Below are 114,289 nucleotides of genomic sequence, written 5' to 3'. Positions count from 1 at the left end.
ATGCTCCTCCACCCACGCGAGCACCTGCTGATCCCGTCGCCCGAGCTGATCCGCCAGTTCCTGCTCCTCGCGCCGCATATTTTCGAGCGCCTTGTCCAGCACATCGGCCTTCTTCCCGAGCGTCTCGGCCATCGCGGCGCTGTCGAACGTGACGCCGTCGACGGTCACCACGAACGGCTTTTGCGCCATCAGGCCCGCCACGCTCCGCGCGTGGCTCACGAGATCCCGAGGAACACGCGGCGTCTCGCCTTCCAGCCCGTACGCGCGGAGCGCGTTCGCGCCGAGCGCGTCCACGACCATCGATCGGACCCGAACAGCGATCCGGACGAGGTCCTCGGTGGCCGTATCGCGCTCCTCGCGCAGGCCCACGTCGTCGGCGCGCTCCGCGACGACGCGCAGCTCGGCCGCGTCGAGCGATTGGGCCGAGGCGCCCAGGGTATCCGAGAGAAACCGGAGCAGGACCAGGAAAACGTCCTTCGTCGCTTTCGTATCCGCTCCTTGCACGAAGACCGCGCGCGCGGCGAGCTTCGCGGCCACCTGCTCCGCGTGCGCCTTCGCCGCGCTGACGACGTGCCCGCTCGATTGCATGCGATTGTCGATCTGCCTGGACTTCTTCGCCACAAACACCTCCCTCATGACAACCGGGCAATCTCGGCCCGGCGCAAAAGCGAGAGACGAGCGCGGAGGCGTGGCGTTGGAGAATCGGCACGATCCCGACGGTCGCGAATGCATTCCGTAAGTTACGCCGAGCCTTCGCGGCGGTCGCTCCGGGGTTCCGTCGACCCAAGGACGCCTTCGCGGCGCTCGCTTCGGGGTTCCGTCGACCCAAGGACGCCTTCGCGGCGCTCGCTTCGGGGTTCCGTCGACCCAAGGACGCCTTCGCGGCGCTCGCTTCGGGGATCCGGGAACGACGGGGCGGAGGCGCGGCGGTCGGGAAGGCGAGATTTGGGGACCCCTCGTGGCCTTCCGCCGCGGATCCTACACGGCCCGGGCGCCGCCCCGAAACACCCGCGCATGCGCCTGCGCGAACGCCTCGAACGAGCGCGGCGCGCGCCCCGTGACGCGGAGGACCGTCTCCGTCACGCGCTCCTCCGCGCCTGCCCGGATCGCAGCGTCGAGCCCGACGAGCAGCGCGGCATACGGCTCCGGGATGCCCGCGGCCATGAGCCGGCGCCGGGCCTCGTCGTCATCCACGTGCACGTGCTGCATCGGCCTGCCGGACACGCGCCCGAGGATCGCCGCCACCGCCGCATAATCGAGCGCCTCGGGCCCCGTGATCACGTGGGCCGTATTGTGCGGCGTCTCGTCCACGAGCGCGCGCACCGCGACCTCCGCGATATCGTCCGCGTCCACGAACCCCACGCGCCCCGCGCCCGTCGAGGTCACCACCTTTCCCTCGCCGATCAGGCTCGCCGCGTGCGGGTGTTTTGGATCCACGAAGTTCTGCATGAACCACGAGGGCTTCAAGATCGCAAAGCCCGGCGCCCGCTCCCGCAGAAATCGATCCACCGTGCCGAGCCCCGGGGCGCCCTCGGGAATCGCCGACGAGCTCAGGAGCACGAACCGCCTAACGCCGCTCACGAGCGCGCGTTCGAGAAAGGGCACCATGAGCGGCGACGGGTCCTCGACGTTCCCCGGCGCGACCAGATACACGCGATCCACGCCCGAGAGCGCGGGCCCGTGCGTCGCGGGGTCGGCCCAGTCGAACCCCACGTGATCGCCGCCGGCCCCAGGCGCCCCGCGGCTCGCCACGCGCGCGGAAACACCAAGCTCGCCGAGGCGCGTGGCAATCCGACGACCGGTGTTGCCGGTCCCGCCCGTGATCAAGATACGGCCGCTCATGACGCCCCCACGGCATTGCGCACGGCGTCCGTATCGCCAAACGCTTCGAGCGCGCGCCCGACGTTCCAGTATTCACGGTAATGGACGATCTTCCCCGCCCTCGTCCGCAGCACCATGATGTAGTCCTGCTCGTACCGCTTGCCGGTGGCCGGGATCTGCGCCGTACCGTGCACCTCGGCCAGCGCGACGTCGGGATCCGTCGTGACATACCGGCGCACGTCGCTGAACGTGAGGCCGGCGAAGGTCTGCGGCGTGGGGCGGAAATAAGCGTCGATCGCCGCCTTGCCTTCGAGCCGCGCCGGGAGCCCCGGCGGGGCATAGGGGAACTCGACCACGGCGTCGTCCGCGAAGAGCTCGATCCAGCGCTGGATGTCCTTGGAGATGAGCGCGAGGTGCTCGTCGAGGGCCTGCGCGGCGTTGCGATGTCCGGTGCTCGTCATGGGAGTCCTCCTTCGTTCGAGGGATGCCCGGAAGGTAAGGGCGAGGGGCTTTGCCGCGCGTCCGGATCACACGCCCGCGCGTCCACGCGTGACGTCTCCGGCCCTCCACGCTAGACTCGCGGCATGCCCCCGGCATTCGACGAGCTGGCACGCACGCTCCGCCTGCAAGGCACCGAGGTGCAGCAGGCCGATCTCGGCGCGCGATGGGGAAAACAGCTCCCCTCGCAAGGCAAGGCGCGCGTCTACGCGGCCCTGCGCGGGGGCGGCTGGGTCGGGCAAAAGGACCAGCGGATCGCGCTCCAGCAAGGCGAGATCGTCTTCTTGCCCCGCGGCGACGCGCATTCGGTCCGCGACAAGCCCACGACCCCGCTCCTCGGCTTTGCCGACGCTTATTGCAAGGCCCTCCGGCCCTCGGGACCGAATACGATACGCACCGAGGCGCCCCCCGAGACCCGCCTCGTCATCGTCGATTTGCGCTTCGACGCCGCGGGCGCGCCGTGGCTCTCGCTCCTGCCCTCGCTCGTGCACCTGCAAGGCTCGCATCCGGGGCTCTCCCGGTGGCTCGGCGAGACTTTGCATCTGCTCGCCGAGGCGCCCGATCTCTCGCCTTCCTTGCGGGATGGAATCGTGGAGGCGTTTGGGCACACGCTGTTTGCTTGTGCGCTCCGCACGCTGGCCTCGCCGCTGCCGGGCCGCGAGGCGCTGCAGGACGAGCCCATCGCGGCCGCGCTCGCCGAGGTGCGGGCCGCGCCTGAGCAAAGCTGGGAGCTCGGGGAGCTCGCGCGGCGGGTCGGGCTCTCGCGTTCGGCGTTCGCGGCGCGCGCCACGGCCCTGCTCGGCGAGCCGCTCGGCAGCTACGTGCGCCGCCTGCGCCTCGACCGCGCGGCCGCGCTGCTCTCCGGGACGGCGCTGCCCATCAAGGTGATCGCGGCGCGCGTCGGTTACGACAGCGAGGCGGCCTTCACGCGGGCATTTACGCGCGCCCACGGCAAAGGGCCGCGGGATCATCGGCGCGCGCACGCGTCACCGCGCGCAGGGGCGGATTCGTTCGGCCCGGGGCAGAGCGCCGCGCCTTCGTTCGCCGAGCCGTAGGGCCCTTCCGCGGCTTTACGTCGCCCCTCGGGGGCACGAGACCTGGGGCATGCACGCGCCCTTGTACCGGCTCCGTCGGAATGTCCCCGTCATCGCCGCGCTGAGCCTCCCGCTCCCGGCGTGCACGTCCCAGGCGCCGCCAAGCGAATCCGCCGCGTCTCCGCTGCGCACGCAGATCGACGAGGTCTTCCTCTTCGCCGGAGCCCGGACGCGCACCACGATCGACGAGCTCATGGCCGCAGATCCCGACCATTTCGCCTCCCGTTTCCCGGTCGTGACGAAACCTGCGCCGCCCGACCTCGGGCGCTGGGAGCAAAAGCCAGTCGAGGACTGGCGCAGCGGCTTTTTCCCGGGCGTGGTGTGGGAGCTTTATCGTCACGGGCGTGCCCCGCAGATGCGAAAAGCCGCGCTCGCATGGACGTCGACCCTGGCGACGCTCGAAAATACCCCGATCGACCATGATCTCGGGTTTCGTTTCCTCCCGACGTTCGGCGAGGCGCTCTCCGTGCTGGGCGAGAGCGACGATCCAGGCGGCATCTGGCGGAGCCGCGCGCGGGCCGCGATCCAGCGGAGCGCGTTCGCGCTGGATCAGCTCTTTGATGCGGGCGCGGCGCCGGTCGGCGCCTACCGCGCATTTCCGCTCTCGAACGATTACGTCGCGCCTTATCCCGTGTACATCGACAGCATGATGAACGTCGCGTTGCCCTTGCTCGCCTGGGACCTCGCAGGGCGCCCCGCGTCCGGGCCGGTGCGCGATCTCTACGAGCACGCCGTGACCCACGCAAAGACGGTGATGGCGGAGAACGTGCGCCCCAACGGCAGCACCTACCACATCGTCCAGCACGAAGACGGCCCGGGGCCCGGGGCGGGCCGGATCTACAAGAAGATCAGCGATCAAGGGTTCGCCGCGGAATCCACGTGGTCACGCGGGCAGGCGTGGGCCATTCATGGATTCACCACGGCCTATCGCGCCACCAAGGACGATCCCGCCGTCGACCCAGGCCGGTTCCTCGAAACGGCGAAACGCGCCGCCGATTATTTCATCGCGCATCTGCCGAACGACACGCTGGACCCCTACAATCACGTCCCCGGCGACTTCGTGCCGCCCAGCGATTTCGACGCGGCCCTCGGCGAGCCCGTGGGCCCCTGGAACGACGCGAACGGCGACGGCGTCCTCGGCGACAGGCGGCCGGGCACGCACACGTTCACGGCGCGGGACTCGTCCGCCGCCGCGGTCGCAGCCGCGGGCCTGCTCGAGCTCGGCGCGCTCGTCGACGAGCCCGCGCTGCGGGCACGGTATCTCGGCGCCGCCGAGGACATCCTGTTTTCCCTGCTCACCTTCCGCGATCCCGACGGGAAGCTCGCGTATCTGGCGGTGGAGTCTCCGCACCGAGGCATTCTGGCGCGTGGATCCACGTCCTACGGATTGCCCCAGCAATCGCTCTCCTTTGGGGATCTCTACTTCCTCCAGGCGCTGCGCCGCTGCCTTGCGCTGGAGACACGGGCGGGCGAGGCGCGTCGATGCGGCAAGACCGGCGATCCTGGCCCGTGAGCGCGCGCCATTCGGCGAACGACAGGACCCGATCGTTCTCCATGTCGTCGCTCGCGCCGATCGCGAAGCGGCCGCTCACCAGGTTGAAGTCGCTCCGGAAGCCCGCGCTCGTGTCGAGGCTCCGTGGATCGATGCGGAGGCTGCCTTTTTCGGGGTTCGGATGGAGCAGCGTGTTGTGCAGGATCACGTTGCCCGTGCTGCCGGTCGCGCGGCTCGGCGGCCGAGACCATTCCGCGAGCGCGGGACGGTTCGCGCTGGGGCAGGTCGAGGAGCCGGGCACAGCGCAGCTCGTGATCTGGAGGGCGTACCGCGCGTCGTGCGCCATGAGAATGAGATTGTCGAGGACACGGTTGCGGCGTGAGCCCTCCGCCCCGTCGACCTGGAAGAGCGCCACGCCCGCGCCATGGTTGCCGAGGAGGACGTTGCGCTGGATCCGCGCGTCCTGCACCCCGTCCAGGTTGATCGCGGCGGCCCCGCCCGCGCCATTGTCGACGATCAGGTTGTCTTCGAGGACGGCCCCCGAGATGATCCCGTCGACCACGCCGGCGCGCGCGCGGTAGTCCGCGCTGTCGAAGTTGTTGTCGCCGTTGAGCTGGATGCCGGCGCGCCGGTTGCCCCAGACCAGGTTGCGCCGCACGATCGGCCGATCGGCGCTGTTCGACGCATAGATGCCGTGCTCGGCGCGGGAGCGGGAGCACTCGTTGTCCTCGACGACGAGGTCGTCGGTGAACGACGCGAAAATGCCCCAGCGGCCATTGTCGTCGGCGCGGTTCTGCCGGAGCGTGATGTGATCCGAGACCTGCACATGGATGCCGGCGCCGCCGCGGTGGAGGAGGGCGCCCTCCGTGTCGTGCTCGGCGGCGGGCATTCCGACGATCTCGAATCCCTCGATGACCACGTGGGACGAGCCCCCGACATAGATTCCGTGCGGCCATTTCGGCCAGGCAAAACGCCCGAGGGCGGTGTTGAGCGGGGCGCGCGCGGGCCGCGGGCCGGGCCGGACCACGCGCGCCCCGGGAGCGGCGTGGAAAACGAGGGGACGTTCGGGCGTCCCGGCCTTGTTTTCCAGATCGAACCCGTCGTACTCCCCCGGACCGACGAGCACCGTGTCACCCGGCTGCGCCATGTCGGCGGCGTGCTGGAGCGTGCGCCATGGCCGCATTTCCGACCCAGGAGCCGCATCATCCCCCTCGGGCGCGACGTGGTAGGTGGCGGCCCTCGGCGCGCTCGACGCGAGGGAGGTGACGAGAGCCGCCGCCATCGCGATCGTCGCACGTTCTCTCATGATGAGGAGCGTATAAAGCCCGCTCCCGGGCGCCGCGAGGGGGGATCGCTCCGCGGGCGAGGGCTCCCGCTCAGGGAGTTCCGGTATAGAGATAGGTCCAGACGGGCAGGAACACGTAGCCCCCGTTCGCGTCCTTCGGCGACGGGCCCCCGGCCTGCGTGGAGACGTGGCCGTCGCTCGTGTCCGCGGACGAGAGGAGGCGATGGCTGTCTCCATAAGGCGGCATGGCGCCGTCGACGGACGTCGGCATGCCGGGCAGGCCGAGATCCTCGAACGATTTCAGGTGCCCCGCGTGCTGCGAATCGGCCGTGTGGGTGAGGGCGTAGAACCGATCGAGGGGCGTGAGCGAAGGCGCCTTCAGCCAGGCCTGATTGCTGTCGAGGGGCCCGGAGAGGCTGACCACGCGGCGGACGAGCCGGTGTTTTCCGATGACCGCCGACGTGCTCGCGCCGTGCGAGATGCCCGAGATGACGATCTTGTCCCAGCGGGGCTTGTCGCCGTCGACGAAGTAGGTCCAGTCGCCCGCCGGGTTTTGCGCGGCGAGATGGGCGAGCCCCTTGACGATGCGCGTCTCCAGGCTGTTCGGCGGGGGGATGTCGACGAACGCGTGGTGATCGGTGCCGTCGAAGGCTTCGAGGCGGCATCCCTCGATGTCGTCGCCGCAGTTGCCCACGCCGTAATCGCTGAGGTAGCAGGGGCCGAGCACGTGGAAGCCGAGGCCGGCGAGCACCTCGCCATGGGCATTCGATCCACACGTGGAAGGCGCGCCCGCGCCGTGCAGATACACGACGAGCTCTCCGCGCGGCGCGACCCGCGTGTCGAGGAACGCGACCTGCGTGCCGAGGGCCTGCGTCGCCGCCGGATCCGCCTGGTCGGCCTTGAAGGAGACCTGGTAGAGCTGCGGGTCCGTCGTATCGACGTCAGGCCCGGGATCCCCGCCGCCCGCGCCGCCCATTCCACCGGCGCCGCCCATTCCACCGGCGCCGCCCATTCCACCGGCGCCGCCCATTCCACCGGCGCCGCCCGCTCCCGCTCCGCCGCCGCCGCCGCCGGAGCACCCGGCGACGGCGACCGCGGCGACGAGCAACCACGTGCTCGTGAACACACGCGCTTCGATTCGCATGGTTCGATCCTCTCAACGACCCCGGCGGCGGCGGGCAAAGAGAAGCGCGGCGAGGCCCAGGCCCACGGCCCCGAGGCCCGGCCGATCGGCGCCGGACACGCTGCAACCGGTCTCGAGCACGCGGCGCTCGACGGTGTAATCGAGCATGAGCTTGAAGAGCTGCCCTTGGCCCTGGAGGTTGAGCTCCTCGTGGTGGACGCCGGGCTCCTTGCCCTCGACGTCGAGGAAACCCGTCTCGCCGGGGAGGAGCAGGGCATCGTCGCTGCCGAACGCAAAATCCGTGGTCACGATGTCGTAGGTGCAATCGTTCACGACGGTGACCGTGCCGTGACAAACGCAGCCGTTCTCGGGCTCGACCCGGTCGACACGCGCGCAGGCGGGCGCGCCCTCGAGGACGGCCTCGATCTTGATGACGGCGTTGCACCCGTCTTCTGCCGCCTGCGGGCATCCGGCATGCGCGGCGCGCGGGGCGAGGGCGAGGGCAACGGCGAAGGGAATGGCAAAAGCAAGCAATTTCATGGAAGACCTCCGTGCGGGCGACCGTAGCACGGAACACCCGCGCCGCGCCTCACCCTCGTGATCCGCATCGCAGGAGGCCGGTCATCGCGGGCCGGGGCGCCCTGGCCCCAGATGACACGGATCTGGCACGAGCGAACCTGCCGAGGCTTGGCGCGTCGTGTCACGATCCGCATGTCCCCGCACGAGGTGAGCGATGTCCGTTTCCCCGACGATCGAGGTTCGAAACCTCCGGTTCGAGACCGACGAGCGGATCCCGCGTTATTGGCACGGAGGGCGGCGGGCCGTCACCCTCTTCTTCGACAACCTCTCCATCTTCTTCCCGGCGGGCGAGCGATTCTTCATCGCGGCCGTGAAGGCCCATCGGGACAGGGTGCAAGACCCGAAGCTGCTCGCGGAGGTGAGAGCCTTCGTCACGCAGGAGGGCATTCACGGCCGCGAGCACGACCGGTACAACGAGATGCTGCGCAAGGAGGGGTATCCGATCGACGCGATGGAGAAGCGGGTCGAGCGTATCCTCCGCCGCGCGACGAAGTTTTTGCCCCCGCGCTGGCGCCTCGCCGTGACGTGCAACCTGGAGCATTTCACCGCGCTGATGGGGCATTTCATCCTGGGGGATCCGCGGCTGCTCGAAGGAGCGCACCCGGAGATGGCCGCGCTCTGGCGCTGGCACGCCGCCGAGGAGAACGAGCACAAGGCCGTCGCGTTCGACGTCTACCTCGCGTCAGGCGGTCATGCCTTCGAGCGATGCGCGCTGATGCTCCCGACGACCCTGATCTTCTGGGGGAAGGTGCTCGAGCACCAGGCGCGGCTCATGCACGAAAACGGGATTCTCTTCTCGGCGCGGGAATGGATCTCGCTCGTCGACTTCCTCTTCTTCCGCCCGGGTGGCATGTTCAAGCTCTTCCTGCACTACCTCGATTATTACCGGCCCGGCTTCCATCCCTGGGACATGGACAACAGGGACGAGCTCGAACAGTGGAAGGCCTCGTATCGAGCCGCGGCGTCGCCGTAAAAGGTCAGGGTTTGCGGAGCATGCCGGGGGTTCGGCCGGTCCAGCGCCGAAAGGCGCGCGCGAAGTTCGCGGCGTCGGAGTAGCCGAGCCGCTCGGCGATTTGCTCGCGCGAGAGGCTCTCGTCCCGGAGGAGGAGCATGGCGCGCTCCTGCCGGAGCTCGTCGAGGATGTCGGAATAGGAGGTGTCCGCATCCGCGAGGCGCCGCTTCAGCGTGCGCGGCGAGACGCCGAGGTGCTGCGCGATCTCTTCGAGCGAGCGATAACCTTCCGGCAGCGGCAAGAGCTCGCGGACCTTGGCCGCCGTCCGATCGTCCTGGCCGAGGGCCTGCATTTCCCGCTCGCATTGCTCGCGCGCGAGCTGCATCGCCACGGGATCGGCCATGTCGAGGGGCAAATCGAGGACCGAGGAGGCGAAGATGATGCGGTTCGAGGGCTGCCCAAAACGAACCTTGCCCGGCGCGAGGTGCGCGAACCGCTCGAAATGGGGCGGCGCCTCGAACGCGAGATCCGCGTCCCCCACGAGCTCCTTTTTCGTGATGTCCCGGGCGATCCGGGCAATGCCCATCATGAGCGCGCCGAGGATGAACTCCCGCGCCTCGCCGAGGGGGGCGCGCTCCTCGAAGACGAGGGACGCCGTCTCCCCCTCGACGTGCAGGTGAAACGCGAGCGCCGTCGTCCGCGTCGGCACGAAACGAATGGCAAGCTCGATCGCCTGGCGGATCGTCCCGGCCGTCATGGCGGCGAAGCCGAGATACCCGTGTGACGAGAGGCGCATCTGGAGGCCCATGAAAAACGCGAGCCCCGGCTCCCCGGTGAGCTTCATCGCCCGCTTGACGAGCGTGCCCGTGGTCTCCAGGGAAATCCGAGCCGCCGGGTTCGTCAGGGATTCACGCGTGAGCCCGAGCCCGGAGAGCAGCGCGTCGGGCGCGACGCCCCACCGCGCCGCGAGATCGACCAGGTGCAGCGCATAAGCCGCCGGTAGATCTCCCGTTGCGTGTCCCGCGCCCATGAACCCAAGAGAATCGAATACGGCGGCGCTGTCAAGAGGCGCGCGGGTTCACCGGTCCTGAAACCCATTTCTGCGGTACGTGAGGACCAACGTATCACGATGTCCGTACGGCAGCGCCCCCGATTCTCCGCCGAGGAGCGGCTGGATCGGCGTGGACTCGTGGATCACGCGTTCGTCGTCGAGCAAGAGGAACGACCAGGGCTCGGTGAGCGTGAAGCGGATCCCCTGCGGGCCACGCGCGTCGAAGACGCGGGTCTCGCCGCCGCGAATCCCCTGGCGCGCGATCAGGAACAACACGACGAAGTCGACGCCGTCGCGATGCGCCCCCTCCGGCGTGGGCCGCCCGATTCCCTCGCTCGTGTCGATGCGAAACTGGTGTGCCTCGACGTACCAGGGCGCCGGGCGAGCGATGTCGGAGCAGACCCGCCCGAGCCCCGTGAGCAAGGTCGACCAGAACGGCTGCTCGATCAAGGGTCGCCGCATCGGCTCGAACCAGCGCTCCATGCCGCCGTGGAGCGCATTGTATTGCAGGGGCTGAAAGTGCGCGCGGTGCGGGACGATCTGGCAGGAGGTTTCGTCGACGAGAAACGAGGCATGCCGGCGCCGCCGGTAGCGCCCGCCGTCCTTGAGGTACGGGTCGAGCGGCATGTCGTCCCATTCCGCGGCGAGCGCGGGGAAGTCAACGCGCGACGCGCCGGCGAGGCCGTGAAGAAAGGACGAGCTCGCGACGGCGAACCCCTGCCGGCGCACCACTTCCACGATGTCGGAAGGCGCGGTGATCGGCGGTTCGAACTCGGCAGGCGGCATGGGCGCAACCCTAGCACGGCCCGGGTGACGCGCTCCCCTCCCGCGCAGCGCGCGTCACGGCAGGCCAGCGATGCCGCCACGGGGCGGCCTCTTCGAGCTGATAGGCGAGGCCGAGCAGGGTCGCCTCCTGGCCGAGCTTCGCTGCGAAATGGCTGCCGAGCGGCAAACCCGATTCCGAGGAGCCGAGCGGCACGGACATGGCCGGCACACCCGCGATGCTGTAGATGGGCGTGTACCCCGCGAGCACCTCCGTGCGGCGCAGGAGGAGCTCGCGATCGAGCCCCGGCGCGAGCGTGCCGAGGTCGTACGGCGCCACGGGGAGGGTCGGGCACAAGAGGACGTCGTAGCTCGCCATGTAGGCGAGCATTCGCGCGGACGCGTGGGCAAACGCGGCCTCCGCGCGCGCCCGGGCGCCCTCGGGCAAACTACGAACATGGTGGATCAGCGCGAGGGTGAAGGGCTCGAGATCGTCCTCGCCGAGGGGTCGACCGAGCATGCCCTCCATGGTGCGGGCGAGGTCGTGGATTCCGCTGCCGGCCAGCGTGAAAAACGCGTCGGAGAGCGGCGCGCCCTCGACGGGCGGCGGCGGCGCTTCCACCACCTCGTGCCCGAGGTCGGCGCAGAGCCGCATCGTCTGCGAAAGCGAACGCATCACGTCGGGATCGGGCGCCCGGCCGAGGAGCGTCGTCGTGTACACGCCGATACGCAAGCTTCGATCGAGCGGGCGATCCACGTATCCAACCGCGGGTTTTGCGCTCGAATCCTCCGTCAGCGACAACAAGAGCGCGCTGTCGCGCACGCTCCGGCTCACGCAATGCTCGATGAGGAGCTCGAAGGCATCGACGTATCCCGTCGACACACACCGCCGGCGCCCCGGCTTGAAGCCGAAGAGGCCACACGCGGACGCGGGGATGCGGATCGATCCTCCGCCGTCGCTCGCGTGCGCCATCGGAACCATCCCGCTCGCGACTGCGGCCGCGGCGCCGCCGGACGAGCCCGTCGCCGATTTCGCGAGATCCCACGGATTGCGGGTGATCCCGGCGAGAAGCGTCTCTGTGCTGCCGAGAAGACCAAACTCGCTCGTCGTGGTTTTTCCGAGCGTGACGAGCCCCGCGGCGTCGAACCGCTCGGTATAAGGTGATCCGGCCGGCGCGACGTGCTCGCGGAAGAGCCGCGAGCCCATCGTGAGCTTGTGCCCGGGATACGCGAGCAGGTCCTTGACGAGGAACGGCACGCCGCCGAGCGGCCCGGTCGGCCGCGATCGGGCCTTCTGCCGGGCCGCGTCGAAGTCCACGCTCGCAATCGCATGGACCACGGGTTCGAGCTTTTCGATACGCGCGATGGCCGCGTCCACGAGATCGAGCGCGCTCACCTCGCCGGATTGCACGAGGGCCGCCTGCCCGACCGCGTCGAGCTCCCATAGATCTTGGCTCATGATTGCACCCATTTGGCAAAGCCGGACAGGCCGGCAAGCTGATAACTCCAGAACCCTTGAAAGGCCCTGCGGATCTGCGCCTCGTCGTCGTGGGATTCGAGGATCGACACGATCGTGCGGACCGTGTTGCGGAAGATGCTCTGGAGCACGAAACGCGCGATGGGGCTCACGCGCCTCTGCGGCGCGTCTTTGCGGAGCTTGGCGAGCGAGGGGCGCATGAGCTCCCGCACGAACGCCTCGGCGAACCCCTCGTGCCGTGATCCCTGGGCCCGATCGAGGAGCGTGATGACCTTGAAGCGATGCTCGATCCAGAAACGGAGCAGCTCCTCGCCGCGCTCCTCCGCGCCCGCGTCGAGCTCCGTGGGCGCGGGCGCGCGCACGAGCGCTTGCACGCGCCTGCGCGTGAGCCGGAGGAATTGCGCCACGAATTCGTCCGGGAGCACCGCGTAGAACAGCGCGTCCTTGTGCTCGAAATACCGATAGATGTTGCCCGTCGAGACCCCGGCGCGTGTGGCGATGGCCGCCATCGTCGCGCCCTGGTACCCGGCCTGAGCAAACACCTCCTCGGCCGCGCGAAACACCCGCTCGCGCACCTGTTCGTTGAGCTGTCTTGCCACGTCGTCTCTCTAAAGTGAACCGTACGTTCACTTTAGAGAGACGTCAAGGATGGGCAGGCGAAAAGTGAACGAGGCGTTCACTTTTGCGGAGCACGGTTCGGAAGTGACTACTCGTCTTCCTCTTCCTCTTCGTCGTCTTCCTCTTCCTCTTCGTCGTCTTCCTCTTCTTCGTCCTCGTCGCCCTCGTCCTCTTCTTCCTCTTCGTCCTCGTCGCCTTCCTCGTCCTCGTCCTCGTCCTCTTCTTCCTCTTCTTCGTCCTCGTCGCCCTCGTCCTCCGCGGGCTCGATCTGCCAGTGCTCGACGACGGAATCGACGAAGGCCTGCTCCTCCTCGGAGACGTCGTCGTCCGAGCCGACGATTTCCTGGAGCTCGGACGCAATCGAGGCGAGCACTTCCTGCGAGAACACCTCGCCGAGGATCTCGACGGTCTCCTCGACGAGCCGCTCGTCGTCGAGGCGGCGCAGCGCATTGCGGAGCACTTTCTCCGCGCTTTGCCGCGAGCCGAGCTGCTCCAGCACGGGCAGGATGTGCTCGGCCGTGGCCTCGATCTCGCTATCCGCGAGGTCCCCGTCCGCGCCCGCCGCGCGCAAGAACAGGAGCGAGAGCCGCACGTCGAGCGGGACGTCGCCCATTCGATCGAGGAGGCTCGTGTATTCTTCCTCGTCGAGCTGGGCAAGGACGCCGGCCACGTCCTCCAGCACGGACTCGTCATCGTCGGACCAGGTCTCCTCGTCGGGCGGGAGCACGTCGATGCGCTTGATGATCCACGAATCGCCGAAGTTGTAGTCCTCGTTCATGAGGTACCGATAAGGGATGTAACAATACCCCTTGTCGCCCCACTCCGGCCCCCAGGAGTTGCGGACGATGAAGACCTGGTCCGGATCCGAGTAACCGACGCAAAGCATCGCGTGGCCGCCATGGCTCTCGCGCCCGGTCTCGCGCGGGGTCGGGACCGGCACGAGGCCCGCCTTCTTGTGCTTGTCGAACGAGGAGAAGAGCTTGACCCCGAAGATGATCGGGTGGCCCTCCGCGAGCGCCGTTTTCCAGGCCTCGAGGTCCGTCGGGACGAGCTCGGTGTCCTCGATGAGGAACTGCTTGGCCTCCTCGTACGCTTCCTCCGAGGGCTCATCGTTCACGACCTCGGGGTCGAAGGCCCAGGTCTCCTCCGAGCACGCGCCGTACTCCTTGAGGCCCGCGATGACGGATTGCAGGTAGCTGCCCTCGTCCTCGATGTTCTCCGGCTCGTCGACGTAACGGCCATTGTAATAGATGAAGAGGCGGCTGACGTCGTAGGCGTCTTCGCCGAGGTGGCGCTTGACGAGGTACTCGTAGGCGCCCGCCGTCGCGTTGGCGGCGCAGCTATTCGTGTCACTCTGGTCCTCGATCGGTGACATGAAAGGCCGCAGGTCGACCTTGGGGGGGAGCCGCGAGACATTGCCACGGCCGGCGACGTAACGCTTCGCAGCGGCCTTGGGCGGCGCATACCGATATCCGACGACGGCCCGTGACGAGCCGTCGGCTTGCGTGAAATTGAACGAATTCATGGCGGCTGTCCCTCGAAGGCGCGGCAGGGAGCACCACGCCCATTGGGACTCATACAACGACCGCCGAGGAGGGGGATACGAAAAAATGCTCTCGGGCCGGGAGCAAGCTCAGAGGTCGACCCCACAATCGAAGCGCTGGAGGTGGATGCGCGAGGTCGGCTCCACCTCCGAGACGACCGAATACGCGATGAGCACGGCGTCCGCCGTGGGGGAGCCGAGGACGGCGATCGGCTGGGACACGCTCTGCTTTTCTTCGATCGTCGCCTTGGGGTTGCCCGTGCTCCACGTGGAGAGGCGCCGCACCTCGATACGCGTGAAGGTCTGCGCGCCGGTCGACCACGCGACGACGAGATCGTTGTTCAGGCGGCCGACGCCGAGCGTCGCCGGATTGAGATCACTCGACCCCGCCAAGAAGAACGGCTCTCCCACGAAGGTCCCTGCCGCGTCGAGCCGCTGCGCCTGAAGCGTGGCCGTCGTTTCGATCCATCCCGCGCGCCCCCAGGCCACCCACGCGCCGTCGCTGCGGCCTGCCATGCCGAGCCCCTGGATCTCCGACGGACCGTCGGGGGTCGACGCGGCGAGCTCGGTGACGACCGCGCTGCCATCGGTGACGCGGGCGATAACGACTTGCTTTGCGTTCGACTGCGAGCCCGTGCAACCGGAAGCGCTCGCCGGATCGTCATTGCTCGCGAAGCCGACGAGCGTCCCTTTCTCCGTGGGGACGGCGTCCATCAGCACCTCGTCTTTCGTGCAACCGACGGGCGTGAATCCATCCACGCTGGGTAGCTTGCCACTGTAGCGACCGAATCCGACGAGGAGCTCGATCGTGTTCCCGGCGTGAGGGCGCCCGTATCCGAGGACGTGCCCCCCGGGGTGCATTCGCAGGAGCGCCGCGTGGATCGCATCCGGCGGAAGGTTTGCGGATTTGGGAATCATGCCCAGGGTGGGCAGGACCGTATACGGCATCGGACCGGCGCTCGTGCCGCGGAGCACCGCGACCTCCATGGCCACGCCCTCCGATACCACGAAGGGCCCTTGCACGTCGGCCAGCACGTGATTCGACCCCTCGACCGGCGGCCACGTGCTCCACGGGTCCAGAAGAAAACGGAGGTGAATGTCGTTCAAAGCGCCCGCAGGTCCGTTCACCGGCGCGCCCCTGAAGGCGAGCACCGCGGTCTTCGGGTCGAGGCCCGATCGCACGAACTTCGGGGAAAGCGCAGACACGTCCGGCGGCGTCTCGAGGACCACCGGCTCTCCCACGGGGATGAAGAAATCACATACCGGTCCGTCCCCTCCCCCGCTCCCCCCTGCCCCGCCTCCGCCACTCCCGCCTCCGCCGGCCCCGCCGGCCCCGGCATCCACATCCTTGACCGTCCCGCCGCAGCCCATCGCTGCGGCAAGCGTGACGCCCCCCATCCACGAAACAACACAAGTTCGCATACGCATGTCGCCGACATTATCACGATCGCCCCGTCCTCCTGTCGAGGTCCCGTGTCCAATCCACGCGGCTTGCGGCGTAAGGGGTCGTGTTCTCGATTTCGAGGTCCTCGCCCCTGTGCACGAGTCCCCCGCGTCCTCCCTTCGATCCCGGCTTTTGCGCACGGTCACGCTCGCGTGGCGCGCGAGCCCCTTCGCCCTCGTGGCCATGGTGCTCGCCGCCCTCCTCGCCGGCGCCGCGCCAACCGGCATGGCCTGGTACGCCCGGCGTGTCCTCGACGGCGTCGCCCGCGGCGAAAGGCAGGTCGTGCTCGTCGGTATCGTCGCGGAGGCCGTGCTCCTCTTCCTCACGTACGTCGCCGGGGGCCTGAACCAGTTCGCGACCGCGCGCCTGCGCCTCACGCTCGGCTTCCTTCTTCAGCGGGCGATCCTCGAAAAGGCGATCGCCGTTCCTTATGCCTGCTTCGAGGACGCCGGCTTTTACGACGCGCTCACGCGGGCGCGGCGCGAGGCCGTCGGTCGTCCGGTGGCGCTGCTCGCCGGTTTTTTCGCGATGGTCCAAGCCTTCGCGGTCCTCGCTGGCTCCGCGGCGCTCCTCTTTCGATTCTCGCCGCTCTGCACGCTCGCGATCCTCCTCGCCGCGCTGCCGAGCTTTTTCACGGAGACCCGCTTCGCGACCGCGATCTTCCGCCTCCAGAATCGACGGGCCACCGAGGCGCGGGAGCAAGCCTATCTGGAGCAGGTCCTCACCCGCGACGATCATGCAAAGGAGGTGCGCCTCTTCGGCACGGGACCGACGTTCCTCGAACGCGCGCGGCGGGTCTTTTCGCTCGTATTCGAGGAGGACCAGGCGCTCGCGCGAAGGCGGCTCCTCGTGGGTCTCGGCGCGGACCTTGTCGCGCTGGCTCTCTTTTATGCGGTCTACGTCTCCGTGGCGTTTCGAGCCCTCGCGGGCGCGCTCACCGTCGGGGATCTCGGCCTCGCGCTCGTCACGTTCAAGCAGGGGGACGGCGCGCTGAAGCAGGCGCTCGGGGGCTTGCGAGGGCTCTACATGGACCAGCAGTACCTCGGAAACCTGTATGGGTTTCTCGATCGGCCGGTCCCCGCGAAGAGGCCGCTCCTTCCCGCTTCCCGCGTGCGGGAAGAAAAAGAACAAGGGCTCCGCTTCGAGAACGTCGGCTTCACGTACCCGGGCGCGAAGCGCCCTGCGCTCCTCGGCGTCGACTTTTTCCTCGCCCCGGGAAAAAAGCTCGCGCTCGTCGGCGAGAATGGCTCCGGCAAGTCGACGATCTTGAAGCTCGTCGCCGGCCTTTACGAGCCCACCGAGGGGCGTATTTTCCTCGATGGGCGGGATCTCTCCGCCTGGGATCCCGAGGCCCTCCGCGCGCGGCTCGCCGTGGTGTTCCAGGACTTCGTCCGGTACCAGCTCCCGGTCCGAGACAACGTGGCCCCGCGCGCCGCCGAGGATGCGGTGCCGGACGAGCTGATCACGCGCGCGCTCGCGCGCAGCGAGGCAGGCCCGATCGTCCGAAAGCTCGCGCAGGGCCTCGATCAGCGGCTCGGCAAATGGTTCCCCGGCGGCGTCGAGCTCTCCGGCGGCGAATGGCAAAAGCTCGCCCTCGCGCGGGCCTTCCTCCGCGAACAAGCCGACCTGCTCCTCTTCGACGAGCCGACCGCGGCCATCGATCCCGCGGCGGAGGCGGCGCTCTTCGCGCGGGTCCGGTCCGAGACGGAGGGGCGTATGGCGATCCTCGTGTCCCATCGATTCTCCACGGTGCGGCTCGCCGACGAGATCCTCGTGATGGAGGGCGGGCGCGTCGCCGAGCGTGGCGACCACGACGCGCTCCTCGGCGCGGAGGGGCGTTATGCGGCCCTCTTCCGTCTCCAGGCGGCTGGTTATCGTTGACGAAAAAAGAAACGTAGACCTGTCCAATCCGAACAGGCAGGCGCGTAAGGCTCAGTGTCGAGAGATTCGACGGTAACCGGAACCAAGGAGAACCCCCATGTCCCTGCCGAACGACGAAGAAAACATGACCCCGCTCTTTGCCTACCTGCTCGTCGACGACGAGCAGACGCAGTCGACCGAGATGAACACGAGCGGCGGGACCAATCCTGCCCCGACGTACCATTGCCTCGACAGCGAGTGCACCAAGAAGTACCCGTCCGACGCGGACGATTGCTACACGTACAAGCCGTACTGCGATTACATCTGACCGCCGGTCGATCCCGAGGAACCATGAACCGTCACGAGCATCGCAGCGCGACGACCTCGCGCGTACGGATCGGGTGACCCGCATGGCCTCGCGGATCGTCCTCCTGCTCTCCCACGCGAGAGAGCCCTTCGTCACCGAGCGCGTCGCGGAGGAACTCCGCCTCCGCGGCGCGCGCCCCTATCGCCTCGATACCGATCGCCTCTTCGAGGACGATACGTTCGGCGCCTCGCTCGCCGCGGAGGACCCCGGCACGGTATGGGTCCGGGGCGAGCGCGTGCGGCCGGAGGCCATCTGGCTCTGGCGCGCGTGGCCGCGCATCGAGGCGAAAGGAATGGCGGCGGCGGAGAAGGAAACCGTGAACCGGGAGGCGCACGCCCTCTTTTTCGGGGCGCTCGCGCTCCTCGAAGGCCTTTGGGTCGACGGGCCCGAGCGCGTCCACGCCGCGGAGAACAAGCTGCTCCAGCTCCGGCTCGCGCGGGAATGCGGGCTCCGCATCCCCGACACGCGGTTCACCTCGGATCCGGACGCGGTGCGCGCGCTCTTCGAGGCGCACGAGGGGCGTGTCGTGTGCAAATTGCACGCGCCGCTCGACTACGGAATGCAAGGGGGACGCGCGTTCCCGACCCGTCGTTTGCGCACCAAGGACCTCGCGCAGCTCGACTCCGTACGACGCGGGCCGATGATCTTCCAGGAGGAGATCCCGAAGGCCCTGGAGCTGCGCGTCGCCTGGGCGGGCGGCGCGGCCTGGACCGGCGCCCTCGACGGAAAAGACGCCGGCGCTGATTGGCGCTTTTCCCAGGCAGGATCCTGGAAGCCGCACGTGCTCGACGCAGCGACGAAAGCAAACCTGAAAAACCTCATGAGGCGCCTCGGGCTCCGGCAGGGCTGCCTCGATTTGATCGTGACGCCGGGCGGCGAGACGGTGTTCCTCGAAGTGAACCCCACCGGCGAGTGGGGAATGCTCGAAGCCGAGCTTGGGCTCCCGATCGCCGCGTCGATCGCAGAAACCCTCCTCCGGGAAGGCGACGAACCATGAACGTCCTCATTCTCACGCACCAGAACGACGCCCCTCCCTTCATCGAGCGCGTGGCCGAAGAAATTCGCGGCCGCGGCGCCGAGCCCGTCGTCTTCCACATGAACGATTTCCCGGTGAGGGCGACGATCACGTTCCGCCAGGAGCCGGACGGCGAGTCGTTCCTGTTTAACGGTCACGCGATCGGCGAAGGCGACGCGATCTGGGGGCGCCGTTATCACAAGGCCGTCGGTTTTCCGGAGAAGATGCACCCGGGCCACCAGCGGATGGCGCTCGCGGAGTCGGAGCGGTTCCTCCAGGGCGTGCTCGCCGCCTGCCCCGCATTCAAGATGGACGTCTACGCGCGGGTCCGGGGGAGCGACCACAAGCCGCTGCACCAGCGTATCTTTCGGGAGGCCGGCATTCGAACGCCCCGCACGCTCGGCACGAACGATCCGGCCAAGGCGCGCGCGTTCCTTTCGAGTTGCCCGAAGGGCGCCATCGTGAAGATGCTGAGCGCGGAGCCATTCGTGAAGGACGACGGCAAGCTCCAGGTGGTGATGACGAGCGAGGTGCGCCCCGAGACGACCGACCGCCTCGAACAGCTCCGCCTTTGCCCGATGTATTTTCAGGAGCGCGTCGAGAAAGCATACGAGGTGCGCGCGACCGTGTTCGGCACGAAGGTCTTCGCCGCGCGCATCGACTCGCAGCGATTCGAGGGGGCCGACGTGGACTGGCGAAACAAGGGGCTCGCGATGATCGATCAGTGGCGCCACCACGACCTGCCGAAGCACGTCGAGGACGCGCTCGGCCGGTACCAGGAGGCCGTGGGAATGCAATACGGCGCGGCCGATTTCATCGTGACGCCGGAGGGCGAGCACGTGCTCCTCGAAGTGAACCCCGCCGGCGAGTTCTTCTGGCTCGAAGCGAACGCGCCGCATCACCCGATGGTCGCGGCCCTCGTCGACGTGCTCGTGGGCGTGCCGGGGGCGCGCCGCGAGGTTCGTTGAGGATCAGGGCCAGAGCTCGAGCGTCACGGATTCGTGGGAAAACCCCACGACCTCGACGCCGAGGCTCTCGAGCTGGAGGAGCAAGCCGAACGGCGATTCGAGATCGGCAAATGCACGGCCGACCGCGGCCGGATCCAGGTAGAAACGCGCGCCCACGGACCTCGGCTGCGGCTCCACGCGACTCCCTTGCGCGACGAGCTTGCGCCACGCGAGCTCGCCGACGGCCGCGACGCATGCGCGGGTCCACGCTCCCCACCAGGTTCGTGGAATCGGGACGTCTGCGAGCCCGCCGGGGGCCTGCCGCATCAGCTCGACCGCGAGGAGGAGGGCCGCTCGCTCCGGCGGCCGCTCCCGATGGATCCCGGTCCTCCAGACGGGGCGGCGGATCGATTCGCGGCGATCGCAGGAGAGGGCCCTCGTGCTTCGACCGAGCGCGTCCAGGGCGCGCGTGGCCGCGAGCGCGAGGCGTTCGGCTTGCGCGACGAGCGGGGCGAACCGCGAGAACGCGACGGCGTCCTGCGTCGTGATCGGGTGGTGCACGGCGCGCGCGGGCGGAACGCCGGGGCTGCGGCAAAGCGCGATGGTGACGGCACAAGCGCGCATGCGTCGCCGGATCGAGCCGGGCGCGCCGCCGTGGCCCACGCCGCGCAAATGAAAGAGCCGCAGCGGGTCGTCCTCGTATCCCTCGCGGGCGCGATGCATTCGGAGCCGATCCCAGGCCTCGAACGGATCCCGCGTCGACGAGGCGATGCGGTCCGCGAGGTCCCGTCGCTCGGGCGTGTCGAGCTCGAGGCGCGCCACGGCGCGAGGCCATACGCCGGTTCGAACGGCTTCCGCGAGCGCCTCCACGTTCATTCGAATCCGTAACGTACCATGCGCCCGGCCTTCTTGAGCGCCGGAATCGCCATGAAGACCCGGTAGCTGAGGCGCGCCACCCTCGACATCCTGGCGAGCTGCGCCGGATCGTGGCTCGACATCTCCGTCAGGAACACGAGCTTCGGGACCTGAACTTCGAGCTCGTGGGGATCGTCGAGGCCCCAGTGCACGGACGCGCCGGTCGCCTTGATCGAATGGTGGCGCCGGAGGAGCCGCACGCCGAGGCGGCTGTAACAGTCGAACGCACATTCGCCCGCCGGGAAATGCGCCGTGAGGCGACCAAAGAGGCGGGGCACCTCGTCCTCGCGAAGATACGGGAGGACCCCCTCGGCGACGATCATCGCCGGGCGATCCGCCGGCACTTCGTCGAGCCATTGCGGGGCCGTGAGCGACGAGCCGAGGAGGGTATACCCCGCGCGCTCCGGATAGAGGCGACGGCGCAGCGCGATGACCTCCGGATAGTCGACGTCGAACCAGCGGACGCTCGCGGGCGGATCGACCCGGAACACGCGGCTGTCGAGCCCGCAGCCGAGATGCAGCACGGTGGCGTCGGGGTGGCGTGCGAGGAAGTCGCGCGTCCAGCCATCCAGAAGGTGCGCGCGTATCGCCAGGGAGATCATGTCGTCCCGGCGGACCTTCAGCTTCGAGAAATCGTAGTCGACCCGCCGGATCGCGTCGGCGGCAAAGCGATCACGCAAGAGGGAGTCGGGCAGGCGGCTCTCCTCCGCTTTGCCGTACACCGTGATGAGGAGGGTCTCTTTCTCCTCGCTCAAGGTCACCTTTTCGTCGATCGTCATGATCGTCCCCTATCACGGCGGGTCCGGTGTTCGATAGGTTCATGTGCTCGGGAGCACGGGACCGTCGTTCCGCTTGGGCGCGTCGGGCGACGAGGCCCATTTCAGCAATGCATCCAGCGCAGGGCATAACGCCTTGCCCCATACGGTGAGGCTGTATTCGACCTTGGGCGGCACCTCGGGGTAAACGGTGCGCGCGACGACGCCGTCCGCCTCGAGGTCGCGGAGCTGCTGGATGAGCATCTTCTGCGAGACCTCCGGAATCGCTCGCTCGAGCTCGGAGAAGCGCATCACGGGCTGCACGAAGAGATGGAAGATGATGACCATTTTCCAGCGGCCTTCGAGGATCTTCAGCGCCTCGGTCGTGTCGTGCGCGGCCTGATGTGCGGGGGACTTACTTTCGGGTGAGTACCTTACTTTTTTGTCCGTTCTTGTCACGCGGACAGCTTAGCCCAATCTTGCGCCCATCGCGACGCGGACGGGACGCCGTCGCGCCCACGCGCTCCAGAAAGGAAGCTCCATGCCTGCAGAAATCGCCGATCTTTCGGAAAAACGCGCCCTGGTGACCGGAGGAACGAAGGGAATCGGCCGCGCGACGGTCGAGCGGCTCGTGCGCGGTGGCGCGAGGGTCGTCACGACGGCGCGGTCGGACGCCGACGGGCTGCCCGACGGCGTGACGCTCGTCCAGGCCGACGTCGGCACGGCCCGAGGCGCCGCCGCCGTGGCCGCGGCGACCCTCGAACAGCTCGGCGGCATCGATATCGTGGTGCACAACGTCGGCGGATCGACGTCCCAGGGCGGAGGTGTGCTCGCGCTCGACGACGACGAGTGGCAACACACGCTCGACGTGGACTTGCTCTCGGCCGTTCGCCTCGACCGCGCCTTGCTCCCCGCCATGCTCGCGCAAGGCTCGGGCGCGATCGTGCACGTCACGTCGATCCAGCGGCGCATGCCGCTCCACGACGCGACGCTCGCGTATGCCGCGGCCAAGGCCGCGCTCGCGACGTACAGCAAAGGCGTGTCGAACGAAGTCGGGCCACGCGGGATCCGCGTGAACACGGTCGCGCCGGGGTTCACGGAGACGACGGCGGCGACGGCGTTGATCGCGCGTCTGGCCGAGCACGCCGGCATCGGGATGGATGCCGCGCGGCAAAAGCTGATGGATTCGCTCGGCGGGATCCCCCTCGGTCGGCCCGCCCGGCCCGAGGAGGTCGCCGAGCTCATCGCGTTCCTCGTCTCCGATCGCGCCTCCGCGATCACCGGGAGCGAGTACGTGATCGACGGCGGGACGATTCCCACCGTGTAACGACGCGAGCTGGCGTGTGGCCCGGACCGACCGTTCGATCGACGGGACCCATTGACGTGACGGCCGGCCCGTGAGACCAGAGGGGCGCCGGCGCTCGGGGTCGGCGGAGGTCCGGGGTGAGACAACAACATTACCGTTTTGCGCATCAGGTCTTGATGAGCGCCGTGCTGCGTGACCCGTCCGCGTGGTGGGCGGCCGCGGCGACCCAGGGACACGCAATGCTGCAGCAGGCGTGGGCCGCCGCGGGCGAGGGCCTCGGGCCCGAGAATCACGCGGACGGCTCGGCGCTCACGCTCGCGCCGGTGTACCCCGCGCCCGGCGTCGAGGCGCTCCTCATCACCCTGCCGCCTCCGCAGGCGCCCACGGAGTGCCATTACATCGCCCTCGTGCGCGTGGCCGGCCAGCCGCCCCGTTATTTCGTGGCGGAGCGGGGCATCGAGGGCGAGGGCGGCGCGCAGCGGGCGTACTGGGCCGAGTGGGGGCACGCGCCGGGCGGAGGGATCATGCGCATTCGTGGCGCCGATCTCCCCGCGATCAGCCCCGAGGCGTTCGTCGCCGCGGCCGCCGCGGCGTGCAGCGCGGCGCCCCCCGGTCCCCAAGCCCCCCCGTGGCAAGGCGTCCGGCCGAACACGCCCGCGAAGGTCAACCGGGTCGGGCTTTTCCTCGGCGCCGGCTGTTTTTCCCTGGTCCTCTTCGGGCTCGGCGTCGGCGGGTGTCTGCTGTACCAGGAAGAGGGTCGCGGGCTGCACGTCCCCGATACCGAGGTCGCGAGCGTCGCCGTGGAGCCGGACAAGCCCTTCAAGATCCAGTTTGTATGGGACGGCACGGGGTACGCGTTCAACAACGTCTGGCTCGTGGTCGACGAGGGGACCACGAGCGGCGCGAGCTTCAAGGTCAAAGGCAACGTCTCCTGCTCCCGCGGGAGCCGGGCGGAGTCGATTGACGTCAGCCTGACGGGCTACGGAGCGCACGACGTCGAGAGGAAGGGCGGCAATGGGTTTTCCGGTTGGTTCTACCTGATGGACGAATACGAGCGTTCGTCGGGCCGGCCCATCGAATGCTCGGGCGTGATCGCGCCCTCCGCGGGCGCGTGGACGAAAGCACGCATCGTCGTCACCCAACGGCAGCGGCCCAGCGATTGGTTTGCCCAGTAGGCTGCTGCCCGGCACCTTGCGCCCCTCCCCGGCCCGCCGCAGGTACATCTGCGAAAAACCGGAACACGAAAGGAGGGCGTCATGGCCGAGAGCATGATCAGCATCCTCGATGGGTCGACGTTCGTCACGTCCCATCGAACGGGGGACATCAACGCGGGGCCGGATCAGCCGCACGGGCTCTTCTACAAGGACACGCGTCACCTCTCGCGCTGGACCCTCCGCGTCAATGGCGAGTGCCCCGGCTTGCTCACCGCGGACAACGTGGAGTACCACTTCGCTCAGTTTTTCCTGTTCCCTCGCACCGGGAGCATCTATGAGAATCCCTATCTCTCGATCCTCCGGCGCCGGTATGCCGGGGAAGGCTTCCGCGAGGAGATCGAGGTCATCAACCATTCCCTGAAGCCGATCACGCTCGAGCTTCGCATCGAGGCCGCCGCCGATTTCGCCGACCTGTTCGAGGTCAAGGACGCGCTCGCCAAGAAGGGGGAGCTCTCCCGCGAGGTCCGGGGACACGAGCTCCTGCTCGGGTACCGGCGGGAGAGCTTCGTGCGGCAAACCCTCATCGGCTCCAGCCAACCCGCCGACGTGAGCGAGGAAGGCTTCGTGTTCAACCTCGAAATCCAGCCGAAATCCACGTGGGCGACGACCTTCTCCGTGCGCCCGCTCGTCGGCAACGTCACGGCGGCCGAAGCGACGAAGGCGCTGCCCCTGCTCAAGCAGGACCTGCGCGAAGACTTCACGCGATGGATAGAACACGCGCCGCTCGTGAGCAGCGATCCGCCCATCGTCCAGGAAGTCTACCTGAGGAGCATCGTCGACCTCGCCGCGCTTCGTTTCTACCCCTACCCCGACATCTTCCCGCAATTCGCGCTCCCGGCCGCGGGGCTGCCCTGGTTCATGGCGCTCTTCGGCCGCGACAGCTTGATCACAAGTTATCAAGCGCTGCCCTTCATCCCCGCGCTCGCCGCGACCTCGCTCGTCGTGCTCGGCGGGCGGCAGGGCCGCGAATGCGACGATTTCCGCGACGAGGAGCCAGGGAAGATCCTGCACGAACTGCGCTTCGGCGAGCTGACCGCCTTCGGCGAGCGGCCGCAGTCGCCTTATTATGGCACCGCCGACGCGACCCCGCTCTTTTTGATCCTGCTCGACGAATACGAGCGATGGACCGGCGACGCGGCGCTCGTGCGCCGGCTGGAGAAGGCCGCGCGCGCCGCGCTCCAGTGGATCGACCAGTACGGCGACCGCGACGGCGACGGGTACATCGAATACGAACGGAGGGCCGAGACGGGCCTCGAGAACCAATGCTGGAAGGATTCCTGGAACTCGATCCTGTTCGCGGACGGAACGCTCGCGGAGGCGCCGCGCGCGACCTGTGAGCTGCAGGGCTATGCATACGATGCGAAGGTCCGGTGTGCGAGGCTCGCACGGTCGATCTTCCGCGATACAGCCCTCGCCGAGCGATTGGAGCGCGAGGCGGCCGACCTCAAGGCGCGGTTCAATCGAGATTTCTGGATTCCGGAGCGAGGCTTCTTCGCCCTCGCGCTCGATGGTCGAAAGCGCAAGGTCGACAGCCTCACGTCGAACATCGGGCATCTCCTGTGGAGCGGGATCGTCGAGGACGACAAGGTGGAGTCGATCGTCCGCCACCTCATGGGCCCGGCGCTCTTCTCCGGCTGGGGCGTCCGGACCATGGCCGACGGTGAAGCAGGGTTCAATCCGATCGAGTACCACAACGGTACGGTCTGGCCCCACGACAACGCCCTCATCGCCGCGGGCCTGGCACGGTATGGATATCGCGAGGAGGCGAGCCGCATCTGCGCGGCTCTTTTCGACGCCGCGAGGTTCTTCCGCTTTCGCCTGCCGGAGGTCTTCGCCGGGTACGAGCGCAAGACGACCGGCTTCCCCGTCGAATACCCCACGGCATCGAGCCCTCAGGCCTGGGCGTCCGGAGCGCCCCTGCTCGCCATCCGTACCCTCATGGGCCTCGAACCGAAGGGCGAAGAGCTGACCTCGGCGCCTGTGCTCCCGGACAGCATTGCGTCGCTCTCGCTTCGTCGTGTGCCGGGACGATGGGAGCCCGCCGATGTGAGCGCGGAGCGCCCGGACGCGCGGTCGCGGATCGACGTGATTCGGGATTGGCTCGCCGAGAGGGAGGGGTTCCGGAAGGCTGCGTGAGCCGGTTTCTCAGGCGCCGGGGCGGCGCACGTTCACGCGGCCTTCTGGCCCTGGAGCGCCGCCTCGAGCTTCTGCTCTGCGTCCTTGGCCAGCGAGGTCCGCAGCACGGTCCCGCCGTACTTGGCAAGCTCCGGGACGACCTTGTCGGCCGTGACCTTGCGTGTGAGCGTGAAGATCGCCGAGCTTCCTGGTTTCATCTGCTCCGCGAGCCGCTTGATGAACGCATCGTCGATCCCATAGTCCGCTGCCTTGCCGGTGATCGCGCCGCTCAAGGCGCCGATCGCCGCGCCAAACACGGGCGCGAGGAAGATGAGGCCGATCAACATGCCCCACAATCCACCCGACAGCGCGCCGGCGGCCGTGAGGTCCCTGCTCTGGTGGAGCCGTATCTTTCCTTCCGGGCTCTTGGTCACGTAGCAGGCGTCCTCGAGATCGACGAGGTTCTCGCTGCTCAGCCGTTGGATGGTCGACATGACCTCCGCCGCTCGGTTCTCCTCGGGATAGGCAATGACGACGAGATCGCTCATGGATGTGCTCCTTTCGGTCCCCGTGAAAGGCAACGGCCATGCCGAAGCGGGCTTCACGTCGAGGCAGGCTCGGGCCGAGGACACCCGGCGTTTTTCGGGAGGAACATCGCCGCGACGAGGCCGAACAGGCCGAACAGAAAGACCGCTCCCAGGGCCAGGCCTATCGCTCGGTCCCGCGCCTCGGCATTGATTCTCGTCACTTCGTCCACGAGGGCCTGAGGTTTGCCCTGCAAGGCCTCGCGGACCTCCGCGTCGCTCACGGTGCTGACGCTGCGTTCGAGCGCCGCCGTGAGTTCTTGCTTCTCGTCCGGCGATAGCACCACGCTCTCCGCCGCGCGGGCGCCGATGCCTGTCTGGAGGGCCGAGATCAAGACGGCGCCTGCGATCGCCGTGCCGAGCGACGAACCCAGGTTCGACACGCTGCGCGATACGCCGGAAATCTCGCCCTGCTCCTCGTCCGGCACGCTCGACTGCACGGTATTCACGGAGGCCGTGAGCATGATGCCCGCGCCGAAGCCCAGCAAAAAGAGCCCGGGCGCGAAGAGGGCGACGCTGGCCGTCGTGCGCACGAGCAAGATCAGGAGGGCGATGCCCGAAAGGGCCGTCGCGAATCCAGCGCGGATGATCACGCGCTGGGTGTACCTCCGTGTCATCCTGTCGATTCGCCCCGAAGCGAACAGGATCCCGAGCGTCGCGGGCGTCACGATGATGCCGGTTCGAATGGCGTCGTACCCCCGGCTGACCTGCAAGAAGACGGCGATGACGAAGGACGTGCCGAGCAACATGAACCACTGGACGTTTTGTGTCACGAGCCCGAGATTCAACGTCCGGCTGGCGAAGAGCCGGGTCGACAAGAGCGGCGTTTTTCCCGACCGTTCCCGGCGTCGTACGTGGACGAAGAAGAGCGCGAGCAGGCCGACGCCGATGGCCGTGAAGACGACGACCGGCGAGAGGTCACCTCGCGCGAGGATCACGGAATCGCCGAGCGCGAAATCCTTGCGAGCGTGCAGCCAACCGTACGTCCCGGCCTGGAGGATGCCAATGACGATGGAGGCGAGGCCGGCCGCGGACAGCATCGCGCCCACGAGGTCGAATGCGGGCCTCGGACCGGTGGGGCCTTTGTCGAGGATTCGACGGCTCGAATAGAGAATCCCGAGGGTGATGAGGGCCTCGGTGAGAAACGAGGCGCGCCAGGAGATCGTCGACGTGATGAGCCCGCCGATGAGCGGGCCGCTGGCCGAGCCGAGGCCTGCCGCGGCGCTGACCAGCGCGAATGCCTTCGCGCGCGAGACCGCATCGGCGAACGAGACCGTCGTCAAGATGTAGATCGGAGGGATCATCAGCGCCGAGCCGATGCCTTCGAGCAACGACCAACCGATCACCATGACGGCCAGGGCGGGTGCGAGGGCCGTGACGAATGCCCCGAGCCCGTAAATGGCGATCCCGAGCATGAAGCAGCGCTTGCGTCCCCAGATGTCGCTGAGCTTGCTGCCCGGGATCATCAGCGCCGCCATGGTCAACGTGAAGACGGTGATGGCCGTCTGAACGCCGGTGACCGTCGTCCCGAGGTCCGCCGTGATCCGGCTGATGGCGACGTTCATGCTCGAAGAGTCGTAACTCGCGAGGAACTGCGCCAGCACGAGCGGCACGAGCATCGACCGAGAGGAGCGAGCCTCGAGCTTGCTCCCCCGCTTCGATGCGCCCCCTCGCCGATGGTCGAGCGTCCTCGCTGCGCGCGTCATGCCCGTTCCCTCCCCCGACGTGCGGAGCCGGAGCGCCGCATGCGGCTCGTAAAGCCGACCGGCGTCCATCGCAAGACGGTTTTTTTCCGCGCCCGCGCAAGACGGGCTCGCACGCACGCGGGATGCGCAGCGAGCCCGCCGCGCCTTCCTTCGCGCTCGTTTCTCCAAGGCACGACGTCGTGTCTCCGGAGGCTCGGTCGCACTCTCCCAAGACACGTCGTCGTCCCTCCAAGGCATGACCTCGTGTCTCCGAGACACGACGTCGTCCCTCCAAGGCATGACCTCGTGTCTCCGGAGGCTCGGTCGCACGCTCCCAAGACACGTCGTCGTCCCTCCAAGGCATGACCCCGTGTCTCCGAGACTCGACGTCGTCCCTCCAAGGCACGCCCTCGTGTCTCCGGAGGCTCGGTCGCACGCTCCCAAGACACGTCGTCGTCCCTCCAAAGCATGGCCTCGTGTCTCCGGAGGCTCGGTCGCACGCTCCCAAGACACGTCGTCGTCCCTCCAAGGCACGACCTCGTGTCTCCGAGACGCGACGTCGTCCCTCCAAGGCATGACCTCGTGTCTCCGGAGGCTCGACGTCGCCTCTTCCGACCGGGCCTCGCGTCAGGGGAAGCGGCGATACACGACGTCGCAGGTCCCCAGTGGCGTCTGCCACTGATTGCCTCCATCGATCCACGCGTAACCCATGGGCACGGCGTTCAGGTTGACCTGGGTGCGCCCGATCGGTTGCTGGAACGTGCCGGCGTTGTTCGCGCCAAACCAGAGGTTCTGCGCCTCCACGATGACCGTGTGCTGGAGCAGCAGCGTATTGGGATCGTAGAATCCGACGAGATCCCCGGCCTGGACCTGGAGGACGCCGCCGGCCCTGGCGGCCGCGTACGTATTGACGCCGTTCGGAAAGAGGACGGGGGCCATGACCACCCCGTTCCAGCCCGCGCCCTGGGCCGGGCGCGTCTCCGGGAGCTTGCCCCGCGCGACGAGCCAGCGATAGGTGAAGCCGTGGCAGATCTCCCCGACGCCCTCGGGTGCGGGAGGTACGTAGGTGCCGAGGAGCGTCGTCCCCGGGCAGCCGCCGGGGAGGAGCGGGTCGTTGGGATAAGGCAGGTACCCGGTGGCGTTGCGGAGCCGCTGCTTGGTCTCCATCCAGAGGCGATAGGCGACGCCGTTCGTCCCGCCACGGTTCGCCCATTCGTTCGGATCCTGCGTGCGCCAGGTGTGGAGCGCATGCATCAGGTTGGCCATGTTGAGCTGAATCGGGCTCGCCTGGACCCTCTGGAGGGCCGTGACGACGGCGCTCAGCCGGCTGCTCCGGAATCGCGGAAAGGAGCGATTGATCGCGGTCTCGAACCCGTTGTTCCCAGCGCTGAGCAAATCGAGATACATGGTGGCTCCGCGGTCGAGGTTACCACGCGGTGCCCTCGGCGATCATCACCTTTGGCTCTGGTACAGGAGCCGCAACTGACCCACCTCGGCGGCATTCTTCATGAGCTCGATGTTGGCCCAGGCAATCACGTGGCCCAGGGGCTTGTCGAACCATGCGATGTGCTGGTCGAGATCGGCCTCCGTGAGACCGTCGAGCGCCTGCACCCATTGATCTCGCAGGCGGGTCAGCCATGCGGCGGCGGCGGCGGCGCTGCCGGGCCAGTCCACGGTCTTTGCGTGCTCGATCATGTCGAGGGGCTCGCCGCGCTTTGCGCCGAAGGTATGGGCGTGCGCGCCTGTCCACCACCAGCCGATGTGCCAGGTCACCCAGCCGATCGTGGTCGTGGGCGGCGGGTTCGGCTCGGGCAGGATGAGATCGGCGACCCAGCGACCGTTCGCGGGCCGCACCGTCCATGCGCCGGGCGCGGGCTCCCACAGGCACATTTCATCGCGGAGGCCGTCCAGATGCAGGGACAGGAGAGCCCAGGACACGTCGAGTTGGTAGCGCAGCGTCGGGAGCAGCATGGGGGCATCGTACTCCATGCCGCTTGCCGGGTCACACCTCGGGAAAAATAGATCCTCGGCGCGACTCGCCCGTACAGTAGGGCCTTGCCATGACGCCGCCCCTCCCTTCGAAGTGGATCGCCCTCACCCTCTTGGTTTCCGCAGCTCTCGGGTGCACGAGCACGCCTCCGGCCGTGACGCCGCGCGCGGAGAGTCCGACGCCGAGCACGCCGCCTGTGTTTGCCCTCGCCGCGAGTGTCGCTGATACGGCCGAGGACCCCGCCGATCGAGGCGTGGCGTCGCGGATCACCAAGGTCACGGTGTACTCCGATCGGGCCCTCGTGAGCCGCGAGGCGGCGGTGGCTCTGACGCCCGAGCCCACGGTCTTCCGCTTCAAGAAGCTGCCCGGCTGGGTCGACGAGGGCTCCGTGCGCGCCGCCACGAGCGCCGGCAAGATCGTGGACGTGATCGTCGAGCGGCGCTTCCTCGCGCGATCCACGGACGAAGGGTTCCGCAAGGTCGAGGAAAAACACAAGGCGCTGCTCCGGAAGCTGCAAGCGCTCGACGACGAGCTCGCGATCCTGAACGCGCAGCAACAACACGTCGAATCGATCAAGGTGTTTTCCGTGGAGAAGCTCGAAGGAGACGCCGTCACGAAAGAGATCAAGGTCGACACGTATGGCCAGGTGATCGATTTCGTCTCCGGGGCGCTGCGCAAGACGAGCGCGTCGCGGCGTGAGGTGCAGGCTGCGCGCGAGCAGCTCGCCCCCGACGTGGAGGCGAGCGCCCGCAATCTGGAGGAGCTGCGCCGCCTGACCAAGCTGGAAGAGACGACGGTGCTCGTGACCGTGCAAGGCACCGCCGCCGCGAATGCGACCCTGACGCTCACGTACGCCACGCCCGGCGCCACGTGGGAGCCCATGCACGAGGTGCGCGCCAGCGCGGCCGATCCCGACTGGGTGGAGCTCACGTCGTTCGCCGTGGTCACGCAGACGACGGGCGAAGATTGGAGCCACGCGGAGCTCTCGTTCTCGACGCAGTCCTCGTCGGACAGCGAGCGTATCCCCGAGCTTGAAATGCTGGCGCTCGGCAAGACGCAGGAGGTGACGAGGAGCATCACGCGGCAGGTGACCTCGTTCAGCTCCGCGCAGAAGAAATTCGAGGAGCAGAACCGCCACTGGAACCGGATGAACCAGGCGTCGTCGCAGCGCGTCTCCGAGGTGGAGCAGTTCGATCAATCCTATTCGTCGAACCTGGCGCTGCTCGAGCGCGTGCAGAGCAAGACCGTGCAGATCTTCCAGGGCCTGCAGACGCGCGGCACGACGGCGCATTTCGTCGCGAAGGATCCGGCGATCGTGCGCTCGGACGGCCGCTCGATCCGGCTCCGCACGGGGTCCACCCGCATCAAGGCGCAACGCCGCATCATCGCCGCCCCGGAAGAGTCGCTCAATGCCGCCGTCACCCTGGAGATGGCCAACAAGACGAGCCAGCCGCTCCTGCCCGGCAGCGTCGCGCGGTATCAGGACGGCGCGTTCCTCGGCATGACCGATATCGATTTCGTCACCAAGGACGAGGACTTTTCGGTCTTTTTTAGTGTGGCCGACCAGGTCAAGCTCACGCGGGAGCTCGACAAACACCAGAGCTCGCTCCAGCGCAACGCGCGAAACCGCATGCAGCTCTCGTTCGTGAGCAAAGCGAAGAACCTGTCGGATCGCCCCGTCACCGTGGTCCTCGCCGAGCGCATCCCCGTCTCGGAGAACACCGAGATCCGCGTGAGCAACGTCAAGATCACGCCGAACGAGAAGCCCGACGCGAAGGGGATCGTGCGTTTCACGGTGACGCTCGCGCCGCGCGAGGAGCGCGAGTTCCGCGTGTCGTACCAGGTCGAATATCCGCCGTCGCTCGTGTTCGACGTGCGGCGCAAGCAGATGCAAGAGATGCACATGCCGAGCCCGGCCGCCGCCCCGAAGCGGAAGATCGATTTCGAGGAGCGGCTGATCGAGATCGAGCAGCAGTTCTGAGCCGACGAGCGTCGTCGGCCGATCCGATCGGCCGACGCCAGCGGTGCCGGGGGTGGCGATGAGCGTCCACGGCATTATGGTTCCAGCGCGGCCAAGGGAGTCATTTCCTATGGATTCCAGCGCATCTGGACGACAAGGGGGCCCGGAACGCTCGCGGCCAAGTCCACGCGAGAGGCCGGTCGCGACGAGGGGAGCCATGAACCCGAGTGCACGAGCGGAGCTCGAAAGCAGGGGGACCACGCACACAGCGACGGCGCCGGCGAACAACCTCGATCAGGTGCGTGAGATCCTCTTCGGGGCCATTGTTCGCGATTTCGAGCGAAAGCTCGCGCGCATCGAGGGTCTGGTCGCGTCGCAAGGCGACGAGCTGCGCGCCGATACGAGGCGCATGATCGACGTGCTCGAAGCCCACGTGAAGCGAGAGACGGACGCGCAGGGCACGCAGCGGGAGTCCGACCGCGCCGCGCAGGTGGCCGCGCTGAACAACGTGGCGCGCGAGGCGCGGGACGCCGTCGCCGAGCTCGACCAGCGCATCAAGAAGCTCGAGGACGGGCTCGTCCGGGCGCAGCGTGATTTCCGCCAGCAGATCCTCGATGAGGCCAAGGGCTTCGTCGAGCAATCACGCTCCCTGCGGGACGAGCTCATGTCCACGCTCCAGCGTGAGCTCGCCGTGTACACCGGCGAGCCGTCCGAGGCCGCCGGCCCCGCGAGCGGAGTCGTCGAGGCCGCACGCACGTCGGAGCCTCGCGCCGAGCAGTCATGAGCGCCCGCCTGCGCGCGCGGGCGCGGCGGCGAGAGCACGACTACACCCTCGACGACCTCCGCCCGCTGCTCGTGAAGCCCGAACAGGAGCGGCTGAAGTCCCTCGAACACAAGCTCGAGACGCCCGAAGCCCTCGCCGAGGCCATCGGCGAGGTGCTGGCCCGCGCGGCCGTCGTGAGCCAGAAGCGCGGCGAGGAGCTCGCGTCCGCGATGCAGCCGCTCCTCTTGTCGAGCATCCACGAGACCGTCCGCAAGAACCCGGAGCTCTTCGCGGAGGCCATCTTCCCCTCGATCGGCCCCGCCATCCGGAAGGCCGCCCGCGCCGCGCTCGAAGCGCTCCTCCTGCGGGTCGACGACATGGTCCAGCGGACGATGACGCTGACGAGCCTGCGCTGGCGCATCGAGGCGGCCCGCACCGGCCGGCCCTTCGTCGAGATCGTGATGCTCCACAACCTCGCCTACCGGGTGGAGCACGTGTTCCTGGTGCACCGCGAGAGCGGGATCGTCTTGCAGCACGTGGCCGCGGAGAACGTGACGTCGGAGGATCCCGATCAGGTGTCGGCGATGCTCGCGGCCATCGACGATTTCGCCCGCGACGCCTTTCGTGAAGAAAAAGAAGGCGGGTTGTCGCGCTTCTGCGTCGGTGGGCTCACCGGCATCGTCGAGCACGGCCCGCGCGCCATGCTGGTCGCCATCGTCCGCGGCGTCGCGTCGAAGGACGTGGAGGCGTCGCTCGCCGAGACGCTGGAGGAGATCCACCGGAAATACGCGGACGCCCTGGTGCACTTCCAGGGCGAGGTGGCCGTGTTCGAGCCGACGCGCGACGCGCTCGTCGGGTGCATGCGAGAGGAGCGGATCCAGAAGCCGACGAGCGGCCGCCGCGGTCTGCTCGTGCTCGCAGCGATCGCGGCGCTCGCCCTCGTCGGCGGCGGGATCGCGTGGAAGCGCGTGCACGACCAGAATCGACGCTTCGACACGTACGTGGAGGCGCTGCGCGGGGAGCCCGGCCTTTTGGTGACGAGGACGGGGCGCGACGAAGGACGCCGCTTCGTCGAGGGGCTCGGGGATCCCCTCGCGGAGGACCCCGCCGCGCTGCGCGCGCGCCATGGGCTCGACGCCGCGGACATCGAGCTGCGGTTCAAGCCGATCTACTCGCTGGATCCTCCGCTCGCGGAGCGACGCGCCTCCCAGGTGCTCCGGCCGCCGCCCGGGGTCTCGCTGGGCCTCGTGGACGGGACCCTTCGTGTCGCGGGGGTCGCCGAGCGCGCGTGGATCGAGCGGGCGCGGCTCCTCGCCACGAGCCTGCCAGGCGTCACGGCGCTCGACGACGAGCACCTGTTCGAGGCCGAGGCCATCACGTCCGCAAAGGCGGCGGCGGCCGCGCTGGAGGGCATCCAGATCGTGTTCCCGCTCGGCTCGGCCCGCCCGTCTTCCGCCGAGCGCGCCCGCCTCGACGCCGCGGCGCGCGCCGTGCAAGCGCTCCTCGACACCGCCCCGCGGGGCGGCCTTTCCGCGCGGATCGAGATCGTGGGGCACGCCGACGCCACGGGCACACCCGAGAAAAACCAGCGCCTCAGCGAGGAACGCGCCTCGCGGGTGTCGACCGAGCTCGGCGCGCGTGGCGTCCCGACCGTGTCGCTTGCCACGCGGGGCGTCGGTCAAGCGGATCTGGCCGCGCCCAAGGTCACCTTCGCCGTGCGCCTCTCGCCTGCGCGCGAGGGCTCATGAGCACGCTCGCGAAGCGCAAGGTGTGCCTGCTCGGCGCCACGGGCGTCGGCAAGACGAGCCTCGTCATGCGCTTCGTCCGCAGCATCTTTTCCGAGCAGTACCAGACCACGATCGGGACGCGGATCGAGACGAAGCACATCCCCTACGGCGATCACGAGATCGTCCTGGTCCTGTGGGATCTGAGCGGCGAGGACGAGTTCCAGCGCGTCCGTCTCTCGTACCTGCGCGGCGCCGCCGGCTACCTCCTCGTCGCCGACGGGACCCGCCGCGCCACGGTGGAGACCGCGATGGCCCTCCACCACGCCGCCGCGGAGATGCTCGGCGACGTCCCGCGTGTCCTCGTGCTGAACAAGGCCGATCTGCGCGCCTTTTGGGAGCTCGACGACGCCTCCGAGCGGGAGCTCGCCGCGCGCTGGCCCGTCTTCGAGACCAGCGCCAAGACCGGCGCGGGCGTCGAAGAGGCCTTCCGCGCGCTCGGCCGCGCGCTCCTCCAGCGCTGAAGGGCTCGCTCGCCATGGAGACCTCGATCGCAAGCTCGATCCTCGCGTCCCTCGGGAAGGTCGTCCTCGAACGCCAGCCGGACGGGACGTTCTTGCAACGCGGCGACGCGCCCGCCTGGTTCGCGCGCCGGAGGCCGGGCGTCCTCCGCGGGGACACGCCCATCCGCGTGGAGAGCCTGTTTCCATTCCTCGAGGTCTTCCTGCCCGAGGCGGAGTCCGTCTGGCAGGGCGGAGGCCCGACGCGGCTCGACTCCGACGTCTGGTGCGAGACGGCCGAAGGCGGCGAGGAGCTGCCCCTCGAAGCGACCGCGCTCCTCGTGGGCCCCTCGCGCCTGCTCGTGATCACCCGCTGCGACGAGCTCTTCCACGAGCGACGCCTGGTCCTGCAGCGCGCCCGCGAGCTGCGCATCACCTACGACGCGCTCGCCCGCGAGATCGAGCAGAAGGACATCCTCATGCATTGCATCGTCCACGACCTCGCGAGCCCGCTCCAGACGATCCTCGGCGTGCTCTCGTCCCTCGACGAGCGTGATCCGCCCGGCGAGGACGGCGTCCTGCTCGACGCCGCGCTCGACGCCGCGCTCCGGCAGCGCGCGATGATCCGCGAGATCCTGACCGTGTTCGCCTCGGAGCACGGCGGCCTCGACGCCACGCACGAGGAGGCCGTGGTGTGTGATCTGCGCGCCGTGATCCGCCGTGTCGTGGCCGAGCACGAGCGGAGAGCGCGCGGCCGGAACGTGCGGATCGAGCGGGACGAGCCGCCGCCGGGCAGCCTCGTCGTCGCGGACGAACCCCGGCTCGTGCGGGTCCTCGTGAACCTGCTCGACAACGCCGTCCGCCACAGCCCGGTCGGGGGCCACGTGCGCGTGCGCGTGCGCGAGGACGACACGAGCCTCGAGGTGAGCGTCGAGGACGAGGGGCCGGGCGTTCTGCCCTCGCACGCGGCGCGGCTGTTCGAGCGGTTTGGCCGGGGGATCGGGCCCGAGGCGGGCACGGGGCTCGGGCTTTACTTCTGCCGCATCACCGTCGAGCGCTGGGGCGGCTCGATCGGGTACGCCACGTCTCCCGAGGGAGGCGCCCGGTTCTGGTTCCGCCTCCACAAGGCCGCCACCTCGACAGGGGCCAGGGCGGCGTGAATGAAGGAAAGCGGAGCGAGGGAAGGACGGGCCATGGCGAAGCTCCTGATCGTGGACGACGACGACGAAACCAGGCTCTGGATGGCCTCCGCGCTCGCCGACGTCGGGCACGAGGTACGCACGAGCCCGGGCAGTCGCGACGCGCTCCGGATGCTCTCGACGTGGAAGCCGGACCTCGCCCTCCTCGACGTCCTCATGCCCGAGATGGATGGGTTTGCCTTGAACCGCATGCTGCGGGGCCACGGCATTCCCACGGTCTTCGTCACCGTGGTCAAGCGCGAGGCCGAGGCCATCCTGCACGGCGTCTCGGGGTACGTGGAAAAACCGGTCACGGCCGGGGAGCTGCGGGCGATGGTGGCGCGTGTCCTCGGCGGGGACACGGGCGGGGCCATCTTGCTCGTCGAGGACGATGCGTTCCTGCGCCACGTGTATCGATCGGTGCTGGAGCCACGCTTTCAGGTGCTCGAAGCCGAGAACGGCCGCGAGGCGCTTTCCCTCCTCGGTTCGCACGCGGTCGCGCTCGTCATCACGGACATCCACATGCCGGTGATGAACGGGGTGGAGCTCGTCCGCGCGATCCGCAGCGACGCCCGCATCCGCGACGTGCCCGTGGTCGTGCAGAGCTGCGATACCTCCTCGGTCCGCTCGCCCATCTGGTCGGGGCTCCACGTCTCGAGCGTCATGCCCAAAGAGAATTTCATCGGGTGGTTGATCGGACAGATCGAGGAGCAACTTTCAGTCGTGGCCGCGAGGTCCGCTTGAGCGACGCGCGGCGCGGGGCGTGGTACGCGGAAACGCCGTCCCTTCCCGAATAAGGAGATACCTCATGTCCGATCCGGCCCCTCCGCTTCCGCCGCTCCTCGCCACGTTCGACGAGGCGCTCGCGACGCTCGGGCGGCAGGACGATCCACGCTTCACGGTCGTCATGCGCCACGGCTCGATGTCGGTCGAGCTGTATGCGCCACGGGGCGTCGACCCGCAGTCGCCGCATGGGCAGGACGAGCTTTACGTCGTGGCGCGGGGGACCGGGCGCTTCGTCTGCGGCGATCGCGAGGTTCGGTTCTCTCCCGGCGACGTGCTGTTCGTCCCTGCGGGGGCGACGCATCGATTCATCGATTTCTCGGTCGACCTCGCCGTATGGGTCCTTTTTTATGGTCCGAGGGGCGGCGAGTCGCCCGGCGCGACGTGATCCCCGGCCGGGCGCGCGTGTTCACCGCTTTCCCTTGCGCCGCGCCTCGCCCGATCCTCGCCGGAGCACGACGATCCGCCCCGTCGGCGTCGCGACCGTCTTCTCGTGGGTCGTGCCTTGCTCGACGAGCACGCGCTTGGCCTCGGCGAGCTCCTCGTCGGCGCGCTGGCCCTTCACGAGGAGCACGAGCCCGCCCGGCTTCGCGAACGGCGCGGTGAGCGGCACGAGCTGGTTGAGTCGCGCCACGGCGCGCGCGGTCACGACGTCGAACCCCCCGCGAAGCTCCCCGGCCCCGAGCTGCTCGGCCCGCCCGGCGCGCGCCTCCACGTTCGTGAGGCCGAGCGCGGCTGCGACGGCCGAGAGAAACGCCGTTTTTTTCTGCGTCGCATCGACCAGCGTGACCTGGAGATCGGGCCGGGCGATCGCGATCGGAATGCCGGGCAATCCGCCGCCCGAGCCGATATCGACGAGCCGTGATCCCGCGCCGACGTCCCCGAGCAAGGGCAGGAGCGTGAGCGCGTCGAGCGCGTGTTTCTCCCAGGCTTCGATCGGATCTTTGATCGCGGTGAGGTTCATCTGCTCGTTCATCGCGAGCAGCCGCGCGAGGTAGTCGCCGAGCTGCGCGAGGACGGGCTCGTCGAGGCGAACGCCGATCTCCGCGAGGCGCGTGTCGAAGCCGTCGGGAGGCGCGAGGGGCGTGGAGTTCGGGAGCGGGAGCGGAGGGCGGGCGGCCGTGGTCACGCCACCGGGGTAGCACGAGCTGGCGCGCTCGGCACAAGCCGGCACAGCCCGAACAAACACATGGACGCGAAACCCCACGTGCGCGCGGCGGCACACGGATTGCCAAGTAGATCCGCATGCGTGTCTTCCTCCATCGCCTTCTCGTCGCTTCTCAATGGGGCGCAAGCCTCCTCATCGCCTCGGGGTGCGGGGCCAGCGTCGAGGGTGGCTCCGACGGCTCCGGCGGCTCCGGCGGCTCCGGCACCTCCAGCTCCTCCGGCACCTCCAGCTCCTCCGGCACCCCCGACACGGGAACCTCTCTCGAAAACCTCGAGCCTGCCCCGGCGCCCGCCTGTTACGGGCCCGTGTACGACGACGGTTTCGGCTATCACGGCCAATGTTGCGACATCACGCTCTGCACCACGCCCGTGAACGGCATGTGTCCTGGCGTGGACAAGGTCGTCCTCGAGGACCGGCCACCGGGATCCGGGGAATGCGAATGCGAGCCGCTCCGGGGGCCCTTTGCCAATGAAGACGACGGCAGCGCCGAGAGCTGCTGTTATCTCGTCGGCTCGATCGGCTGTGATGGACGGCCGCTCCTCGTGCAAGGCACGCCCCGGCTCGCCGACGTGCGCGAAGGGCCGAGCGCCTGGTCGAGCGCGCCGGACGCGCCCGCCGATCGCGCCCAGGGCCTCCGCGATTTTAATGCTGCGCTCCGCGAGCTCGATACGGCCGCTCTCCCGGCCGACGTGCGCTCGCGCCTCGCGCAGCGCTGGGCCGAGCGAGGTCGCTACGAGCACGCGTCCGTGGCCTCGTTCGCCCGATTCTCCATGGCGCTGATGGCGCTCGGCGCGCCGCCGGCGCTCGTCGAAGCGGCCCACCAAGCGGCGCTCGACGAAGTGCGGCACGCGCGCCTCGCCATGGCGCTCGCGTCGGCGTATGGCGGCACGTCGCTCGGCTTCGGGCCGCTCGCCGTCGACGGGGCCTTCGAGGATCTCGGCTCGCTCACGGCGACGACCCTCGCCACCGTGGTCGAGGGTTGCGTGGGCGAGACGCTCGCGGCCATCGAGGCCGCCGCGACCGCGCAAGAGGCCGGCCCGCGCGCGGTGCGCCTTGCATTGCTGGAGATCGCCGAGGACGAGATGCGCCACGCCGAGCTCGGATGGGCCTTCGTGCGCTGGGCGATCGGCACGGGCGGCGCGGCGCTCGCCGCCGAGGTGGCCGCGACGCTGGAAAAGGCGCTTCAGATGGCCTGCAAGAACGCGACGGTCCCGGGCGAGGCGTTGCCCCGGGAGCACGGGTTTCTCCCCGCGGAGGAGGTCACCTCGTTGCGACGGCAGGCGGCGGCGCAGGTCCTCCGCCCGGCGGGCGACGCGCTCGTCGAGCAGGGGCGTGCCAATGGCGCGGCGCGTTCCCCTCGCCTTTCGACCCAGCCCTTGGTTTCGTAAGGGCGAACGAATCGCTCCGCCAAACCCTCCGCGTCCACGTAGAGGAGGGATGCTCACCGTCATCTCAATGACGTCCCCCGCTCACCCAACCCTTCCGTAGTGAGGCGTACTCCCGCGAGAGGACAGCGCTTTCCGGGCGGCTGCTCTTTTGGTACACGGGCGAGATGGGGATCGAGGAACGTGCTGCGCCAGCTCATTTCGAGGATGCAAGGTTGCTGGGTGCGCTCACGCGCGAGGCGCCGATGGGCATCGTCGGTCTCGACACGAAGGGCACCATCGTCGCGTGGAACCCCGAGGCCGAACGGATCTTCGGGTACATCGGGGTCGAGGTCATCGGAAAGACGATACGCGATCTCCTCGGCCCCGAGACCGACGCGGACCCGGGCGCGCTCGTCTCGCAGCTCGACACCACGAGCCCGCAATCGTTCACGGCCCCGTGTGTCCGGAAAGACGGCGCGCGTTTCCATTGCGAATGGCTTTTCCGCGCCCTGCACGACGAAAAGGGCGAGCTCCTCGGCCGCGCCGCTTTCATTCGCGACACGACCTCGGAGACCGAGGCGCGCGCCGCGCTCGCCGCCGAGCGCAGCTTCCTGCGGCGCATGCTCGACAACACCCCGCTCGTGCTCTGGTCGACCGACAAGAACGGCATTTTCACGCTGTCCGACGGCGCTGGGCTCCGCGCGCTCGGCTTCGCGCCCGGCGAGGTCGTCGGCATGAGTGCATTCGAGGTCTACCGAGACGTCACCGAAATCGTCGCCGCGATCCGCGCCGCCCTCGCCGGCACCTTTTCAACGACCCTCGCCGTGACGAACGGCACCGTATGGGAATGCCGATACATCCCGATCACCCACGAGGACGGCGGCCCCGTGGAGGGCGTGCTCGGCGTCGCGCTGGACGTCACCGAGCGCGTCGAGGCCGAACGCACGCTCCGCCAGCAGCTCGACCTCATCGCGCAGCAAGAGGGCGCGATCCGCACGCTCTCCACGCCGATCGTGCGCGTATGGGAGGGCGTGCTCGCGCTGCCGCTCGTCGGGACCATCGATGGGGCGCGCGCCGAGCGGATCCTCGCCACCTTGCTCGACGCGGTCGTGAATGACCAAGCGCATTACGTGATCCTCGACATGACGGGCATCGGCGAGGTCGATGCGACGACCGCCGATCACCTCTTCAAGGTGTTACGCGCGCTCGGGCTGCTCGGCGCGACGGCGCTCGTGACGGGCGTCAATCCCGGGGTGGCCACGGCGCTCGTCGGCCTCGGCGTGGACCTCGGGAGTGTCGTGACGCTCGGGAATCTGGAGGAGGCCCTCCGGTACGTCATGAAGCGCCGCGCCGGCAAGCCGCGCCGCGCCCCGGCCCCTTCCAACCACCGGGTTTGACGGCCGTCCCGGTCGTTTTCCATACCAGGCGCCCGTTATCGTCCTCTACACTCGGGGCGGTAGCAAGGAGCTTCCCCATGTCGATGAAGATGGCGTCTCGGGTTCTTCTGTGTCTTTTGGCGCTCGGCGTCGCCGCGTGTTCGGGCGCGGAATCGCAAAAAAGCGGCGGCGGCGGCGGGGCGGGCGAAGGCGGCAGCGACGGCAGCGCCGGCCAAGGAGGGATGCCGAGCAGCAGCGCGTCGAGCGGCAGCGGCGGGAACGGCGGCGGCACGACCACCAGCGGTGGTGGGTCCGATCCATACGACGCGGCCCGGCAAGCGTGTGTCGACACGATCAACGCGCACCGCGCCACGATGGGGCTCCCGCCCTTCGCGCGCTGGAAGGAAGCGGAGCCCTGCGTGGATCAGCAGGCGACGTGGGATCAAGAGAACAACAAGCCGCACGGCTCCTGGGGCATGGGTCTCCACCCGACCTGCAATGGCAGCGGCCAGAACGAGTGCCTCGGCCACGGGGCTGACAATGTCTCGGGCTGCCTCGATGGGATGTGGGCCGAGCGGGATCAGACCGGATGCTCCGGCTGCGACGCCTGCAACGGTGGGTACAACCCGGACTGCCCGAATTGCGATTTCTACGGGCAATCCACGGGCGACGTCTGCGGGCATTACGTGAACATGAGCGCGAAATACTTCTCGAAGGTCGCCTGTGGCTTCAGCGCCGCTGGTGGGTGGATCGCGGTAAACTTCCAGTAGCGCTCATTTCGGCGTCTCGACCGGCGCGCAGGTGGAGACGCCCGCGCCGACGATGTTCGTGCCGAGGCCCGTCTTCACCACGGTCGTCTTCCCGGTCGAGGGTCGATACTGCTGGATCTGCGAGTCGCCCGTGGGGCTCGTGAACAACCAGAAATCGCCGCCCCAAACCGCGAACGCCCAGCCGCTCCCGATCGTCACCGACGGCTGCGGGGCCTGGCTCAGGATCTTGCCCGAGAGTTTGTCGATCTCCGCGATGATGATCGGGCTGTAGTTGAAGAAGCCGAAGATCCGCGCATCGCCCGTGCCCGTGAGCTCCGCCGCGCCGGTGAGTTGGTCCCATGGGCCGACGAACGAGAGCTCGAGCGTCTGCGGATGGATCTGCGCGAGGCCCTTGCCGGTGTAGTCGGCGACGTAAAGCGTCTCCTCCGCGCTTCCCGGCGCATTGGAGACAAACCCCATCCCGAACGTGGTAAACCCCTGCTGTCCCGGGGTGAACGCGGTCGCCGCGCAGGCCGCCGTCTTCACGTCGACGTGGTAGATGCGGCCGTCGCTGAAGAGGATCCACGCCGTCCCTCGGCGGTCGACGGCCATCGAGAACGGCGTGCCGAGGCCGCCGGTGGGGCAATCGATCACGCCGATGAGCTTCACTTCGAGCGTGGGCGGGTTGAAGCTGTAGAGCTCGTTGTCCTGGCCGATGATGTAAACGAGCCTCGCCTCGTCCGCGCAACCGTCGCCGCCGGATCCACCACCCGCGCCCATGAATCCGCCGTCGCCGAAAAGATCTCCGCCCTCACCGCCCATTCCGGCGTTCCCGCCGCCCATCCCGCCGGCCCCGGCGCTCCCGCCCTGCCCGCCGCTCGATTCGCCCACCTCGGCGCCGCTCTCCGAGGAGCGCGAGCCATTGGGCGCGACCGTGCACGCGGAGAGGACGAGCACCGCAGGGACCACAAATTGCAACGAGCGGTGAAGAAAATGCATGGGAACCTCCACTCCCGAGGATAGGAGGTAACCCGAGTCACGTCACGCCCGCCGTGACAGGTAATTCACCGGAGATCGATAATGAAGTCGGCAATGAGTCCGGCGACGAACGCGCGCGTGTCCAGGGCGCCGGTCGCGGACGAATAGAAGCGCGTCCAGGTCACATACGGCGTGAGCGCCAGGAAGTCGAGCTCCGGGCCTGCGCTGTAGCCGCCGGTCAAACCCACAGGAACGGACGTGGTCGCCTGCGGGTCACGGAGGTCCGAGACGATGAGGACGCTCGCCCCGCCGATGTGGAAACGGTCCGCGATCTGGACGTACACGTTCAGCGGGACGCGAACGCCGACATGCGAATCCGTGGTGGGATACCAGGGGACATAGACGCCGGTATCGATACGGAGGTGCTTGTTCGGGCGGAGGATGGCAGGCAGTCCCGGCTGAACGTAGCTGACGAACGGGCGCGCGGGGTTCGGGTCGAATACGGTCATGAAGGAGGCGCCGAGGTCGACGGGCCGGGTTTTGACGAACCGACCGGTGAAGGTGAGGCGGTTCGTGCCCGGGAGCGGTTCCTGACCGATGTAATAGGGGCCGATCTGGAGATCGACGTGCACCTCGGGGACCATGCCCCATAACGTACCGATGCTCGCCCCGAAGCGATGGAACCCTTTGTCGGCGGGGCGCTCGACGAAGGAGCTCACGTACGGATCGAGCAGCCCCGTGGGCAGGATGAGCCCGCGCTGCACCATGGGCGTGGGACCGCTCGGTTTGCTGCGGTCGACCCTGGCCGTGCCCGCCCGCGCCGAGACGGGCGGCGGCGTGACGGCCGAGGCCCGAGCGCCGGACAAGAGGACGAGCACGATCGCGGCAAACGCCGGCAATGGTCGGTATGAGTCCACGGGATCTGTGATCGTCATGGAGCCTCGACCCTTCGGACGTCATCCCCATACGCCCGAAGACCCAACGGTCGGGGAGCGGCCGGCGGCTCAGCCTTCGAGGCTCGACAGCACGCTGAGGTCCTCGGGCCCGCCGAAGACCGTCGCGGGGACGCCGAGGATGCCCATTTCCAGCAATTCGTGGAACGACCTCGACGATGTCGCGAAGTAGCCGATGCACGGGGAGGCTTTCAGCTCGGGCCTCGCGCTCGTCAGCGCGTCGAGCCTGCGCGCGCGCTCGCGCAAGGCGGCCGAGACCTCCCGGGGGCGCGCAGCATGTTCGGTGAGCGCCGCATACCCGATACGGAGCCGCGGTTCGTCTTTCGGCAGCTCGGCGAATGTGTCTCGCGTCTCCTTCCGGAAGCGCTCGGGCACGATGCAAATCCCCGCGTGATCCGGGACGAGCCATCCCTTCGACAGCGACGTGAGGAAAACGGCGCTCTCGTCCTCGAGCAATTCCCGCGAGACCTCCGTCGGCGGCGTCGCGTAGACCGAATCGAGGATCAGCATACGACGTGCGTCCGCGCGCGCCCAGCGCCGAAGCGCGTCGGCTTCGTGGGGCGTGAGCGCCGAGCCCCAAGGCTTCAGGGGCTCGCAAATCAACAATGCATCGAGCGTGTCGAGCGCGGGAAGACCGACGCGCGCCTCCCACGGGACGATCGTCGCGCCTGCCTCCGCCGCGAGGTGCAGATACACGGGGTACACATCGGCGGGCACGCCGACACGCGCGTTCTGCTTTGCGAGGAGCCCGAAGAGCGCGCGGAGCGAACGGCGGACGCCGTGGCTGACCTGCGTGCGCGGCTTCAGCGCCTGCGGGAGATCGAGGTGCGCGAGGAATCGCTCCGCGAGGTGACAACGATAAGGCGCTTCCGGGTGGGTCGATGGCAAAATGGCGGGGAAGGCACGCCCGAGGCTCCGGTAGACGTTCAGCTCCGCGAGGTCGACGAGCGAGGGCCGCGCGGCCTGAAGCGCAGCGCGGCGCGCGAGGAAGGTTTCGTGGTTCATAACGTGGAGCTCGGATCTTCCAGCGAGGCGAGGCAGGTTCCGTCGGCCATCACGTTCCACGAGCGTACAATCCCATGCGTCCGCTCCCAGCCGACCGAGGGCTCCGTATACGCGGCCACGCGGAGCGCGTGGCCTTTGATCTCCCCTTCGAACACGGGGCTCCCCCAGGGCAATTCCGCGCGCTTCTCGAAGCCGAGCGTGGCGAGCGTGTGGAGCACGAGCGAGAGCGGCACCTGGTTCGTTTCGCAAAACTGGTTCGCGCGGCTCGGCGCCCACGGGTTTTCCGAGAGGCTCGAAACGTAAAGCTCCTTGAAACAAACCTCCTGAAACCGCTCGGCGGCGCTGCGTTCGAGGTAGGCGCGCACCTTCGCGGCGTCGTCGACGCCCCCTCGCTGGAGCACACAAATCGCCCGCGTGCGGAGCCCCGGCGCACGTCCGAGCGCTCCGGAGTCGACCTCGATCCCCATGATCCGCGCATCGTCTTCTCGCGTTACGCCGTGCCGGCTCACCGCGAGCGTGGTGAGCCCGGCTTCTCGGAGGGCTTCGAGTTGCGCGAGATCGAGGCGCGCGCCGTTCGTGATGAGCAGGGTTGTCGGGAACAACCCCGCGAGGCCACGCACGAGCGCGCGGAGCTTTTCGGGTTCGAGCAGCGTCGGCTCGCCGCCCCCGGTGATGACGGCGCGCTCGGCGCCCCGCTCCTTCGCGAGCTTCGCCCAGGCGAGGTATTGGTCGAGCGTGCCGCTCCGCTGGCGCGCGAGATCGGACACGCTCGCCTTCGAGAAGCAGAAGGCACAACGCGCCTGGCAGGCCTTCGCGACGGGCAGGACCGACACGCTCCGCGGCCGGCACTTCGCCCATTCGACGAGCCCGTCGTCATCGAGGCGGAAGGCCTCCGCGGTGATCTCCTCGTGCCGCGTGGGCACGAGCGAATCCTTCTCGTCGACCCACGCCACGCCGGAGAGCGGGATCTCGCTTGCCGGCCAGCGCCAGCCAATGCCCGTGCCGGTCACGTCGTTCGGGCGCATCCCCGCGGGCCCGACCGGGAGCCGCGCCCGCAGCGCCACCACGCGATCCTTCGGCCGACCGAGCTTCGCCACGAGCCGCCGCGCCTTTTCGAGCCCCGGCGCCCAGCGCTCGTCCTCCTTCAGCATGTAGAATGCGTCGGGAAACGTCGATTCACCGATCAACGCCTTCGAATACCGCATCCCGTAGCGGTCGAAGCCCCGCAGCCAGTTCGAGAGCGGGATGAAAGCGACGAAGGAATCCATCCACGCCATGATTCTAGACGCGCAGGATCAAGTCAACCCGACTCGTTGGGTCTTCGCCGCCGATCCACCCGCTGGAGGAGCGCCGCGACCTCTGCCGGGAACGCGCCGGCATAGTCCGCGAGGCTCTTCTCGATCTCGTCCGCGAAATCGATGTTCATCGCCTTCTCGGCCTTCTTGCCGGCGAAGGCGAGGTACCAGCGGGCCACCCCGAAGCGACCAAAGGAGGCGACGAAGTCCGAGAACGAAAGATCGAGGGGAAGAGCTCGCATCCGTCCTGCGCGAGGCCGATCCGATAGGGGGCTCCCTTCGGATCGAAATAGTCGATGGCGAGCCATGCAGACGCGCCGGGGACAGAGACGAGCAGCTTCGACCGCTTCAGCTTCACGACGATCCCGGCGGATCGCGCGAACGTCGCCCGCGACGCCACGGGCTGGCACTTCTGCCTCGACAACCTGGAGGCAGCGGTCGACGGAACGCCCGCCGCCGGATTCGACAAGGCGCGCTTCTCCGCGCTCAATGCAGAGTACGCCGCGCGTTTCGGCCTGGGCAGCTTCCCGGCCTTCATGACGAGCGCGGCGAACCACGTCGCGGCGGATTCTCTGCGCATCCCCGGCGTCGAGGCCTACGTGTTCGACGGCGCGGATGGCACGCAGATCTTGCTGTGCCACGCAAAGACCGACGCGGACACGGGCGAGCAGTGGCGCGACGCCGACGAATACCTCGCCGTCCTGGAAGGCAGCTACGTGCTGCGGATCAATGGCATGGACATGGAGCTCGGCGCCGGGCGGGAATTCGTCGTTCCGAGGGGCGCGCGGGTCTCGGGGAGGTTTTCCGCAGGCACGCGGACGATGCACGCGTTTCGAGGACGGAGTCTCGGGCGGGGCGGGGGGCGTAGGACGTCCCGCGCCTGGCACGCCCCTGCCCTTCCTGACGGACCGGTGAAGCTACGCCGCGGCGAGCCGAGGGCACGCCCAGGGCCAACCTCAGCGCGCTCGCCGCCGCCGCATCGCCGCGAGCCCCATCATCGCCAGCGCCGCCCACGCGGCACCCGACGTATCGTCGTCTCCCACCACCCGGCATCCGCACGATCCCTCGCTGCCGCTCAGGTCGGGGCCGCCGGGACCACCACTCCCGCCGCTCCCTGCCGTACCGCCCATCCCGCCACTCCCCGCCGCGCCTCCCTCGCCGCCGGTGCCGAAGATCCCCGACGAGCTGCTGCTCGCGTCCGAGCTGCTCGGATTGTCCACGCATTGCCCCGCCATGCACGTCTGGCCCGTCGGGCACGCGGCGCCCATGCAATCGTCCACGCACATCCCGCCCGCGCAATGCGTCCCCGCGTCGCACGTCACGCCAATGCACGCCGCGTCCACGCAGAGGCCGCTCATCGTCTCGCACGCCTTGCCGCCGGCGCAGGGCAGACAATCGCAGCGCGTGACGCACACGCCGCCGTCGCAGACCTGGCCACTCTCGCACGTCACCCCGGCGCACGGATCGACACACGCGCCCACGCGACAAACCTGCGGGAACGGACACGTGACGTCGTCACACGGGCCCCTGCAGGTGCCGCCGACGCAGACCTTGCCGGCCTCGCACGACACGTCCTTGCACGCGGCATCGACGCAATAGCCGCTGCTGTTGCAGGCCTGGTTGGGCAGACAGTCGAATTCGCCGCCCTTGCAACTCTCCACGCAGGTGCCCTTGTCGCAAACGAACCCGCTCGGGCAGATGTCCCCCTCGTCGACCGGCCCGTTGCAATCGTCGTCGATCCCGTTGCAGCTCTCGCCCGTCGGCTGCGTGAGCTGCTGGCACACGACGCCGTTCGAGGTGCATTGCGTCACGCCCGCCGCGCAGACGCCTGGATTGCCCGTCTCGCAAGGCTGGCCGCCGCCGGAACAGGTGATGCCGGTGAGGAAATAGACGTCGTCGTTGAAATCGCCGTCGTTGTTCCAGCCCGACGCGCTTGTCGACCCGTCCTCGAAGGCGATGTAATAGGCGTTCGGCGTGGTCTTCGAGGCGTAAATCATCGCCGTGACCCACGGCGCCGCCGGGTTGCAGGCCGAGCAGAGGTTGTTGTACGCCGGGTTCGTGTAGTGCGTCTCGCCGCCCACGAGCGCGAAACCGACGAGCCCGCCGGCGTAGCCCGGATCGTTCTTGATCGACGTGCCGTTGAACATGGTGCCGACCGGCGAGTTCGGCGGCACGAGGACGTGCAGATCCGCAGGCTGCGGCTTCTGCCCGGTCTCGTTGTACCAGGCGAGGCCGAAGTGCGAGCCGGCCTCGTTCAGCACGAACCTCGCGGTGAAGCCGCACAGCGGCGAGAACGCGTTCGGCGTGGTATGCGCGTCGGCCTTCCAGTCGACGGGATCGTTCAAGTTCTGGAACATGGTGTAGAGCTGGACCTCGCCGTTGGCCGAATCGAGCGGCACGACAAGGCCGTTCGGCTCTGTAACGAGCGCGTCGGCGGTGCTGGTTGCGAGGACGAGAGCGAGGGAGGAAGCAAAAAGCGGTGTGCGGCGCATACCCCAGGCTACCGCACCGCCGCGCGTTTGGGGGAGTGCTCCTGGAGAAGAATTCGTGCGATCCCGATCCCTCGGCCGAGCTGGGACGACGTCCCTCAACCGAGCCGCGTGATCACCGCCGCGCCCCTCGTGAGCTCCTCTTTGTTTACCTCCGGGCCCAAAAGATCCGCCGCAATCCGTCGCGCCGTCGGCACGGCGTCCGCGAGGAGCTGGCGCCCCGCTGGGGTGAGTACCGCGAACGTGACACGTCCGTCCTCTTCGCTCGGCTGGCTCGTGACGAGCCCGCGCTGCGCCAGCGGACGCAACATCCACGTCACGCCCGAGGCCGTCACGCCGAGCTGCTGGGCCAGATCGATCCGCCGAAGCCGGCGCTCGGGCGCCTGGTCGAGCACCTGGAGCAGGTGCAGGTCGTTGAGGCCGATGCCGTGCACCCCGCCGAGCGAGCCGTCGAAGCGGCGGATCACGGTCGCGTGCGCCCGGTTCAAGTCGAAAAAGAACGTCAGATGATACGCCGACATGCGCTCCTCTTTTGTTGAGCACTCAAATAAACCACTTGCGACGGTGAGGCAAGGATGATAGTTGAGAACTCAAACAACTACAAGGAAGAGGGCGCATGTCCACCCACGAAGAGGCCGATGCCCATTCTCCCGCCCAGCCGTTCTGGTTGCGCGGTCCCTTCGCGCCGGTCACCGACGAGGTGACCGCGCACGACTTGCCCGTGGTGGGCGAGCTCCCGCGTGACCTCGCCGGGACCTATGTGCGCAACGGACCCAATCCCAAGGACGGCGCCTCCCGGCATTGGTGGTTCGGCGACGGGATGGTGCACGGCGTCCACCTCGAAAACGGAAAAGCGCGCTGGTACCGAAACCGCTATGTACGGACCGCCAGGTATCTCGGGACGAACCTCGACGCCGCGACGGACGGCGAGGACGCGAGCGCGACCCGGGCGTGGCGGCTGCGCGGCGGCGGCACATCGAATACGCACGTCATCGAGCACGCGGGCCGGCTCCTTTCGATGGTCGAGGCGGCGCTGCCGATGCAGCTCGATCGGGAGCTGTCGACCGTCGGCGTCTTCGATTTCGACGGAGCCCTGGACACACCGATGACGGCGCACCCGAAGCGTTGTCCCGCGACGGGCGAGCTCCACTTTTTCAGCTACCAGACGGTGCGGCCTTACCTCACCTATTACATTGCCAATGCGGCTGGACGGGTGATCTCGAAGCGGGAAATCGAGGTCGACAGCCCCTCCCACATGCACGACTTCGCCCTCACGGAGCACTACGCGGTCTTCTTCGATTCGCCCGCCCGCATGACGCGCGACTGGGGCGACGGGATGCCCTTCACGTGGAGCGAGACCCACACGGCGCGCCTCGGCGTGGTGCCGCGCGCGGGAGGCGTGGTGCGCTGGTTCGACATCGAGCCCGGTCACCTCAGCCACACCGCCAATGCATTCGAGCGCGACGGAACGCTCGTCCTGGAGGGGGCCCGCTGCGCGCGCTTCGAGGCCAGCCCGCCGTGTCTCCATCGCTGGGAGATCGACCTCAAGTCCGGGCAAACCCGCGAACGGGCGATCGACGAGCGCGTGGTCGATTTCCCTCGCATCGACGACCGCCGCGTCGGGCGGCCGCATCGCTTCACGTACGTCGTCGAGCTATGCGATTTCGTGGCCGGCGCCCCGAGGAGCGCGCGCTTGCGCCGCTACGACGCGGCGACAGGCGCCTCGGCTGCGCAGGACCTCGGCCCGAGGCGCATTCCCGGCGAATGCGTCTTCGTCCCCAGGGGCCATGACCCTTCCGAGGATGCGGGTTATCTGCTCAGCATCGTCTACGACGGCGAGCGCGACGGCAGCGAGCTCGTCGTATTGGACGCCGAGACCTTCGGCGTGGCCCCGGTGGCCCGTGTCCGATTGCCCCAGCGCGTTCCGTTCGGCTTCCACGGGACGTGGGTAAGCACACCGTGAGCACGTTTACGACACGAGGGCCGCATTTACAAGGAGAGAAAGGTACGTCTACCCTCCGAGTTGTGTAGTCTACATCGCTGCTCACGCACGATCGGACGTCACACCCTTGAGCCTTCCCGAGGGCGCGCGCGTGCCGTCGGGGCTCGTCTCCGGAGGATCCTTATGAAACATTCATTTCTCGGGCTGGCCGGCGCCCTCGTGTTCCTGCCCAGCGTGCTCGGGACGGCGGCCTGCGGCACCGCCCCTGGGGACGTCGCCAGTTCCACACAGACGCCGCTGGACCCCAGCGGGAGCGGCGGCAGCGGTGGCAGCGGCGGCAGCGGCGTCGGCGCAAATGGCTGCGGCGAGGGCGTCCAGAGCAAAGATATCGTGCCCTCGCAGATGAGCACGGCCGCCGGCGTCGACCACGCGAACAACGTGGTCGTCACCGGAAACTTTGCGGGCATCCTGCACCTCGGCGACACATCGCCCGCTCGCGGCTACGACTCGGGGAGGGACATCTTCGTCGCGAAGTTCGACGCGGAAAGCAAGCCGCTCTGGACCCGGCAGCTCCACGCGAGGAGTGGCGATGGGCTGGGGATCACGTTCGACCGAGATGGCAATGTCATCGTCACCGGTTATGTCTTCGGGGGCATGCTCTGCGACGACATGCCCTCCGGCATCCCGGTCAATCAGGACATCCTCGTGTCGAAGCTGGCTCCGGACGGGAACATTCTCTGGACGCGCGTCTTCCCTGCACCGTCCGACCAGGCGGGCTTCGACGTGGTCACGAACAGCAGCGGCGATATCTTCGTGGCGGGTGCCATGACGTCCGGTGGAAACAATGACGTGACGTTCGACGAGATCGGCACGACGCTGCACGTCGAGGGCACGGTCAGCTCCTTTCTCATGAAATTGAGCCCGAACGGCAACCTCGTATGGGCCAAGGGCTTCGGGAACTCGCTGTGCACGGCGCTGGACATCGACGGCGCAGACAACATCGTCCTCGGCGGCCGCCTCCAGGGGACGACCGATTTCGATGGACCGCCGCTCACGTCGGAGTCCGATTTCGATACCTTCCTCGCGAAATTCGACGGTTCGGGCAACCACCTCTGGAGCCGGAGCTTCGCGGGTCTCGGCTGGGGGACGGCTTCCGACGTCGCCGTGGACAGCGGCGACAACATCATCCTCTCGTCGTACTTCTCGCTGTACGTGGATACAGGGGAGGGTCCGATTGTCGGCGATGGCAATACGGATATGGTCCTCTCGAAATACGACCCTTCGGGCAATCACCTCTGGAGCCGAAGCCTCCTCAGCGTGCCCGGGAACACGCTGGTGGAGGGCGCGTCGGTCGACGTCGACAGCGCCGATCGCATCATCGTCGCGGGGACGTACGGCGGGAGCGTCGACCTCGGCGGCGGTCTGCTCGCGAATGCCAAGGGGGACGATATCTTCATCGCGAAATACGATCCCTCCGGCGGCTGGCTCGCGAGTCAGCGCTTCGGTACGCAGTCGCCGGACCGGGCCGTAGCGGTTCGTATGGACCACACCGGGCGCGCCATCCTCACGGGGGACAACGCCGCCATCGATTTCGGCGGAGCGCCGAAGGTGCACAACGAGATCCTCCCCCTCGGATCCCAGAACTTCTTCGTGACCTGGCTCGCCCCCTGAACGCGAGCACGGCCATCAGGTCGTCGGGTCCCTTCGCCGATTCACCCGGCACGCGCGCCTTCGTCAGCAGGTCACGCGTCCGTCGAGCTCTCCGCCTCGTCCGCCGTCTGCGCAGATCCCGCCTCCTGCACGGGCGCGAGCAGCCATCGGCCGAGGACGAGGCCAACAATCGCCGCCGCGCCGCTCGCCGCGAGCACGCCGAGCTTTGCCGCGGCGAGCAGCGACGCGTCCGAAAAAGCGAGCTGCGCGATGAACAATGCCATCGTGAACCCCACGCCCGCGACGACCCCCAGCACCACGACGTGCCGCAAGCGCATGCCCCGCGGCAATGTCGCGAGGCGCAAGCGCAACACGATCGCGCTCGCGACGAGCACGCCGAGCGGTTTGCCCACGACGAGCCCCACGGCGACGGCCACGAGCACACGCCACGCGACGGGATCGAGCGAGCCGCCCGTCACGGAAACGCCCGCATTCGCCAGCGCGAACACCGGCATGATGCCGAAGGCCACCCAGGGGTGCAGGGCCTCGATCAGGCTCTCGGCGGGCGACATGGCTTCCCGGCGCAGCGCGTCCACGTGACGAAGGGTCCCCGCGAGCGCATGGGACGAGAGCGCCTCCGACGGGGCCTTCGCGAGCTGCTCGATTTCTCCGCGGACGCCGACAACAAACCCGTCCGGCCCGAGCCACGCGCGCACCGGCGTCACGAGCCCGACGAGCACGCCGGCGATCGTCGGATGCACGCCGGCCGCATAGACGCCGGCCCACGCGACGAGGGCCGGCGGGACGTACGCGAGCTTCGCGCGCACGCCGAACCGCTGCATCAGAAGCACCCCGACAAACCCTGCCGCGGCGACGATCAACCCCGAGACCACGATTCCCGACGAATAAAACAGCGCGATGACGACGATGGCCCCGAGGTCGTCGATGACGGCGAGCGCGAGCAGGAGCACGCGCAGCGCCGCTGGGACGCGCTTGCCGAGCAGCGTGAGAATACCGACGGCGAAGGCGATGTCCGTCGCCATTGGGGCGCCCCACCCCGATCGGGTCGCGGGAGCCCCGGCGAAGGCGAGGTACAGCGCCGCTGGCGCGAGCATCCCGCCCAGCGCAGCCACGGCGGGGAGCGCCGCGCGACGCCACTCGGAAAGCTCGCCGTGGTGGATCTCGCGGCGGATCTCCATTCCGACGACGAAAAAGAAAATCACCATCAGCCCGTCGTTGACGAACCATGCGAGCGTCCGCTCGAAGGTGGATCCCGATCGGGGTGTTCCAGAGGTGGAAATAACTCCCGGCCCACGGCGAGTTTGTCCATAGGAGCGCGACGGCCGCCGCGACGAGCAGCAGAATGCCGCTCGCGGCCTCGATCCGGAGGAAACGCTCGAGCGGACGGCCCGCGAGCCGCGTGAAACGCAAGAGCGACTCCCAGGCCTCGGGAGGCGACGAAGGCAGGGGGCTCCGCCCCGGGTTGTTCCTGATCGACATGCATCATCCCTCGCCGGCGGAATCACCGGCTGGGATGGCGGCCCGACCATCCTCGGTCCTGCAGCGCCCGTCGCTGCACCCTTCCTGCAAATGCGCGGACAAGATGGCACGTCGTCCCCGCGTCCCCGTCGAGGGGAATCGGGACGAAGTCGGGCGCCTCCTGCCTTCGCCCATCACGGAATCACCTCCGCGCGGCCCCGATCTCCGCTCTCGGCAGCGAGAACCGAAACGTCGTCCCCGCGTCGTCGCTCTCGACCCATATCCTGCCGCCGTGCGCCTCGACGATGCCCCGACAAACGTACAGCCCGAGACCCACCCCGAGCACGGGCCCCTTGTGCAGCCGCCGAAACCGCTGGAAGAGGCGTGGAATGTCCTCCGCCGGGATACGCGCTCCCCGGTTGTGCACCGAGATGCGCGCGCCCTCCTCCGTGCCCTCGACCCATACGCGGATCGGCGTGTCCGCCGCCCCATACTTCACGGCATTCGAAAGGAGGTTCCCGAGCACCTGCTCGATACGCGTGGGATCCACGAGCACCCGCGGGACCTCCCCCACGATCACGATCTCGCCTCGCCCTCCGAGGGAGGCGCGCTCGACGGCGCCCCGCACGAGCAAAGGCAGATCCGTCGGTTCGAGCGCGAGCTCGAGCTGCTTTGCGTCAATGCGGGTGGTATCCAGCAAATCCCCGATCAGCCGGTTGAGCCGCGCGGCGCTTTGGCAAATGTTCTCCGCGCGCCGCTTCTGCGTGGGCTCGTCGGTGCGCGCGAGCAACGCCGCGTGGCTGGCGATCGCCGTGAGAGGCTGGCGCAGCTCGTGGGCCACGATGGAGCTCCACTCGTCGCGCATTTGCTCGAGCCATTTGAGGCGCGTGATGTCCTCGTACGTCGCAATGGCGCCGACGATGTGGCCATGCGCGTCGCGGACGGGGCTCGCGCTCTCGAGCACCGGCAAACCCATATCGTCCGGGCGGCCCACGCGCAGCTCGCGGCTGCGCGTCTCCTCGCCGCGCAAGGCGCGCGCCATCGCGTGCGCCTCCGGGGGGAGGTTTTTTCCGGAGGGATCACAAAGGGCCGCGAGGTACGACGAAGAAAGCTCGTCGGGCCGCGGTGACCGGCCCAGGATCTCCGCGGCCCTGCGGTTCGCCAAGGTCCGATCCCCTTTGGGCCCGACGGCCAGCACGATCCCCACGGGCGTGTGCTCGATGACGCTCCTCAACCGGCTCCGATCCGCCTCCATTTGTTCGAGGAGCGCCTCGCGCTCCTGCTCGGCTCTCTTTCGCTCGGTGATGTCACGCGCCACGGCAATGAGCCCGATCGGGACGCCGAGTTCGTCCCGGATGGTCGTGCCCTTGATCTCCACCCACGCGAGCTCCCCGTTTTTTCGATGAAACCGGATGAGGAGCGACTCGGCCTCGTTATCGTTCCGGAACCGCTCGTAGATCTCTCGATCGTCCTCGTGCGCGATCTTCATGGCGAGCTCGGGATCGGCGTACCATTGCTCGACGGGATAACCGGTCATGGCGAGCACGGAGGGGCTCACGTATTCGAATCGACGGCGCGGCTTGAAGGAGACCTGATACACGACGTCCGAGGCGTTCTCCGCGAGGAATCGGAAACGCGCCTCGCTGAGGCGAAGCGCCGCCTCGGTGCGCTTGCGGCGCGAGACGTCGCGCAAAGTCATGAGGTGAAACCCCGGGACGAAATGCGCCCTCGCGCCGAGCTCGACGGGGATCGTGCTGCTGTCGTGGAGGTGCAGGGTGACTTCGAGGTCGAGTTCCCCCTGCACGGAGAGGCGCCGCCACGGCTCTTCGAGCAGCGCCGCCGTGGTGGGCGTGATGAGGGATGTCATCCGCCGCCCGATCACCTCCTCGCGCGTCTCGTGAAAAAGCGCGCACGCGGCCGGGTTCGCGTCGACGAAGCGCATCTGCTCGTCCAGGAGGACGATCGCCTCGCGGGCGCTGTGGAAGATCGCGTGGTACTTGCGCTCGCTCTGCCGCAGCCGCTCCTCGATCCGCCGTTTTTCGGTGATGTCCTCGATTTGGGAGATGTAATGGAGCGGGATGCCGCGGGCGTCGCGCACCATCGACGCGCTCAGCATGACGTCGACGACCTCGCCTGTCTTGCGAACGTACCTCTTGGCAAGCTGATACCGCTCGATCTCCCCGCGGAGCAGCCGTGCGACTTGCTCGAGATCGATCTCGAGATCCTCGGGATGCGTGATGTCCTGGAAGCGCAGCCGCTCGAGTTCTTCGCGACCATAGCCGACGATGTCGCAGAGCACGCGGTTGACGCGCACGAAGCGGCCGTCGAGGCCCACCAGCGCCATTCCGATGGGCGCGTCGTCGATCGTACGGTTGAGGCGCTCTTCCACATTGCGGAACACCTCCTGAGCACGCGCAAGCTCGTCGATGTGCTTGAGCAATCGCTCCTGCGAGCGGGCCCCGTCGAGGGCCCACGCGAAGACGGAGGCGAGCGCCACGACGACGGCTTGCTCCTCGTCACGGTCGGAGACCTCGTGCGTAATGCCGCACGTGACCGCCCCGAGGATTTGCCCTGCGGCGACGAGAGGCGCCACGATCACGACCTTCACCTCGCAACACGAAACGATCGTGCGGGCATCGACGAACGTGCTGGCCTCGGGCATGGCAGCCTCGACGCAGAGAGGGCTCCGCATCGCGATGGCCTCGGTCACGAGGGTAGGTCCTTGCGCAGGCGCGATCTCCGATACCCCGGCAAGGGCTGCGCTCGGAATGCCGTGCTGCGCGAGCAGCCGAAGCGGTGGGCCGTCCACGAAGCCGTACAGGCAGGCGATCCGCGCGTCGAGGTGACGCTCGATCTGCACGAGGAACGTTTCGATCACGTATTCTGGCGAGCAGACGCCTGCAGCGAGCGCCGCCACGGATTCCCCGACGGCGAGCGCGACCCGCCCCCCGGGCGGTTCTCCCTGTCCAGGCTTCGCGGCGCGGGGCACGAGCGATTTCGCACGGTCCGGACTGGGGACCGATGCCTCCGGCTCTCGCTTTACGGCCAGGCTCATGCAGGCGGCTCGTCCTCCGGCGAATATAAGACCCACGGGGGCCACGGGCCACTCGCGCTCGCGGGCGAACGGCCGCGCGCGACCAGGAACGTGCACGCCTGCGCGTGCTTTGCCGACCCGACCCGCGGTCCTCCCGACGCACGGCGCCCTGGCACGCCAATCAGCCTGCCTGCTAAGGTGGGGGCCGCATGAAGCCTTACTGCTATCACGACGGAAAGATAGTGCCGACGGAGAAGGCGACGTTGCCGATCACGGATCTGGCAGTCTTGCGTGGTTATGGCGTGTTCGATTTCCTGAAAACGGTGAACGGCAAGCCGTTTTTGTGGAAGGAGCACTGGAGGCGCTTGCAACGCTCGGCGAAGCTCCTCGGCTTGAAAATTCCACTCCCAGAGAAGGCCGTTCGTGAGGCGATCGATCGGCTGCTCGCAAAGAACGAAGGGGAGGACTGCAACATCCGGCTTCTGCTCACGGGCGGCGTCGCCACGAACGGGCTCCTCGTCGACGAGCCGCGTTTGTATGTTCTTTCGGAGCCAATCCAAAAGCTCCCCAGGAAGGTCTTCGAGAAGGGAGCGAAGGTCATCCGGTGTTCGCACGAGCGGATCGTGCCAGAGGCCAAAACGACGGACTATCTGGCCGCGGTACGCCTGCAGAAGGAGCGGATCCGCGCTGGGGCGGTGGAGATCCTCTACGTGGTGAACGGCAGGGTCCTGGAGTGCTCCACGAGCAACTTCTTCCTCGTGAAGAACGGGCGGTTGATCACCGCCCGTGACGCCGTGCTCCTCGGGACGAGGCGAAATCTCGTCCTCGATCTCGCGAAAAAAGCCGGTATCGAGATCGAGGAAAGAGACGTGGCGGAAACGGAGCTTGCCTCGGCCGAGGAAGCGTTTCTCACGGCGACCAACAAGAACATCGTGCCGGTGGTCCAGGTCGACGACCTCAAAATCGGCAACGGAAAGCCGGGCGTGGTGACGCGCCGGCTGATGACCCTGTTTGCGGACTACATGGCTCGTTATTGAAGCTCCGCTCGGTTCGAGCGAGCCGACGGTGCCGCGGAGACGTCAGGTTCGCGCGAACGTCGGATCCGACCGAGCGCCCGGCGCACGAGCGCGAGCAGGATCCTACTTTCGACGAACTTTGTAAGCGTGACACGAAGCCTTGATCATGTTTTACTGCGGCGGCGTGGGACAAGATGGCAGGGGCCGACACGAGCATCGTTGCCAGCAGCGAAGATACGTTTTCCACGCTCGCGGCGCGCCTCCTGAGCAGCTCCGTCGAGCCTCGGGACGCGCACCGCATCGCCGTCGACTTCGTGGCCTCGGCGCTCGGCACACACGTGACGCTTTTCTACGGCGTCAGCGAAGACGGGCGTACGCTCGCCGTTTCCGCGCATCACGGTGCACCTGAAGCGCTGCTCGCCCGTCTCGCCTCGCTCCCGCTCGAATCCGCCAGCCTGATCGCCCGGGTGGCGCGCACGCGCAAGGCCGCAGAGGTCGACGCCGCAGCGAAGGATGCCCCCTTCGATGCGCGCGTGGCCGCGGAGATCGGATGCGGCCAGAGAGCCCTCGCGGCCCCGCTCATCGCCGGGGAGCGTCTGCTCGGGCTCCTCGTTTGCTTCACGCCGACAGCCGAAAGCGGCCGGGACCGGACGCTCCCCATGCTCTCGGCCTTCGCCAGTTTGATCGGGGCCACGCTGGGCTCCGCGCGTCCGGCGGATGAGAATGCGCTGCGCCGGAGCCAGGAGCGACTCGCCCGCGCCCAGCGAATCGCCCATATCGGGAGCTGGGAATGGGAGATCGGCACGAACGAGGTCTTCTGGTCGGATGAGTGCTTCCGCCTCTTCGGCCTGCCTCCCTCGGCCGAAAAAAAGACCTACGAGGACTTCCTTTCGTTTGTGCATCCCGACGATCGCGCGGAGGTCGACGAGGTCGTACGAGGAGCCCTCAGCGGAGACGCCTCCTCGTATTCGACCGATCACCGTATCCTCGCGGTCGGCGACCGGGAGCGGATCATGCACGTGGACTGCGACGTGATCCGCGACGACGCGGGACGCGCGCTCCGCATGTGGGGGACGGTCCAGGACGTGACGGAGCAACGCCGCGCGGAGAAGGCGCTCCAGAAGAGCGAGGCCCTCTTCCGCCAGGTCCTCGAGACGTTGCCCGTCGGGGTATGGGTCTCCGACGAGCACGGCAACGTCATCTTGATGAACCCCGCCGGACAAACCATCTGGAACGAGACGCGGTTCGTCGGGCCGGAGCGATTCGACGAATTCAAGGCCTGGTGGGTCGAGACGGGCAACGAAGTCAAGGCCGACGAATGGGCCCTCTCCCGCGCCGTGAAAAAAGGCGAGACCGCGCTGAACGAGCTCATCGAGATCCAGGCCTTCGACGGCTCGCGCAAGATCGTGCTGAACTCGGCGGCGCCGGTGCGCGACCCGAAAGGGCGAATCATCGGGGGCTTCGTCATCAACCAGGACGTGACGGCGCAACGTCGCGCCGAAATGGCGCTCCAGAAGAGCGAGGCCCTCTTCCGGAAGGTCCTCGAGACGTTGCCGGTCGGGGTATGGGTCTCCGACGAGCACGGCAACCTGGTGCTGATCAACCCCGCCGGACAGCGCATCTGGGGCGGGGTGAGGTTCGTCGGGCCGGAAGAATTCGACGAATACAAGGGATGGTGGGTCGACACGGGCAAGGAGGTCAAGTCCGACGAATGGGCCCTCTCCCGCGCCGTGAAAAAAGGTGAGACCGCGCTGAACGAGCTCGTCGAGATCCAGACCTTCGACGGCATCCGCAAGTTCGTGCTGAACTCGGCAGCGCCGGTGCGTGATCCGAATGGCCGGTTCCTCGGGGCATTCGCCATCAATGACGACGTGACCGAGCAGCGCCGGCTCGAAGCGGAGCGCGAGCGGCTCGTTCACGCCTTGTCCACGGAGCGGCGGTGGCTCCGGACCGTGATCGACCGCTCGCCCATTGGAATCGTGCTCTGCAAGCTGGACAAAGAGCCGGAGTTTCTCATGAACCACAAGGCGGAGGAGCTCATGGGCGAGGCCATGCCGACGGACGTGCTCGGTCTCTTGCGGCAGCGGCTCCACCTGCCGGACGGCTCGCCGGTCCCCGATCAGGATCTCTCGCTGAATCGTGCCCTGCGGGGCGAGGTCGTCACGGGACGGGAGCTGCTCGTCCGGACGCCCCACGAGCCCGACGTACCCGTCTTGAACAATGCGTCCCCCATTCGCAATGAAGAGGGCGAGATCGTCGGGGCCGTGGTGACGTACGAGGACATCACGCCGCTGAAGGAGCTCGAGCGATTGCGCCAGGAATGGACCAGCGTGGTGGCCCATGACCTGCGCCAGCCGGTCACGACCATCATGACGCTCGCCGGGGCCCTCGCGCGCTCCGGGGCCGACGCCACGGCGCGCAGCCGCGGCGAGCGGATCGTCGGGAGCGCAGCGCGGCTCAGCCGCATGATCGGCGATCTGCTCGATGGTTCGAGGATCGAGACCCACAGGCTGGAGCTCTTGCGCGCGCCGACCGATATCCCGGCGCTGCTCGGACGCGTCATCGAGGCGAGCGACAACCGCGAGCGCGTCACGATTTCGATCCACGGCGAGATCCCTGCCCTCTTCGTGGACGCGCAACGGATCGAGCAGGTCGCGGAGAACCTCCTCTCCAATGCGGTCAAATATGGCTTCCCCGGGACGCCAATCGAGCTCCTCGCGGAGCGACGCGGCGACGAGGTGGTGGTGGCGGTGCGGAATCAGGGGCCGGGCATTCCGCCCGAGGACATGCGCACCCTGTTCGAGCGATTTCAGCGAGGACGCGCGAAAGGCAGCATGATCAAGGGGCTCGGGCTCGGGCTCTACATCGTGCGGGGCCTCGTGGAGGCGCATGGCGGGCGGGTCGAGGCCCACAGCGTCCCCGGCGAGATCACCATGTTTTCGCTTTCCCTGCCCATCGATACCAGCGTGGAGGGGATACACGAGGACACGTCGAAGCCATCGGCGAGCACCACCTGAAATGGTCGAGGTCGAGCCCTCGAAGGTGCGCTCGCTTGGCTGTTTGGATCCGGATCTCCCGCGTCGAACGTGAACAGGTGGGCGCCTGGACGTGCGCGCGCCCTACCCCACGTTCCGGGCGGGGAAAGGGGGGGACTTCTCATGTCCATCGGAAAAAAGATCATCGCAGAGGCCGTCGGGACGTGCTGGCTCGTGCTCGGCGGCGTCGGCAGCGCGGTCATCGCGGGCGACAAGATCGGAAACCTCGGCGTCGCGTTCGCATTCGGCCTCACGGTGCTCACCATGGCCTACGCATTCGGCCACATCTCGGGCGCGCACCTCAACCCGGCCGTCACGGTGGGGCTCGCGGCGGCCGGACGCTTCCCACGCGCGGAAGTGCTGCCGTACGTCGTGGCCCAGCTCATCGGCGGCGTCGTCGGCGCGGGCCTCCTGCTGCTCGTCGCGCGAGGCATGCCCGGCGGCTACGACCCTGTCGCGAGCGGCCTCGGCGCGAACGGCTATGGCGCGCACTCGCCCGCCGGCTATGCCGCGTCGTCCGCGTTCTTCGTCGAGGTCGTGCTGACCTTCTTCTTCGTCGTCGTGATCCTCGGAGCCACGTCGAAGCGCGCGATGAATACGTTCGGCGGGATCGCGATCGGCCTCTGCTTGACGTTGATTCACCTCGTCGACATCCCGATCACCAATGCCTCCGTCAACCCTGCGCGCTCCACGGGGCCTGCGCTGTTCGTGGGCGGATGGGCACTCGCGCAGCTCTGGATGTTCTGGGTCGCGCCGCTCCTCGGCGCCGCGCTCGCGGGGCTCACGGCGCGCGCGCTCGAGCCGGATCAGGTGCTCCGCAAGGCGCGCCCGGGCCCGCCAGGGCCGGCCGAGCAGGTGCCCACGCGGGCGTGACGGGACGATCGAAATCATCCAGCCGGGCCACCCACCGCCGATTTGAAAGCGCCGCCCCTCGCCGGGGAGCCGCGCGCCACACCCATCACCACGGCTCCGGAAATGCGATAGCAACAAACGCGACGTCGCTTGACAGCTCGAGACCGTTTGCTTAGCTGCCTTTCTGAAAATGCGCCCCATGAGCTCTTTCGGGCCGTTGTGCCTCTCGGGGATCGCCGCAGCCATGCTGGCGGTCCAGGGTTCCGCGTTTGCGTGCTCGGGTCCGGGTGCGATGGAAGCGATCCTTCGCGCCGAGCGGCTCGGCTGGATCCTGTGGGTCGTGACGCTGCTCGTCGCGGGGGGCGCGGCCTTCGCGCCTCGGCTGCGCGCCGCGGGCTGGCGCACGCAGGGGCCCTTGTTCCTCGTGGTGGCGCTTCATCCGGGCTCGTGGATGAGCGCTCGCGCCGGCGACTGCGGACGAACGCTGGTGGCAGGCTCGATTCTCGTCGCGGCGCTGGCGCCCCTGGTGGCAGGCTTCCTGTTCTGGCGCTCCGGACGCGCGGCGAGCGCGGCTCGTTGATCCAACGTCGGCGCCCGCGTTTCCGTCGCGCATCCTTTTGACATCCGCGCTTCGAGGGTCGTGCTCCGCGTGGCAGCGCGCGCGAGGTCATTGTCGTCCCGCGGCACAACGCGTAAGGTGCGCGGCCCATGAGGTACCTTTTTGATCGCCGCGCTCGCGGCATTCTCCTTGGCAGCACCCTCGCCCTCGCCGCATGTGGCGGGGAGGACAGTCCTCCGCCACCGAGTGGCCCGGGGAAGCCGGAAATCCCGGCCCCCGAGGTCGCGGGGACCCCCGAGACCAACGCCCTCGCCGATGCCCCGGCCCGTTGCGGGCAGCCCGATCACGCCTGGCAAAGGGATCTCTCGCTCGGCGAGATTACCTCGCACAGGGCGACGGCCACGTACCCCAAAGGCCTGCTCGACGCGCTCGCGGCCGAGACACTCGGCAACCTGCCCGTTTCGCTCAAATACGACGTCGTGACCCATGTCTTCACGTACGTGACGCAGGATCGCGGCAAGGCGGTGGAGGCGACGGCGCTGCTCGCGTGGCCGACGAGCGTGCCCGAGGACGCCGAGGCATTGCCGACGCTCATGGTCCTGCACGGCACCAGCGGCTTCACCGATGGCTGCGGCCCGAGCGCAGAAACGGACACCGCGGCGCTCGCAGCCGCACTCGCGTCGATTGGGTATGTCGTCGTCGCTCCCGATTACATTGGCCTCAAGAACGAGCCGCCGCCCACGGGCTTCTTGCACCCGTACCTGGTCGGTCAGGCGACGGCCATTGCCTCGCTCGACGCGGCCCGCGCAGTCCTGCGTTTGCCCGAGGAGATCCGCGAGGGCGGCGCGCGGCCCTCGGCGCGCCTCGCCGTGGTGGGTGGATCCCAGGGCGGGCACGCGGCGCTTTGGGTGGATCGTCTCGCGCCTTATTATGCGCGCGAACTCGACATCGTAGGCATTGCGACCACGGTCCCGCCCGCGGACATGCTCGGCGAGGGCACGCTCGCGCTCACCACGAAGCGCCAATCGACGGACAACATGGTCGCCTTTTATGGCGCGAGCGCGGGCTGGTACGGCGCGGAGGACAAACTCGCGGAGGTGCTGCTCCCGCCGCTCGACGCGGAGGTCCCGGCCGCCCTGGGCGCGGGGTGTGATCCGGGGGATTTCCTTTCGGGCAAGGACATGCTGACGTCCATCTTCCAGCCCGAGATGCTCGACGCGGCCGCGTCGGGGAAGCTCGGCGAGCTCGCGCCGTGGGGCTGCATGGCGGCCGAGAATGGTTTGACCACCACGAGCGTGTCGCGCATCCAGAAGGACGCGGCGAGTTATGGCATCCTCTTCATCACGGGCGAGGCGGACGCGCTGGTCGATACGCCGACCGAGCGCGTCGCATTCGGGGCGCTGTGCGACGCCGGGATGCCCATGCGTTACCTCGAGTGCGCTTCCGCCTCGCACACGAAGGCCACGACCTGGGCGCTGCCGGAGATCCTCTCCTTCCTCGGGGATCGCGTCGCAGGCAAACCATTCGAGAAGGCCTGCGCCACGAGCGCCCCCGTGACCTGCGCGGGAACCCCGACGCCGTAATCATGGATTCCGCGTCCCAGAAAGACGCGGAATCCATGGAGGGGGGGACAGCACACGTACACCAGCGCGCCGCGCAACGCGGGGCCCCAATCACCGTGGTATCTACGTTGACCATGCGTCGCGCGACGCGGGGCGCGATCGTCATCGTATTGACGTTACCCGCGGCGTCAACCAGTTGGTCGAGCCGGTGGACGGGTCGAGGCCTTTTCGTGGACAGACCACGGTGATGGCGATTGACGCCGGGCTGTTGATTGTGTTAATCCGAACGATGGGGAGAGATTTTGAATCATCGCAACACAGCCCTCAGGGTTCCGCGGCGGGGGGTGATCGCTGCACCTCGAAAAAAAGTCCTCATCATCGACGATGACGACGACTTCGGCCGGCGCGCGGCATGGACGCTCGACGGCGCGGGCTTGGTCGCGCGTTTTCACCACGGGCCCCAGGGGAGCTTGCAGGCGATACGGGAGACGGGCTGCGAGGTCGTGTTGCTCGACGTGAATATGCCGCAGCTCGACGGCCCGCGTCTGATGCGCATGATCCGCGAGACCTTCACCGCGCCGCGTGTACGCGTGATCCTGTGCAGCAACATGCACAAGGGCGTCTTGCAGAAGCTTGCGGAGCGCCTCGGGGCCGACGGCGCCATCCAGAAGCCCGAAGACGCGCAGGAGCTCGTCGGCGCGCTGGAAGCCGCGATGCTCGTCGAGCCGTCGAGCCGGGTGCGTATGTCCGCATCCGCGCTCCTCTCGGACCCCCTCGGTGAAGCATCGACCCGGCAAAGCGGCAGCGAAGGTCCCCCTTCCACGAGGAGGAGGACGCCGGACCAGGAAACCGGCAGCTTCGACATCACCATCGAGCCGCCGGACCTCGTGGTGCTCAAGACGCGGAGCGGTGGCGCGAATGGCAGCGGCAAGGCTGCTCTCTCGCAGCTGGAGGAGTGGGCCGGCCCGCGTTCCTATTATCTCATCCTTTTTGATATGTCCGAGACCGTCGCCCTCGATGCAGCGGCGCGGGATCACATGAGCGCGTGGGCCAGGCGCGTGCCGCCCCACGCAATGGCCGCGTTTGGTGCGGACTTCCATATTCAGGTGGTCCTCGAAATGGTCCAGCGTGCGGTGTCGAAGCTCACCGGCAAGCCCCTACACCGACATTTCTCCCGGGACGAAGCCGCGGCGAGGGCGTGGCTCGACAAGGTGCGGTCGGGTCTCCTCCCAGGGAGCTGAGATCCTGGCGCCGCCGCTCGGCCGCTCGGCCCGCGGCGCGTCGACACGATCCGCGCAGAGAAAGACAGAGCATACGAAATGGCCTCCGAGCACCAGCTCCTCATGAGCGATTTCCTCGAGGAATCCGAGCTGCTCCTCGCCTCGTTGGTTCGCTCGCGTGATTCGCTGCGCGCCTGCCCGTCGGATCGAGCCGCCGTGCGTGAGCTCTCCCGCGACGCCCACACGCTGCGAGGCATTCTCTTGATGGTCGATCTGCCGGCGCTCCGGGACCTCGCATACCGGCTCGAGGGGGCCGTGGGTGATCTGCGACGGGACACGAGCCGAAGCCCCGAGGACGCGTTGCGGCTCGTCGACGAGACGGTGCGGGCGCTCTCGGAGGTGCTGCGGGGCACGGCCACACAGAGCAAGAGCCACGCCCCGGCGCGCGCCGAACGTCGGGGGCGCGAGGCCATCCCCCTCGCGGCGCGGCCGCAGACCATCCTCGTCGTGGACGATAGCCGCACCGTGCTCCGCGTCGTGCAGCGCGCGCTCGAGGAAGCGGGGTTTCGCGTGCTCACGGCAAACACATCGGCGGCCGCCGTCGAAGCGCTCGCCGGAGAGCCGCCCGCGCTGATCCTGCTCGACCTGTCCATCGCGGAGCAGGACGCCAGCGCCCTCCTCCGACGGCTCTCGCAAAATGGCGTCTTTCACCGGACGCCCGTCGTTCTTTTTTCCAACCAACCGGATACCTTGCTCCGCGCGACGGCCAAGCGCCTCGGCGCTGCGGGCCATCTGCGCAAGACGGGCGACGCGCGCGCGATCGTCGCAGCGGTCTCCGCGCAGCTCGCAAGACCGGCACGAGCATCGGGGGGACCGTGAGCACGCGTCATGACATCGGGCGGGAAATCGCCGAGCTCAAGCGACGCCTCTATGAGCTCGAGCGCTCCACGTCGGCACACGAAGTCGACGAACCGCTGCCCCTCGCGGGCGAGATCCAGGCGGTCGTTTGTCGGGTCGAGGAGACGCGGGTCGCCTTGCCCCTCGACGTCGTCGAGCGCGCGGTCCCCGCGGCCGCGATGGCGCCCTTGCCCGAAGCGCCTCCGTGGGTGCACGGGCTCTTGAACCTCCGCGGTCGGGCGCTCCCGGTGCTGGACGTGGCGGCCCGGATCGAACGCCGAGGGCGGGCGCTCGACCTTGACGATCAGATCGTCATCTGCCGGCACGCCGAGCAGCGAATCGGCCTCGTCGTGCAGGAAGTGCTGGGCGTGAGCGTGCTCGCGCTGGCAGAGCGCACGAATGCCCCGGGGGCGAGTTTGCCCATCGCGCCTTACGTGCGGGCGACGCTCCGCGACGCCAAGGGGCTCGTGCTCCTCTTCAGCCTGAGCCGCCTCATCGCCACCTCGGACATCCCGCCGCTCGACGAACCTCCCGAGGCTCCGCGCGCGGGGCACGAGGAGATGCCGGGGCGATGAGCGGCGAGGGCGGGCTCGACGCGTTGCTCGACGCGATCGCGCGCGCGAGTGGGCTCTCACCGCGCGACGATTGGGCGGTCCAGGCCTCGCGCGGGCTCGAACACATCGCGGTTCGTCGCGGCACCACGGTCGAGGCGCTGAAGCGGGAACCGGCGACGTGGCCTTCTCTCCTGCCCGAGCTCCTCGACCACCTCACCGTCCGGGAGACGTTTTTTTTTCGGCATCACGGCCATTTCGATTTTCTGGTCGATACGATCCATGCGCGGCTCTCCGCCGATCCGCTCGCGAGCGCGTGTGTGCTCTCGGCTGGCTGCGCGACCGGCGAGGAGCCGTATTCCATTGCCATCGCCGTCCACGCGCGGCTCGGCGCGAGCGCGCTCGCGCGGGTCCGCATTCTCGGGTCGGACATCAGCCCCGAGGCGATCCGCAAGGCGCGCGCCGCCGTCTACGGCGCGTGGGCCTTTCGCGACGCGCCGGCCTGGCTCGCGGCCAGCTATTTTCGGCGCGGAGAAGGGACGAGCGCCGAGGTGGCGGACCTCGTCCGGCGGGCGGTGAACTTCGACGTGGGGCACGTGGTGCACCATGCGGCGACGTTGCCCGCGGCCTCGGTGGACGCCGTGTTTTTCCGGAACGTCGCCATCTACCTCAGCCCGAGCGTGATCGCCGACGCGTATCGCGAGTTTCACCGCGTGCTCCGGCCCGGCGGGCTGCTCATCGTAGCACCTGCCGATCCTCGACCGAACACGGCATTTTTCGTCGAGGTGGGCCACGACAGCACGAGCATCTATCGCTCACGCGCCCCGGGCTTCGAGCCCGACCAGCCCGTGCCATCGAGCCGCCGCGGCCGTGCGCCTCGCTCCTCGCGCGCAGGGCACTCCGCTTCGGGCGCGCGCGCAACCCTCCCCGCGGCAGGGCGGCCGGCGCGCGCGTCGGTCCGCGCAGCCCCGGCGCGATCTACGGCCCCGGCGCGATCTACGGCCCCGGCGCGGCCTGCGACCCCGGCGCCGCCTGCGGCCCCGGCGCCCGCAGACCCTCGTGATGCCGAAGCGGAGGCCTTACGTCGCGCCGATTTGAGCCACCCCGCCGCCGTGCTCACGGTCGTCACGGCGCTGCTCGAGCAGCCCTCGACGGCGCCGATCGGATACATGATCCGGGCCCAGCTCTCGCTGGAGCGAGGCAAACCCGAGGCCGCCGTGGAGGACCTACGGCGAACGTTGTTCTTGCGGCCCGAGCACCGACTCGCACGTTATTGGTACGTCGTTGCGCTGCAGAGAGCCGGTCAGGTCGGGCAGGCCATCACGCAAGGGCGCGCGCTGGAAGCGCTCCTCGTGAATTCCCCAGCCGACGCGCAGCTCGAGGACGGCGAGACCACGGCGGGGCAGCTCCTCGACGCCGTACGGTTCGTCAAGGAAGGACTGTTATGAAAGCACGACAGGAAAACGTCGCGACGCGCGAGGAGATCCTCAAGCGGCGCGCGGAGCGCCTGGCCGGGACGGCGAACGACGACGGGCCTCGCCGGATCGCCGCCCGGGTCGCGCTCGTCGGCGCGGCGACGCAGCGCCTCGGGATCCCGGTCGAGGTGTTACGCGAGATCGTCCCGATCCCCGATATCACCGCGCTGCCGGGCCTCCCGCGCTGGCTGCTCGGCATCACGCACGTCCGCGGCGAGATCGTCGGCGTCGTGGATCTCGCGTCGATCCTCGGCGCGGGCGGAGAGCGCGCGAGCGCCATGGCCGTCGTGGAGGGCGCGGGAGGGCCGCTCGGATTGGCGGTCGAGTCCGTCCTCGGCTTCCGGGACATTCACGAGGACGAACTGTCGGCGCAGATGAAGGCCGATTCGCATCGTCCCATTCAAGCCATGACGAAGGATCTCATCGCGATCATCGACGTCGAGCGACTTCCCGTCGCGCAGGGCGAGGGGGAAAGCCCGGATCTGGCAACCCGGGCGACCACGGATTGAGGAAAGACATGAACTTGACCATACGCGGCAGGATGCTGGCAGGGTTTCTGGCGGTCACCGTACTCTCGGGCGTGCTCGGCATCGTGAGCGTCTACGAGGCGGGAAACCTGCGCAACGTCAGCAGAGACCTCGCGGAGAACACCGTCCCGAGCGTCGATTCGCTCGGCATGTTGAATGCGAATACCTCCGACCTTCGCCTGCTCTACCTCAGCCACATCGACTCGGTAAACGAGGGGGAGATGGGGCGCATCGAGGTCGAGATCAAGACGCAGCAGGACACCATCGACAAGAGAATCCAGGAGTACGAGCGCGCCATCACCGCCGACGACGAGCGGAGACTCCACGACGCGTTCGTCAATGCGCATCGGGCGCACCTCGCAGAAGCCGCGCGTCTCCTCGCGAGGAGCCGTAAAAACGAGAACGAGGAGGCCCGCAAGGACTTTTTCGCAGCGGCGAAGACGCATTACGATACCTCGAACGTCGCGCTCGACGCGCTGCTCGATTACAACCGGCGCGAGGCGACGACCGCGTCCAATCAGGCGCAGGCCACGTACACCGAGGCGCGGAACATGTTGATCCTCGTCATCGGGTTCGTCCTCGCGGTGGCGGTCACGCTCGCCTTCTGGCTCTCGGGGACGATCGCGGCGCCCATCTCACGGCTCGTCGAGGTCTTCCGCAAGATGGCGGCGGGCGACACCGCGGGCGCCTCGGAGGAGCTCAAGCTGGTCGACGTCGCCGCGGGCGGCGCGCAGGCGAACGACGAGGTCGGCACCCTCGTCGGGGCGGCGCGCGAGATGACCGATGGGCTGCGGACCGTGACGAAGAGCATGCGCGAGGGCGTCGCCCGGCTCTCCACGAACGCGACCCAGATCAGCGCCACCGCCAAGGAGTACGCCGGGACGGCGTCCGAGCAGGCCTCGGCGGTGACGGAGGTCAGCACGACCGTGGAGGAGATGAAGCAAACGAGCGAGGCCGCCGCGGCGAGCGCGCGTGAGGTCGCGCAGATCTCGGACGAGGCCGCGAAGAACGGCCACCTCGGCCGCGACAAACTCTTCGAGGCGATGGCGATGATGCAGACGATCAACGAGCGCGTCGCCGGCATCGCGTCCCAGATCCTCCAGCTCTCCGAGCAGACCTCGCAGATCGCGACGATCGTCGACGCGGTGAGTGATCTCGCGGAGCAGAGCAACCTCCTCGCGGTCAACGCGAGCATCGAGGCCGCGAAGGCCGGCGAGCAGGGCCGCGGCTTCTCCGTGGTCGCGTCGGAGGTGCGCAGCCTCGCCGAACAAAGCAAGCGCGCGACCCAGCAGATCCGGGGCATCCTCGCGCAGATCCAGAAGGCGACGCAGAGCGCGGTGATGGCGACCGAGGAGGGCACCAAGCGCTGCGACGACGGGCGCCGCGCGGTCGAGGCGGTGCGCGACATCGTGGAGAACCTGGCCGTGGTGCTGAGCGACAGCTCCGCCCGGGCGCGGCAGATCGCCGGCGCCTCGGCGCAGCAGGCCTCCGGCGTCGCGCAGATCGCTTCGGCGCTCGGCGGCATCTCGAAGGCCGCGCGGGACAACGCCACCGGCGTCCGGCAACTCGAAGGCGCGGTCGTGGACATCGAGCGCCTCACGTTCGACCTCAAAGCCACCAGCGATCGGTTCTAGCCGTGTCTCCAGCGAGAAACGAGGGTCCGAGCGCGCAAGCGAAGAGGCGGGATGAGCCAGAGCGATAACGACGACATTTGGCCGTTGTTCTGCGACGAGGCGACGGAGGCGCTGGAGGATCTCGCGCGGGTCGTCGAGCGCTTCGCGGCGTCGGAGACGCTGGGCGACGCCTGGGCGCTCGAGCGAGCGCTCCGCATCCTCCACAACATCAAGGGGGCGGCGCGTGTCGCGGGCAGCGAGGGCGTCGAGGTGGTCGCGCACGGCCTCGAAGAGGCGCTCGGCGCCTATCGCCAGGAGGGCACGCCGATCGCCGAAGTGGTCATGCGCCTGCGCGACGGGATCGGCCTCATATCGCGTTTTCTGGGGGGAGACACGCCCCTCGATGCCGCGCGTGTCTTCGCGGCCTCCTCGGAGCCGGTGACGGTCTCCGAGCCCACGGTCTCCTCGGATCTTGCCCCCACGAGCGATACCCTGCCGGCGAAGCCGGGCGCCCCCGCGAGCGCGTCGACCACGTTCACGGTGCGCGTCGAAGCGAGCCGCCTCGACGATTTGATGCATTTCGCCGAGGAGTTCCTGGTCGCGCAGGGGCGCAGGCACGTGCGCCACGCCGAGCTCGAGCAATGCCTCCTCGACCTCTCGCAGATCGAGCGAGCTGCCTCGGGGGAGCTGCGCGCGGCCCTCGGGGAGGCGACCCGCAGGCTGGATGCTCTGGTGGAGGCGAACCGGCAGGACGTGCAGCGCGCCGGGCACCTCGTCCGCGATTGGTCGGCCGCCGTCAAGCGCGCCCGCATGCTGCCGCTCGCCGGGGTGGTGCCGCAATGGCGGCGGACGGTGGCGGAGACTGCGCACGCCGTCGGCCGCGAAGCGCGCCTCGTCGCGGACGTGGGGGACATCGAGGTCGACCGGCAGATCCTCGACGGCCTGCGGGATCCGATGATGCACCTCCTGCGCAACGCGGTGGATCACGGCATCGAGCCGCCCGACGTCCGGGAGCGCCAGGGCAAACCACGCATGGGCACGATCCGCGTGCGCGCCCGAGCGCCCGGGATGATGGTCGAGCTCGAGGTGTCCGACGACGGGCGGGGCCTGGATGCGGCCGAGATCGGCCGCCGGGCCGTCGAGCGGGGGCTCTTGTCGCCGGATCGGCTGGCGCGCATGAATGCCACGGAGACCGCCGAGATCGTCTTTTTCGCGGGTTTTTCCACGGCGCCATCGATCAGCCACGTGAGTGGCCGAGGCATGGGCCTCGATATCGTCAAGCAGCGGCTTTCGGAGCTCGGGGGCCACGTCCGCATCGCCGAGCCCACGATGGCCGGGGGCACGTTCCGGATGGAAGTGCCGGCGACGGTGGTCTCGACGAAGGCGCTCCTCGTGCGCACGGCGCGCACCGCTTATGCGCTCCCGACGGCCTACGTGGCGCGCGCGTTTCGGGTGGCTTCCTCCGAGGTGCAGGTCGTCGACGGCGTCGCGGCGGTGCCGGACGCCGAGGGTGAGCCGCTGCGGCTGCGGTGGCTCTCGGCGCTGATGCAGGAGCCCCGACAAACCGACGCGGCCAAACTCCTCGTCGTCGCGCTCTCCGACGGCGCGACGCGCCTTGGCGTCGTGGTGGACGAGGTCCTCGGGGAAGTGGAGTCCGTCGCCAAGGGGCTCCCCTGGAACGTCCCGCGTATTCCGGGCATCGCGGGGGCGATGATCCTGGGGAGCGGCGTCTTGGCCGTCGTCCTCGACGTGCCGCGCCTGCTCGATGTGGCGCGGGGTCGGCAGGGCGAGCGCACGGAGACGGTCCACGCGGCGGAGGCGATGAAGAAACGACGCATTCTGGTGGTCGATGATTCGCTCACGAGCCGGACGCTGGAGCGGAACATCCTGGATGCCGCGGGATACGAGGTGGACACGGCGAACGACGGCGAGGCCGCCTGGCAAGCGCTGCAAGGAGGCGCTTACGATCTGGTCGTCTCGGACGTCCAGATGCCGCGGCTCAATGGCGTGGAGCTGACCCAGCGGATTCGCGCGCATCCCAAGCTCAAGAGCTTGCCGGTGATTCTCGTGACCAGCCTGGATCGGCCGACGGATCTGGCGCAGGGGAGCGCCGCGGGGGCCGACGAATACATCGTCAAGGGCCGCTTCGATCAGCGCAAGTTGCTCGAGGCCGTGGCGCGTCTGATCTGAGGCGGCCCGCCCACGTTCATTTCCCGACCTTTTGCTCGAGATCGTCGAGCTCCTTCTTGTAATTGTCCGTGGTGATCTTGCGCGTCGCCTTGTCCTCGTAATCGGCGGGGACGGCGATGTCGGTGTCCGCGACGGCGCTCGCCTGGGAGGCCGCGCCCGCGGGCGTGCTCTCCTGGCTTCCCGCGCGGCCCTCGCAGCCGAGGAGGACACAAATACCAATCCAGAGCAAATGCTTCATGAATCGCCTACTTTCGCGACTGGATGAACTTCGAATACCGCGCGTTTTCCTGTTCCAGGACCTTCTTGGCCCGCTCGGCCGTGGCCGTGTCGCCGGACTGCTCGGCGAGCTTCTGAATCCGCTCGAGCCGCGCGATACGCTCCGCGTGGTGCTTCATCTCCTGCTGGAGCGCTTCATCCATCGGCTGGCGCTTGAGCGACGCCTCCACCGCGGGGCGCTCCTTGTCGACCTGGGCCTTCCGCCGGGCGGCGCGACCGGTGTCGTCCTCCCTCCGCGGCGCGGCCGGCGCGCCCGCATCCGGCTGCCCCGGGCGGAGCGTGTCCCCGGGCTTCCCCTGCGGCTCACCGGGCGGCCTCCCCTGCGGCTCAACGGGCCTTTCGGGCTCCCCGGGCCTGCGCGCGGCCGCGCCCTGGCCTTCACCGGGCCTGCCGGGCCGACCGCCGTGGGGCGCCGCCTCGATCCCCGGCTTCTGCGGCTGCCCTGCCGCGGGCGGAGTTGATTGCGCCCAAGCACCTCCCGGCACGATTGCCATGAGCGCGGTCCACGTAAAGGCACGTCGTATCTGCCGCATCACCGACCTCCATCCTTGATCCGCGCCAATGCCCAGGCCGCGGAAAGCCTGCTCGAACAGGCGCCCTGACCAACGAACACTCTGCCGCCGCGCCATGAGCCACTCGTGAAGCCGGGATTTGGGATTGTTAACGGCGTGTTCGCCCACGTTTGGCGCGAGCGGACCTTGCGAGGCGCCGACCTCGGTTGTGGTTTGTGGTGGCGCGGATCCACGAAGCGCGCTGGGACGGAGGAAGCTGCCTCCTTATCCCCGCGGGTCCGCGATGGCCTCCGAGAGATCCTCGAACAACATGTCGATTCGATCCTCGTGGGTACGGAAGCAAAGCACGCAGACACGGAGGACGAAGACCTCCTCTCCAAGAGCAGGATCACGCAAGGTCGTCCCCGTCAACATCAGGCGCTTTCGCTGATTGACGCGGGCGAGCACGCGCCGATTGAACGCGTCGAGCTCCGCGGCTTTCATGCCCGGCGGCTCGACGCGAAACGCGAACAAGGACAACGCGGGCTCGGCCACGATACGCACGCCGGGCAGGGCCCCTACCCGCGCCGCCGCGCTTCGCGCGAGATCGAGCTTCTCGTTCAGCGCGTCGCGAAATGCCGACGCGCCGTGGAGCCAGAGCGGCAACCAGATACGAAGACCGCGGGCCGGACGGCTCAATTCGAGGCCGAGGTCGGCGAAATTCCAGTGGTCTTCGTCCTCCTGCGAAGGCGGCAGATACGCGGCCGTCTCGGCAAAGGCAGCACGCAAGGTCGCGAGCTCCTTCACGAGCAGACAGCCGGTTCCATAGGGCAAAAAGAGCCCCTTGTGCGGATCGAGCGCGATGGAGTCCGCCCGCTCGATCCCTGCGAGCGCGGCCCGCCCGCGCTCGGTGAGGAGGAAAAACCCGCCGTACGCCGCATCCACGTGGAGCCATAACCCCTCCGCCGCACAGAAATCGGCCAATGCGGCGAGATCATCCACCGCGCCCACCGGCGTGGAGCCGGCCTGCGCGACGACCAGGAAAGGCCGGCGTCCCGCGGCCCGATCCTCCGCGACGGCCCTGGCAAGGGCGTCGCGCCGCAACCGGAACGATTCGTCCACGGGCAAGACACGCGTGTTCCGCCGCGGAAAACCGGCGACGCGTGCAGCCTTCGAGATCGAGTGATGCCCTCCTTCCGAGGTATAAAGGACGCCCCCGTCGAACGCCTCCCCGAGCTTCGCCTCGCGGGCCGCCACGACGGCGGCGAGGTTCGCGATCGACCCCCCTGAACAAAGCCAGCCCCCCGCGGAAGGACCATATCCCGCGAGCGAGCAGAACCAGCGAATCACGCTGATCTCGAGCTGCACCAATCCGGGCGCAGGCATCCAGAGGCCCGTATAACGATTGGTGATGTCGGCGATGAGATCCGCGAGCGCCGTGCTCGGCAGGCCGCCGCCGGGAATGTACCCGAGATACCCCGGCGAAGCCGCATTCAAGCTGACCGGAAGGGCGCGATCGAAGAGCCTCGCGAGCACGCGCCGGAAGGGCACGCCGCGCTCGGGCATGGGCTCGTCGAAGGCGCGGGCGACCTTGTGGCTGCCGTCGAGCGAATGGGCGGGCTGCTCTTTCAGCCCATCGAGCCACGGCGCGAGCCGATCCATGCAGGCGGAGACGAGGTCGCGGAGCTCGTCGCCTCCGATCTCGAGCGGCGCCGGGTGTCTGAAGGGGCGAGGCATGGGCCCCTTCTAACCCAGAACGGCGGCAAACGGAGCGCAGGTCTCGGGGAAACGAGCGAGCACGGGGAGCTAACGCGTGCGAACGCTCACCAGCACGCCTCCTGGCGCATCCACGACTCGAGGAGCCCGGGCTGATCGCCCTGCCCCCGATAGTACTCGGCATTCAAGCACATCACCAGGGCTTTACGTTCGAAGAGGGAGAGGTCGGTCACGCCCAACGGCATCTTCTGGTGATTCACGACGTACCAGCTCATCAGCGTCCCGCCCTTGGGTTGCATCCGGATCCCGCTCGGATAATTCAGCTCCCCCCGCCGGTCCCCATCGTGGCACGTGGCGCATTGCATGGCTTCTCCGAGCCGCGCGAGCCGCTCCGGTTTGACCAGCCCGGCGGAGCAATCCGCGAGAAATTCCGGTGTTCGCAGCGGAGAGGTGCGGGGCCCCATCGGCGGCCCGTAGGCCGCTCGCGTGAATCCGTCGAGATCGATGGCGCCGTAGCTCGCCATTCTCTTGTTGATCGTGTTCAACGCCGCTCCGAAGCGCTCCTGGTCGAACTTCAGGGGGTCGGGGGTGATGGGAAGGGTGGCCTGCTTATGACAGGCGTAACAGTTCTCGGCGAGCCCGGTTTCCTTCAATCGCGTGCTGATCTCGATCCGTTCGCCGTCGCGTTTCCGCCAGAAGTCCTTCATTCTCGCGCGTGGCCTCCTCAGCGCCTCGCCCGTTCCCGCCTCCGTCTTCTGGACGGCCACGACCGAGACGCCCTTGGGCAACTCGCGGGCAGGATCGTGCTGGAGCCCGAACTGGATGTGCTGGTCGAAGTCTTGGCGCGGAACGTAGATGAAGAACCGACCGAGCGCGCCCGTTCCGTCGGGCGTGGGCAAATGCTGTGATTCGTAGATGAAAGCGACCCATTCGAATGGCGGTTCGAGAACCGTCTCGTTGATCTGGTCGATGTATCTCAGCGCGCTCGCCAGGGATTCGTCGTCGTTGGTGTCGAGCCATCGGAGAAATTGCTGGTCCTTCAGGGCTTCCGGGAGTTCCAACATCTCGGGGTACGGCATCTCGGAGAAGTACTTCTCGTCCGGAATCGAAGCGCCGAGCAGGTGGCCGGTGGTCAACTTCTCCCGCGTCACCGCTTCGAAGAAGCTCGAGAAGTTCCTCATGCATTTCTTGGCGGCCGGAACCGCCTCGAGTTGCAGATTGCAGCGGCGTAGCTGCGCGCCGATCTCGAGGAGGATCTCGTCACGGAGATTGCTGGCAAAGAAGGTATCGGTCATTCGTTTGTGCCAGTCGCGCCAGCCGGGGAGGTCGGTGGGGCAAGGGGGGACCGCAGCCGGATGGACCGCCAAGCATAGAATCCCCCAGGGTAGCCATCGCATCGTCCGCCCCTCCAAGTGCCCCGATGGATCCATTGAGGCGGCGCGAGCGCTTCAGGTAGCCCACCACGCGGCAAGCGTGGGGCGGGTTCGGTCAGGGTTCGCGGAGTCCGACGACCGTGATGCGCCCCATTTCGCCCGCGCTCACGATTTCCAGTCCGGCATTCCCATCCATGTTCCCGAGCGCCACGGCAGCAGGCGTATCCCCCAGCGGAAGCTCCCAGTGCTTGGGCGGGCTGCCGGGGGCACCCAGGAGAATCACGGAGAGCGTCTTGTCCTCTGCGTTGGCCGTGACCAGATCGGGAAAACCGTCCCGATCGACATCGCCGACGGCCAGAGACACCGGACCACGACCGGTCGCATGACGGGTGACCTCGCCGAGCTTGCCATCTCCTTCGCCGCGCAGCACGGCAACCTCATTTTCGTAGGCCGGAATCAGGGCCACGTCGAGGCGCCCGTCGCGATTGGCGTCGAGCAACTCGAGGTCCTTCCAATACTTCCAGGCGACTGGATGTTTCAGCGGCGGCGCAGCGAGTCGCCCGGTACCGTCGTTGAGAAACACGGCCACGCTCCACGTCGCGACCCCCTCGCCCGGCGCCTCGTACATTTCGGCCACGATATCGACCGTGCCGTCGCCGTTCATGTCCCCCGCAGCGAGATTCCTGAGGGTATACTCGCCCCGGTGCTCGACGGGCGGCGCAAAGGTGCCATCCCCGCGACCGAACAGGAGCACGAGCGGAGCATCCCCCTCGACGGAGCTGCTTCCCACGACGATGTCCCGATGCCCGTCCGCGTTCCAATCCCCCACTTCGACCCCGTTCACCTTCTCGTTGGGTGCCACGACTCGCGGCGCTCCGAAGCCCTCCTCCCCCTGACCGAGCAGCACGTCGACCGACCTCATTCCGTCCGCCCCGCGGGTCATCACCACGAGGTCGAGGCGATGATCCTCATTGAAATCGGCGATCCGCAGACCCGTACCGCTATTGTCGGAGATCCGGTACGACCGCGGCTGCGACAAGGCGCCCGATCCTCGGTTCAGCAGCACGCTGACCCCATAGAGCGGCGGGTTGCCCCCGTGGGCGAGCACCACGTCGAGCTCCCCGTCTCCGTCGATGTCCCCGAGCTGCATGCCACGAACCGACAGGGGCTCGGGAGAAATGGTATAAATCGGAACGAGGGAAAACGAGAGCGCGAGCAGGGAGGCATGCATGACCCGAATCCTTTTGGTTCCCAGGGATCCCCATCGAAGAAGGCTCAGGGCGCAAGCGCCATAACAAACATCTCGATGGGCCCCTCGAATTCGTGCAAAGTCGTGGGATCCACGCGCGAGCCCACGAGCGCAATCCTGCCCCGGCAATTCACTGCGAGATCACGCACGGTCTCCGATTTGGCGCCACCGACACGCTTGGACCAGCGCACCTCCCCCGTTTGGCCGAGCTTCACGAGATAGGCGTCCGTGCCGCCCCCGCTCGTCAGCGTGTCGCCGAAGCCCTCGAGGGTGCCATCGAATTCCCCTGCGAGGACCACATTGCCGGCGCCGTCGGCCGCGATTCGTCGAGGCAAGCCGAGGCGATGGCGCAAGGGACGGCCGGCGGGATCGAGCACGACCACGAAGTGCTCGAAGCCATTCCGGGCGGCGATGGGGCCGGCACCGAGATCAGCGATCTGCTCGAATCCCCCCGTGAGCCATGTATTCCCCAACCCATCGACGGCCACCGCGTGTCCCTCGTCGAATTCAGGACCGCCAAACCGACGGATCCAGCGCGGCTGCCCGCGCGCATCGAACCGCGCCGCGAAGGCGTCCGTAGCCCCTGCGCCCGCACCTTCGATTCCGTCGAGCGAGAGCACGGACCGCATCGACCCCGCGAGAACGACGTCGCCGTCCGGCGCGGCCGCGACGTCCCTCAGATCATTGTCGCTCGATCCCGAGATCGGCCGAGCAAAAACGGTGTTCCCCGCGCGGCCGATCTTCGCGAGAAATCCCTCCCCGTACACGCCCAGCCGACCGAGGCCGAGGTCGAGATCTCGCCCCTCGTAATGTCCGACGAGGAGGAGGGAGCCTTCCCGGTCGACCGCCGCCGCGTTCACGACCTGATAGTCGCCGCCGCCATAGGTGCGGGAAAAGCGCTGCTTGCCCGTGGAATCCAGCGCTATCACGTCAAACCCACTCCCCCAGAGACCATGGCTGCCCACGAGCCAGATGCCTCCCGCCTCGTCCACCGCGAGGGCGGCGAATCGCTCGTCCTCCTGGCTGCCAAAACGCACGCTCCAGACGGTCGCGCCCGCGGGATCGAGCTTGGCAACGAACAGGTCGTGGCCGCCGGCCGCGACGAGGGGGCCACCGCCTAGATCGACGGTATTGCGGAAGGTGCCCGCCACAAGGGTGTTGCCCGCCGCGTCCACTCCCACGCCGAGCCCGATGTCACGCAGGATCGTATCCACGACGAAGCTGCGCGTAAACACCTCCGCGCCCGTGACCGGACCGTCTTCCGGACAAACGACCGAGGTCATGGGAGCCTCCACCGTCCCAGGCTCGCCCTCCGAGCAGCTTCCCAGGGAGACTGCGGCACATCCGATGATCATGGCGGGTGCAAAGCGCTGCATGGCATCCTCCGTCACGGAGAGAGCTTGGTGATGAATGCGTCGGACGGCTCCTGGCCGACGAGCGGCTCGCCCCCGAAATCGAGCGTCCCCCGGAAGCTGCCGATCACGAGGGTATTGCCTTGCGGGTCCACGGCGAGGCTGCTCGCCGCCTGGAACTCGTCGTCGCCATACCCGTGGCGCCAGAGGACGGTGCCGTCCGACGTGAGCTTGGCGAGAAAAACGTCGTCGCCCGATGCTTCGAGCGGAACGTCCCCGAGGTGCAGCGTGCCCCGGAAGCCGCCCCCGAGCCGCAGCTCCCCGCTCGCGTCGACTGCAAGCAATGGGCGATGGGTCGAGCCCTGGAAGCCACGCGCGAAGAGCGTGCGTCCCTGGGGATCGAGCTTCGCGAGATACAGGGAGGGCTCGGTCGCGGAGAGGGGTGCGTCGCGGAGATCGAGCTCACCACGAAAGAGGCCGGCCAGGAATGCGTTTCCTTCGACGTCGAGGGCGAGGTCGGGAGCCGTATCGTGCCGCGATCCGCCAAAACGAAGGCCATGGAGGAGCGTGCCCGCTTCGGTGAATTTCGCGACGAACACGTCCGTGTCCCCGGCGCTCTCGCGCCGGCCGTCGCCGAGATCGATGCTATCGTAAAAGGAGCCCGCGATCACCACGTGCCCCTCCCGGTCCACGGCAACAGCGCGCACGTATTGCGGGTTCATGCCGGGAAGACCCTTGCTCCAGGTGATGTTTCCCTGCGGATCGAGGCGGGCGAGAAATATGTTCCCCGCGCCGGAAAATGCGTTCGTGCCGAGCACCATGGTGCCGCGGAAAACGCCGGCAAGGACGACATTGCCCCGGGGATCGACGGCGAGGCTCGTCACCGAAGCCCTCAGCGTGGCCGAAAAGGTGCGCGCCCATGCGGTCTTTCCGTCGGGCGTGAGCGCGAGGACGAACGCGTCGCCGCTGGAGCCGAGGGGGCCCGCGCCGAAATCGGTCGTGCCGAGCAGCCTGCCGCCGACGAAGACGTGGCCCCCGGCACCCACGGCCATGCCCTTGGGGCCCTCGATCAGCGCGTTGTCGAAACGTACGCCGAACCGGGTTCGCCCCTGCGGATCGAGGCCGGCGACGAAGAGCCGCCCCTCGCCCGTGGGCGATACAATGGGCCCGAGGCCGAGATCGAGGGTCCCTCCCGCATCCCCAGCGATCACGATCTCATCTGCGGGCCCTACGGCCACCGCGCTCCCGTGCGTGTATGCAGCAGGATCCCCGAAGGCGCGGGCCCAGACGACCTCGCCGCGGCCCGCAGTCGGCAGGAGGGCATTGCCGTGGACCGCCATTCCGGTGTCGAGGACGCCCTCCCCGCAGCCGACGCCCCCCAGGGCGCCCGCAGCAAACGTCAGGATGCGCAGTCCCCCCCGCATGCTCCTGTCCCCCCCATGCCCACGGCGGCGCGGGCACGTGGGCCATTGCAAGGCACGCGCCCTCGCCACGCGCGCGCACGGGGCCCATGTACGCATCGTCTTTCGCGCCGTTGCGGTTTCCCTGGGAAGAGCGATTCGGCGCAGAATCCGTGATTCGAGCTCCCGGCAATCTTGACGGTGTTCCCCGGCCGGGTACTCTTGTGAGGATCCGTCGATCCCGCCCTCCGCTGAACCAATTCACCCCGAGCAGATTCCCGTATGAGGCCGAATGCGCTGAGGCCCGTTGCCGCCGCTTGTGCCGTCGTTCCTCTCTTCTCCGCACGCACGTTGGGCGTGGCGGCCTGTGGGAGGGCCTGAGCATGCAAGCCCCCGGCCCCCATCTACTGCAGTTCCTCAACGGCGTTCGAACCCTCGGATTCCTCGATTTCGTGGGGAGGCAGTGGCGCCAGCACGGGGACGTGTTCCAGGTGCGCATCGGTCGGCGCACGCTGGTCTTCGCGATGCACCCTGACGCGGTGGAGCGCATCAGCGTCAGCCATCGGCAGAAGTACGAAAAACTCGGCAGCTACGACGCGGTGCGAAAGTACCTGATCGGCAACGGCATCGTCGCGAGCAACGGGGATCTCTGGCGTCGGCAGCGCAAATTGATGGCGCCTTTCTACACACCGAAGGGCGTCCAGGCGTACGCGGAGCTGATGATTCGCGATGGCGCACGCCTCTTGGAGCGCTGGGAGGCGCTCGCCAGCAAGGGCACCGAGGTGGAGATCGCCGAGGAGATGACCAATGTCACCGCCTCCATCATTCTGAAGGCGATGTTCAGCACGGAGACGATGGAGTCGATCCACCAGATGAAGGACGCGGTGGAGACGATGCTCTCGTTCGTCAACGACCCGATGGCGGGTCCGACGCTCCCCATGTGGCTGCCCACCTCGAAAAATCGCAAGTACCTCGCGGCGCGGGAGATGGTGCATCGCTCGATCCGCGCGCTCATCGTGCAGCGACGCGGCACCGACGAGGCGCAGTGGCCCGATGACCTCCTTTCGCGGCTGATGAAGGCGCGCGATGACGAGACCGGCCAGGCGATGTCGGAGAGTTTGCTACGCGACGAGTCGATGACCACGTTCTTCGCGGGGCACGAGACCACCGCGCGCACCGTGACGTTTGCTTGGTACGCGCTCGCGACGAACCCGAACGTGACCGAGCGCCTGCACGAGGAGCTCGATCGCGTGCTCGGCGGACGGATGCCGACCGCGAACGAGCTGCGGCAGCTCCCGTACACGCTGCAGGTGATCAAGGAGGTGCTGCGGCTCTACCCGGCGGGTCCCTCGTTGGCCTGCGTATTCCTCGAGTGCAGAGCGTTCTACGACGTGACAAACGGACGGGCTCTGCCTTATAGGGGAGCATGCCGAAAATTCTGCCTACACTCGTCGCCGCCGACCATGAACACAACGGCGCTCGTGTCACGCCAGACCGCACCCTGCTCGATCCGGTCTGTGGTTTCTGCGGGCGAGGAATCAACCCTGTTCGCGTCGTCGAGGGCTCTTTCTTCGCGGAACACCTGCCCATGCTCGATCCTATGTCCCGCTCTGCGAACGGGCTCACGAGGTACGATGTCGAGACGGTCGACAAAATGTGCGGCCGCCTCGCGGCGTTCCTCGAACACGCCCCGCCCGGGACGCTCTGGCAGGCGGACACGGTCCAGACGAGCCGGAAACCGAAGCAGGTCCGGAACGAGCCCGAGCCCTTCGGCCCCCTTCACCACGCCAAGGCCGAAACCGAGGTGTTCGCGAAGGTGCTCGAGGCGAAGGAGCGCTGGCTCGACGCCGTCGCCGCTTTTCTTCGAGGGGAGGACGAGCGGCTCGCGGTCGCCGCGGTGAAGCACCTGTCCTTGCGTGGACCGTACCCGCCGGCGTGGACATTCAACCCCGCAGTGCCCGTGCCGGAGGAAGCCATCGCGGCGTACGAGGCTTTCCGCGCGGGCAAAGCCGAGCGTTACCAGGGCGCCGACGCGGCCGGCGAAGCGGGGCGGTTCTCGCTCCTGCTCGAGGCGTGGGCCGACCGGCGTGCAAGCGTCGCCGATGAAGCCGTGCAACAACTCTGGGACGCGATCACGGGGAATGGTGGCCTGAACGAGAGCCTTCGCGGCCTGCCGATCGAGGTGTTGACGCAAGCGTTCGAGCAAATCGATCGTGAAATCGCGTCGCTCGAGGCAGGCACCGCCGCAACGACGAAGCTCGATTGGCGCAAGTCCCTTTTGCCTCGGCACCAAAAACTGGCCGACTGCTTCCGCACGCTCCTGGCAACCAAGAAGCCCGCGGCCAAGAAGGCGCCCGCGAAGAAGGCGCCCGCAAAGAAGGCGCCTGCAAAGAAGGCGACCGCAAAGAAGGCGCCTGCAAAGAAGGCGACCGCGAAATCCAAGACGCGCTGATTGATGGCGTAGGCCATTCAACCGAGCACCAAGCTCTCGCGCACCTGGGTTCTATCCTCACCACGTGGAGAACCCGGAGCCCGTCGGGGAGGTCGCCGAGGCATCGTCCACGACAGGGAGGATGCGGCCGAGCCCCTCGGCTTGCTCGATCTCGGCTTTGAACTCCACGGGCTCCCTGGGTGATGCGCCAGGGTGTCATCTCGTGACAGGCGCTTGCCCGTCACCTTGCGAGCCCGGTCTCCCGTGCGAGCCTGGAACGTACTCGCGGACACGTAAAGACAAATACCTATCCGCGACAACGTAGACGAAGCAACGGACCTCGCTGGCAACCTCGGTGCGTTCGTCGACGAGGCCGCCCCCCTTCGTGATCGAGCCTGGCGTCTTTGATATCGAAGGCGGCGAGCCCGTGATCGAAGTCCCCTCCCTCCGACTTCGAAGGCGGCGAGCCCGTGATCGAAGTCCCCTCCCTCCGACTTCGAAGGCGGCGAGCCCGTGATCGAAGTCCCCTCCCTCCGACTTCGAAGGCGGCGAGCCCGTGATCGAAGTCCCCTCCCTCCGACTTCGAAGGCGGCGAGCCCGTGATCGAAGTCCCCTCCCTCCGACTTCGAAGGCGGCGAGCCCGTGATCGAAGTCCCCTCCCTCCGACTTCGAAGGCGGCGAGCCCGTGATCGAAGTCCCCTCCCTCCGACTTCGAAGGCGGCGAGCCCGTGATCGAAGTCTCCTCCCTCCGACTTCGAAGGCGGCGAGCCCGTGATCGAAGTCTCCTCCCTCCGACTTCGAAGGCTGTACTCTTCGACCTCCGCCGCTACGCAGCCTTCCTGAACCTCGGAAGCCAAACGCGAACCGCGAGGCGCCGACCACGTCGCGCAGGCGGTCGAGCGGCTCGAAGGTGTGAACATGAACATGATCGTGCGGCGTAACACGCGCCGATCACGCGACAAGCCACGCCGCTCGTCGCGTGACGAGGTCGCGCCAGGGGGGCGCGCCGGCCGCCCCCGACGGCGAGGCCATCTCCACGGGCTTATGCGCATCTCGACCGGCCCCGACGCGAACCCCTCCCCGGCCCTCGCGCTCCCCGCGATCGCCGCCCTCGCGCTCGGCTTGCGCAGACGCCACAGGTGCTGACGCAGCCGAGATCGACTGTACCTACAGCCTGGCGGGTGACGAGCCATTCGTCATTTCGGCACCGTCACCTGACAGCTATCCTGAGGTCCGATCCACGCGAGAATGTTGACCCATAGCTGCTCGATCTCGGGCAGCGATTGCCATTCGCTGTCGTACTCGATCCACTCGTCGCCCCACACCACGGCCCGGCCCTTGCCCCGCTCGTGCGCGAATGCCACGGGCCCGGCCGAGATGCTCCCGATCGCCGCGCTCGTGCCGCTGCTCCCGCCGAGGTCCTTGACCAGGTACCCGCCTTGGAACGTCACCGACGAGAGCCCCGCGGTCACCGGATGCGCCGCGAACATCGTCACTGGCTCGGAGTGCAGACCGGGCTGGTACTCGAGCCCGAACGGGGCGAGCAGCGTGTTCGTGTAGAAATCAGGTGCCGCGTCGGTATATCCCGTCATCGAGACGAACCCACCCCGCATCTCCACCCACGCCGTGAGGGCGTTCGCTTCCTCGGCCGTGTACGTTCGAGCCAGCCGATCGAAGATGATGACGTCGTACTTATCGAGGAACGCAGCGTCGAAGACCTCCGCGGGCGTCTGGTGCGTCCGCTCCACGCTCGTGCCTCGTGCCGCGAGCCAGGCCTGGAAGTTCGAGGAGGGCTTACTCCCCGGGCTGCCGACGATGCCGAGCCGCAAGCAATCGCAGATCCCATCCTTCCCCACATCCACGTCATCGACACGGCCGTTGCAATCGTCGTCCTTGCCGTCGCACACCGTCTCGACCGCGCTCACCGGCGTGCACGACCCGCCCCCGGAGCCGCTCGGGAAGACGATGCCTCCTTCGCCTCCCGCGCCGCCGCCGCCCGCGTTCATGCCTCCGTTCCCGCCCGCGCTCGAGCTCGATCCCCCCGCACCGCCCCCTTGCCCCCCGGGGCTGGTCGTCGCCCCGTTTTCGCCCCCCGAGCAGTGGACGAGCCCCACGATAAACAACCCCATGCACAAGATACGCTTCATCATGCGGCGATCGTCGACGGCATCGACCGGCATGTCAATCAGGACGAATGAACCAGATCGCGAAACCCATCTGGACCCTGCTCCGGCACCCCGCCGAGCTCCAGCGCCTGCGCGACGACCCCCGGCCCTGCTCGAGATCTCCCGCTGGGAGCCCGGCTCCGGCCCTTGCCTCCTCGGCGATGACAATCTCTCGGATCGCGACCCGAGGACACTCCCCATGCGCCTGCTTCGGTGATCCCCGTTTCGACGGTTCGGCGCTGCGGAGCGTCGGGCAGTATTCTACGATGGATCGACGCACAGAACGAACCCCCGGATTTTTCCGGGGGTTCGTTCATGCAGATTGTCTATGGTGGGGGGAGCTCCCTGGCCACGCGACGCTTCGTCACGAGAGGCAATTCGCGTCCCCTCGTGTATCCGCGCCCAACGCGCTCGACATGACGCGACGCAAGGGCTCGATGGCGGCGCTCGCCAGGCGCTTCAGGGCAGGTCGGAGGGAAACGGCTGGGCCGTGACGGTCGTCCCGGCGCGCATGTAAAGAAGATCGAACCGACGCCGGGTGAACCGGAATCCGCTCGCCGTCCGCACGTAGTCATCGCTGTAGACGCCGCCCACATAGGTGTCGACGCTCTCCTTCACGCCGAATTCGGTCAGGTACCAGCGCCCCGTGGCCCGCTGGGGGTGCGTATCCGGCACGAGCTCGACGGTGCCGGAGTGGACCGCCTGCACGATACCGCTCCAAAGGCTCAGGATGTCGGTCAGGAACGTGATGATGTTGGCGCGACCGACGATGTGCTGGAAGCCGGTGATGTCGAGCACCGCATCCGGCGTGAAGAGGTGGTGCATTTCATTCATCGCCTTGCGGTTCACGAGATCAGCGAACCTGGCGACGAGGTCGTGAATCTCGAGCTTTTGCCTGATCTGAGCTTTTCCGGACATGGGTCACCTCATGACATCGAATGTTGACACCAATCCCGCAGGCGCCGACGCGCATGACAACCCGCGCGGTCATGCACCATTCACAACAGGGTCAACGCGCGCGAGATATCGATAGGATAGCACCGTCCATGGCGCACGCGAAATAGGAATTCCGCAGTCCGGACATTGTTTGACCTAGATTCCCGTTTCACCGAAGTGGCGCACCGCGGCATTCTTTGCGACCCCGGCGTCGTTGTCTTCCATGGGCCGCCCGAACACGAAACTTCGGTTCAACTCGGCGTTGACGAATATTCAGCGGTGTGAAACCCTCGCCCTTCAACGTTCGGGGGCCGTTCGGGGGCCAAAAAGGGCACCGCTCTACACCATGGAAGCCATGCTCTTCATTCCAAATTATTTCGAACTCGATAAGATTCACGAGGGGCCTGGGGTAGCCATTTTCCGTGCTCTCCGGGACAACGATCGCGCACCTGTCGTGATCAAAGTGACGCGGGGGGAGCGTCCGCACCCGCGCGAGCTGGCCAGGCTGCGCCACGAGCATGCCATCTTGCGCATGCTGGAGGGTCCGGGCGTCATCAAGGCCCACGCGCTCCTCCGGGTTGGCGCCGGCCTCGCGCTCGTCCTGGAGGACACCGGCGGCGCATCGCTCGCTCTCCGCCTGCGACGCGGCCCGCTCGAGCTCCGCGCCTGCCTCGACATCGCGCTCGCGCTCGCCCGAATCCTCGACGGCGTCCATGCGCGCGGCGTCATCCATAAAGACGTCAACCCGAACAATGTCCTCGTGGGGGAGCGCCCCTCCGACGTCCGGCTCATCGATTTCGGCATCGCCACGCTCCTGTCCCACGAAAGCGCACCCACAGGGGGTCACGCGTTCCTTGAAGGGACGCTCTCCTATATCGCCCCCGAGCAGACCGGCCTCCTAAGGCGCACGGTGGACTCCCGCGCGGATCTCTACTCCCTCGGCGCCACGATCTACGAGATGCTGACCGGCGCCCCGCCGTTCGACGAGCAGGACCCCATCGATCTCGTGCACAGCCACGCCGCGCGTGTGCCTGCACCCCCTCACGAGCGGCGGAGGGGGATCCCGGACGTCCTGTCCGCGATTGTGATGAAGCTCCTCGCCAAGGCCGCGGAAGACCGTTATCAGCAAGCCGCCGCGCTCGCGGCCGATCTTTCGAGGTGCGTCGCGGCGCTCGACGCCGGCGGCGACATCGAGGCGTTCGAGCTCGGGCGCAGGGACATCCGCGATACGCTGACCATTCCGGAGAAGCTCTACGGGCGCGAAACCGAAGTCGCGGCCCTCCTTTCGACGTTCGACAGGATGAGCCGCGGCGGGGCGGCGGAGATCGTCCTCCTCGCGGGCGCGGCGGGCGTCGGCAAATCGGTGCTCGTCCAGGAAGTGCAGCGCACCCTCGCGCTTCGAGGGGGCCAGCTCGTCGCCGGCAAATTCGACGCGCTGCGCCGCGATATGCCGTTCAGCGCGTTCACGCAGATTTTCCGCGAGCTCGTGAAGGGCGTGCTCAGCGAGCCGCCGGATCGGTTCGCGGAGCGCCGGAGCGCGCTTCTCGCGGCGCTGGGCGAGGGCGGCGCGCTCCTCATCGACCTCGTTCCCGAGCTCGAGCGTGTCATCGGCCCTCAGCCCCCCGCCCCCCCCGCGGGTCCCGTCGAAGCGCAGAACAGGCTCGGCATGCTGATGCAGAGCTTCGTCCGCGCCCTCTCCGGCCCGCAACGCATGCTCGTCTTCTTCATCGACGATCTGCAATGGGCCGACGCCGCATCGCTCTGGCTCATGCGCCTGCTCACGACGGATCCGGCCGGGAGCGCCGTCGTGCTCATGGGAGCCTATCGGGACACCGAGGTGGACGACACACACCCGCTTCGAATGACGCTGCGCGAAATCCGGAAGCAGGGCGTGATTCCGACGGAGCTCGCGATCCGTCCGCTCGACGAGGAGAGCGTCGTGAGGCTCCTTGGGGACACCCTCCCGCGGAGCGCTCCGGAGCGCCTCCGGACGCTCGCCGGGCAGCTCGGTGCCAAGACGGGGGGCAATCCGTTTTTCCTCTCGCAGCTCCTCCTCGCGCTCCATCGCGACGGCCTCTTTCGCGTGGATCGAGCCGAGGGGAAATGGACGTGGGACGACGCCGAGATCGCGGCGGCGCCAATCGCGGACAACGTGGCCGATCTCATGGCCGCGCGCCTCGGGCAGCTCGATCTGCGCGCCCAGCAAATGGTATCCATCGCGGCGTGCATCGGCCGCGAGTTCGACCTGGCGACGCTGCATGCAATCGCCGGCGAGCCCCCGGGCCGCGTGGCCGCATCGTTATGGCCCGCCCTTCGGGAGGGGTTCCTCGTGCCCCTGGATCAGGACTACCTGCTCCTGCCGACGTCGGAGGACGGCGAGGTCCCGAGCGTCGCGCCCGGCTTCTATCCCTCGGACGCCACCGCCGTGGACGGGGAGACCGCGATCAATGCGCGGTATCGATTCCTGCACGATCGCGTCGAGCAAGCGGCGTACGCGCTGGCCTCGGCCGAGGTACGGGCCGGGGTTCACCTGCGGATTGGACGGCGGCTCCATCGTGCGCTCGGCGAGGGCGCGCGGCCCGAGGAGCTCTTCGACGCGGCCCGCCAGCTCAATGCGGGCGCCGCTCACCTCCAGGACGGCGAGGAGAAGCGGGCGGTCGCGCGGCTCAATCTCCAGGCCGGCCGGGCCGCGAAGGGCCAAGGCGCGTACAGCGAGGCGGCGGCCTTCCTCGCGGCGGGCGTCGCCCTGATCCACGACGAGGGGTGGGTCGACGAAGACGACCTGTCGTTCGCGCTCGTCCGGGATCAGGCGGAGTGCGAGGCCATGGCGGGGCGCTCCGCCCAGGCCGACGCGCTCATCGATATCATTCTCGGGCGGGCCGGCCGCGCGTGGCAGCGCGCAGACGCCTACGGCGTGCGTGCCATCATGTACACCTCGCTCGGGCGTTTCTCCGAGGCGATGGACGCGGGGCGTGCGGGCCTCGCGCTGCTCGGCGTCGACCTCCCCCGGACCCCGGAGGAAGCGGAGGAGACCGCGACGCGCGAGGCCGAGCGGATCGATCGCCTCCTCACGGAGGGGGGCTCTGGCGCGCTCCTCGCGTCGCCTGAGCTGAAGGATCCCGAGGAGCTCGCGGCGGCCCGGATTCTCCCCGATCTGCTGGTCCCTGCGTACTGCATCGACATCCGGTTCTGGAAGCTGGTCCTCGCCACGCAGACCTTGCGCGGGATGACGCGTGGCCATTGCGGCCCGACCGCTCAATCCTATGTGTCGTACGGATTCTATCTGGCCGGGGCGCTCGGGCGTTATGCCGAAAGCCGCGTCTTCGGCGAGGTCGGGCTCACGCTCGCCGAGGCGCACGGCGACCCGGCGCTGCTCTGCAAGGTGACCCAGTCGTTCGCGACGTTCGCCGGGTATGCACATCCGTTGCGGGGGGTGCTCCCGCACTTCGCGCGGGCCCGGCAATTGAGCCTCCAGTCGGGCGAGCTCGTGTATGGCTCGTTCGCGTGTGTCTTCGTCCCGGTGACCCTCTTTCGGCTGGGCGATCCGCTCGACGTCGTGACCGCCGAGGCGCGCCGCAGCAGCGCCATCCTGAAGCGGATCCAGAACCCCATGTCGAGCGCACAGCTCCTCGCGATTCAGCAGACGATCGCCTGCATGCGGGGAGACACCGAGAGCCCCACGTCCTTCAACGACGGGACATTCGACGAGGCGGCGTGGGTCGCGGGCCTCGATCCGGTCATGATGGGGTTTGTCCGGGTCCTTTATTTCACCTACAAGACCCTCACGCTGTTCCTGCACGACCGTCCCTCCGCGGCGCTCCCGCTCATCGAGAGCGCCGAGGAGGCCGCGGGGGCCGTCGTGGGGCATCACTGGCCGACCGATCTGCCGTTTTATGCGAGCCTCGTGCTCGCCGCGGTGCACGCGGATGCGAAGCCCGAAGAGAGGCCGCGCCTCCTCGATCGGCTCGCCCGGTACCGGGAAAAACTGTCTTCGCTTGCGGACGCCTGCCCGGAGAACACCGCGCACCGGCACGCCCTCGTCGCGGCCGAGATCGCGAGGCTCGAAGGGCGCCCCGGCGAAGCCATGGACGCCTACGAGCAGGCCATCGCGCTGGCCGGGAAGCACGGATTCACGCAGGACGAGGCGATCGCGAACGAGCTCTACGGCCTCTTCTTCCTCGGGCGGGGACAATCGAAGAACGCCCGCACCTATTTGACCGAGGCTCATTATGGTTACCTCCGCTGGGGTGCCACGATCAAGGTCGCGCAGCTCGAAAGAAAACACAGGGCCCTCTTGTCTACGCCGGACGTCCCGCCCGCCCCTGCCGTCGGGGTCGGCGCGACGACCCTCTCGATCCGGTCGACGGTCGGCAAGCTGCTCGACCTGACGACCGCCGTTCGCGCCGCGCAGGCGCTCTCCGGCGAGATCGTCCTGGATCAGCTCATCGAGCGGTTGATGCGCATCATCCTCGCCAATGCCGGCGCGGAGCGTGGCTTTCTGATCCTCGATCGGGGCGGCGCGTGGGTCGTCGAGGCCCGGTTCCAGGTCAGCCCGGATCTCGTGGAATCTCGGCTCGACACCCCCCTCGAAGCGCGCGCGGATCTGGCCCAATCCATCGTCCGCTACGTGGCGCGCACGCAAGAGCCGCTCGTGCTGGAGAGCGCCGCGCGCGACCCGCGTTTCGCGGCGGACGCTCACGTGCGGAGCGCCGCTCCTCAGAGCGTGCTCGCCGTCGCGCTGATCCACCAGGGCCGCTGTCGCGGCGTCCTGTACCTCGAACACAACCGCACCGCAGGCGCGTTCGCCGAGGAGCGGCTGGAGTTCTTGCAGATGCTCTGCGCGCAAGCGGTCATCTCCATCGAAAACGCGATGCTTTATGATCGGCTGCAATCGATGAGCGCCGAGCTCCGGGAGCTCAACCAGCACCTCGAACAGGGAATCGCCCGCCGCACCGAGGAGCTCTCCGCGGCCAAGGAGCGCCTGGAGCGGGAGCTCGAAGAGCGCGCGCAGGCGGAGACGGCGCGCGCCGCGCTTCAGGAGGAGATCATCCAGATGCAAAGCGCGCGGCTCGAAGAGCTCTCGATGCCGCTCATCCCGATTATGGAGGAGATCCTCGTGCTCCCCCTCATCGGGACGATGGACACGCAGCGCGCCGAGGCGATGATGCAAGCGGTCCTCCACGGAGCCCAAGCGCACAGGGCGCGCACGGTCATCATCGACGTGACGGGGATGAAGCGCGTGGACGCGCGCGCGGCTGGCGCGTTGCTGCAGTCGGCGAGCGCGCTCCGCCTGATCGGCGCCGAGGTCGTCCTGACGGGCATGCGCCCGGACTTCGCGCGCGCGATCGTGGATCTCGACCTCGACCTCGCCGCCATCGTGACCAAGGGGACGCTCCAGAGCGGCATCGCCTACGCAATGGGACGCGCACGCCGGCGGAATTGATCACGGCGAGGCGGACCGGCCGGCGCGGGTCCTTGGCGTGTGGTGCCGACCGTGCGGCACACCATCGATCACTTCCTCCGCCGGATGTGCGAACCTGAGGCGGTGCCCCGCATCACGCTGATCTCCGACCTCGACCGCGCTTTTGACATCCACGCCGACCCTCGCAACGTGGCCATGATCAAACGCCGCCACACCTTCTGGACCAAGCTCGCCCGGTTGCGTTCCTGGGACCTCTCGGTCCGTCATGCAGGCGCTCTGGACGCGTCCCTTGGCGATGTGCGCGGCAGCGTGTGCTGGATCGACCTGCCGATGCTTCCCCGCGAGAGCTACAGGGCCCTTTTCGATCGCGTCAGCGCCCAGAAGCCAGCATGCGTCCTGGACGCTCCCGACGACGTGGAGCGGGTCCTCGGACTCGATCGTTCTTATCCGGTCCTCACGCGCGCCGGCATCCCCACCCCGCGCACGGCCTTTCTGCGCGTGGATGACGCGTGCGCCGCGGCCATCGACTCGCCAGCAGCTGTGCGCAGCAAGTTGACCGAGGCGATCTACAATGCTCTCTCCGATGCGGAGATCGATCCTCACGAAGGCATCTTCGTTCGAGGCTTCTATTCGTCGACCAAGTCGACCAACCCGGAACATTACTTCGGGAACAACCAGGCGGATATCGAGGCCACCGTCTTCGAGGTGATCCGCCGCCTGCGCGTGGCCCTCGACGTCGGCGGCCTCGCATTACGTGAACACATCGATCTCGAGCGAATCGAGCTACCAGCGCTTGCGGGCGCGCGTGATGCCATTCGTGTCCCCTTCGAGGTGCGGCTCACGGTGCTGGGCGGGCGTCTGCTGATGGCGAGTTATCATGGCCCTTTCGAGGTCCTCGCCGACGAGCCGCGCCATGCCCTCGAAAGCGCGCTTGCCGCCCGGCGTTGGGTCGTCGACGATGCCGTACGCGCTCTCGCGCCGGCCCTGCTCGCGGCGGATCTGCCGCCGAACTACGTGGCGGATCTCGCCTTCCTTCGAGGAGGCGGGCCGGTGGTGCTCGAGCTCAACCCGCTTTATGCCGCAGGCTACAACGTGCCCGCGGCGCACGCCTTGCTCGTCGCTGCGCTGGGCGCCGATCTCGCACGCCGTGCTGGGTATGCCGAGTCGACGCAAGCCGAGATTCTCGAGAGTGCGGCAGAGCTCATCGGAGGACGCGTCGAACAGAGCCCCGGGGTCATGTGGCCTCTCCCCAACCTCGCGCAACGCGGCGCGTCGCCCCCATAGCGCCGAGCCTCTGTCGGGCACGGGCTCGACGAGGAAGGATATCGGTGCTGCGACGACTCCGTGTAATATCGGCGGCATGAAGACCTTGGCATTGGTTCTGATCACTGGCCTTGCCGCGGTGGGGTGTGGTTCGAGCGGAGGAGATCCGAGCGGAGCCTCGAGTTCGAGCGGAGGCGGGGGCTCGGGCGGCGGGGACGCGGGCTCGGGCGGCGGCGCGGGCTCGGGCGGCGGCGCGGGCTCGGGCGGCGGCGCCTGCGGCGTGATGCTCGTCGAGGGGTACGACACGTCGGTGCCGACCGAGGGGACGATGCGCCCTGCGCTGAACGTCCCCTTCGAGGATGAGCACTACCACCTGAAGGTCGCCCGCGTGACCGACGCCTCGCAGGTCAAAGACCACGACATCCCGAACTGGGTCCGCCACGAATACTCACGCCGGCCCGCCTTCAATGCCGATTCGACCCGCGCGATCATGCTCAGCTCGAACGGGTGGTTGCGCCTTTACGAGGTGAAGCCGGACGGCACCCTGGCTTTCCTGAAGACGCTCTCTCTCGGTGAGCCCCAAGAGCCGAACTGGCACCCGACAGATCCGAACAAGCTCTACTTCTTCGAATCGTACGGTCAGGGTCTCACGATCTCGACCTACGACATTGCGAGCGACGAGAAGTCCACGTCGAGAGATCTCGGGACACGCGTGAAGGCGCTCTTCCCGGGCGCGACCGGAATGTGGACGAAGCAGGAGGGGCGCCCCTCCGATGACGGCAAGATCTGGTGCCTGGAGGCGGGCCACACAGCGGCCAGCAATTTCGTCCCCGATGGGCTCTTCGCCTACGACTTCGAGGCCGACAAGATCCTCGGGCACATGCCCGTGACGGAGGCGCCCGACCACATCTCGACGAGCCCCAAGGGGAACTACTGCGTGCCCTCCTGGGGGCTCCCCTTGGGGACACGCGCCTACAAGACCGACTTTTCGAGCTACACGCAGCTCCACGACCGCAGCGAGCACAGCGATCTCGCGATGACGAAGGACGGAGACGAGGTGCTCGTCTACACCGCGTACGACGGGGCGAATTCGGGCAACGTGGTCATGGTCGAGCTCGCAGGTGGGACGGCGACGCCGCTCTTTCCCCTCTACGGCGATAACCACGCGGGCGCCGCCATGCACATCAGCGGAACCGCCAAGAACAAGCCTGGCTACGCCGTCGTCGGGTTCTACGCCTGCGCCGAGGACTACGGCGCGAAAGCGTGCGACCCGTCTGCGCAGTGGTTCTACAACAAGGTCATCGCCGTCGAGCTCCAGGCGAACCCGAAAATCTACAATCTCGCCCATACCCACTACGGCAACGCTGGCTACTTCGCCTCGGCGCAGGCGGTCGCCAACCCGGACCTCACGAAGGTGCTGTTCGCATCGACCTGGGAGAGCACGATGGAGAGCAACCTCGCGAGCTACCTGATCCAGGTGCCGGCCTGCGCCCTTCCATGACCCGAAGAGCGTGGCCGGGATGCCAACGTTGCTCGATCGCCGTCAGATCGCTCGCGCGACCCCTGCAACCATGCGATCCTGCCGCCTCGGAGGAAACATGTATCGACATCTGGACCCCCACGCCCCGCTGCTCGTGCTCGCCTTTGGAGGGTATGTCATCGCGGTCGAGCGTCGCACCGGCAAGCTCGTATGGCAGCAGCAGTACCACGAGCCGTACACGGCGCGGCTCTTGTTCGCGCCCGGACGCGTGCTGCTCGGTTATCACAAGGAGCTCGTCTGCCTCGCTTACACCACCGGCCAGGTGCTATGGCGAACGGCTGTGCCGACGTCGACAGACTCGATCGTTGTCGACGGCGACGAGATCTTCTTTGGTGCTGTCGGCGAGGCCGGCTGCGTGGACGTGAACACGGGCGCGCTGCTCTGGCATCACCCTTTCACGGGCATGGGTACGTCCGCCGTCGCCCTCGGCGTGCCAGGCAACGTCGCGCAGATCGATCGCAGTCGATGACGGCAGAGCCCCCCTCGTCCGGCGCCGCGCCCGTATCGCATAAGATGCCATTCCTATCGCGTCACAGGTTCGAAAACCGGGATCACGTGGCGAATTTCGCTTGCCAGCCGAGATTCCCTCTAACGCACGGCGCCCCCTCATCCCGAGTTGCCGAGCGCCTCTCGGGCTTCTGAAAGACGTGCTCCGCGGCGCCACGCCGAGCCCGTGACGACTCCCGTTCGCGTTCTGACATTCCGGTTGACAGGCGCAGTGGGCCCTATCTACGTTTGCGACCCGACGGGAGGTCCAATGCGGGGTTCTCTAACACTTGGTGTGCTCCTTGCGCTGCTGGGTTGCAGCAGCGGCGGCGATAACAACGGTGAAGGAGGTGGGACGGCCAGCACGTCCGTCGGTGGAGGGACGGCATCGAGCGGCGGCGGAGGGCAAGGCGGCGCGGGGGGCATGGGGATGGGCGGAGCCGGCGCCGGGGGCGGCGGTGGGGACGCGACCGGCGGACAGGGCGGCGTCGGAGGCTCGGGCGGAGGCGGCACCGGCGGCTCGGGCGGCGCCGGCGGACAGGGCGGCGTCGGAGGCTCGGGCGGAGGCGGCACCGGCGGCTCGGGCGGCGTCGGCGGCTCGGGCGGAGGCGGAGGCTCGGGCGGCGCTGGCGGCTCGGGTGGCGCCGGCGGCGGCGGCGGCTCGGGCGGCGGGGCGCTGACGACGACGCTTTACGGCGTGCATTACGACCAGGCACAGATGGAGGAGCGCTTCGGCTTCGTGACACCCTCCACGGGGAAACTTCATACGATGAGCATTCTCCCCGGTGTCCTGGGCGTCGGCAGCCCGATGGTGCTCGACTCCGTGAAGGGTCGATTCTACCTCCAGACGAACCTCGGCCAGCTCGCGATTGACGTGAAAACCGGCTCCGTCGTTGATGTCTCCCCCCCGTGGGAGAGCTATACCGTGCGTGCCCACCCCATCACCGGGATCCTCTATGGCGTGAGGTGGGACGCCGTGGCCTCCGAGGAGCACTTCGGCACCATCGATCCAGCGACCGGAATCTTTTCCAGCATCAACACGCTCCCTGGCGTCATGCTGCTCTCGGACGATCCCGGGATCGATCCGACCGGCAAAAGCTATTACTTGAGGACGAACCTCGGTTGGCTGACGATCGACGTGGACACGGGCCTCATCACCCACGTCGCGCCTGACGTGGACGACGCGTCGGGGCTCGAGCTCCACCCGATCACGGGCACGATTTATGGCCTCCTCCGGAATCCCGCCACGCTCGAATTCGCGTTCGGGACGCTGGATCCCCATACGGGGATGCATACCCCGATCAAGAGCATCCCGACCGTCACGTCGCACAACGCTCGCGGAGGCATCGACCCGGCGAAGAACGAATACTACGTGTTCACGAACCTTGGTTATGTCACGATTGACATCACCACGGGTGATGTCACGAACATCGCGCCGAATCCAGACGACTTCACGAACGCCTTCGAATATTACAGCCCGTAGACGCAGGGCTCGTGCACGCACCGCAGGTGGCATGTGCTGCTCTGGAAACCGGAGTTGCTCGTCCTGGCAGAGCTCCTCGGCCTCCAGACGATCAACGCCGAAGCGCCGAAGCGCGGCCTGCACCGCAGCGAGCATCGCTTCCCTCCTCGCCCCCGCACGTGACGACCGCTCCCGCACGCTCTGAGGCCACAGGGAGGCCACGACGAAATGGGGCAGGTTGTCCCGAAGATCGATACTTCCGGTTGCAAACTTTCAATGATTCGCAACTTCCGCGCGGTCACGTCCGAACGCTAGCGAGCACCTTGGCGGTGGGAAGCCCAACCATCCGCATCATGCAAACGAAGACAATGCTTGCCGCGACCGATCACCGCGCCTTCTCGGCGTCCGCGAGCGCCTTCCATGCGGGCTCGGCCGCGCCCACCGCCGAGCGCGCCCCGGAGCGCACGATGGGCGTGCGGAGCAGCAGCGGATCCTCCAAGAGCAGCTCGGCGAGGCGTGCCTCGGTCGGGGCGCTGTACTGGAGCCCGCGCTCCTTCACGCGTGGACTCTCCGCATCGTAGAGCGCGCGCATGCCGCCCACGGCGCGCGCTACGCTGGCGAGCTCTCCCTTGGAGAGGCCCTTTTCGCGCAGGTCGACGCTCTGCACCTTGATGCCGCGCTCTGCGAAGAACCGCTGCGCCGCACGCGTCGCTTTGCATTTCGTCGTGCCGAAAATCTGGATCACAGCAGGGCCACCCTAGCACGGGCGCGCGCGAACGGGGCGACCCACCCCCTCGATGCACAGCTTGTGGCTGCGACACACCCAGGGCGACCGGTCGAGGTGCCCTGCACCGCGCTCGCCGTCGTATGTCCGCCACCCCCGCTGCCCTCCGCTTCCGAAAGGCAGCTTCTGACGCGTCTCCCGTCGCTTGATGAAGGGTCGACCTCCTGGTAAGGTTTAGTAATTCATGGTACCATCCCCCTCGCTCGCAGCCGTCTTCCTCGAGGTGCTTGGTGGCGCGTCCACGCGGACCGAAGCCGCAGCACCAGGGCTCGAAGCGAAGCTCTGCACGATCCTCGATGCGGCGCATACAGCGCATCCCGACATTCATGTGGCAGGTGAAACCTTCGCCCGCCACCTGGGGGGCGCCTCTCCTCGACACACGAACCATTCGAGGTCCTCGGAACCCTGAATACCAGTGATCTCTACCTCGCTTGCGCGGCCGCGCATGGCAACTCGACCGCCATCGCAGAGATCGAGCGCGGCTATTTTTCGTGGCTCCATGCAGCGATGGCGCGCGTCGCCGGGGTCGAGGACAGCAGCGATCTCATCCAGCTCCTCCGTCAGAAGCTGTTTGCTGCAGAGCCCGATGAGCTGCCGAAAATCGGCGAGTATGCCGGAATCGGGTCGCTGGGCGCCTGGCTCCGAGTCACCGCGATGCGCATGGCGCTCAACGCGCGGCGTGGACGCAGGCGAGAGGGCGTGCACGTCAACGCGGATGACCATCTCGATGGGATCGCGACCCACGCGTCCCCCGAGCTGGAATATCTCAAGTCGCGCTACAGGAATGAGTTCAAGTATGCCTTCGAAACGGCGGTCACGGCGTTGTCAGCGCGCGATCGGAACTTGCTACGTCTCCATTTCATCGATGGCTTGAACATCGATCAAATCGGGGCCATCCACCGGGTCCACCGTTCGACCGTCGCACGGTGGATTGCGCAGGCGCGGGAGTCCATCCTCCTCGAGACACAACGCCTCCTCCGCGGGCGGCTGGGGCTCGATAACGCGGATTTCAACAGTCTGCTCGCCTTGGTCAAGAGTGAGCTCAACCTGAGCATCCACCGGTACGTGACAGATGCCGCGCAGTGATTCGTGGGGTTCACGTCAGGGCTTCGGGGCGCGTCCGCGGCCTATGGACACGGGGTCCACCGCGTCTCCATGGTCCGACCATCGAGGAAGACCTTGCCGAGTTTCGTCTCCGGGTCGTTCTCTGCTTCGCGCACGGCGGTGACGCCGATCACGCGGCATCGCGCGGGGTATTTGTCCCCAGGTTGGCGATGAATCACGTCAATATACATGATGGCCCTGACGAGCTCGCGGCCCTCGTACTCTTTCTTCCACTTGTCGAGGACGTAGGAGACCCGCACGATCTGCTTGTCACGAAACAGGGCTTCAGCCCGCACGAGCCTCTCGATCTCGCGCAAGGTCGCGGGATCTCCGCTCGCTGAGTCCTCGACATTCGCCGCAAGATGGGCCTTGAACGCGGCTTCGCTCGGCACCTTGATGGTCACGGTCCCCTCGGCAAACGTCTCGGTACGTTTATCGTTCGCGAGCGTGAGCTTCAGCGTATTGTCGCCCACGTGCAGCATGGGGATGATGCGCTTGTGGAACTCCTGCCAGATCCGCGCCCAGTGTGGACGGTCCTTCAAATTCGACCAGACCCCCACGTAGTGGATCGACGGGCTGCCCATGTTCACATTGGACGCCTCCGGACCAAGGACGCCGTGCACCGGCTTGACCTCACCGTCGCCCTTGAGCTCAACGAAGCCGAGCGCCCCTAATTCGTTATTGGGGACGAGCTCGGCGCCGGCGCCCAGCGCGGGCTCGCCATTGACCTCCGCGTACAACACGACGAGGTTCGGGGCCGGCCCGTAGGCATGGATGTACAGCGGGTCTCCGAGCGTCCACGTGTCGATCGCAATCGAGGCGTTGCTGGCGTCCGCCTCCAGCCACTTGTTCGCGAAGAGGATCCGGTGCTGATACGGCGCCGCGACGACAGCTACTTTCGGCTTTTTCGGCTCTTCCGGGACAGGGGCGGCCTCGTTTTTCAGCGGCTCCTCCTCCGGCGGCGTCGACGCTCGAATGAGGTCAGCGCCACCGCGAATGAGCTCAACGCAACCCGGGAGGCACCCGAGGCTGACAGCGAGGAGGCAGCCGTGCAGGAAACGAGAAGGGAAACGCATCGCCGCCACGGTAGCGGAGCGTTGGCGAAACGCTAGGCAGAGAAGCCTCTTGACAGGCCGTGGATTCTACGTTCCACGAGTCCGGAAGGGTGCACCCCGCTGCCGGAGTCGCGCACGAGCATGTCGGGCAATCAGGCTCGGCGAAGGTGACGTCGACCCAGTTCTCGTACGGGGTTCCCAGAAGCGGCGGCGGAAGCGGCTCCCTCCGTCTCCTTCCCCATCCACACGTACGAGGGGTAGTAGTCGAACCCGCCGCCACCGGGCGCCATGCACTCTGCGTTCGCGGGACATCCAGACGACAAGCCCGCTTCTGGACCTCCATCATCGTCGCCCGCGTCGACATCGTCCCCGGCATCCACGTCGGTATCGTCGCCTGCATCGGGCGGGCACGCGTACTTCTCCCCCGCCGGGCCGCAGCACGGGACCTCTTCCTGCGCGTCGTTGTAACAGACGCTGACGAGCTCGATGTTGCCGTCGCAGCTCTCTGCATCACATGCAGCGAGCCCAAAGGTGATCAACAGGCCGAGATACGAGGCGAAGGTCTTGAAAGAGCGCACGCGGTAAAACCTAGCCTCCGCGCCTGGACTCCGTCAACGTTCGGACAAACCAATCGTGAGCGCAGCCGCGTTCCACGAACGCTTGCGCCTCGTGCGCCCCACGGGCATGCTCCGCGCCAGGGACAAACCTGGTCACTCAGGTCATGCGCGACTCCACTCCACGCCCTTGCAAGGCGCGCCTTCTCCTCGTCGCGGCGCTGCTCTGCGGCACCTCGGAGGCGGCGGCGCAGCCATCCCAGGTGCTGCCGTGGCGCCTCGACTACGCCCCCGGCCCCAACGCCCCGAAAAACTGCCCCGACAAGAGCTACATCCAGGCCGCCCTCGCCACGAAGCTCAAGGGGCAAGACCCCTTCACCGACGACACAACGCGCTCCATCTCCGTGAAACTCGTGCTCACACCGCAGCGGATCGAGGCGCATATCGAGGCACGTGACGAGAACGGTGAGGTTGTCGCCGAGCACGTCACACAGGCGGAATCTTGGCGCTGCGACCAGCTCGCCGATCGCATCGTCTTCTACCTGCGCGACATCATCGACCCACTGACGATCCCGCCCGCGGCCCCGGCAGCTTCGAGCTCGTCTGCAACCCCCGCGCCTTCCGCGCCTTCATCACCCGCTCCGTCCCCATCTCCCTCGACTCCTGCTCGCGTCGAGCCGCTTCAATCTGCAGGGGGACCCTCGGCACCCAAGGCCGCAGCGCGCTCGGCGGGGCAGCCGCAGCTCGCCATCTACGCGAACATGGGGGCTGCCTGGTGGAGCGCCCCCGAGACCGCCTTGAGCCTCGCGGCGGGCATCGAGGCGCGGTGGAGCTGGCTCTCCATTGGTCTCGAAGGGCAGTACGACCACGCCTGGGCCTTGCCGACGAAGCAGGACGTCGATGCTGAACGCGCGGGTGTGTCCGCACTGGCGTGTGGGCGTCACGCTCTCTTCTCGTCTCGAACCTTCGCCCGCGCATGCGTCTTTGGCGACGTTGCACTGCTCTCGATTGATGCCGAAAAGGAGAAGAGGCCAGATGCAGAGGACGTCATCGTCGACGTCGGCGCGCGGCTCGGGGGGGAATTCTGGCTGGCGCGCTTCTTCGCCCTCGAGCTGTACGGGGACATCGCCTACGTGCCACGCCGGCCGGTGGTCATCGTCGATGGCGAGGAGTTCTGGCGCGCGCCGCGTCTCACCGGCGCTGTCCGGGTCGGCCTGGTTGTTCCCTTCGACATCCGGTGAAGTGGACTTTGAGCAGAGAGCCACACGATTTATTGGACGGGTCGCCCGTCTCGGCGCGTGTTTGTCTGTATGGGGCTCCTCCTCCCGTTCCTGCATCATGCGAGTGACGCCTTTCTCCGCTTCTACGCGACGTACCTCCTGACCGTTCTGGGGATCCTCGCTCGGATGGGCGTGCGCCAGGCAGATGTCAACGACCTCGCGCAGCTCGTCTTCGTGAAGGTCTACAAGAACTTCGACAAGGTCCCGTCCGCGGGGATCGAGGACTGGCTTGAGATGATCTGCAAACAGCAGGCGGCGGAGCACTATCGCCTCTACCGTCACCGCTTCGAGATCCCCGAGGCAGACGTCGGCGTGGACGTGCCCAGCGACGAGAACCCGCACGAGCGCTTCGAGTGTCATGAGCTCGATGAGGTCGTCAAACGCGTGCTCCAGACCATGGACGCGGAGCTCGTCGATGTGCTCGTCAGGGCCGAGTTCAACGGGGAGTCGCTGCCGATGATCGCGGCAGCGCTGGGGGTCTCGCGCAACACGGCGCAGGCCAGGCTCGTCGAGGCAAAGGACGTCTTCCGGCGCAGGGTGAAGAAGATGTTCGGCCGGGACTTCACGCCGTTCATGCTGCTGCCCTTCGGCCTCGATACCGTCTTACGCCCCGAGGACCTCACGCCCGACTTCATCGAGAGGGCGCGGCACGAGGTGTGGCGCCGCGTCGCACGCGAGCTCGGTTTCGACGAGGTGCTTCATCCCGCCCTAGCGCCGAGCCCGCCGCCGCCTTCCGAGCCGCCGGCCTCGGGTGAGCGGCTCATCCGAGCGGTCGCGCCCACGGGCTCCGGACCTCGGGCCACCGCGAAGGCGGTGCTCGAGCGCCTCATCAAGCACCCGCTCTTCCTGGTCGGCGTCGGCGCCCTGGGCGGGGGTGGTGCGGTCGCGCTCTGGCCCCACGACGAGTCGCCTGCCGCGCGGCATGCGGTGCCGATGGTGCTGTCCGTCGTGGTCGACGAGAGCGGGGGTGGTGAGAGCTCCTCTGTCGTCGCGTCCCCGGCCACTCCCGGACCGAGCCCCACCGTGGTTGTTGTCGCGCCCCCGCGCGCCGCGCCCGCCGCCGTGCCGCTCAACGACCCGGAGACGACAAACCTCGAACAAGCCCGGGAGATGCTCTCGCGCGGGCAGTTCGCCGAGGCGCTCTTCACGCTGCGGCAGCATGAACGCGACTACCGGGGCAGTCATCACGCGACGGTCCGGAACAAGTACATCGCCGCGGCGCTCGAGGGCCTGCGGCGGAACGAGCAGAAGAGCGACAACACGCCCTGATCAGCCTACTGCACGCGGGCGTGCACTTTCCTTGGACGGGTCGCCAGCGTCGGCTCGTGTTTAGAGAGTAAGGGACATGCGGCTTCTGCGCCCGGCCATGATCGCCGGCATGCGGACGCGTTTGTCCTTGCGATTCATCATCATCCGCAGACGGCCGCGGTGCAGGGCGCGCATTGGGTGCGTTCGTCGAGGCATACCACCGCGGTCGCCTGGGGATGGTGATGTTCGCTCGAAGGAGGTCGCGGGATACAGCTCGCATTCGCTAGCCCAGGTTCCGCGCCCACCTCCGGGCGATCATCACTCCCATCGTCATCCCGGTCGTCTGCGGCGTCTTCCGAGTGGACGTCGCACGGCCAACGGACGGGCGGCTTCGCGGCTTTTCAGGCCGCAGACGGCATTCGTGCGCTCGGAGGGGTATATGGTCGATGAGGAAGAAGACGAAGCCGCCACGCGCGTGATGACGGGCTCAGCAGCCAGTCACGACGAGATTGACAACGCCCCCACGGCGTTCTTCGTGCGGCCGGCTGTGCCCGCGCCTCCCGTTCTCGCCATGTCGCTCCCGGTGAGGCCCTCATGGTGGCGCGTGCTCATCGGCGTCTTGTGCTTCTGGCGACGCCGCCCTGCACCTGCGCGTCCGCCGGCCTCTGCATCGACATCGCACGTGCTCGTGTCCGCGCCCAAGGCGGCGCGCAGGCCCGTCGCCACGCTGGTCTCGCCTCTCTCCCCAGGGCGGCGCGCCGTTGTCGACGAGGTGCACATGCTGCTCTGGAGCTTCGAGCCGCATGAGCTCGAGGTGACAGCGAAGCTCATCGAGCACATCGACGCAGCTAGGCTCGCAGGGCCGGAGGGGCGCGTCGAGGCGCAGATCATCTACGCGCTCATGTACATGCGCGCCGACGAAGACGGGGCGGTCGGCCTCGCTGTTCTGCGGGGCAAGCTCCTCGGGATCGCACGATCCGCAGTGGACCAAGCGCTCCTTCATCTCGAAGAGCAAGGCCAAGTTGTACTTCGTCCTGCGGATCCGCTCTCCGGGACACGACAAGTTGCTGCAGGGCTCGAACATCCGACGCGAGGGCTGCTCGAGCGCGTCGCTCTCGTTGCACAAGCGAGGAGAGCGTCTTGAGCGGCGAGCGCGCCACAACAGGTACGCCAGGCGGCGCCAACGCGCAGGCCGCGCCCATCTCGACAAACCCGCCGTCGACGATCCGACCTTCCCCGCCTGCGCCCCCACCCGTCGAGCCTCGACGACGTCATCGCACGCCGATCGAGGAGGTGAACGATGTCCTCCGGCAGCTCCGCATCCCCGAGCTCGCCGACGTCCTCACCTTCGCCCAGCGTGTTCTCGCAGCCCGCGATGCTGCCGCTGATCCAGAGGTCGTGAGCGGCATCCTCGCTGCGCTGAAACGGCTGCATCCACCGTACAAGAACACGTCCGGTGTGCCACTGCCCATTCTGCGAGGCGCACTTCTTCAGGTGCCGCGCGCGACCTTCGAGCGCGCGCTGCTAGAAGCGGAAGTGCAGGGGCTCGTGAAGCTGGTGCCAGTCGCCCCCCTCGCACCCTTCGTTGAGCGACACGCGAGCATCCAGGATCAGAAGCCGAGACTGCTCTACTTCTGCACCGCCCCGGGGGCACACGGGCGACGGGAGCCCTGACATGGGCCGCCGACGCGAGCCGGATCCGTTGGTCCTCAAACTAGGTGGTCGGATCAGGGATCTGCGCCTCGCGCAGGGGATGTCGCTCGAGCACCTCAGAACGAAGACCGGCATCGTCGCGAGCCACCTGTCGCTCATCGAACGCGGGTATGTCGCGATCAACGTCGGCACCCTCGATCGCATCGCACGCGCGCTCGGCTTGACGCCGATGTTTCTGGTTCTGTTCCCCGAGGAGAGTGAGCTCGAGGCAGTCGTCGAGCAGATCGGCAGTATGAGCGCGGAGGAGCTGGCGCAGCTCCGCAAACAGGTGTCCGCCTCGAGCCCACGGGCAGAGAAGCCTCGCCCTTCGCGTGGAACTCGTCGCACGTAGAACACCAAGTGGTCGGACTCGACAGATAACCAGATGAGCCTCGACAGCAGAGGGGGCTGATCGAGTGCCACGGCATGCAAGCGAAGAACCCAAGGTCAGGCTCAACTTGAAGCTTCCCGAGCGCCTCCGTGGCAGGCTCGATCAGATGCGCGCGATGAGCCAGGCCGGCACGATCACCGAGGTGGTGAAGAGAGCCGTGGTCCTGTACGACGTGCTGCTCTCGGCAATCCGAAACGGCCGGGCGAGGGTGATCCTGCGCAGCAGCGACGGCACGGAGCGCGAGCTGCTCATCCCGTGATCTCCTGCCGACGTGCTCCGCCAGGATGACCAGGCAGGGTTTGTCCTCTCTTGCGGTTTGCCGCGGAACATGCGATCCAGGGCGCGATGTCCTCCGCTCGTCCGCCTCCCGCGTCTTTCGAGCCCCCGCCTCCGCCCTCGCGAAGGCGGCTCAGAACGGGGCCCGACGCATTCGACGTCCTCTCGCGCGATGGCGCGGCTGCGGTCCTGCTCTTCGCCCGTGCGAAGCTCGAAGCTGAGCGTCGGCGTGCACCGGGACTCGTGAACGGATCCCTTCGCGCCTTCGCCTCGGGCGTGGAGTCAGCGGCTCGCAGCGTGACCGAAGGGGCACATGACGATGGCGTGTTCATCGCGCCGCTCTTCGGCCTGCTCCGTGAGCGTGACGAGGTCCCCTCCTGCCCGACGCTGTCGGCCTTCAAAGCGAGGCTGCTCCAAGCGTACCACCGGGGGCTCCTCGAGCTCGCCACCTGCAAACGCGCCGAGGACGAAAACCCGCTGGTGGTCGCCGCATCGGCGCTGCGCGACCGGCGAACCACGTTTCATCTCGTGCAGCGATGGTCGCGTCGGAACATGTACGCCGCGCTCGACGACGTCCTCGAGGCGCTCTCTCCCAAGGCTTACGCCGCAGCAAAAGACTTCGCGCGCAAGGTCCACGAGGATGAACAGCGACGCGAAGGGCGCCCCCGCCTGATCACGCTGCGCCTCGATGCTTTCGCCGCGCGCGTGCAGGCCGTGGCCAATGAAGGCTCGCACGATGCGCTCATCGTGGAGCTGTTCCAGGAGCTCGATGACCGCGGTGAGGCGACGGGGCTCGGCCTCTCGGCGTTCAAGGCTCTGCTTCGCGGTGCGCATCGCAGGGGCCTGCTCACGCTGCGCGCCTGGCAGGCGAAGGATGGTGTGAAGACCCCAGTCATGCAGGTGTCCGCGGTCGATCACGAGGGGATGAAGCTGCACCTCGTGTGCCGTACGGCGGCGCCGTTGCCGATCCCATGGGGGCGACCAGCGCTGCCATTGCCCCCTGCAAGGGCGACGGCGACGGGGGCTTGAAAACCTGACCTAACGCGTGTCTGTCATTCGGCCGGAGGAGACTCCAGCGCCGCGATCAGGGCAGCGCTGGTGCGGGACGCGCCTCGAACTCCTCCGGCCTCTGGCGCCAGCGCTCGGCGACGAACCGCTCGATCCCCACGACGCTGCTGTCTTTCGACTCCGGCGGATACCAGAGCTCGATCATCACCGCGTGCTCTTTGCCATCCTTGAGCGTCTCTAACAACGCCGCCTCGGTGGGAGCGTCACGGCGAATGTAGCCGGTGATCCTGGCTCCGTCGGCGTCACGGAGCTCGATGGACTGGTGGGTCTTCTCCGCGTCGTCGTAGTCGAAGTTGTAATAGTCCGTGAGCTTCGCCCAGACACGGAAGAGGTGAGTCCCGTGCAACCGCTGCGTCCGGAAGTACGGCAGCGAGACCGGGTTGTATCCGACTGAGGATCGCCAGTCGATCTTCAACCCCTCAGCCGTTTTTTTGATGTGGTAGTACACCCGATCGTTCTTGCCGAGAACGACCTCGACGCTGCAGTAGTCGCCCTCCTTCACCTTCGCGCAGTCGTCGGCCTCGATCGACTCGAACGGCTTCTTGCAGGTCTTCTGGTCCTTGTAGTGCTCGGCGAGCACGGCGCGGTTCGCCTCGGGTTCGAGGATGAGCTTCGCGCGGTCGAGGCAGCTTTCCTGGTTCAAGTAGTCCCGCACGATGGTGGATGCGTCGCGGGAACATCCAGCGACGAGCACCGAGCTTGCCAGTACGAACGCGAGGGGCAGCGCTGTTGACGCCGCGGATTGCACGGTGGGTGGAGTGGGAAACCAACGCATCGTGATGCAACAGTATACGATCGTGGTGTTTGTCAACACCATCGTGTGTTCACCTGAGGCGTCATCCCCGCGACCTTCGGCGCCGTGGACTTCGGCAAGGAAGTGCGGCGGCGGCGAGAGGCGCTGGGCCTGACCCTGGAGCAGCTCGCGGAGCGCGCCGGGCTGACGCCGAACTACATCGGGGGCATCGAGACCGGCCGGCGTGACCCCTCGCTGTCGAGCATCCTCGGGCTTGCGAAGGGCCTGGGGGTGCCGCCGGGGGAGCTCGTGGGAGGTATCCACGACCTCCAGCCGGCCGCCATCGAGGCAGCACGACTCTTCCAAGGCGCGTCCGAGGACGTCCAGGATGCTGTTCTTCGCCTCCTGCGTGCGGTGACACGGGGACGGCGGCGGAGCGGGTGAGCCGGGCCTGGGCGGGGCCTAGGTGGCTGGTGTTTTTCGCAGCGGCCACGCTGCAGGTAGCGTGTCCGCTGCGAAAAACACCGGCCACCTAGAGGGGAGCCCGTCTGGCAACCAACCATGGGGACCATCACCACGGTTGCTGCAGACTCCCCTTCGCCTCGCGCCAGGGAGGACTCGGGCGCCGACGCCAAGGGCCGAGGGCGGTCCGTGAGCCGCGCCGATCCCTCGGCTCGCGCTCCGAGATGAACCGAGGATTCCGCGCATGCCGGCGATCGAGCCCGTTGAAGAAGCGCGTGAACAAGAGCGGGCCTCGGCTCGGGGAGAAGTAGCCGGCGCCGTTTGCCCACGGCGCTCACCTCTGGCCGCGCCCCGGTGGTGCCGGCGCTATGATGCGCGGTATCCGTCCTGCGCCCCCCATTCTTCCGCTCGGGCGCGCGACCAGGCATCTCTTCGTCCTCGAAGGAGGTTCGTCATGGCTACAGGGACGACCGAGGCCGAGCGCCGGTGGCGGCGCATCGTGGAGAAGTGGCGACGCAGCGGCCTGCCGGCGCGCGAGTTTGCCGCGCAGCAGGGGCTCAGCCCGTATACGATCTATTGGTGGAGCAGCCGGCTGGGAAAGCAGGATGCAGCGCAGGGCACCGACTCCCCGGCAGCGACCATCCCCAAACTTCTGCCCGTCGAAATCGTCGACGAGGCCCCGCTCACCTCGCAGCCCCCACCTGCGGCCCTGGAGGTCGTTTTGCCGCACGGCGAGGTGATTCGCGTGCTGCTGGGCGCTGACCTGACCCAGCTCGGCCGTGTCGTCGCAGCGCTGCGCGGAGGTGCGGCATGAATCCGACACGCATGGCCATCTTCGTCGCCACCGAGCGGCTCGATTTGCGTCGCTCGTTCGATGGGCTCGCGGGCGTCGTGCGCGAGGTGCTGCGCGAGGATCCGCTCTCTGGAGCGCTGTTCATGTTCTTCAACAAGACGGCCGACCGGGTGAAGATCTTTTGGTGGGACCGGACCGGTTACTGCCTGCTGTACAAGCGCCTCGAGCGCGGGACGTTCCGGGTGCCGCAGGGACTGGAGCCGGGCGCCAGGAGCGTCACGATCGAGGCGGCCGAGATGGCCAAGCTCCTCGAAGGCATCTGCCTGCCGCCGTCGAAACAGCGCATCCGGCCCCTCGCCGCCTGAGCGCCGTACGGTTGAGAAAAACTTTCCCCTTTACAAGCCAGCGCGGGGCGTGTAGAAGCACGCCCCGTGACGTTCGCCGAGCTTGAGGCGCAGGTCATCGCTCTGGAGAAGCAGCTCTCGCGCGTTGCGCATGAGCGCGGCGCGTACCGCAAGCTCTACGAGCTTTGCAGCATCGAGCTGGAGCGATTGCGGCGCCACATCTTCGGGCAGAAGGCCGAGCGCGTCGATCCTGCGCAGACGCAGCTGGCGCTGGACGCCGTCGTGCAGTCGCTCGGCGCCCTGCCGGCGCAGACCGAGCAGCCCTCGGCCACTCCGGACCCTGCGCCGGCAGGGGACAGCACGCTGCCAGCCGGAGGCAAGCCCAAGCCCAAGGAGCGCAAGGTCACGCCCCACGGGCGGCAGAATCTGCCCGGGCATCTTCCCGTCGTGCGCTTCTTGCTGTCGAGATCGATGACGAAGAACCGGCCGTCCTGCGGCTCGATGCGCGCATGGCATCGCGACAGGCTCTTGTGGGGGACGCAGATGGCCAGATCCTCTGCGCGCCCGATGGTCTCCGCCGCGTCCCCGATGACAAAGCACCTCTCATCGGGCTCTCCCGGATTGTAAACGAGCGTCGGCTCGGGTCGTTAGACTACCTAATCATCGCCGCGCAGGGCCAGGTCGGGGTCATCGCCCAGCAAGTAGGCGCCTCCACCTCGCGGGTTCGCGCCATCGCTTCCGTGGGCCGGGCCGTTGCCTCCCACGCCGGCGCCACGATCCCCCGAGCTCGAGCCATCGGCTCTTGACCTCGAGCCATCGCCTCCTCGTGGCTGCCCCCCGGCGTAGCTCGCATTGGCTCCGGCCGGGGCGTCCATTCGGCAGGCGTTCTTGTGCTCCAGGCGCCACTCGGGCAGCATGCGGCCGATCACAAGGCCCAACGGACCGCGCCAGTGTCGTCTTCAGCCAGCGGCACGCAGAGGAACAGGTGCGCATGAGCGAGACCCTATTGAAACCGATCACCGCGGAGCGACAGCCGGCCCGCGGCTGGCAGGTTCGCGTCAACGGCGCGCTCCTGCAGGATGTATCGTTGCTCATACTCGAGCACGGCGACATCGGGACGCTCACGTATGGCGACACGCCGGCCGGCTATGATAGCTGGGCCTTCCGCCATGCCTGCGGCGGCGTCGTGATCCTTCCGTTCTGCTTCATCGACGACGCACTCGTTGTTGGCCTGGTCCGCGAGCATCGGTTCAACCAGGGCGGCGACGTCTGGAACGCGCCGCGCGGCTTCCTCGAGCGTGGCGAGAGCGCGGAGGACGGCGCGATCCGCGAGCTCTCGGAGGAGACGGGCTACGAGTTCTCCGGGCGCGGGCTGGTCAGCTTGCCGGGGCCCCGTGGCAACCCGAACAGCGCCTTCTTCGACACGCGGTCCGAGGATCGGGGGATGGCGTTCTTCGCCCTGGAGGTGTCACGCGACGAGCTCGAGCGCGACGAGAAGGGCTACGTCTTCCGCGAAGGCCGGGTCGACCGCTCGGAGGCGGCGCTCCAGCATCGCGTCGCCGAGCAGATCGGGGACGTCCACTTCCTGCGCTGGGAAGAGGCGGCTTGCGTGGGCGACATGTTCACGAATGCGATCGTCGCGCGGCTGTTGGCCTGGCTGCGTTCGCATGACGAGCGCGGCGGCGCCCAGACGCGCATCGATCCCCGCCCTCCGCGCTCATAGCTCGGTGTCCTCCTCCCACGGGCCGGGTCCGCCGTTGCCGATATGCGTTTCGTCGCAGTACGGCAGGTTCCGCGAGCGACCGCAAGTGCACCACCCGCGGCGTCCGGGGAAGCGACGGATCACGTTCTTGGACTGGCACGATCGACACGCCGGCGGAAAGTCCGCGTTGGCCGTCGCTTCATAGAAGCTCGCCGCCGGCTCTCCGCCGAGGATCTCGAGGAGCGTGCTCTGGCGCAGGTTCCCGAGGATGTGGGGCTCGTGCGCGGGGACCTGCGACTGCATGTTGGAGCACGGCATGACGTTGCCGTTGTAGTCGATCCCCAGGTTGATCGTGATCCGATTGCAGGGCTGCGTCCGCCGCCTCGTCGACAGGTGGACCAGGCTGCCCCCCCGGTCGTACAGCTCGGTGAACGGCGCGACGGTGACGTCGTGATAATAGACAATCTTCCCGTCGTGGAGGAACAGGATGTGATTGCCGGGGCTCACCGTGTACACGCTGTGGACGTCGACGAACTGCACCATCGCCTCGAAGCTCGGATCCTTCTCCTCGTAGCGCCTGACCATCATGAAGTGCAGCTGGCTGTCCCGCAGGAAGTTGTTGCCCTCCGACAGGAAGCTGAGGTTCGAGGCGGCCCAGAACTCGACCCCCCGGTGCACCTCCTTGATCTTCGCGATGATCGCGTTGATCTTGGCGGTCTGACCGCGGTGAATGAAGGGCTCGTTGTAGCGATGGAACGCCATCCGCCGGAGGTTTGGCAGCATGGGCACCGCGCGGATGATCTCGTCGATCACCCGCTCTTCCGTGTAGACGACCTTCTCGTTCCGCTCGAGGAGGCTGTTGGGACAGAAGTCGCACTGCTTGGGGCAGTAGGAGTGGAGCTCCAGCTCGATCGATTTGACCCGCTCTCGCAGCATGTCAGCGACCCCTCTCTCCCGACCCCTCGGCCGGCTTGGTGCACACGAACAGGAGGGCGCCCCGCTTGCCCTTGAGCGGCACCTCGGCCGCCAAGACAAACCCCGCCTCCCGCATGCAGACCCTCCAGTAATCGAGCGGAAAGACGCCCAGCGTGTGGACGTCGTGCTCGATGGTCAACGCGCCGTCTCTGCGGATGAGCATCACCAGCGCCATCGAGAACTGCTCGTCTTCGGGATCCGGGTCGAACTTGTTCTGGATGAACACGACATCCAGGCGCGGGTCCGCCCCCTCCGGCGTGCTGGAGCCCGCCCTGCTGGAGATCGATATCCCCGTGTCGTTTTGAATGAAGTTCTCCTCGTACACCTCCGTGAAGCAGACGAACACGCCGCCGGCCTCGACGTGGGCAAAGGCTCGCTCCATGGCGCGCCGCAGGTCCTCGCGGGTGTTCATGTAGACCACGGACTGCCCCAGGAACACCGCGTCGAACCGGCGCGGCAAGGTGAAGCTACGCATGTCTCCCAGGGTGAATGCACACTCCGGGTTGAGCCTCCGTGCGTGCTCGAGCATCGGCTCGCTGATGTCGATCCCCGACAGCTCGAAGTAGCCCTTCAACGTGAAAGCGTTGTTGCCGCCGCCGCACCCGATCTCCAGCAGCGTCCTCGGCGCGGAGGGGGCGTGCTCCCGGATCAGCCGGGCCACGAGCTCGCTCTCCACGCGGTAGTCCGCCGGGCTCCCCCATAGCGGCCACAGCCACGCCAGTTCGTCATAGATGCGATGGGCAGGCTCTCTCATGGCGATGTCTCGAGTCGCGAAACCGCGGGTGGCCGGCTCTGCGCCGCCAGCCCGCGATGATAGCCTGACATCGTGCCCTGCGTCACGTCGCGGTCATCGGACCTCGACGACGGGTGCGACATGAACAGGCGCTCAAGTGACGCGGAGGGCGGCAACGATGCTGTCCGCGTCGCTTTCAGGTAGACGTCGAGGCACCGCTAGGTTAGGACTCAAACGCAAGCTGCGCGACTACGTTTGCGCACGCAAAGGAGGTCACCATGGTCCCCGAGAAAGTTATCCAGCTCGATGCCGACATCCCCAGGGAGCGCCTTGTTGAGGGCGTGCAGCAGCTGTCCGTTGCCGAGATCGAGTCGATGAGCATCGCGGACATCAGCACGCTGAACAACAACGTGCTGAAGGACGTGCTCAACGACGCCATCCGCAATCGCCTGGCCCAGCATCTGGGCGGGACGTACACCTCCGCGCCCAAGATGTCGATCGCGGAGCTCAACAAGCAGCAGTCCGCGGGCTGAGCCCCCGGTCCGGCGGGGCCGCGTGACGCTCGTCGTCGGGCAAAGGCGACGAGCGCTCCGAGACCCCGCCGGCTCCAGCGCGTGGCCAGCGCCGCGCAGCTCGTACGTATCTCGGCAGCCGAGCGGACAGGCCCCAAAGACGTCCTCTGCATTGCGCCGCAAAGGCCTTTCCAGCGATGCCTTTCACCAATTTTGTATGGAAGATCGCCAGCCGGTGCAACCTCGACTGCACCTATTGCTACGTCTATCATGCCGGCGACTCGAGCTGGCGTCGCCAGCCCCCATACATGGGAGAGGACGTCGCGCGTGCGGCGGCGCGGCGGATCCGCGAATACTGCGAGCACCATCAGCTCACCAGGATCAACATCAATTTTCACGGGGGAGAGCCCCTGCTCTGCGGGCGCGAGCGCCTCGAGGGCATCCTCCGGGCCCTGCGAGAGACCTTCGACGGGTCGGGGGTCCGCGTGAACTCCTCGCTGCAATCCAACGGTATCCCGTTCACGCGCGAGCTCGGCGAGCTCCTGCTCCGCGCGGACGTCGGCCTCTACATCAGCCTTGACGGGCCTCCGCGGATCAACGATCTGCGCCGCGTCGATCATCGCATGCGCCCGACCTCCGCCGACGTCGAGGACAAACTCGCGCTCATCACCTCACCCGAGCTTCGCCCGATCTTCCAGGGGTTCTTGGCGGTCGTCGACCCGCGGTCGTCCGCGAGGGAGGTGTTCGACTACCTCGCGAGCTTCTCCCCGCCGGCCATCGATTTCCTCTTGCCGCTGCGCAACCACGACAGCCGCGTCGAGGACGACGGACGTCCGGATCCGTACGCGGCCTGGCTCATTGAGTGCTTTGATCACTGGCTCGGCAAGGGCTCACGCGTCCGGATCCGTAGCTTCGAGCGGTGGATGACGTGGCTCCTGCGCCCCGAGGCCGGCGACGCGCTCGACCACTTCGACTCCATCGTCATCGAGTCCAACGGCGAGATGGAGGCGGATGACACGCTCAAGACGGCGTACCACGGCGCGGCTCACCTCGGACACAACGTGTTCGCGCACTCGCTCGTCGAGCTCGAGCGCGCGCCCGCGCTGCACGCCCTGCGCGTCGCCACGCGCCCCTCCGCGACGTGCCTCGGGTGCGGCTATTACAGCGCTTGCCGGGGCGGGCACGTCTCCCACCGCTACTCCTCCTCGCGCGGATTCGACAATCCGAGCGTCTACTGCCCTGACCTCCAGGTCTTCATCCGCCACGTCCACGCGCGGCTGGTGGCGGAGCTGCGCGGCATCAAGCGCGCGGCTCCCCCTGAGGACGCTCCCGGTGGGTGACTGCAAGGTCATCCCGCTGTGGCGCGGTCGCAAATCGGGTTTGCCCACGTGGGGACCCACGATGGAGGTCCATCGCGCCGACCGGCCGCGCGCGACCCCGGGCCCCGCGGTCGTGATCTTTCCGGGGGGTGGTTATCAGGTGAACGCCCCGAGCGAGAGCCTCCCGGTCGTGCGGTGGCTCTGCGACGCGGGGTTTCACGCGGTCCTGGCGTTCTACCGGGTCGCGCCGTGTGCATACCCCGCAGCGGTGGCGGACGCGATGCGCGCCGTCCGGCTCACGCGTCACCACGCGGCGGAGCTCGGGATCGATCCCGAGAGGATCGGTATGGTGGGCTTCAGCGCCGGCGGGCACCTCGCGGGTCTCGTCTCCTTCGCTCCTCACCTGATGGCCGACCCCGACGATGATCTCGCGGCGACAATCAGCCCGAGACCGCAGCGCCTCGCGCTGGTGTATCCGGTCGGATCCTTCCTGCCGCCGACCCACGAGGGATCCGTCGCACGGTTCTGCGGCGTCGACTCCCCCGACGCGGATCTCCGCGCCCGATTCAGCCTGGAGCGCCTGGTCGATCGAGACGCCCCACCGGTCCTGATCGCCCACGCGGCGGACGATCTTACCGTCCCCCTCACGAGTTCGCTCACGCTCGCGCGAGCCTACCGCGAGAATAACGTGGACGTCTCGGCGCACGTCTTCCCTCGCGGCGGACATGGCTTCGTCCTCGAGCCTCCGGACGCCGGAGCGGCCTGGCCTGATCCGCTGCGCCTGTGGTTCGAGCAGTTATAGGAGCATTGACGATGTCCCCGACGACGCGAGCGCCTCGGACGCCGCTCCTCTGCCGCGATCCTCGAGAATACCTCGCCGCTGCCCTCGATCTCGAGGCGCTCGAGGCCGCTTGCGGTCACGCGCTGATCCCCGTGGCGGGGAGCGAGGGCCAGCTCGCCGCCGACCGCGCCACGCTGTCCCCCGGCGCGGGCGTGCGCTACGAAGGGTCAAGCTCGCTCGACCTGCTGGCTTCACCGGGCTGGCTCGCGGCGCGGCTGCGCGAGATACACGAGGAGCGGCGCCGCGCCGGGGGCTCGGCCTGCGTCGTCTGGGCCCACGATGCGCTGTGCACCGCCGGGATCGTGCACGCGATCGTCGAGGACAAGTCCCTGATCATCGCCGAGGCGGACGATGACCTCGAGCACCTCGGCGATCTCCTGGGTGCCCGGACTTCTGTCGTGCTCACCATGTCTCCGGCGGCCCTCGAGCGGATAAGCTGCGATCGGCTCGCGCACGCGATGCGCGCGACGAGGACGCGC

Annotated in this window: 99 protein-coding genes and 4 pseudogenes (2 of these 103 cut by a window edge); 58 read left to right on the top strand and 45 right to left on the bottom strand. The window is 67.8% G+C overall.

The annotated features are described in order from the left end of the window. The 3 genes from POL67_RS16930 to POL67_RS16920 form a co-directional block, all read right to left on the bottom strand. Nucleotides 1-636 carry the 5' portion of a hypothetical protein gene (locus POL67_RS16930; protein ID WP_271918401.1) on the bottom strand. The gene continues 162 nt to the left of window position 1, outside the view, so 636 of the gene's 798 nt are visible here — the first part of the coding sequence; it begins with the start codon at nucleotides 634-636; its stop codon lies beyond the left edge, outside the window. Nucleotides 637-978: 342 nt separating this feature from the next. After that, nucleotides 979-1,842 carry a Rossmann-fold NAD(P)-binding domain-containing protein gene (locus POL67_RS16925; RefSeq protein ID WP_271918400.1) on the bottom strand — a complete coding sequence of 288 codons (864 nt, stop codon included), beginning with the start codon at nucleotides 1,840-1,842 and terminating at the stop codon, nucleotides 979-981. Next, complete coding sequence (locus tag POL67_RS16920) at nucleotides 1,839-2,282, bottom strand: nuclear transport factor 2 family protein (RefSeq protein ID WP_271918399.1); 444 nt, start codon at nucleotides 2,280-2,282, stop codon at nucleotides 1,839-1,841. The genes POL67_RS16925 and POL67_RS16920 overlap by 4 nt, the downstream gene beginning before the upstream one ends. A gap of 123 nt (nucleotides 2,283-2,405) precedes the next feature. Between POL67_RS16920 and POL67_RS16915 the strand changes: the two genes are divergently transcribed. Continuing rightward, the gene (locus POL67_RS16915; RefSeq protein WP_271918398.1) at nucleotides 2,406-3,374 is read left to right on the top strand and encodes an AraC family transcriptional regulator; all 969 of its coding nucleotides are present in this window, start codon (nucleotides 2,406-2,408) and stop codon (nucleotides 3,372-3,374) included. Nucleotides 3,375-4,708: 1,334 nt separating this feature from the next. Here the strand turns inward: POL67_RS16915 and POL67_RS16910 are convergent. The 3 genes from POL67_RS16910 to POL67_RS16900 form a co-directional block, all read right to left on the bottom strand. Next, nucleotides 4,709-6,211 carry a right-handed parallel beta-helix repeat-containing protein gene (locus tag POL67_RS16910; RefSeq protein ID WP_271918397.1) on the bottom strand — a complete coding sequence of 501 codons (1,503 nt, stop codon included), beginning with the start codon at nucleotides 6,209-6,211 and terminating at the stop codon, nucleotides 4,709-4,711. A gap of 70 nt (nucleotides 6,212-6,281) precedes the next feature. Continuing rightward, entirely contained in the window at nucleotides 6,282-7,334 is a 1,053-nt protein-coding gene (locus POL67_RS16905) for a BPSS1187 family protein (protein WP_271918396.1), read from the bottom strand. A 12-nt stretch (nucleotides 7,335-7,346) separates the two neighbouring features. After that, on the bottom strand, nucleotides 7,347-7,853 hold the full coding sequence (locus tag POL67_RS16900) for an MXAN_0125 family MYXO-CTERM protein (RefSeq protein WP_271918395.1): 507 nt from the start codon (nucleotides 7,851-7,853) through the stop codon (nucleotides 7,347-7,349). Nucleotides 7,854-8,046: 193 nt separating this feature from the next. On the opposite strand from POL67_RS16900, the gene POL67_RS16895 reads away from it, so the two are divergent. After that, nucleotides 8,047-8,865, top strand: coding sequence for a metal-dependent hydrolase (locus POL67_RS16895; protein ID WP_271918394.1), 819 nt, complete (start codon nucleotides 8,047-8,049; stop codon nucleotides 8,863-8,865). A 4-nt stretch (nucleotides 8,866-8,869) separates the two neighbouring features. Here POL67_RS16895 and POL67_RS16890 read toward each other — a convergent pair whose 3' ends face one another. The 6 genes from POL67_RS16890 to POL67_RS16865 all read right to left on the bottom strand — a co-directional run bounded on the left by POL67_RS16890 (nucleotide 8,870) and on the right by POL67_RS16865 (nucleotide 15,723). Beyond that, nucleotides 8,870-9,874, bottom strand: a complete 1,005-nt coding sequence (locus tag POL67_RS16890; protein ID WP_271918393.1) for an AraC family transcriptional regulator — start codon at nucleotides 9,872-9,874, stop codon at nucleotides 8,870-8,872. 48 nt (nucleotides 9,875-9,922) lie between these two features. Continuing rightward, nucleotides 9,923-10,681, bottom strand: coding sequence for a 2OG-Fe dioxygenase family protein (locus POL67_RS16885; RefSeq protein WP_271918392.1), 759 nt, complete (start codon nucleotides 10,679-10,681; stop codon nucleotides 9,923-9,925). A 10-nt stretch (nucleotides 10,682-10,691) separates the two neighbouring features. Further along, nucleotides 10,692-12,116: an amidase gene (locus tag POL67_RS16880; RefSeq protein ID WP_271918391.1), complete on the bottom strand. Its 1,425-nt coding sequence runs from the start codon at nucleotides 12,114-12,116 to the stop codon at nucleotides 10,692-10,694. Next, nucleotides 12,113-12,733: a TetR/AcrR family transcriptional regulator gene (locus POL67_RS16875; RefSeq protein WP_271918390.1), complete on the bottom strand. Its 621-nt coding sequence runs from the start codon at nucleotides 12,731-12,733 to the stop codon at nucleotides 12,113-12,115. The genes POL67_RS16880 and POL67_RS16875 overlap by 4 nt, the downstream gene beginning before the upstream one ends. Before the next feature lie 107 nt (nucleotides 12,734-12,840). Beyond that, entirely contained in the window at nucleotides 12,841-14,277 is a 1,437-nt protein-coding gene (locus POL67_RS16870) for a C1 family peptidase (protein ID WP_271918389.1), read from the bottom strand. A 108-nt stretch (nucleotides 14,278-14,385) separates the two neighbouring features. Then, the gene (locus POL67_RS16865) at nucleotides 14,386-15,723 is read right to left on the bottom strand and encodes a hypothetical protein (RefSeq protein WP_271918388.1); all 1,338 of its coding nucleotides are present in this window, start codon (nucleotides 15,721-15,723) and stop codon (nucleotides 14,386-14,388) included. Between the two features lie 109 nt (nucleotides 15,724-15,832). Between POL67_RS16865 and POL67_RS53630 the strand changes: the two genes are divergently transcribed. The 4 genes from POL67_RS53630 to POL67_RS16845 all read left to right on the top strand — a co-directional run bounded on the left by POL67_RS53630 (nucleotide 15,833) and on the right by POL67_RS16845 (nucleotide 19,949). Then, nucleotides 15,833-17,620, top strand: coding sequence for an ABC transporter ATP-binding protein (locus POL67_RS53630; protein ID WP_271918387.1), 1,788 nt, complete (start codon nucleotides 15,833-15,835; stop codon nucleotides 17,618-17,620). A 97-nt stretch (nucleotides 17,621-17,717) separates the two neighbouring features. Further along, complete coding sequence (locus tag POL67_RS16855; protein ID WP_271918386.1) at nucleotides 17,718-17,927, top strand: microviridin/marinostatin family tricyclic proteinase inhibitor; 210 nt, start codon at nucleotides 17,718-17,720, stop codon at nucleotides 17,925-17,927. An 82-nt stretch (nucleotides 17,928-18,009) separates the two neighbouring features. Beyond that, the gene (locus tag POL67_RS16850; RefSeq protein WP_271918385.1) at nucleotides 18,010-18,963 is read left to right on the top strand and encodes an MvdC/MvdD family ATP grasp protein; all 954 of its coding nucleotides are present in this window, start codon (nucleotides 18,010-18,012) and stop codon (nucleotides 18,961-18,963) included. Continuing rightward, a complete protein-coding gene (locus POL67_RS16845; RefSeq protein WP_271918384.1) occupies nucleotides 18,960-19,949 on the top strand; it encodes an MvdC/MvdD family ATP grasp protein in 990 nt (329 codons plus the stop codon). The genes POL67_RS16850 and POL67_RS16845 overlap by 4 nt, the downstream gene beginning before the upstream one ends. A 3-nt stretch (nucleotides 19,950-19,952) precedes the next feature. On the opposite strand, the gene POL67_RS16840 is transcribed toward POL67_RS16845, so the two are convergent. Genes POL67_RS16840 through POL67_RS16830 form a run of 3 tightly spaced genes read right to left on the bottom strand, consistent with a single transcriptional unit; the run spans nucleotide 19,953 to nucleotide 22,057 of the window. Beyond that, nucleotides 19,953-20,750 (bottom strand): hypothetical protein, encoded by a 798-nt coding sequence (locus POL67_RS16840; RefSeq protein WP_271918383.1) that lies wholly within the window; start codon nucleotides 20,748-20,750, stop codon nucleotides 19,953-19,955. 50 nt (nucleotides 20,751-20,800) lie between these two features. Next, nucleotides 20,801-21,622 (bottom strand): class I SAM-dependent methyltransferase, encoded by an 822-nt coding sequence (locus POL67_RS16835; RefSeq protein WP_271918382.1) that lies wholly within the window; start codon nucleotides 21,620-21,622, stop codon nucleotides 20,801-20,803. 39 nt (nucleotides 21,623-21,661) lie between these two features. Then, nucleotides 21,662-22,057: a winged helix-turn-helix transcriptional regulator gene (locus POL67_RS16830; RefSeq protein WP_308789535.1), complete on the bottom strand. Its 396-nt coding sequence runs from the start codon at nucleotides 22,055-22,057 to the stop codon at nucleotides 21,662-21,664. An 82-nt stretch (nucleotides 22,058-22,139) separates the two neighbouring features. On the opposite strand from POL67_RS16830, the gene POL67_RS16825 reads away from it, so the two are divergent. The 3 genes from POL67_RS16825 (at nucleotide 22,140) to POL67_RS16815 (ending at nucleotide 26,254) form a co-directional block, all read left to right on the top strand. Further along, nucleotides 22,140-22,925 (top strand): SDR family oxidoreductase, encoded by a 786-nt coding sequence (locus tag POL67_RS16825; RefSeq protein WP_271918381.1) that lies wholly within the window; start codon nucleotides 22,140-22,142, stop codon nucleotides 22,923-22,925. A gap of 155 nt (nucleotides 22,926-23,080) precedes the next feature. After that, the gene (locus POL67_RS16820; protein ID WP_271918380.1) at nucleotides 23,081-24,079 is read left to right on the top strand and encodes a hypothetical protein; all 999 of its coding nucleotides are present in this window, start codon (nucleotides 23,081-23,083) and stop codon (nucleotides 24,077-24,079) included. An 81-nt stretch (nucleotides 24,080-24,160) separates the two neighbouring features. Then, a complete protein-coding gene (locus tag POL67_RS16815) occupies nucleotides 24,161-26,254 on the top strand; it encodes an amylo-alpha-1,6-glucosidase (RefSeq protein WP_271918379.1) in 2,094 nt (697 codons plus the stop codon). 32 nt (nucleotides 26,255-26,286) lie between these two features. On the opposite strand, the gene POL67_RS16810 is transcribed toward POL67_RS16815, so the two are convergent. From POL67_RS16810 to POL67_RS16795, 4 genes are all read right to left on the bottom strand, one after another. After that, a complete protein-coding gene (locus POL67_RS16810) occupies nucleotides 26,287-26,781 on the bottom strand; it encodes a DUF1269 domain-containing protein (RefSeq protein ID WP_271918378.1) in 495 nt (164 codons plus the stop codon). Between the two features lie 53 nt (nucleotides 26,782-26,834). After that, complete coding sequence (locus POL67_RS16805) at nucleotides 26,835-28,436, bottom strand: MFS transporter (RefSeq protein WP_271918377.1); 1,602 nt, start codon at nucleotides 28,434-28,436, stop codon at nucleotides 26,835-26,837. 693 nt (nucleotides 28,437-29,129) lie between these two features. After that, nucleotides 29,130-29,909, bottom strand: a complete 780-nt coding sequence (locus POL67_RS16800) for a hypothetical protein (protein WP_271918376.1) — start codon at nucleotides 29,907-29,909, stop codon at nucleotides 29,130-29,132. 45 nt (nucleotides 29,910-29,954) lie between these two features. Continuing rightward, nucleotides 29,955-30,473, bottom strand: coding sequence for a DinB family protein (locus POL67_RS16795; RefSeq protein WP_271918375.1), 519 nt, complete (start codon nucleotides 30,471-30,473; stop codon nucleotides 29,955-29,957). A gap of 89 nt (nucleotides 30,474-30,562) precedes the next feature. Between POL67_RS16795 and POL67_RS16790 the strand changes: the two genes are divergently transcribed. The 7 genes from POL67_RS16790 to POL67_RS16760 all read left to right on the top strand — a co-directional run bounded on the left by POL67_RS16790 (nucleotide 30,563) and on the right by POL67_RS16760 (nucleotide 37,788). Continuing rightward, nucleotides 30,563-32,473: a mucoidy inhibitor MuiA family protein gene (locus tag POL67_RS16790; protein WP_271918374.1), complete on the top strand. Its 1,911-nt coding sequence runs from the start codon at nucleotides 30,563-30,565 to the stop codon at nucleotides 32,471-32,473. Nucleotides 32,474-32,669: 196 nt separating this feature from the next. After that, the gene (locus POL67_RS16785; protein ID WP_271918373.1) at nucleotides 32,670-33,236 is read left to right on the top strand and encodes a hypothetical protein; all 567 of its coding nucleotides are present in this window, start codon (nucleotides 32,670-32,672) and stop codon (nucleotides 33,234-33,236) included. Then, the gene (locus POL67_RS16780) at nucleotides 33,233-34,963 is read left to right on the top strand and encodes an OmpA family protein (protein WP_271918372.1); all 1,731 of its coding nucleotides are present in this window, start codon (nucleotides 33,233-33,235) and stop codon (nucleotides 34,961-34,963) included. Before POL67_RS16785 ends, POL67_RS16780 begins: the two co-directional genes overlap by 4 nt. Continuing rightward, nucleotides 34,960-35,463: a Rab family GTPase gene (locus POL67_RS16775; RefSeq protein ID WP_271918371.1), complete on the top strand. Its 504-nt coding sequence runs from the start codon at nucleotides 34,960-34,962 to the stop codon at nucleotides 35,461-35,463. The genes POL67_RS16780 and POL67_RS16775 overlap by 4 nt, the downstream gene beginning before the upstream one ends. A gap of 14 nt (nucleotides 35,464-35,477) precedes the next feature. After that, entirely contained in the window at nucleotides 35,478-36,599 is a 1,122-nt protein-coding gene (locus POL67_RS16770; RefSeq protein WP_271918370.1) for a sensor histidine kinase, read from the top strand. 33 nt (nucleotides 36,600-36,632) lie between these two features. Next, on the top strand, nucleotides 36,633-37,361 hold the full coding sequence (locus tag POL67_RS16765) for a response regulator (protein WP_271918369.1): 729 nt from the start codon (nucleotides 36,633-36,635) through the stop codon (nucleotides 37,359-37,361). 64 nt (nucleotides 37,362-37,425) lie between these two features. Next, complete coding sequence (locus POL67_RS16760; protein WP_271918368.1) at nucleotides 37,426-37,788, top strand: cupin domain-containing protein; 363 nt, start codon at nucleotides 37,426-37,428, stop codon at nucleotides 37,786-37,788. A 21-nt stretch (nucleotides 37,789-37,809) separates the two neighbouring features. Here the strand turns inward: POL67_RS16760 and rsmG are convergent, their stop codons facing one another. Next, nucleotides 37,810-38,529 carry a 16S rRNA (guanine(527)-N(7))-methyltransferase RsmG gene (gene rsmG, locus POL67_RS16755; RefSeq protein ID WP_271918367.1) on the bottom strand — a complete coding sequence of 240 codons (720 nt, stop codon included), beginning with the start codon at nucleotides 38,527-38,529 and terminating at the stop codon, nucleotides 37,810-37,812. A 151-nt stretch (nucleotides 38,530-38,680) separates the two neighbouring features. Continuing rightward, nucleotides 38,681-38,818 carry a hypothetical protein gene (locus POL67_RS16750; RefSeq protein WP_271918366.1) on the bottom strand — a complete coding sequence of 46 codons (138 nt, stop codon included), beginning with the start codon at nucleotides 38,816-38,818 and terminating at the stop codon, nucleotides 38,681-38,683. Between the two features lie 55 nt (nucleotides 38,819-38,873). On the opposite strand from POL67_RS16750, the gene POL67_RS16745 reads away from it, so the two are divergent. The 3 genes from POL67_RS16745 to POL67_RS16735 all read left to right on the top strand — a co-directional run bounded on the left by POL67_RS16745 (nucleotide 38,874) and on the right by POL67_RS16735 (nucleotide 42,081). Continuing rightward, nucleotides 38,874-39,956 carry a hypothetical protein gene (locus POL67_RS16745; RefSeq protein WP_271918365.1) on the top strand — a complete coding sequence of 361 codons (1,083 nt, stop codon included), beginning with the start codon at nucleotides 38,874-38,876 and terminating at the stop codon, nucleotides 39,954-39,956. 212 nt (nucleotides 39,957-40,168) lie between these two features. Then, a complete protein-coding gene (locus tag POL67_RS16740) occupies nucleotides 40,169-41,332 on the top strand; it encodes a PAS domain S-box protein (RefSeq protein ID WP_271918364.1) in 1,164 nt (387 codons plus the stop codon). Between the two features lie 77 nt (nucleotides 41,333-41,409). After that, nucleotides 41,410-42,081 carry a hypothetical protein gene (locus POL67_RS16735; protein WP_271918363.1) on the top strand — a complete coding sequence of 224 codons (672 nt, stop codon included), beginning with the start codon at nucleotides 41,410-41,412 and terminating at the stop codon, nucleotides 42,079-42,081. A 3-nt stretch (nucleotides 42,082-42,084) separates the two neighbouring features. On the opposite strand, the gene POL67_RS16730 is transcribed toward POL67_RS16735, so the two are convergent. From POL67_RS16730 to POL67_RS16700, 7 genes are all read right to left on the bottom strand, one after another. After that, entirely contained in the window at nucleotides 42,085-43,059 is a 975-nt protein-coding gene (locus tag POL67_RS16730) for an NHL repeat-containing protein (RefSeq protein WP_271918362.1), read from the bottom strand. 65 nt (nucleotides 43,060-43,124) lie between these two features. Further along, entirely contained in the window at nucleotides 43,125-43,973 is an 849-nt protein-coding gene (locus POL67_RS16725) for a hypothetical protein (protein ID WP_271918361.1), read from the bottom strand. Nucleotides 43,974-44,042: 69 nt separating this feature from the next. Further along, nucleotides 44,043-44,996: a PLP-dependent aminotransferase family protein gene (locus tag POL67_RS16720; protein ID WP_271918360.1), complete on the bottom strand. Its 954-nt coding sequence runs from the start codon at nucleotides 44,994-44,996 to the stop codon at nucleotides 44,043-44,045. Further along, nucleotides 44,993-46,264, bottom strand: a complete 1,272-nt coding sequence (locus POL67_RS16715) for a radical SAM protein (RefSeq protein WP_271918359.1) — start codon at nucleotides 46,262-46,264, stop codon at nucleotides 44,993-44,995. Before POL67_RS16715 ends, POL67_RS16720 begins: the two co-directional genes overlap by 4 nt. Before the next feature lie 32 nt (nucleotides 46,265-46,296). Then, nucleotides 46,297-46,533: a hypothetical protein gene (locus POL67_RS16710; protein ID WP_271918358.1), complete on the bottom strand. Its 237-nt coding sequence runs from the start codon at nucleotides 46,531-46,533 to the stop codon at nucleotides 46,297-46,299. Nucleotides 46,534-47,247: 714 nt separating this feature from the next. After that, on the bottom strand, nucleotides 47,248-48,783 hold the full coding sequence (locus POL67_RS16705; RefSeq protein WP_271918357.1) for an MYXO-CTERM sorting domain-containing protein: 1,536 nt from the start codon (nucleotides 48,781-48,783) through the stop codon (nucleotides 47,248-47,250). Nucleotides 48,784-48,878: 95 nt separating this feature from the next. Beyond that, nucleotides 48,879-49,301, bottom strand: coding sequence for a MarR family winged helix-turn-helix transcriptional regulator (locus POL67_RS16700; RefSeq protein ID WP_271918356.1), 423 nt, complete (start codon nucleotides 49,299-49,301; stop codon nucleotides 48,879-48,881). 95 nt (nucleotides 49,302-49,396) lie between these two features. Between POL67_RS16700 and POL67_RS16695 the strand changes: the two genes are divergently transcribed. Together POL67_RS16695 and POL67_RS16690 are read left to right on the top strand one after the other, a co-directional pair. After that, nucleotides 49,397-50,743, top strand: coding sequence for a carotenoid oxygenase family protein (locus POL67_RS16695; RefSeq protein ID WP_271918355.1), 1,347 nt, complete (start codon nucleotides 49,397-49,399; stop codon nucleotides 50,741-50,743). Between the two features lie 162 nt (nucleotides 50,744-50,905). Continuing rightward, nucleotides 50,906-52,393: an NHL repeat-containing protein gene (locus tag POL67_RS16690; RefSeq protein WP_271918354.1), complete on the top strand. Its 1,488-nt coding sequence runs from the start codon at nucleotides 50,906-50,908 to the stop codon at nucleotides 52,391-52,393. A 71-nt stretch (nucleotides 52,394-52,464) separates the two neighbouring features. Here the strand turns inward: POL67_RS16690 and nhaA are convergent. Together nhaA and POL67_RS16680 are read right to left on the bottom strand one after the other, a co-directional pair. Beyond that, a pseudogene (nhaA, locus tag POL67_RS16685) lies at nucleotides 52,465-53,872 on the bottom strand (Na+/H+ antiporter NhaA). 181 nt (nucleotides 53,873-54,053) lie between these two features. Then, on the bottom strand, nucleotides 54,054-56,729 hold the full coding sequence (locus POL67_RS16680) for a PAS domain-containing sensor histidine kinase (protein WP_271918353.1): 2,676 nt from the start codon (nucleotides 56,727-56,729) through the stop codon (nucleotides 54,054-54,056). A 365-nt stretch (nucleotides 56,730-57,094) separates the two neighbouring features. Between POL67_RS16680 and POL67_RS16675 the strand changes: the two genes are divergently transcribed. The 12 genes from POL67_RS16675 to POL67_RS16620 all read left to right on the top strand — a co-directional run bounded on the left by POL67_RS16675 (nucleotide 57,095) and on the right by POL67_RS16620 (nucleotide 72,382). Then, nucleotides 57,095-57,922 (top strand): aminotransferase class IV, encoded by an 828-nt coding sequence (locus POL67_RS16675; protein ID WP_271918352.1) that lies wholly within the window; start codon nucleotides 57,095-57,097, stop codon nucleotides 57,920-57,922. A gap of 173 nt (nucleotides 57,923-58,095) precedes the next feature. Continuing rightward, nucleotides 58,096-60,918, top strand: coding sequence for a sensor histidine kinase (locus POL67_RS16670; protein WP_271918351.1), 2,823 nt, complete (start codon nucleotides 58,096-58,098; stop codon nucleotides 60,916-60,918). 141 nt (nucleotides 60,919-61,059) lie between these two features. Next, on the top strand, nucleotides 61,060-61,809 hold the full coding sequence (aqpZ, locus tag POL67_RS16665) for an aquaporin Z (protein WP_271918350.1): 750 nt from the start codon (nucleotides 61,060-61,062) through the stop codon (nucleotides 61,807-61,809). 178 nt (nucleotides 61,810-61,987) lie between these two features. After that, nucleotides 61,988-62,368 (top strand): hypothetical protein, encoded by a 381-nt coding sequence (locus POL67_RS16660; protein ID WP_271918349.1) that lies wholly within the window; start codon nucleotides 61,988-61,990, stop codon nucleotides 62,366-62,368. A gap of 128 nt (nucleotides 62,369-62,496) precedes the next feature. After that, a complete protein-coding gene (locus POL67_RS16655) occupies nucleotides 62,497-63,930 on the top strand; it encodes a lipase family protein (protein ID WP_271918348.1) in 1,434 nt (477 codons plus the stop codon). Between the two features lie 323 nt (nucleotides 63,931-64,253). Further along, nucleotides 64,254-65,150, top strand: coding sequence for a response regulator (locus POL67_RS16650; protein WP_271918347.1), 897 nt, complete (start codon nucleotides 64,254-64,256; stop codon nucleotides 65,148-65,150). A gap of 78 nt (nucleotides 65,151-65,228) precedes the next feature. Next, a complete protein-coding gene (locus POL67_RS16645) occupies nucleotides 65,229-66,008 on the top strand; it encodes a response regulator (protein WP_271918346.1) in 780 nt (259 codons plus the stop codon). Beyond that, nucleotides 66,005-66,601 carry a chemotaxis protein CheW gene (locus tag POL67_RS16640; protein ID WP_271918345.1) on the top strand — a complete coding sequence of 199 codons (597 nt, stop codon included), beginning with the start codon at nucleotides 66,005-66,007 and terminating at the stop codon, nucleotides 66,599-66,601. Before POL67_RS16645 ends, POL67_RS16640 begins: the two co-directional genes overlap by 4 nt. Beyond that, complete coding sequence (locus POL67_RS16635) at nucleotides 66,598-68,025, top strand: CheR family methyltransferase (RefSeq protein ID WP_271918344.1); 1,428 nt, start codon at nucleotides 66,598-66,600, stop codon at nucleotides 68,023-68,025. Before POL67_RS16640 ends, POL67_RS16635 begins: the two co-directional genes overlap by 4 nt. Beyond that, the gene (locus tag POL67_RS16630) at nucleotides 68,022-68,561 is read left to right on the top strand and encodes a chemotaxis protein CheW (protein WP_271918343.1); all 540 of its coding nucleotides are present in this window, start codon (nucleotides 68,022-68,024) and stop codon (nucleotides 68,559-68,561) included. Before POL67_RS16635 ends, POL67_RS16630 begins: the two co-directional genes overlap by 4 nt. Nucleotides 68,562-68,569: 8 nt before the next feature. Next, nucleotides 68,570-70,213, top strand: a complete 1,644-nt coding sequence (locus POL67_RS16625) for a methyl-accepting chemotaxis protein (protein WP_271918342.1) — start codon at nucleotides 68,570-68,572, stop codon at nucleotides 70,211-70,213. A gap of 51 nt (nucleotides 70,214-70,264) precedes the next feature. Then, a complete protein-coding gene (locus POL67_RS16620) occupies nucleotides 70,265-72,382 on the top strand; it encodes a hybrid sensor histidine kinase/response regulator (RefSeq protein WP_271918341.1) in 2,118 nt (705 codons plus the stop codon). 16 nt (nucleotides 72,383-72,398) lie between these two features. Here POL67_RS16620 and POL67_RS16615 read toward each other — a convergent pair whose 3' ends face one another. From POL67_RS16615 to POL67_RS16585, 7 genes are all read right to left on the bottom strand, one after another. After that, nucleotides 72,399-72,620, bottom strand: coding sequence for a hypothetical protein (locus tag POL67_RS16615; protein WP_271918340.1), 222 nt, complete (start codon nucleotides 72,618-72,620; stop codon nucleotides 72,399-72,401). A 7-nt stretch (nucleotides 72,621-72,627) separates the two neighbouring features. After that, nucleotides 72,628-73,152 carry a hypothetical protein gene (locus tag POL67_RS16610; protein WP_271918339.1) on the bottom strand — a complete coding sequence of 175 codons (525 nt, stop codon included), beginning with the start codon at nucleotides 73,150-73,152 and terminating at the stop codon, nucleotides 72,628-72,630. Between the two features lie 282 nt (nucleotides 73,153-73,434). Then, nucleotides 73,435-74,886 carry a pyridoxal phosphate-dependent decarboxylase family protein gene (locus POL67_RS16605; RefSeq protein WP_271918338.1) on the bottom strand — a complete coding sequence of 484 codons (1,452 nt, stop codon included), beginning with the start codon at nucleotides 74,884-74,886 and terminating at the stop codon, nucleotides 73,435-73,437. Between the two features lie 86 nt (nucleotides 74,887-74,972). Then, the gene (locus tag POL67_RS16600) at nucleotides 74,973-76,232 is read right to left on the bottom strand and encodes a hypothetical protein (protein WP_271918337.1); all 1,260 of its coding nucleotides are present in this window, start codon (nucleotides 76,230-76,232) and stop codon (nucleotides 74,973-74,975) included. A 121-nt stretch (nucleotides 76,233-76,353) separates the two neighbouring features. Then, nucleotides 76,354-77,469, bottom strand: coding sequence for an FG-GAP repeat domain-containing protein (locus tag POL67_RS16595; RefSeq protein WP_271918336.1), 1,116 nt, complete (start codon nucleotides 77,467-77,469; stop codon nucleotides 76,354-76,356). A 44-nt stretch (nucleotides 77,470-77,513) separates the two neighbouring features. Beyond that, complete coding sequence (locus tag POL67_RS16590; protein ID WP_271918335.1) at nucleotides 77,514-78,770, bottom strand: ligand-binding sensor domain-containing protein; 1,257 nt, start codon at nucleotides 78,768-78,770, stop codon at nucleotides 77,514-77,516. 104 nt (nucleotides 78,771-78,874) lie between these two features. Continuing rightward, a complete protein-coding gene (locus POL67_RS16585; RefSeq protein ID WP_271918334.1) occupies nucleotides 78,875-80,263 on the bottom strand; it encodes a hypothetical protein in 1,389 nt (462 codons plus the stop codon). An 86-nt stretch (nucleotides 80,264-80,349) separates the two neighbouring features. Here POL67_RS16585 and POL67_RS54225 point away from each other — a divergent pair. Then, nucleotides 80,350-81,531 (top strand): annotated as a pseudogene (locus tag POL67_RS54225) (cytochrome P450); the annotation flags it as partial. Between the two features lie 308 nt (nucleotides 81,532-81,839). Continuing rightward, the gene (locus POL67_RS16575) at nucleotides 81,840-82,691 is read left to right on the top strand and encodes a hypothetical protein (RefSeq protein ID WP_271918332.1); all 852 of its coding nucleotides are present in this window, start codon (nucleotides 81,840-81,842) and stop codon (nucleotides 82,689-82,691) included. Nucleotides 82,692-83,866: 1,175 nt separating this feature from the next. Here POL67_RS16575 and POL67_RS16570 read toward each other — a convergent pair. Then, a complete protein-coding gene (locus tag POL67_RS16570; protein WP_271918331.1) occupies nucleotides 83,867-84,820 on the bottom strand; it encodes a type 1 glutamine amidotransferase family protein in 954 nt (317 codons plus the stop codon). 474 nt (nucleotides 84,821-85,294) lie between these two features. Then, the gene (locus tag POL67_RS16565; protein ID WP_271918330.1) at nucleotides 85,295-85,753 is read right to left on the bottom strand and encodes a nuclear transport factor 2 family protein; all 459 of its coding nucleotides are present in this window, start codon (nucleotides 85,751-85,753) and stop codon (nucleotides 85,295-85,297) included. Nucleotides 85,754-86,126: 373 nt separating this feature from the next. On the opposite strand from POL67_RS16565, the gene POL67_RS16560 reads away from it, so the two are divergent. From POL67_RS16560 to POL67_RS16535, 6 genes are all read left to right on the top strand, one after another. After that, the gene (locus tag POL67_RS16560; protein ID WP_271918329.1) at nucleotides 86,127-91,214 is read left to right on the top strand and encodes an AAA family ATPase; all 5,088 of its coding nucleotides are present in this window, start codon (nucleotides 86,127-86,129) and stop codon (nucleotides 91,212-91,214) included. A gap of 51 nt (nucleotides 91,215-91,265) precedes the next feature. Beyond that, nucleotides 91,266-92,477 carry an ATP-grasp domain-containing protein gene (locus tag POL67_RS16555; protein WP_271918328.1) on the top strand — a complete coding sequence of 404 codons (1,212 nt, stop codon included), beginning with the start codon at nucleotides 91,266-91,268 and terminating at the stop codon, nucleotides 92,475-92,477. A 76-nt stretch (nucleotides 92,478-92,553) separates the two neighbouring features. After that, nucleotides 92,554-93,957: a hypothetical protein gene (locus POL67_RS16550; protein WP_271918327.1), complete on the top strand. Its 1,404-nt coding sequence runs from the start codon at nucleotides 92,554-92,556 to the stop codon at nucleotides 93,955-93,957. A gap of 97 nt (nucleotides 93,958-94,054) precedes the next feature. After that, nucleotides 94,055-94,465, top strand: coding sequence for an outer membrane protein assembly factor BamB family protein (locus POL67_RS16545; protein ID WP_271918326.1), 411 nt, complete (start codon nucleotides 94,055-94,057; stop codon nucleotides 94,463-94,465). A gap of 312 nt (nucleotides 94,466-94,777) precedes the next feature. After that, nucleotides 94,778-95,965: a hypothetical protein gene (locus tag POL67_RS16540; protein ID WP_271918325.1), complete on the top strand. Its 1,188-nt coding sequence runs from the start codon at nucleotides 94,778-94,780 to the stop codon at nucleotides 95,963-95,965. 33 nt (nucleotides 95,966-95,998) lie between these two features. Then, nucleotides 95,999-96,127, top strand: coding sequence for a hypothetical protein (locus tag POL67_RS16535; protein ID WP_271918324.1), 129 nt, complete (start codon nucleotides 95,999-96,001; stop codon nucleotides 96,125-96,127). Nucleotides 96,128-96,329: 202 nt separating this feature from the next. Here the strand turns inward: POL67_RS16535 and POL67_RS16530 are convergent, their stop codons facing one another. Beyond that, a complete protein-coding gene (locus POL67_RS16530; protein WP_271918323.1) occupies nucleotides 96,330-96,689 on the bottom strand; it encodes an arsenate reductase family protein in 360 nt (119 codons plus the stop codon). A gap of 414 nt (nucleotides 96,690-97,103) precedes the next feature. On the opposite strand from POL67_RS16530, the pseudogene POL67_RS16525 reads away from it, so the two are divergent. Further along, nucleotides 97,104-97,814 (top strand): annotated as a pseudogene (locus tag POL67_RS16525) (sigma-70 family RNA polymerase sigma factor); the annotation flags it as partial. A gap of 41 nt (nucleotides 97,815-97,855) precedes the next feature. Here POL67_RS16525 and POL67_RS16520 read toward each other — a convergent pair. Then, nucleotides 97,856-98,908: a hypothetical protein gene (locus POL67_RS16520; RefSeq protein ID WP_271918322.1), complete on the bottom strand. Its 1,053-nt coding sequence runs from the start codon at nucleotides 98,906-98,908 to the stop codon at nucleotides 97,856-97,858. 131 nt (nucleotides 98,909-99,039) lie between these two features. Then, entirely contained in the window at nucleotides 99,040-99,465 is a 426-nt protein-coding gene (locus POL67_RS16515) for a hypothetical protein (RefSeq protein WP_271918321.1), read from the bottom strand. A 239-nt stretch (nucleotides 99,466-99,704) separates the two neighbouring features. Here POL67_RS16515 and POL67_RS16510 point away from each other — a divergent pair, with 239 nt between their 5' ends. The 7 genes from POL67_RS16510 to POL67_RS16480 all read left to right on the top strand — a co-directional run bounded on the left by POL67_RS16510 (nucleotide 99,705) and on the right by POL67_RS16480 (nucleotide 105,357). Continuing rightward, complete coding sequence (locus POL67_RS16510) at nucleotides 99,705-100,682, top strand: hypothetical protein (RefSeq protein WP_271918320.1); 978 nt, start codon at nucleotides 99,705-99,707, stop codon at nucleotides 100,680-100,682. Between the two features lie 69 nt (nucleotides 100,683-100,751). After that, a complete protein-coding gene (locus POL67_RS16505; protein ID WP_271918319.1) occupies nucleotides 100,752-101,990 on the top strand; it encodes an RNA polymerase sigma factor in 1,239 nt (412 codons plus the stop codon). A 418-nt stretch (nucleotides 101,991-102,408) separates the two neighbouring features. Beyond that, a complete protein-coding gene (locus tag POL67_RS16500; protein WP_271918318.1) occupies nucleotides 102,409-103,113 on the top strand; it encodes a hypothetical protein in 705 nt (234 codons plus the stop codon). 149 nt (nucleotides 103,114-103,262) lie between these two features. Further along, entirely contained in the window at nucleotides 103,263-103,643 is a 381-nt protein-coding gene (locus tag POL67_RS16495; protein WP_271918317.1) for a hypothetical protein, read from the top strand. Between the two features lies 1 nt (nucleotide 103,644). Further along, nucleotides 103,645-104,013, top strand: coding sequence for a helix-turn-helix domain-containing protein (locus POL67_RS16490; RefSeq protein WP_271918316.1), 369 nt, complete (start codon nucleotides 103,645-103,647; stop codon nucleotides 104,011-104,013). Nucleotides 104,014-104,119: 106 nt separating this feature from the next. After that, nucleotides 104,120-104,311 carry a hypothetical protein gene (locus POL67_RS16485; protein WP_271918315.1) on the top strand — a complete coding sequence of 64 codons (192 nt, stop codon included), beginning with the start codon at nucleotides 104,120-104,122 and terminating at the stop codon, nucleotides 104,309-104,311. Nucleotides 104,312-104,625: 314 nt separating this feature from the next. Then, nucleotides 104,626-105,357, top strand: coding sequence for a hypothetical protein (locus tag POL67_RS16480; protein WP_271918314.1), 732 nt, complete (start codon nucleotides 104,626-104,628; stop codon nucleotides 105,355-105,357). Between the two features lie 55 nt (nucleotides 105,358-105,412). Here the strand turns inward: POL67_RS16480 and POL67_RS16475 are convergent, their stop codons facing one another. Continuing rightward, nucleotides 105,413-106,171, bottom strand: a complete 759-nt coding sequence (locus POL67_RS16475) for a hypothetical protein (RefSeq protein ID WP_271918313.1) — start codon at nucleotides 106,169-106,171, stop codon at nucleotides 105,413-105,415. A gap of 84 nt (nucleotides 106,172-106,255) precedes the next feature. On the opposite strand from POL67_RS16475, the gene POL67_RS16470 reads away from it, so the two are divergent. The 5 genes and pseudogenes from POL67_RS16470 to POL67_RS16450 all read left to right on the top strand — a co-directional run bounded on the left by POL67_RS16470 (nucleotide 106,256) and on the right by POL67_RS16450 (nucleotide 109,451). Then, the gene (locus POL67_RS16470) at nucleotides 106,256-106,573 is read left to right on the top strand and encodes a helix-turn-helix domain-containing protein (protein ID WP_271918312.1); all 318 of its coding nucleotides are present in this window, start codon (nucleotides 106,256-106,258) and stop codon (nucleotides 106,571-106,573) included. 472 nt (nucleotides 106,574-107,045) lie between these two features. Next, nucleotides 107,046-107,405: an IS66 family insertion sequence element accessory protein TnpA gene (tnpA, locus tag POL67_RS16465; protein WP_271918311.1), complete on the top strand. Its 360-nt coding sequence runs from the start codon at nucleotides 107,046-107,048 to the stop codon at nucleotides 107,403-107,405. Nucleotides 107,406-107,416: 11 nt separating this feature from the next. After that, nucleotides 107,417-107,749, top strand: a complete 333-nt coding sequence (gene tnpB, locus POL67_RS16460; RefSeq protein WP_271918310.1) for an IS66 family insertion sequence element accessory protein TnpB — start codon at nucleotides 107,417-107,419, stop codon at nucleotides 107,747-107,749. Nucleotides 107,750-107,815: 66 nt separating this feature from the next. Continuing rightward, nucleotides 107,816-108,169 (top strand): annotated as a pseudogene (locus tag POL67_RS16455) (transposase domain-containing protein); the annotation flags it as partial. Between the two features lie 550 nt (nucleotides 108,170-108,719). Beyond that, a complete protein-coding gene (locus POL67_RS16450; protein ID WP_271918308.1) occupies nucleotides 108,720-109,451 on the top strand; it encodes an NUDIX domain-containing protein in 732 nt (243 codons plus the stop codon). Here the strand turns inward: POL67_RS16450 and POL67_RS16445 are convergent. Next, nucleotides 109,446-110,366: an SPASM domain-containing protein gene (locus POL67_RS16445; protein WP_271918307.1), complete on the bottom strand. Its 921-nt coding sequence runs from the start codon at nucleotides 110,364-110,366 to the stop codon at nucleotides 109,446-109,448. The two genes, POL67_RS16450 and POL67_RS16445, sit on opposite strands and share 6 nt — an antisense overlap. A 1-nt stretch (nucleotide 110,367) precedes the next feature. Beyond that, nucleotides 110,368-111,159: a class I SAM-dependent DNA methyltransferase gene (locus tag POL67_RS16440; protein ID WP_271918306.1), complete on the bottom strand. Its 792-nt coding sequence runs from the start codon at nucleotides 111,157-111,159 to the stop codon at nucleotides 110,368-110,370. Between the two features lie 257 nt (nucleotides 111,160-111,416). Here POL67_RS16440 and POL67_RS16435 point away from each other — a divergent pair, with 257 nt between their 5' ends. From POL67_RS16435 to POL67_RS16420, 4 genes are all read left to right on the top strand, one after another. Beyond that, on the top strand, nucleotides 111,417-111,671 hold the full coding sequence (locus tag POL67_RS16435) for a hypothetical protein (RefSeq protein ID WP_271918305.1): 255 nt from the start codon (nucleotides 111,417-111,419) through the stop codon (nucleotides 111,669-111,671). A gap of 176 nt (nucleotides 111,672-111,847) precedes the next feature. Continuing rightward, a complete protein-coding gene (locus POL67_RS16430) occupies nucleotides 111,848-112,990 on the top strand; it encodes a radical SAM protein (protein WP_271918304.1) in 1,143 nt (380 codons plus the stop codon). Further along, on the top strand, nucleotides 112,983-113,771 hold the full coding sequence (locus POL67_RS16425; RefSeq protein WP_271918303.1) for an alpha/beta hydrolase: 789 nt from the start codon (nucleotides 112,983-112,985) through the stop codon (nucleotides 113,769-113,771). Before POL67_RS16430 ends, POL67_RS16425 begins: the two co-directional genes overlap by 8 nt. An 11-nt stretch (nucleotides 113,772-113,782) precedes the next feature. Next, on the top strand, nucleotides 113,783-114,289 hold the beginning of the coding sequence (locus POL67_RS16420) for a hypothetical protein (protein WP_271918302.1). The gene runs 1,746 nt beyond the window's last position; only the first 507 of its 2,253 coding nucleotides appear in the window; it begins with the start codon at nucleotides 113,783-113,785; its stop codon lies off the right edge, out of view.

The organism is Polyangium mundeleinium, assembly GCF_028369105.1.
Classification (GTDB): domain Bacteria; phylum Myxococcota_A; class Polyangia; order Polyangiales; family Polyangiaceae; genus Polyangium; species Polyangium mundeleinium.
This window is presented reverse-complemented; position numbering and strand designations above follow the sequence as displayed.

Excerpts from the sequence above, each read along its gene's own strand:
- POL67_RS16770 (WP_271918370.1), top strand. The coding sequence starts at position 35,478 with ATGGAGACCTCGATCGCAAGCTCGATCCTCGCGTCCCTCGGGAAGGTC.
- POL67_RS16575 (WP_271918332.1), top strand. The coding sequence starts at position 81,840 with ATGTCCCGCTCTGCGAACGGGCTCACGAGGTACGATGTCGAGACGGTC.
- POL67_RS16560 (WP_271918329.1), top strand. The coding sequence starts at position 86,127 with ATGCTCTTCATTCCAAATTATTTCGAACTCGATAAGATTCACGAGGGG.
- POL67_RS16845 (WP_271918384.1), top strand. The coding sequence starts at position 18,960 with ATGAACGTCCTCATTCTCACGCACCAGAACGACGCCCCTCCCTTCATC.
- POL67_RS16695 (WP_271918355.1), top strand. The coding sequence starts at position 49,397 with ATGTCCACCCACGAAGAGGCCGATGCCCATTCTCCCGCCCAGCCGTTC.
- POL67_RS16490 (WP_271918316.1), top strand. The coding sequence starts at position 103,645 with ATGGGCCGCCGACGCGAGCCGGATCCGTTGGTCCTCAAACTAGGTGGT.
- POL67_RS16710 (WP_271918358.1), bottom strand. The coding sequence starts at position 46,533 with ATGCGAGCTCTTCCCCTCGATCTTTCGTTCTCGGACTTCGTCGCCTCC.
- aqpZ (WP_271918350.1), top strand. The coding sequence starts at position 61,060 with ATGTCCATCGGAAAAAAGATCATCGCAGAGGCCGTCGGGACGTGCTGG.
- POL67_RS16700 (WP_271918356.1), bottom strand. The coding sequence starts at position 49,301 with ATGTCGGCGTATCATCTGACGTTCTTTTTCGACTTGAACCGGGCGCAC.
- POL67_RS16630 (WP_271918343.1), top strand. The coding sequence starts at position 68,022 with ATGAAAGCACGACAGGAAAACGTCGCGACGCGCGAGGAGATCCTCAAG.
- tnpA (WP_271918311.1), top strand. The coding sequence starts at position 107,046 with ATGGCTACAGGGACGACCGAGGCCGAGCGCCGGTGGCGGCGCATCGTG.
- POL67_RS16915 (WP_271918398.1), top strand. The coding sequence starts at position 2,406 with ATGCCCCCGGCATTCGACGAGCTGGCACGCACGCTCCGCCTGCAAGGC.
- POL67_RS16825 (WP_271918381.1), top strand. The coding sequence starts at position 22,140 with ATGCCTGCAGAAATCGCCGATCTTTCGGAAAAACGCGCCCTGGTGACC.
- POL67_RS16585 (WP_271918334.1), bottom strand. The coding sequence starts at position 80,263 with ATGCGGGGGGGACTGCGCATCCTGACGTTTGCTGCGGGCGCCCTGGGG.
- POL67_RS16805 (WP_271918377.1), bottom strand. The coding sequence starts at position 28,436 with ATGCTCGTGCCGCTCGTGCTGGCGCAGTTCCTCGCGAGTTACGACTCT.
- POL67_RS16690 (WP_271918354.1), top strand. The coding sequence starts at position 50,906 with ATGAAACATTCATTTCTCGGGCTGGCCGGCGCCCTCGTGTTCCTGCCC.
- POL67_RS16430 (WP_271918304.1), top strand. The coding sequence starts at position 111,848 with ATGCCTTTCACCAATTTTGTATGGAAGATCGCCAGCCGGTGCAACCTC.
- POL67_RS16565 (WP_271918330.1), bottom strand. The coding sequence starts at position 85,753 with ATGTCCGGAAAAGCTCAGATCAGGCAAAAGCTCGAGATTCACGACCTC.
- POL67_RS16670 (WP_271918351.1), top strand. The coding sequence starts at position 58,096 with ATGGCAGGGGCCGACACGAGCATCGTTGCCAGCAGCGAAGATACGTTT.
- POL67_RS16795 (WP_271918375.1), bottom strand. The coding sequence starts at position 30,473 with ATGCTGCTCCCGACGCTGCGCTACCAACTCGACGTGTCCTGGGCTCTC.
- POL67_RS16865 (WP_271918388.1), bottom strand. The coding sequence starts at position 15,723 with ATGCGTATGCGAACTTGTGTTGTTTCGTGGATGGGGGGCGTCACGCTT.
- POL67_RS16730 (WP_271918362.1), bottom strand. The coding sequence starts at position 43,059 with ATGCATTTTCTTCACCGCTCGTTGCAATTTGTGGTCCCTGCGGTGCTC.
- POL67_RS16910 (WP_271918397.1), bottom strand. The coding sequence starts at position 6,211 with ATGAGAGAACGTGCGACGATCGCGATGGCGGCGGCTCTCGTCACCTCC.
- POL67_RS16760 (WP_271918368.1), top strand. The coding sequence starts at position 37,426 with ATGTCCGATCCGGCCCCTCCGCTTCCGCCGCTCCTCGCCACGTTCGAC.
- POL67_RS16655 (WP_271918348.1), top strand. The coding sequence starts at position 62,497 with ATGAGGTACCTTTTTGATCGCCGCGCTCGCGGCATTCTCCTTGGCAGC.
- POL67_RS16785 (WP_271918373.1), top strand. The coding sequence starts at position 32,670 with ATGAACCCGAGTGCACGAGCGGAGCTCGAAAGCAGGGGGACCACGCAC.
- POL67_RS16660 (WP_271918349.1), top strand. The coding sequence starts at position 61,988 with ATGAGCTCTTTCGGGCCGTTGTGCCTCTCGGGGATCGCCGCAGCCATG.
- POL67_RS16885 (WP_271918392.1), bottom strand. The coding sequence starts at position 10,681 with ATGCCGCCTGCCGAGTTCGAACCGCCGATCACCGCGCCTTCCGACATC.
- POL67_RS16725 (WP_271918361.1), bottom strand. The coding sequence starts at position 43,973 with ATGACGATCACAGATCCCGTGGACTCATACCGACCATTGCCGGCGTTT.
- POL67_RS16445 (WP_271918307.1), bottom strand. The coding sequence starts at position 110,366 with ATGCTGCGAGAGCGGGTCAAATCGATCGAGCTGGAGCTCCACTCCTAC.
- POL67_RS16800 (WP_271918376.1), bottom strand. The coding sequence starts at position 29,909 with ATGTATCTCGATTTGCTCAGCGCTGGGAACAACGGGTTCGAGACCGCG.
- POL67_RS16715 (WP_271918359.1), bottom strand. The coding sequence starts at position 46,264 with ATGGATTCCTTCGTCGCTTTCATCCCGCTCTCGAACTGGCTGCGGGGC.
- POL67_RS16775 (WP_271918371.1), top strand. The coding sequence starts at position 34,960 with ATGAGCACGCTCGCGAAGCGCAAGGTGTGCCTGCTCGGCGCCACGGGC.
- POL67_RS16790 (WP_271918374.1), top strand. The coding sequence starts at position 30,563 with ATGACGCCGCCCCTCCCTTCGAAGTGGATCGCCCTCACCCTCTTGGTT.
- POL67_RS16705 (WP_271918357.1), bottom strand. The coding sequence starts at position 48,783 with ATGCGCCGCACACCGCTTTTTGCTTCCTCCCTCGCTCTCGTCCTCGCA.
- POL67_RS16675 (WP_271918352.1), top strand. The coding sequence starts at position 57,095 with ATGAAGCCTTACTGCTATCACGACGGAAAGATAGTGCCGACGGAGAAG.
- POL67_RS16595 (WP_271918336.1), bottom strand. The coding sequence starts at position 77,469 with ATGCATGCCTCCCTGCTCGCGCTCTCGTTTTCCCTCGTTCCGATTTAT.
- POL67_RS16500 (WP_271918318.1), top strand. The coding sequence starts at position 102,409 with ATGGTCGATGAGGAAGAAGACGAAGCCGCCACGCGCGTGATGACGGGC.
- POL67_RS16435 (WP_271918305.1), top strand. The coding sequence starts at position 111,417 with ATGGTCCCCGAGAAAGTTATCCAGCTCGATGCCGACATCCCCAGGGAG.
- POL67_RS16520 (WP_271918322.1), bottom strand. The coding sequence starts at position 98,908 with ATGCGTTTCCCTTCTCGTTTCCTGCACGGCTGCCTCCTCGCTGTCAGC.
- POL67_RS16440 (WP_271918306.1), bottom strand. The coding sequence starts at position 111,159 with ATGAGAGAGCCTGCCCATCGCATCTATGACGAACTGGCGTGGCTGTGG.
- POL67_RS16720 (WP_271918360.1), bottom strand. The coding sequence starts at position 44,996 with ATGAACCACGAAACCTTCCTCGCGCGCCGCGCTGCGCTTCAGGCCGCG.
- POL67_RS16765 (WP_271918369.1), top strand. The coding sequence starts at position 36,633 with ATGGCGAAGCTCCTGATCGTGGACGACGACGACGAAACCAGGCTCTGG.
- POL67_RS16605 (WP_271918338.1), bottom strand. The coding sequence starts at position 74,886 with ATGCCTCGCCCCTTCAGACACCCGGCGCCGCTCGAGATCGGAGGCGAC.
- POL67_RS16505 (WP_271918319.1), top strand. The coding sequence starts at position 100,752 with ATGGGGCTCCTCCTCCCGTTCCTGCATCATGCGAGTGACGCCTTTCTC.
- POL67_RS16635 (WP_271918344.1), top strand. The coding sequence starts at position 66,598 with ATGAGCGGCGAGGGCGGGCTCGACGCGTTGCTCGACGCGATCGCGCGC.
- POL67_RS16590 (WP_271918335.1), bottom strand. The coding sequence starts at position 78,770 with ATGACCTCGGTCGTTTGTCCGGAAGACGGTCCGGTCACGGGCGCGGAG.
- POL67_RS16610 (WP_271918339.1), bottom strand. The coding sequence starts at position 73,152 with ATGGCAATCGTGCCGGGAGGTGCTTGGGCGCAATCAACTCCGCCCGCG.
- POL67_RS16735 (WP_271918363.1), top strand. The coding sequence starts at position 41,410 with ATGTCGATGAAGATGGCGTCTCGGGTTCTTCTGTGTCTTTTGGCGCTC.
- POL67_RS16890 (WP_271918393.1), bottom strand. The coding sequence starts at position 9,874 with ATGGGCGCGGGACACGCAACGGGAGATCTACCGGCGGCTTATGCGCTG.
- POL67_RS16855 (WP_271918386.1), top strand. The coding sequence starts at position 17,718 with ATGTCCCTGCCGAACGACGAAGAAAACATGACCCCGCTCTTTGCCTAC.
- POL67_RS16450 (WP_271918308.1), top strand. The coding sequence starts at position 108,720 with ATGAGCGAGACCCTATTGAAACCGATCACCGCGGAGCGACAGCCGGCC.
- POL67_RS16880 (WP_271918391.1), bottom strand. The coding sequence starts at position 12,116 with ATGAGCCAAGATCTATGGGAGCTCGACGCGGTCGGGCAGGCGGCCCTC.
- POL67_RS16625 (WP_271918342.1), top strand. The coding sequence starts at position 68,570 with ATGAACTTGACCATACGCGGCAGGATGCTGGCAGGGTTTCTGGCGGTC.
- POL67_RS16620 (WP_271918341.1), top strand. The coding sequence starts at position 70,265 with ATGAGCCAGAGCGATAACGACGACATTTGGCCGTTGTTCTGCGACGAG.
- POL67_RS16810 (WP_271918378.1), bottom strand. The coding sequence starts at position 26,781 with ATGAGCGATCTCGTCGTCATTGCCTATCCCGAGGAGAACCGAGCGGCG.
- POL67_RS16475 (WP_271918313.1), bottom strand. The coding sequence starts at position 106,171 with ATGCGTTGGTTTCCCACTCCACCCACCGTGCAATCCGCGGCGTCAACA.
- POL67_RS16645 (WP_271918346.1), top strand. The coding sequence starts at position 65,229 with ATGGCCTCCGAGCACCAGCTCCTCATGAGCGATTTCCTCGAGGAATCC.
- POL67_RS16550 (WP_271918327.1), top strand. The coding sequence starts at position 92,554 with ATGAAGACCTTGGCATTGGTTCTGATCACTGGCCTTGCCGCGGTGGGG.
- POL67_RS16920 (WP_271918399.1), bottom strand. The coding sequence starts at position 2,282 with ATGACGAGCACCGGACATCGCAACGCCGCGCAGGCCCTCGACGAGCAC.
- POL67_RS16895 (WP_271918394.1), top strand. The coding sequence starts at position 8,047 with ATGTCCGTTTCCCCGACGATCGAGGTTCGAAACCTCCGGTTCGAGACC.
- POL67_RS16905 (WP_271918396.1), bottom strand. The coding sequence starts at position 7,334 with ATGCGAATCGAAGCGCGTGTGTTCACGAGCACGTGGTTGCTCGTCGCC.
- POL67_RS16925 (WP_271918400.1), bottom strand. The coding sequence starts at position 1,842 with ATGAGCGGCCGTATCTTGATCACGGGCGGGACCGGCAACACCGGTCGT.
- POL67_RS16820 (WP_271918380.1), top strand. The coding sequence starts at position 23,081 with ATGAGCGCCGTGCTGCGTGACCCGTCCGCGTGGTGGGCGGCCGCGGCG.
- POL67_RS16850 (WP_271918385.1), top strand. The coding sequence starts at position 18,010 with ATGGCCTCGCGGATCGTCCTCCTGCTCTCCCACGCGAGAGAGCCCTTC.
- POL67_RS16870 (WP_271918389.1), bottom strand. The coding sequence starts at position 14,277 with ATGAATTCGTTCAATTTCACGCAAGCCGACGGCTCGTCACGGGCCGTC.
- tnpB (WP_271918310.1), top strand. The coding sequence starts at position 107,417 with ATGGCCATCTTCGTCGCCACCGAGCGGCTCGATTTGCGTCGCTCGTTC.
- POL67_RS16900 (WP_271918395.1), bottom strand. The coding sequence starts at position 7,853 with ATGAAATTGCTTGCTTTTGCCATTCCCTTCGCCGTTGCCCTCGCCCTC.
- POL67_RS16570 (WP_271918331.1), bottom strand. The coding sequence starts at position 84,820 with ATGATGAAGCGTATCTTGTGCATGGGGTTGTTTATCGTGGGGCTCGTC.
- POL67_RS16780 (WP_271918372.1), top strand. The coding sequence starts at position 33,233 with ATGAGCGCCCGCCTGCGCGCGCGGGCGCGGCGGCGAGAGCACGACTAC.
- POL67_RS16615 (WP_271918340.1), bottom strand. The coding sequence starts at position 72,620 with ATGAAGCATTTGCTCTGGATTGGTATTTGTGTCCTCCTCGGCTGCGAG.
- POL67_RS16545 (WP_271918326.1), top strand. The coding sequence starts at position 94,055 with ATGTATCGACATCTGGACCCCCACGCCCCGCTGCTCGTGCTCGCCTTT.
- POL67_RS16835 (WP_271918382.1), bottom strand. The coding sequence starts at position 21,622 with ATGACGATCGACGAAAAGGTGACCTTGAGCGAGGAGAAAGAGACCCTC.
- POL67_RS16815 (WP_271918379.1), top strand. The coding sequence starts at position 24,161 with ATGGCCGAGAGCATGATCAGCATCCTCGATGGGTCGACGTTCGTCACG.